The organism is Roseateles sp. P5_D6 (genome assembly GCF_054049415.1).
The window spans coordinates 54721-167228 of the sequence record NZ_JBFUMK010000007.1; the positions used below are offsets into that span (position 1 = coordinate 54721).

General features: G+C 68.9%; 102 protein-coding genes and 2 pseudogenes (2 of these 104 only partly in view). 50 read left to right on the forward strand and 54 right to left on the reverse strand.

Annotated elements, in window-relative coordinates:
* Positions 1 to 1529: the 3' portion of a sialate O-acetylesterase gene (locus ACXJKM_RS11305; RefSeq protein ID WP_457352388.1), read on the forward strand. 430 nt of this gene lie to the left of the window's left edge; the window shows 1529 of its 1959 coding nt (coding positions 431-1959); its start codon lies off the left edge, out of view; the stop codon is at positions 1527 to 1529.
* On the opposite strand, the gene ACXJKM_RS11310 is transcribed toward ACXJKM_RS11305, so the two are convergent.
* The 3 genes from ACXJKM_RS11310 to ACXJKM_RS11320 all read right to left on the reverse strand — a co-directional run bounded on the left by ACXJKM_RS11310 (position 1517) and on the right by ACXJKM_RS11320 (position 3846).
* Positions 1517 to 2332: a CPBP family intramembrane glutamic endopeptidase gene (locus ACXJKM_RS11310; RefSeq protein WP_457352389.1), complete on the reverse strand. Its 816-nt coding sequence runs from the start codon at positions 2330 to 2332 to the stop codon at positions 1517 to 1519. The genes ACXJKM_RS11305 and ACXJKM_RS11310 overlap by 13 nt on opposite strands.
* A gap of 75 nt (positions 2333 to 2407) precedes the next feature.
* A complete protein-coding gene (locus ACXJKM_RS11315; protein WP_457352391.1) occupies positions 2408 to 2725 on the reverse strand; it encodes a plasmid stabilization protein in 318 nt (105 codons plus the stop codon).
* Between the two features lie 104 nt (positions 2726 to 2829).
* Complete coding sequence (locus ACXJKM_RS11320; protein WP_457352393.1) at positions 2830 to 3846, reverse strand: LacI family DNA-binding transcriptional regulator; 1017 nt, start codon at positions 3844 to 3846, stop codon at positions 2830 to 2832.
* A 177-nt stretch (positions 3847 to 4023) separates the two neighbouring features.
* Here ACXJKM_RS11320 and ACXJKM_RS11325 point away from each other — a divergent pair, with 177 nt between their 5' ends.
* Together ACXJKM_RS11325 and ACXJKM_RS11330 are read left to right on the forward strand one after the other, a co-directional pair.
* On the forward strand, positions 4024 to 4401 hold the full coding sequence (locus tag ACXJKM_RS11325; protein WP_056204814.1) for a YciI family protein: 378 nt from the start codon (positions 4024 to 4026) through the stop codon (positions 4399 to 4401).
* 14 nt (positions 4402 to 4415) lie between these two features.
* On the forward strand, positions 4416 to 5642 hold the full coding sequence (locus ACXJKM_RS11330) for an MFS transporter (protein ID WP_457352395.1): 1227 nt from the start codon (positions 4416 to 4418) through the stop codon (positions 5640 to 5642).
* A 9-nt stretch (positions 5643 to 5651) separates the two neighbouring features.
* Here the strand turns inward: ACXJKM_RS11330 and ACXJKM_RS11335 are convergent, their stop codons facing one another.
* The 4 genes from ACXJKM_RS11335 to ACXJKM_RS11350 form a co-directional block, all read right to left on the reverse strand.
* Positions 5652 to 6695 (reverse strand): extracellular catalytic domain type 1 short-chain-length polyhydroxyalkanoate depolymerase, encoded by a 1044-nt coding sequence (locus tag ACXJKM_RS11335; RefSeq protein WP_056204819.1) that lies wholly within the window; start codon positions 6693 to 6695, stop codon positions 5652 to 5654.
* Between the two features lie 29 nt (positions 6696 to 6724).
* Complete coding sequence (locus tag ACXJKM_RS11340) at positions 6725 to 7147, reverse strand: CopG family transcriptional regulator (protein ID WP_457352397.1); 423 nt, start codon at positions 7145 to 7147, stop codon at positions 6725 to 6727.
* Positions 7148 to 7239: 92 nt separating this feature from the next.
* Positions 7240 to 9849, reverse strand: coding sequence for a zinc-dependent metalloprotease (locus tag ACXJKM_RS11345; RefSeq protein ID WP_457352399.1), 2610 nt, complete (start codon positions 9847 to 9849; stop codon positions 7240 to 7242).
* A gap of 66 nt (positions 9850 to 9915) precedes the next feature.
* Positions 9916 to 13656, reverse strand: coding sequence for a glycosyl hydrolase family 8 (locus tag ACXJKM_RS11350; protein ID WP_457352401.1), 3741 nt, complete (start codon positions 13654 to 13656; stop codon positions 9916 to 9918).
* Positions 13657 to 13899: 243 nt separating this feature from the next.
* On the opposite strand from ACXJKM_RS11350, the gene ACXJKM_RS11355 reads away from it, so the two are divergent.
* The 4 genes from ACXJKM_RS11355 to ACXJKM_RS11370 all read left to right on the forward strand — a co-directional run bounded on the left by ACXJKM_RS11355 (position 13900) and on the right by ACXJKM_RS11370 (position 19113).
* Positions 13900 to 15504 carry a glycoside hydrolase family 43 protein gene (locus ACXJKM_RS11355; protein WP_457352403.1) on the forward strand — a complete coding sequence of 535 codons (1605 nt, stop codon included), beginning with the start codon at positions 13900 to 13902 and terminating at the stop codon, positions 15502 to 15504.
* Positions 15501 to 16538 (forward strand): aldose epimerase family protein, encoded by a 1038-nt coding sequence (locus ACXJKM_RS11360; RefSeq protein ID WP_457352405.1) that lies wholly within the window; start codon positions 15501 to 15503, stop codon positions 16536 to 16538. The genes ACXJKM_RS11355 and ACXJKM_RS11360 overlap by 4 nt, the downstream gene beginning before the upstream one ends.
* Positions 16539 to 16549: 11 nt before the next feature.
* A complete protein-coding gene (gene araD / locus ACXJKM_RS11365) occupies positions 16550 to 18277 on the forward strand; it encodes an L-arabinonate dehydratase (RefSeq protein ID WP_457352406.1) in 1728 nt (575 codons plus the stop codon).
* 125 nt (positions 18278 to 18402) lie between these two features.
* Positions 18403 to 19113, forward strand: coding sequence for a ribonuclease activity regulator RraA (locus tag ACXJKM_RS11370; RefSeq protein WP_056204829.1), 711 nt, complete (start codon positions 18403 to 18405; stop codon positions 19111 to 19113).
* Here ACXJKM_RS11370 and ACXJKM_RS11375 read toward each other — a convergent pair.
* Positions 19100 to 20371 (reverse strand): GDSL-type esterase/lipase family protein, encoded by a 1272-nt coding sequence (locus ACXJKM_RS11375; RefSeq protein ID WP_457352408.1) that lies wholly within the window; start codon positions 20369 to 20371, stop codon positions 19100 to 19102. The genes ACXJKM_RS11370 and ACXJKM_RS11375 overlap by 14 nt on opposite strands.
* 134 nt (positions 20372 to 20505) lie before the next feature.
* Positions 20506 to 20712, reverse strand: coding sequence for a hypothetical protein (locus tag ACXJKM_RS11380; RefSeq protein ID WP_157282173.1), 207 nt, complete (start codon positions 20710 to 20712; stop codon positions 20506 to 20508).
* Between the two features lie 319 nt (positions 20713 to 21031).
* Between ACXJKM_RS11380 and ACXJKM_RS11385 the strand changes: the two genes are divergently transcribed.
* From ACXJKM_RS11385 to ACXJKM_RS11395, 3 genes are read left to right on the forward strand one after another with little or no spacing between them, the layout of a single operon-like run.
* Complete coding sequence (locus ACXJKM_RS11385) at positions 21032 to 21364, forward strand: hypothetical protein (protein WP_457322660.1); 333 nt, start codon at positions 21032 to 21034, stop codon at positions 21362 to 21364.
* Positions 21361 to 22380: a hypothetical protein gene (locus ACXJKM_RS11390; RefSeq protein WP_457352410.1), complete on the forward strand. Its 1020-nt coding sequence runs from the start codon at positions 21361 to 21363 to the stop codon at positions 22378 to 22380. Before ACXJKM_RS11385 ends, ACXJKM_RS11390 begins: the two co-directional genes overlap by 4 nt.
* Entirely contained in the window at positions 22377 to 22814 is a 438-nt protein-coding gene (locus tag ACXJKM_RS11395) for a carboxypeptidase-like regulatory domain-containing protein (protein ID WP_082533054.1), read from the forward strand. The genes ACXJKM_RS11390 and ACXJKM_RS11395 overlap by 4 nt, the downstream gene beginning before the upstream one ends.
* Before the next feature lie 51 nt (positions 22815 to 22865).
* On the opposite strand, the gene ACXJKM_RS11400 is transcribed toward ACXJKM_RS11395, so the two are convergent.
* On the reverse strand, positions 22866 to 23159 hold the full coding sequence (locus ACXJKM_RS11400; RefSeq protein ID WP_056204845.1) for a hypothetical protein: 294 nt from the start codon (positions 23157 to 23159) through the stop codon (positions 22866 to 22868).
* A gap of 181 nt (positions 23160 to 23340) precedes the next feature.
* Between ACXJKM_RS11400 and ACXJKM_RS11405 the strand changes: the two genes are divergently transcribed.
* A complete protein-coding gene (locus ACXJKM_RS11405) occupies positions 23341 to 25497 on the forward strand; it encodes an acyl-CoA dehydrogenase (RefSeq protein ID WP_457352413.1) in 2157 nt (718 codons plus the stop codon).
* Between the two features lie 49 nt (positions 25498 to 25546).
* Here ACXJKM_RS11405 and ACXJKM_RS11410 read toward each other — a convergent pair whose 3' ends face one another.
* Both ACXJKM_RS11410 and ACXJKM_RS11415 read right to left on the reverse strand, forming a co-directional pair.
* Positions 25547 to 26842 carry an ABC transporter permease gene (locus tag ACXJKM_RS11410; protein WP_457352415.1) on the reverse strand — a complete coding sequence of 432 codons (1296 nt, stop codon included), beginning with the start codon at positions 26840 to 26842 and terminating at the stop codon, positions 25547 to 25549.
* A gap of 3 nt (positions 26843 to 26845) precedes the next feature.
* Entirely contained in the window at positions 26846 to 27784 is a 939-nt protein-coding gene (locus ACXJKM_RS11415) for an ATP-binding cassette domain-containing protein (protein WP_457352417.1), read from the reverse strand.
* Between the two features lie 151 nt (positions 27785 to 27935).
* Between ACXJKM_RS11415 and ACXJKM_RS11420 the strand changes: the two genes are divergently transcribed.
* Complete coding sequence (locus tag ACXJKM_RS11420) at positions 27936 to 28859, forward strand: lactate/malate family dehydrogenase (protein ID WP_457322653.1); 924 nt, start codon at positions 27936 to 27938, stop codon at positions 28857 to 28859.
* Here ACXJKM_RS11420 and ACXJKM_RS11425 read toward each other — a convergent pair.
* The 4 genes and pseudogenes from ACXJKM_RS11425 to ACXJKM_RS11440 form a co-directional block, all read right to left on the reverse strand.
* Positions 28856 to 29656: pseudogene (locus ACXJKM_RS11425) on the reverse strand (methyl-accepting chemotaxis protein); the annotation flags it as partial. The gene ACXJKM_RS11420 and the pseudogene ACXJKM_RS11425 sit on opposite strands and share 4 nt — an antisense overlap.
* 114 nt (positions 29657 to 29770) lie before the next feature.
* Positions 29771 to 30370: a response regulator gene (locus ACXJKM_RS11430; protein ID WP_457352418.1), complete on the reverse strand. Its 600-nt coding sequence runs from the start codon at positions 30368 to 30370 to the stop codon at positions 29771 to 29773.
* A 360-nt stretch (positions 30371 to 30730) separates the two neighbouring features.
* On the reverse strand, positions 30731 to 31867 hold the full coding sequence (locus ACXJKM_RS11435; RefSeq protein ID WP_457352420.1) for an acyl-CoA dehydrogenase family protein: 1137 nt from the start codon (positions 31865 to 31867) through the stop codon (positions 30731 to 30733).
* A gap of 44 nt (positions 31868 to 31911) precedes the next feature.
* Positions 31912 to 33246 carry a hypothetical protein gene (locus ACXJKM_RS11440; protein ID WP_457352422.1) on the reverse strand — a complete coding sequence of 445 codons (1335 nt, stop codon included), beginning with the start codon at positions 33244 to 33246 and terminating at the stop codon, positions 31912 to 31914.
* Positions 33247 to 33502: 256 nt separating this feature from the next.
* Here ACXJKM_RS11440 and ACXJKM_RS11445 point away from each other — a divergent pair, with 256 nt between their 5' ends.
* From ACXJKM_RS11445 to ACXJKM_RS11455, 3 genes are all read left to right on the forward strand, one after another.
* Positions 33503 to 36529, forward strand: a complete 3027-nt coding sequence (locus ACXJKM_RS11445) for a VIT domain-containing protein (RefSeq protein WP_457352424.1) — start codon at positions 33503 to 33505, stop codon at positions 36527 to 36529.
* Between the two features lie 115 nt (positions 36530 to 36644).
* Positions 36645 to 38456: a PAS domain-containing sensor histidine kinase gene (locus ACXJKM_RS11450; protein ID WP_457352426.1), complete on the forward strand. Its 1812-nt coding sequence runs from the start codon at positions 36645 to 36647 to the stop codon at positions 38454 to 38456.
* Positions 38453 to 38821 (forward strand): response regulator, encoded by a 369-nt coding sequence (locus ACXJKM_RS11455; RefSeq protein ID WP_200955361.1) that lies wholly within the window; start codon positions 38453 to 38455, stop codon positions 38819 to 38821. The genes ACXJKM_RS11450 and ACXJKM_RS11455 overlap by 4 nt, the downstream gene beginning before the upstream one ends.
* Here the strand turns inward: ACXJKM_RS11455 and ACXJKM_RS11460 are convergent.
* The 6 genes from ACXJKM_RS11460 to ACXJKM_RS11485 form a co-directional block, all read right to left on the reverse strand.
* Positions 38802 to 39272: a MaoC family dehydratase gene (locus ACXJKM_RS11460; protein ID WP_056204884.1), complete on the reverse strand. Its 471-nt coding sequence runs from the start codon at positions 39270 to 39272 to the stop codon at positions 38802 to 38804. The two genes, ACXJKM_RS11455 and ACXJKM_RS11460, sit on opposite strands and share 20 nt — an antisense overlap.
* A gap of 54 nt (positions 39273 to 39326) precedes the next feature.
* Positions 39327 to 39992 (reverse strand): SDR family oxidoreductase, encoded by a 666-nt coding sequence (locus tag ACXJKM_RS11465; protein WP_457352429.1) that lies wholly within the window; start codon positions 39990 to 39992, stop codon positions 39327 to 39329.
* Positions 39989 to 40618 (reverse strand): LysE family translocator, encoded by a 630-nt coding sequence (locus ACXJKM_RS11470; protein WP_457352431.1) that lies wholly within the window; start codon positions 40616 to 40618, stop codon positions 39989 to 39991. Before ACXJKM_RS11470 ends, ACXJKM_RS11465 begins: the two co-directional genes overlap by 4 nt.
* Complete coding sequence (locus ACXJKM_RS11475) at positions 40618 to 41796, reverse strand: acetyl-CoA C-acyltransferase (RefSeq protein ID WP_457352433.1); 1179 nt, start codon at positions 41794 to 41796, stop codon at positions 40618 to 40620. The genes ACXJKM_RS11470 and ACXJKM_RS11475 overlap by 1 nt, the downstream gene beginning before the upstream one ends.
* An 82-nt stretch (positions 41797 to 41878) precedes the next feature.
* Positions 41879 to 42697 carry a hypothetical protein gene (locus ACXJKM_RS11480; protein WP_457352435.1) on the reverse strand — a complete coding sequence of 273 codons (819 nt, stop codon included), beginning with the start codon at positions 42695 to 42697 and terminating at the stop codon, positions 41879 to 41881.
* Between the two features lie 22 nt (positions 42698 to 42719).
* Complete coding sequence (locus ACXJKM_RS11485) at positions 42720 to 43565, reverse strand: helix-turn-helix domain-containing protein (protein WP_457352437.1); 846 nt, start codon at positions 43563 to 43565, stop codon at positions 42720 to 42722.
* Between the two features lie 60 nt (positions 43566 to 43625).
* On the opposite strand from ACXJKM_RS11485, the gene ACXJKM_RS11490 reads away from it, so the two are divergent.
* Together ACXJKM_RS11490 and ACXJKM_RS11495 are read left to right on the forward strand one after the other, a co-directional pair.
* Positions 43626 to 44984, forward strand: a complete 1359-nt coding sequence (locus ACXJKM_RS11490; protein WP_457352439.1) for a cytochrome P450 — start codon at positions 43626 to 43628, stop codon at positions 44982 to 44984.
* The gene (locus ACXJKM_RS11495; protein WP_457352441.1) at positions 44981 to 45367 is read left to right on the forward strand and encodes a hypothetical protein; all 387 of its coding nucleotides are present in this window, start codon (positions 44981 to 44983) and stop codon (positions 45365 to 45367) included. Before ACXJKM_RS11490 ends, ACXJKM_RS11495 begins: the two co-directional genes overlap by 4 nt.
* On the opposite strand, the gene ACXJKM_RS11500 is transcribed toward ACXJKM_RS11495, so the two are convergent.
* Positions 45358 to 45606 (reverse strand): DUF3297 family protein, encoded by a 249-nt coding sequence (locus tag ACXJKM_RS11500; RefSeq protein ID WP_056204906.1) that lies wholly within the window; start codon positions 45604 to 45606, stop codon positions 45358 to 45360. The genes ACXJKM_RS11495 and ACXJKM_RS11500 overlap by 10 nt on opposite strands.
* 88 nt (positions 45607 to 45694) lie before the next feature.
* Between ACXJKM_RS11500 and ACXJKM_RS11505 the strand changes: the two genes are divergently transcribed.
* The 3 genes from ACXJKM_RS11505 to ACXJKM_RS11515 all read left to right on the forward strand — a co-directional run bounded on the left by ACXJKM_RS11505 (position 45695) and on the right by ACXJKM_RS11515 (position 49252).
* The gene (locus tag ACXJKM_RS11505; protein ID WP_457352443.1) at positions 45695 to 46234 is read left to right on the forward strand and encodes an ECF-type sigma factor; all 540 of its coding nucleotides are present in this window, start codon (positions 45695 to 45697) and stop codon (positions 46232 to 46234) included.
* 165 nt (positions 46235 to 46399) lie between these two features.
* Entirely contained in the window at positions 46400 to 48943 is a 2544-nt protein-coding gene (locus tag ACXJKM_RS11510) for a protein kinase domain-containing protein (protein ID WP_457352445.1), read from the forward strand.
* Between the two features lie 12 nt (positions 48944 to 48955).
* Positions 48956 to 49252 (forward strand): hypothetical protein, encoded by a 297-nt coding sequence (locus ACXJKM_RS11515; protein ID WP_457352447.1) that lies wholly within the window; start codon positions 48956 to 48958, stop codon positions 49250 to 49252.
* Positions 49253 to 49343: 91 nt separating this feature from the next.
* Here the strand turns inward: ACXJKM_RS11515 and ACXJKM_RS11520 are convergent, their stop codons facing one another.
* Entirely contained in the window at positions 49344 to 49967 is a 624-nt protein-coding gene (locus tag ACXJKM_RS11520) for a hypothetical protein (protein WP_056204918.1), read from the reverse strand.
* Between the two features lie 188 nt (positions 49968 to 50155).
* Here ACXJKM_RS11520 and ACXJKM_RS11525 point away from each other — a divergent pair, with 188 nt between their 5' ends.
* A complete protein-coding gene (locus ACXJKM_RS11525; RefSeq protein ID WP_056205284.1) occupies positions 50156 to 50524 on the forward strand; it encodes a VOC family protein in 369 nt (122 codons plus the stop codon).
* 8 nt (positions 50525 to 50532) lie between these two features.
* On the opposite strand, the gene ACXJKM_RS11530 is transcribed toward ACXJKM_RS11525, so the two are convergent.
* The gene (locus ACXJKM_RS11530) at positions 50533 to 51276 is read right to left on the reverse strand and encodes a transporter substrate-binding domain-containing protein (RefSeq protein WP_457324567.1); all 744 of its coding nucleotides are present in this window, start codon (positions 51274 to 51276) and stop codon (positions 50533 to 50535) included.
* 174 nt (positions 51277 to 51450) lie between these two features.
* On the opposite strand from ACXJKM_RS11530, the gene ACXJKM_RS11535 reads away from it, so the two are divergent.
* Positions 51451 to 51651, forward strand: a complete 201-nt coding sequence (locus ACXJKM_RS11535) for a hypothetical protein (protein ID WP_457352449.1) — start codon at positions 51451 to 51453, stop codon at positions 51649 to 51651.
* On the opposite strand, the gene ACXJKM_RS11540 is transcribed toward ACXJKM_RS11535, so the two are convergent.
* Together ACXJKM_RS11540 and ACXJKM_RS11545 are read right to left on the reverse strand one after the other, a co-directional pair.
* Positions 51612 to 52235, reverse strand: a complete 624-nt coding sequence (locus ACXJKM_RS11540) for a hemerythrin domain-containing protein (RefSeq protein WP_457352640.1) — start codon at positions 52233 to 52235, stop codon at positions 51612 to 51614. The genes ACXJKM_RS11535 and ACXJKM_RS11540 overlap by 40 nt on opposite strands.
* 72 nt (positions 52236 to 52307) lie before the next feature.
* Positions 52308 to 52749, reverse strand: a pseudogene (locus ACXJKM_RS11545) (isocitrate dehydrogenase kinase/phosphatase-domain containing protein); the annotation flags it as partial.
* A 348-nt stretch (positions 52750 to 53097) separates the two neighbouring features.
* Between ACXJKM_RS11545 and ACXJKM_RS11550 the strand changes: the two are divergent.
* Together ACXJKM_RS11550 and ACXJKM_RS11555 are read left to right on the forward strand one after the other, a co-directional pair.
* Complete coding sequence (locus ACXJKM_RS11550; RefSeq protein ID WP_457352451.1) at positions 53098 to 53814, forward strand: hypothetical protein; 717 nt, start codon at positions 53098 to 53100, stop codon at positions 53812 to 53814.
* Between the two features lie 29 nt (positions 53815 to 53843).
* Positions 53844 to 54566, forward strand: a complete 723-nt coding sequence (locus ACXJKM_RS11555) for a hypothetical protein (protein ID WP_457352453.1) — start codon at positions 53844 to 53846, stop codon at positions 54564 to 54566.
* A gap of 135 nt (positions 54567 to 54701) precedes the next feature.
* On the opposite strand, the gene aceK is transcribed toward ACXJKM_RS11555, so the two are convergent.
* The 4 genes from aceK to ACXJKM_RS11575 form a co-directional block, all read right to left on the reverse strand.
* Positions 54702 to 56465, reverse strand: coding sequence for a bifunctional isocitrate dehydrogenase kinase/phosphatase (gene aceK, locus ACXJKM_RS11560; protein ID WP_457352455.1), 1764 nt, complete (start codon positions 56463 to 56465; stop codon positions 54702 to 54704).
* A 13-nt stretch (positions 56466 to 56478) separates the two neighbouring features.
* Positions 56479 to 57153: a carbonate dehydratase gene (gene can, locus ACXJKM_RS11565; protein ID WP_457352457.1), complete on the reverse strand. Its 675-nt coding sequence runs from the start codon at positions 57151 to 57153 to the stop codon at positions 56479 to 56481.
* A gap of 23 nt (positions 57154 to 57176) precedes the next feature.
* Positions 57177 to 58355: an isovaleryl-CoA dehydrogenase gene (locus tag ACXJKM_RS11570; protein ID WP_457352459.1), complete on the reverse strand. Its 1179-nt coding sequence runs from the start codon at positions 58353 to 58355 to the stop codon at positions 57177 to 57179.
* 96 nt (positions 58356 to 58451) lie between these two features.
* Complete coding sequence (locus tag ACXJKM_RS11575) at positions 58452 to 59348, reverse strand: LysR family transcriptional regulator (protein WP_457352461.1); 897 nt, start codon at positions 59346 to 59348, stop codon at positions 58452 to 58454.
* 105 nt (positions 59349 to 59453) lie between these two features.
* Between ACXJKM_RS11575 and ACXJKM_RS11580 the strand changes: the two genes are divergently transcribed.
* Positions 59454 to 60131, forward strand: coding sequence for a Bax inhibitor-1/YccA family protein (locus tag ACXJKM_RS11580; RefSeq protein ID WP_056204929.1), 678 nt, complete (start codon positions 59454 to 59456; stop codon positions 60129 to 60131).
* An 80-nt stretch (positions 60132 to 60211) separates the two neighbouring features.
* On the opposite strand, the gene ACXJKM_RS11585 is transcribed toward ACXJKM_RS11580, so the two are convergent.
* The 3 genes from ACXJKM_RS11585 to ACXJKM_RS11595 all read right to left on the reverse strand — a co-directional run bounded on the left by ACXJKM_RS11585 (position 60212) and on the right by ACXJKM_RS11595 (position 63769).
* A complete protein-coding gene (locus tag ACXJKM_RS11585) occupies positions 60212 to 62194 on the reverse strand; it encodes an OPT family oligopeptide transporter (protein WP_056204933.1) in 1983 nt (660 codons plus the stop codon).
* Between the two features lie 77 nt (positions 62195 to 62271).
* Positions 62272 to 63189, reverse strand: coding sequence for an SMP-30/gluconolactonase/LRE family protein (locus tag ACXJKM_RS11590; RefSeq protein WP_457352463.1), 918 nt, complete (start codon positions 63187 to 63189; stop codon positions 62272 to 62274).
* A gap of 97 nt (positions 63190 to 63286) precedes the next feature.
* Positions 63287 to 63769 carry an Lrp/AsnC family transcriptional regulator gene (locus tag ACXJKM_RS11595; protein ID WP_457352465.1) on the reverse strand — a complete coding sequence of 161 codons (483 nt, stop codon included), beginning with the start codon at positions 63767 to 63769 and terminating at the stop codon, positions 63287 to 63289.
* A gap of 81 nt (positions 63770 to 63850) precedes the next feature.
* Between ACXJKM_RS11595 and icmF the strand changes: the two genes are divergently transcribed.
* On the forward strand, positions 63851 to 67141 hold the full coding sequence (icmF, locus tag ACXJKM_RS11600; protein ID WP_457352467.1) for a fused isobutyryl-CoA mutase/GTPase IcmF: 3291 nt from the start codon (positions 63851 to 63853) through the stop codon (positions 67139 to 67141).
* Positions 67142 to 67144: 3 nt separating this feature from the next.
* Here the strand turns inward: icmF and ACXJKM_RS11605 are convergent, their stop codons facing one another.
* The 4 genes from ACXJKM_RS11605 to ACXJKM_RS11620 form a co-directional block, all read right to left on the reverse strand.
* The gene (locus ACXJKM_RS11605; protein WP_457352469.1) at positions 67145 to 67699 is read right to left on the reverse strand and encodes a DUF4124 domain-containing protein; all 555 of its coding nucleotides are present in this window, start codon (positions 67697 to 67699) and stop codon (positions 67145 to 67147) included.
* A complete protein-coding gene (locus ACXJKM_RS11610; protein ID WP_457352642.1) occupies positions 67696 to 68538 on the reverse strand; it encodes an ankyrin repeat domain-containing protein in 843 nt (280 codons plus the stop codon). The genes ACXJKM_RS11605 and ACXJKM_RS11610 overlap by 4 nt, the downstream gene beginning before the upstream one ends.
* Before the next feature lie 157 nt (positions 68539 to 68695).
* Positions 68696 to 69847, reverse strand: coding sequence for a diguanylate cyclase (locus ACXJKM_RS11615; RefSeq protein WP_457352471.1), 1152 nt, complete (start codon positions 69845 to 69847; stop codon positions 68696 to 68698).
* A gap of 95 nt (positions 69848 to 69942) precedes the next feature.
* Positions 69943 to 70932: a transglycosylase SLT domain-containing protein gene (locus ACXJKM_RS11620; protein ID WP_457322831.1), complete on the reverse strand. Its 990-nt coding sequence runs from the start codon at positions 70930 to 70932 to the stop codon at positions 69943 to 69945.
* Between the two features lie 326 nt (positions 70933 to 71258).
* Between ACXJKM_RS11620 and ACXJKM_RS11625 the strand changes: the two genes are divergently transcribed.
* The gene (locus ACXJKM_RS11625) at positions 71259 to 71840 is read left to right on the forward strand and encodes a TMEM175 family protein (protein ID WP_457352473.1); all 582 of its coding nucleotides are present in this window, start codon (positions 71259 to 71261) and stop codon (positions 71838 to 71840) included.
* Between the two features lies 1 nt (position 71841).
* A complete protein-coding gene (locus tag ACXJKM_RS11630; RefSeq protein WP_457352475.1) occupies positions 71842 to 72438 on the forward strand; it encodes a YdeI/OmpD-associated family protein in 597 nt (198 codons plus the stop codon).
* Positions 72439 to 72585: 147 nt separating this feature from the next.
* On the opposite strand, the gene ACXJKM_RS11635 is transcribed toward ACXJKM_RS11630, so the two are convergent.
* On the reverse strand, positions 72586 to 73776 hold the full coding sequence (locus ACXJKM_RS11635; protein ID WP_457352477.1) for a GGDEF domain-containing protein: 1191 nt from the start codon (positions 73774 to 73776) through the stop codon (positions 72586 to 72588).
* Positions 73777 to 73897: 121 nt separating this feature from the next.
* On the opposite strand from ACXJKM_RS11635, the gene ACXJKM_RS11640 reads away from it, so the two are divergent.
* From ACXJKM_RS11640 to ACXJKM_RS11665, 6 genes are all read left to right on the forward strand, one after another.
* A complete protein-coding gene (locus ACXJKM_RS11640; RefSeq protein WP_162247876.1) occupies positions 73898 to 74797 on the forward strand; it encodes a diacylglycerol/lipid kinase family protein in 900 nt (299 codons plus the stop codon).
* A gap of 7 nt (positions 74798 to 74804) precedes the next feature.
* Positions 74805 to 76088, forward strand: a complete 1284-nt coding sequence (locus ACXJKM_RS11645; RefSeq protein ID WP_457352479.1) for an alanine racemase — start codon at positions 74805 to 74807, stop codon at positions 76086 to 76088.
* Entirely contained in the window at positions 76085 to 77197 is a 1113-nt protein-coding gene (locus ACXJKM_RS11650; protein WP_457352481.1) for a lactonase family protein, read from the forward strand. The genes ACXJKM_RS11645 and ACXJKM_RS11650 overlap by 4 nt, the downstream gene beginning before the upstream one ends.
* A 9-nt stretch (positions 77198 to 77206) precedes the next feature.
* The gene (locus ACXJKM_RS11655) at positions 77207 to 77674 is read left to right on the forward strand and encodes a CreA family protein (RefSeq protein WP_457322824.1); all 468 of its coding nucleotides are present in this window, start codon (positions 77207 to 77209) and stop codon (positions 77672 to 77674) included.
* A complete protein-coding gene (locus tag ACXJKM_RS11660; RefSeq protein WP_457352483.1) occupies positions 77671 to 78825 on the forward strand; it encodes a GGDEF domain-containing protein in 1155 nt (384 codons plus the stop codon). Before ACXJKM_RS11655 ends, ACXJKM_RS11660 begins: the two co-directional genes overlap by 4 nt.
* 227 nt (positions 78826 to 79052) lie before the next feature.
* The gene (locus tag ACXJKM_RS11665) at positions 79053 to 80645 is read left to right on the forward strand and encodes an acyl-CoA dehydrogenase family protein (RefSeq protein WP_457352486.1); all 1593 of its coding nucleotides are present in this window, start codon (positions 79053 to 79055) and stop codon (positions 80643 to 80645) included.
* Here ACXJKM_RS11665 and ACXJKM_RS11670 read toward each other — a convergent pair.
* On the reverse strand, positions 80642 to 81442 hold the full coding sequence (locus ACXJKM_RS11670) for a substrate-binding periplasmic protein (protein WP_457352487.1): 801 nt from the start codon (positions 81440 to 81442) through the stop codon (positions 80642 to 80644). The two genes, ACXJKM_RS11665 and ACXJKM_RS11670, sit on opposite strands and share 4 nt — an antisense overlap.
* A 107-nt stretch (positions 81443 to 81549) precedes the next feature.
* On the opposite strand from ACXJKM_RS11670, the gene ACXJKM_RS11675 reads away from it, so the two are divergent.
* The gene (locus ACXJKM_RS11675) at positions 81550 to 81741 is read left to right on the forward strand and encodes a hypothetical protein (protein ID WP_056204975.1); all 192 of its coding nucleotides are present in this window, start codon (positions 81550 to 81552) and stop codon (positions 81739 to 81741) included.
* Here ACXJKM_RS11675 and ACXJKM_RS11680 read toward each other — a convergent pair.
* Complete coding sequence (locus ACXJKM_RS11680) at positions 81735 to 82385, reverse strand: response regulator (RefSeq protein WP_056204980.1); 651 nt, start codon at positions 82383 to 82385, stop codon at positions 81735 to 81737. The two genes, ACXJKM_RS11675 and ACXJKM_RS11680, sit on opposite strands and share 7 nt — an antisense overlap.
* A gap of 187 nt (positions 82386 to 82572) precedes the next feature.
* Here ACXJKM_RS11680 and ACXJKM_RS11685 point away from each other — a divergent pair, with 187 nt between their 5' ends.
* The 4 genes from ACXJKM_RS11685 (at position 82573) to ACXJKM_RS11700 (ending at position 85478) form a co-directional block, all read left to right on the forward strand.
* A complete protein-coding gene (locus ACXJKM_RS11685) occupies positions 82573 to 82902 on the forward strand; it encodes a BON domain-containing protein (protein ID WP_056204983.1) in 330 nt (109 codons plus the stop codon).
* 134 nt (positions 82903 to 83036) lie between these two features.
* On the forward strand, positions 83037 to 83450 hold the full coding sequence (locus ACXJKM_RS11690; protein ID WP_056204985.1) for a response regulator transcription factor: 414 nt from the start codon (positions 83037 to 83039) through the stop codon (positions 83448 to 83450).
* Positions 83413 to 84882, forward strand: a complete 1470-nt coding sequence (locus ACXJKM_RS11695) for a CHASE3 domain-containing protein (protein ID WP_457352488.1) — start codon at positions 83413 to 83415, stop codon at positions 84880 to 84882. Before ACXJKM_RS11690 ends, ACXJKM_RS11695 begins: the two co-directional genes overlap by 38 nt.
* 122 nt (positions 84883 to 85004) lie before the next feature.
* Entirely contained in the window at positions 85005 to 85478 is a 474-nt protein-coding gene (locus ACXJKM_RS11700; RefSeq protein ID WP_457352489.1) for a hypothetical protein, read from the forward strand.
* Between the two features lie 2 nt (positions 85479 to 85480).
* Here the strand turns inward: ACXJKM_RS11700 and ACXJKM_RS11705 are convergent, their stop codons facing one another.
* Positions 85481 to 88039 carry an EAL domain-containing protein gene (locus ACXJKM_RS11705; RefSeq protein WP_457352490.1) on the reverse strand — a complete coding sequence of 853 codons (2559 nt, stop codon included), beginning with the start codon at positions 88037 to 88039 and terminating at the stop codon, positions 85481 to 85483.
* Between the two features lie 212 nt (positions 88040 to 88251).
* Between ACXJKM_RS11705 and ACXJKM_RS11710 the strand changes: the two genes are divergently transcribed.
* Both ACXJKM_RS11710 and ACXJKM_RS11715 read left to right on the forward strand, forming a co-directional pair.
* The gene (locus ACXJKM_RS11710; RefSeq protein ID WP_457352491.1) at positions 88252 to 88689 is read left to right on the forward strand and encodes a hypothetical protein; all 438 of its coding nucleotides are present in this window, start codon (positions 88252 to 88254) and stop codon (positions 88687 to 88689) included.
* Between the two features lie 491 nt (positions 88690 to 89180).
* Positions 89181 to 91010, forward strand: coding sequence for a hypothetical protein (locus ACXJKM_RS11715; RefSeq protein ID WP_457352492.1), 1830 nt, complete (start codon positions 89181 to 89183; stop codon positions 91008 to 91010).
* A 494-nt stretch (positions 91011 to 91504) separates the two neighbouring features.
* Here ACXJKM_RS11715 and ACXJKM_RS11720 read toward each other — a convergent pair whose 3' ends face one another.
* The gene (locus ACXJKM_RS11720; RefSeq protein ID WP_457352494.1) at positions 91505 to 92914 is read right to left on the reverse strand and encodes a M28 family metallopeptidase; all 1410 of its coding nucleotides are present in this window, start codon (positions 92912 to 92914) and stop codon (positions 91505 to 91507) included.
* A 63-nt stretch (positions 92915 to 92977) separates the two neighbouring features.
* On the opposite strand from ACXJKM_RS11720, the gene fusA reads away from it, so the two are divergent.
* Positions 92978 to 95041: an elongation factor G gene (fusA, locus tag ACXJKM_RS11725; RefSeq protein ID WP_457352644.1), complete on the forward strand. Its 2064-nt coding sequence runs from the start codon at positions 92978 to 92980 to the stop codon at positions 95039 to 95041.
* A gap of 3 nt (positions 95042 to 95044) precedes the next feature.
* On the opposite strand, the gene ACXJKM_RS11730 is transcribed toward fusA, so the two are convergent.
* Complete coding sequence (locus ACXJKM_RS11730) at positions 95045 to 95473, reverse strand: nuclear transport factor 2 family protein (RefSeq protein WP_457352496.1); 429 nt, start codon at positions 95471 to 95473, stop codon at positions 95045 to 95047.
* 148 nt (positions 95474 to 95621) lie between these two features.
* Here ACXJKM_RS11730 and ACXJKM_RS11735 point away from each other — a divergent pair, with 148 nt between their 5' ends.
* From ACXJKM_RS11735 to ACXJKM_RS11750, 4 genes are all read left to right on the forward strand, one after another.
* Positions 95622 to 96188, forward strand: a complete 567-nt coding sequence (locus tag ACXJKM_RS11735; RefSeq protein ID WP_457321659.1) for a hypothetical protein — start codon at positions 95622 to 95624, stop codon at positions 96186 to 96188.
* Between the two features lie 285 nt (positions 96189 to 96473).
* The gene (locus tag ACXJKM_RS11740; protein ID WP_157256283.1) at positions 96474 to 96665 is read left to right on the forward strand and encodes a hypothetical protein; all 192 of its coding nucleotides are present in this window, start codon (positions 96474 to 96476) and stop codon (positions 96663 to 96665) included.
* Between the two features lie 75 nt (positions 96666 to 96740).
* A complete protein-coding gene (locus ACXJKM_RS11745) occupies positions 96741 to 96977 on the forward strand; it encodes a hypothetical protein (protein WP_157282183.1) in 237 nt (78 codons plus the stop codon).
* Positions 96978 to 97282: 305 nt separating this feature from the next.
* Positions 97283 to 98125 carry an HDOD domain-containing protein gene (locus ACXJKM_RS11750; RefSeq protein WP_457352498.1) on the forward strand — a complete coding sequence of 281 codons (843 nt, stop codon included), beginning with the start codon at positions 97283 to 97285 and terminating at the stop codon, positions 98123 to 98125.
* A 13-nt stretch (positions 98126 to 98138) separates the two neighbouring features.
* On the opposite strand, the gene ACXJKM_RS11755 is transcribed toward ACXJKM_RS11750, so the two are convergent.
* Both ACXJKM_RS11755 and ACXJKM_RS11760 read right to left on the reverse strand, forming a co-directional pair.
* A complete protein-coding gene (locus ACXJKM_RS11755; RefSeq protein ID WP_457321655.1) occupies positions 98139 to 98687 on the reverse strand; it encodes an RNA polymerase sigma factor in 549 nt (182 codons plus the stop codon).
* A 32-nt stretch (positions 98688 to 98719) separates the two neighbouring features.
* Positions 98720 to 99202 carry an Lrp/AsnC family transcriptional regulator gene (locus tag ACXJKM_RS11760; RefSeq protein ID WP_056205021.1) on the reverse strand — a complete coding sequence of 161 codons (483 nt, stop codon included), beginning with the start codon at positions 99200 to 99202 and terminating at the stop codon, positions 98720 to 98722.
* Positions 99203 to 99322: 120 nt separating this feature from the next.
* Between ACXJKM_RS11760 and hppD the strand changes: the two genes are divergently transcribed.
* Positions 99323 to 100462: a 4-hydroxyphenylpyruvate dioxygenase gene (gene hppD / locus ACXJKM_RS11765; protein WP_457352500.1), complete on the forward strand. Its 1140-nt coding sequence runs from the start codon at positions 99323 to 99325 to the stop codon at positions 100460 to 100462.
* Here the strand turns inward: hppD and ACXJKM_RS11770 are convergent.
* Positions 100414 to 101277, reverse strand: coding sequence for an esterase/lipase family protein (locus ACXJKM_RS11770; RefSeq protein ID WP_457352502.1), 864 nt, complete (start codon positions 101275 to 101277; stop codon positions 100414 to 100416). The two genes, hppD and ACXJKM_RS11770, sit on opposite strands and share 49 nt — an antisense overlap.
* A gap of 35 nt (positions 101278 to 101312) precedes the next feature.
* Here ACXJKM_RS11770 and ACXJKM_RS11775 point away from each other — a divergent pair, with 35 nt between their 5' ends.
* Together ACXJKM_RS11775 and ACXJKM_RS11780 are read left to right on the forward strand one after the other, a co-directional pair.
* On the forward strand, positions 101313 to 102014 hold the full coding sequence (locus tag ACXJKM_RS11775) for an FFLEELY motif protein (RefSeq protein WP_457352504.1): 702 nt from the start codon (positions 101313 to 101315) through the stop codon (positions 102012 to 102014).
* A 62-nt stretch (positions 102015 to 102076) separates the two neighbouring features.
* A complete protein-coding gene (locus ACXJKM_RS11780) occupies positions 102077 to 103822 on the forward strand; it encodes a long-chain-fatty-acid--CoA ligase (protein ID WP_457352506.1) in 1746 nt (581 codons plus the stop codon).
* A gap of 104 nt (positions 103823 to 103926) precedes the next feature.
* On the opposite strand, the gene ACXJKM_RS11785 is transcribed toward ACXJKM_RS11780, so the two are convergent.
* The 4 genes from ACXJKM_RS11785 to purE are packed head-to-tail and all read right to left on the reverse strand — an operon-like array spanning position 103927 to position 107545.
* Entirely contained in the window at positions 103927 to 104886 is a 960-nt protein-coding gene (locus ACXJKM_RS11785; RefSeq protein WP_157282187.1) for an SGNH/GDSL hydrolase family protein, read from the reverse strand.
* A gap of 24 nt (positions 104887 to 104910) precedes the next feature.
* Entirely contained in the window at positions 104911 to 105897 is a 987-nt protein-coding gene (locus ACXJKM_RS11790) for an L-threonylcarbamoyladenylate synthase (protein WP_457352508.1), read from the reverse strand.
* Entirely contained in the window at positions 105897 to 107084 is a 1188-nt protein-coding gene (locus ACXJKM_RS11795) for a 5-(carboxyamino)imidazole ribonucleotide synthase (RefSeq protein ID WP_457352510.1), read from the reverse strand. Before ACXJKM_RS11795 ends, ACXJKM_RS11790 begins: the two co-directional genes overlap by 1 nt.
* Positions 107081 to 107545, reverse strand: a complete 465-nt coding sequence (purE, locus tag ACXJKM_RS11800) for a 5-(carboxyamino)imidazole ribonucleotide mutase (RefSeq protein ID WP_056205300.1) — start codon at positions 107543 to 107545, stop codon at positions 107081 to 107083. Before purE ends, ACXJKM_RS11795 begins: the two co-directional genes overlap by 4 nt.
* 115 nt (positions 107546 to 107660) lie before the next feature.
* Between purE and ACXJKM_RS11805 the strand changes: the two genes are divergently transcribed.
* Positions 107661 to 108611 carry a tetratricopeptide repeat protein gene (locus ACXJKM_RS11805; RefSeq protein ID WP_457322917.1) on the forward strand — a complete coding sequence of 317 codons (951 nt, stop codon included), beginning with the start codon at positions 107661 to 107663 and terminating at the stop codon, positions 108609 to 108611.
* Between the two features lie 35 nt (positions 108612 to 108646).
* On the opposite strand, the gene ACXJKM_RS11810 is transcribed toward ACXJKM_RS11805, so the two are convergent.
* From ACXJKM_RS11810 to ACXJKM_RS11820, 3 genes are all read right to left on the reverse strand, one after another.
* Positions 108647 to 110422, reverse strand: a complete 1776-nt coding sequence (locus ACXJKM_RS11810; RefSeq protein ID WP_457352512.1) for a serine/threonine protein kinase — start codon at positions 110420 to 110422, stop codon at positions 108647 to 108649.
* A 127-nt stretch (positions 110423 to 110549) separates the two neighbouring features.
* Positions 110550 to 111692, reverse strand: a complete 1143-nt coding sequence (locus tag ACXJKM_RS11815) for a hypothetical protein (RefSeq protein ID WP_457352514.1) — start codon at positions 111690 to 111692, stop codon at positions 110550 to 110552.
* Between the two features lie 97 nt (positions 111693 to 111789).
* On the reverse strand, positions 111790 to 112508 hold the 3' portion of the coding sequence (locus ACXJKM_RS11820; protein ID WP_457352516.1) for a phosphoribosylaminoimidazolesuccinocarboxamide synthase. Its footprint extends 178 nt past the window's final position; the window shows 719 of its 897 coding nt (coding positions 179-897); the start codon falls outside the window, past its right edge — the gene reads right to left on this strand; its stop codon occupies positions 111790 to 111792.

The window sequence follows — 112508 nt, forward strand, 5'->3', positions numbered from 1 at the left end:
CCAGCCTGCAGCCGCAAGCCGACATCGCGCCCGCCGCCTGGCAGGTGGCCCAGCCCGGCGCCGTGGGCGAGTTCAGCGCCGTCGGCTACCACTTTGCGCGCCAGATGCAGGCCGTGCAGGGCGTGCCCATCGGCCTCATCAACACCGCCTGGGGCGGCTCCCATCTCGAGACCTGGGTGCGCCGCGAAGCGGCCCTGCGCGACCCGGACCTGGCGCCGGCAGTCAAGGCCCTGCCGGCCGACGAGAAAGCCTTCGCCCGCGCGCGCCGTGAGCGCATCGAGGCCGCGGTCGCGGCCTGGCAGCCGGGCCTGCCCTGGCAGGGCGTGGATGCCAGCGGATGGTCGGCCGCCGCCGACATCGACACCGCCTGGCCGACGCTGCAGGCGCCGCAGGTCTGGGAATCGCAAGGCCTGCCCGACCTGGACGGCATCGTCTGGATGCGCCGGCGCATCGAGCTCAGCGCCACGCAGGCGGCCGGCGCCGCGCAGCTGCACCTCGCCAAGGTCGACGACTGCGACGAGGTCTGGGTCAACGGCCAGCGCGTTGGCGGCCAGTGCGGCTACGACCAGCCGCGCCGCTACGAGCTGGCGCCGGGCCTGTTGCGGGCCGGCGCCAACTGGATCGCCGTGCGCATCACCGACACCGGCGGCGGCGGAGGCTTCCACGGCGACGCGGCGGCCTTGCGGCTGGACACGGCGGCCGGCAGCCTGCCGCTGGCCGGCGCCTGGCGGGCGCGTGTCGAGCAGGCCAGCGCCAACACCGGGCCCACGGCCAACGACGCACCCACGCTGGCCCACAACGGCCTGATCGCACCGCTGCAGGGCCTGAGCGTGCGCGGCGTGCTCTGGTACCAGGGCGAGAGCAACACCGGCCGCGCAGCCGCCTACGCCGACGGCTTCAAGCGGTTGATCCAGGACTGGCGCGCCCAGTTCCAGGCCCCCGAGCTGCCCTTCCTCTACGTGCAGCTGGCCGCCTTCCTGCCGCTGGCAGACAACCGGCCCGGCCATGGCGGCTGGGCGGAACTGCGCGAGGCCCAGGCCGCCGCTTTGGCCCTGCCGCACACCGGCATGGCGGTCGCCATCGACATCGGCGACGCGGCCGACATCCATCCCCGCAACAAGCGCAGCGTCGGCCAACGCCTGGCCGCCCTGGCCATGCATGAGCTGGGCTTGCGCCAGTCACCCGCCACGGGGCCACGCCTGGCCGGCACCGAGGTGCACGGCAACGAGCTGCGGCTGCGTTTTGCGCAGACCGCCGGCGGCCTGCGCACGGCCCGGGCCGGCGAAGCCTTGCGCGGCTTCCTGCTGGCGGGCGCCGACCAGCGCTGGCAACCGGCCCAGGCGCGGCTGGAGGGCGCCGACGTCATCGTGTTGAGCAGCCCGGCCGTGGCCGCACCGGTGGCGGCGCGCTACGCCTGGGTCGACAACCCCAGCGAGGCCAATCTGATCGGCGGCGACGGGCTGCCGATGGCGCCTTGGCGCAGCGACAGCTGGGCGCTGGAGACGCAAGGCCGGCGCTACCCCGACTGAGCAGCGGAGAGCCGTCGGCGCCTGATCGAGATCGCAAGCGCGATGCACACGAGCAGGAAGGCACCGTCCATCAGCAGCATCGTGCTCAGCTGCTCGCCCGCCGTCCATGGCCGTGGCGAGAGCGGTGCCAGCAGCGTCTTCACGGTCGGCGGATCAGTCAGCAGCAGGTCCCGCGTCCAGTTCACCGCGGCGTGCACGCCCGCCGCCGCGGGAACGCTGCGCCAGCGCACGAACACCAGCCCGAACAACAGCGAGCCCACCGTGGTGCCCAGCAGCGCCACCTGCCAGGGCCAGCCGTTGACGACGTGGAACACCGCGAACAGCAGCGCGGTGAAGAGCTGCGCCTGCCAGTGGCCCCATCCGGCGATGAGCCGCTCGAAGCTGTAGCCGCGGAACACGAGCTCCTCGACGGCGTTGCCGCACAGCAGCCAGAGCAGCGACCACGCCGCCATGCCCGCGCTGAAGTGCGGGTTCCATGCCCAGGGGATGGGCAGCACGAGCCGCGTCACGAGCGCGATCATCACGATGAGCAGCGCCCCGGCCACGAACCCGGCGACGAGCTGCCCCAGCCGGCGCCATGACGCATCGAGGCCGAGCACCGCAAGGGAGCGCCCCTCGTACCGCAGGAAAAGATGGCTCAGCGCGACGACGGCCGCGACCAGCACGATCGGATGCCCGACACCGAGGAGATTCGGCACCGCCCAGATCGGCGCACAGATCAACAGGAACAGCAGCGCCCGACGAATCGACGTTGAACGCGCCATCGGCGCGGGACTTCCGGTCGGGAATGGGAGGGTGGTCATTGAAGCCTGTCGAGGAGCGCGCGGTACCCAGCGGTCCATTTGACCGCCTGCTCGGCACCGCCGTCGATGACGGCCTCAATGATGCGTGCGTGCCGCGGCGTTGCGCTTGCGGGTTTCGGCGCCCTTCTTGGCCGACGCCGAGCGCTCAGCCGCCGTGCGGCTGGCCGCGGCCTTGCCACCCAGGCGGCCACCCTTGCGCGAGGGCTCGTGGTTCTCGGGCTGGCCGCGGCCGGAGCCCGACTTCCTGCCGCCGCCGGTCTCCTTGTTCACCGTCGCCCAGGCGCGGGCCTCGGCTTCTTCCTTGGGCACGCCGCGGTGTTCATAGCCGCTTTCGATGTGCTCGGCCTGGCGTTTCTGCTTGTCGGTGTACGACGATTTGTCACCTCGGGGCATGGCGGTCTCCGGGAGTGGAAAGCTCCCACCATGCGACGCTGAGGTTCGCAGTGTTGTAGGACGCTGTGCCAATTACATCCGCTGGCCATGCAGGCGTCATGGCTTCAGACAAAGCGCGTTGACAACCTCACCACCAACTCGGGTTCGGGCGCGACGGCCCTGGGCCGGCGATGCGCCAGCAGGTCCAGCATGGCCGCGACCGCGCGGCGGCCCAGCTCGGCCGGCGACAGGTTGACTGTCGTGCGCGGCGGGCAGGCGTGGGCCGCGGCCAGCACATCATCGAAGCCGACGACGGACACGTCCTCGGGAATGCGCAGGCCGTGCCGGTACAGCGCCTGGGCGGCGCCGGTGGCCATCTGGTCGTTGGCGGCGAAGAGGGCCGAGAACTCGATGCCGCGGCGCAGCAGGTCTTCCGCGGCGCGCTCGCCGCTGGCTTCCTGGTAGTTGCCCCGCTGCACCAGCGCCCGGTCCAGCGCAATGCCGGCCTCCTCCAGCGCCGCCCGGTAGCCCTGCTCGCGCTCCAGCGCGTCCGGGTGGGTCGGGTCGCCGGTGATGTGGGCGATGCGCCGGTGGCCGCGCTGCAGCAGATGCCGCGTGGCCGCCCGGGCGCCCTCGAAGTCGTTGGAGTGCAGGCTGTGCAGGCCCGGTGCCCGCAGTTCCCGGCCCGTGGCCACGACCGGCAGCTCTTGGGCCAGCTCGGTCAGGAAGCGGTCGTCCAGCGTGCCGGTCAGCACGATGATGCCGTCCACGCGGCGCGCCTTCAGCGACTGCACGCAGCGCTCCTCCTCGCGCCGGTCCCAATGCCCGCTGGCGACGACGAGGCCATAGCCGGCCTTGGACAACGCCTCCTCGACGCCGCGCAGCGTCCAGGCATAGCAGGGGCTCTCGAAGTGCTGCACGACGATGCCGATGGTGCGGGAGCGCCCATCGGCCAGCGCCCGCGCGATCGTGTTGGGCACGAAGCCCAGCCGCGCGATGGCCGCGAGCACGGCGTCGCGCTTTTCGGGGCGCACATGCGGCGCGTTGTTGATCACGCGCGAGGCCGTCGTCGTCGACACGCCGGAGGCGTCGGCCACCATGCGCAGGGTGGCGGCATGGGAAGAGGGAGAGTGACTTTTCATCGAACCATCAGACAGAAATGACAGCGTTGTCAACTGGTGTGCAATCGTGCATCAACATCTGCAATTGAGCAAGCGCAGAGGTCGGGCCAGATCGCTTGTCGATTTCACGGGTCGTCGTTCGTCGTGGGGTGAGACGGCGGAATTCTTCTGCCGCACCCTGCCTCTGGAGACCCGACCATGCGATTCCTTTCGATGATCCGCGCCGACGAAACTACCGGCCAAGGCCCCACCGAGCAGTTGATGGCCGACATGGGCCAGCTGATCGACGAGCTGACCCGCTCGGGGCAGCTGGTCAGCACCGCCGGGCTGCGGCCCTCCTCGGAAGGCGTGCGCGTGCGCCTGCACCGCGACGGCCAGCTCTCGGTGGTGGACGGCCCCTTCACCGAGACCAAGGAGGTCATCGCCGGCTACGCCATCTTCGAGGCGCCCTCCCGTGCCGAGGCATTCGAGCTGACCCAGCGCTTCCTGCGTCTGCATGGCACCGGCTGGGACCTCGCGTGCGAACTGCGCCAGATCGACGGCCCCGGAGAGGGCTGCACCCATTCAATTTCCTGAAGAAAGGACCGGCCATGCCCTCCTGGTCAACGTCCCTGCGCGAGCACTACCGCTGGATCGTCGTCGCCGCGGGCGGCCTGCTCGGCTGCGTGGCGATCGGCGCGCTGTTTTCCCTGCCGGTGCTGCTGCGGCCCATCGCCCTGGACACGGGCTGGTCCACCACGGGCATCTCCACCGCCATGACGGTCGCCTTCGTGGCGCTGGCCGTCGGCAGCATGTTCTGGGGTGCCCTGTCCGATCGCGTCGGCCCGCGCCTCGTGGTGGTGACGGGTGCCCTGCTCCTCACCGCGGGCCTCGTGCTGGCCAGCCTCGCCACCTCGCTCGTGGCTTTCCAGCTCTGCTTCGGTGCCATCGTCGGCGTCAGCGCGGCGGCGATCTTTGCGCCGCTGATGGCCTGCGTCACCGGCTGGTTCGATACGCGGCGCAGCCTGGCCGTGTCCCTGGTCTCGGCAGGCATGGGCATGGCACCGCTGACCATGTCGCCGCTGGTGGCCTGGCTGGTGCAGGGCCACGACTGGCGCAGCACGCTGCAGATCGTCGCGGCGCTGGTGGCCGTCATCATGCTGCCGGCAGCGATGCTCGTGCGCCGGCCACCGGCGCTGACGGCGGCCGCCACTACACCGGGCCAGGCGCAGGAACCCGGCATGTCGGTCGGCCAAGCGGTGCGCTCGGCACCCTTCCTGATCCTGGTGCTCACCAGCTTCCTGACTTGCGCCACGCACTCGGGCCCGATCTTCCACACGGTGAGCTATGCGGTGACCTGCGGCATCCCGCTGATGGCCGCGGTGTCGATCTACAGCCTGGAGGGGCTGGCGGGCATGGGCGGCCGTCTCGTGTTCGGGCTGCTCGGCGACCGCTTCGGCGCCGCGCGCACGCTGGTGCTGGCCCTGCTGGCTCAGGCGGTGGTCGTGCTGGGCTATCTGTATGCGCGCGAGCTGAAGAGCTTCTACACGGTAGCCGCCCTGTTCGGCTTCACCTACGCCGGCGTGATGCCGCTGTTCGCCGTCATCGCACGCGAGAACTTCCCGCTGCGCATGATGGGCACGGTGATCGGCGGCACCACCATGGCCAGCAGCATCGGCATGGCGCTGGGGCCGGTGCTGGGCGGGCTGATCTACGACTCGTTCTCGAGCTACGCCTGGCTCTTCATCGGCGCATTCGCACTGGGCATGGGCGCCTTCCTGTCGGCGCTGATGTTCATGCGCCTGCCACGGCGGCCGATGGCTGCTGCGGCGGCCTGAGCGCTGCGTTCAGCGCTCGAAGAAGAAACGCATCATTTCCGCGCTGGCATCGGGCCCGCGAGCGTCCGCGTAGGAGCCCGACGGATCGCCGCCCGACCAGGCGTGGCCGGCACCCCGCACCAGCCATTGCTCGGTCACGACCTGGCCTTGCGCGTCCTTGTGCAGCCGCCGCCTGCAAAAACGCCCGCCGCGCTGGAGACCTTGCTGTTCATCCACGCTGACGGCGGTGCAGCCGTGGGTGGCCGCCACCTGGTCGGCATTGCTCGGATGGACCGTGGCATCGGCATCGCCGTGGAAGACGATCATGCGCACGCCGGATTTGGCCTTGCCCGACGGCGTGGGGCTGCTCCGGCCCTGCATCGCGGCCAGTGCGCCCGGCAGGTCGCGCGCCGCACCGGCAGCGAGCCCGGAGTGCACGCCTGCCGCGGCGAAGACGTCTGGGTGCGTGTCGGCCAGGATCGCCGCCATCGCGCCGCCGGCGGACAGGCCGGCCACAAAGATGTGTTTGGCGTCGACGCCATGGCTGGCAGCGATGTGCTGAACCATCGCGGTCAACAAGGCGGGTTCGCCGCGGTTGCGGCCCTGGTGGTTGTGCTTGAACCAGTTCCAGCAGCCCTGCGCATTGGCCTGGCGCGCCTGTGCCGGGTAAAGCACCAGCGCGTTGTATTCGGCACCGAGCGCGTTCATGCGCGTGCCCTTGGCGAAGTCGTCGGGATTCTGCGTACAGCCATGCAGCATGAGGACCAGCGCGCGCGGCTTGTCAGCCTGGGCCGGCGGGATGAACAGGCGGTAGTCGCGTACACCAGCGCGATGGGTGTAGTGGCCGCTGACGAACTGCGAGTTCGCGCTGACTTCAGGAGCGGCCGCCGGCATCCCTTCTTCAATGACACGCGCTTCGACGTCAATGACGGCGTCATCCAACGGTGGGGAGGGGCGAACCGGCGCTGCGCTGCGTTCCAGCGCCTCGGTGATGGCCGCCATCGCGGCCTGCAGGTCGCCGGCACGCGTGAGCGCGGTGGCGTTCTTCATCAATTGACCGAATTGCGGATGCATGGGGACTTTCAAGAGTCGAGCGGCCCGGCTCAAAGCAGCCGCCCGACCAGGGCCGTTTTGACGGCGGGACTGGCGTGGAGGGCGCCAAGCACGGTCAGCGACTCGATGGTGGCGAGCGCCAGTTCCGGCGTGACATCGGGCGCGATGACGGCGAGGCCCAGCACGCGGATCTGCAGCTTCTGCCCCGCCGCCTGGACCTCCGCCAGGTCTGCGGCACTGAACTGCTGGATGCCCAGCACGATGCTCTTGCGCGAGACCACCTGGCGCACCACATCTGCGTGCGTCGCGATCTGGTTGCGAATGGCCGTGCGGATCAGGTCGCTGCGGTTGGCATAGAAACCCTCCTGCACCAGCAGGTCGATCTGGCCCAGGTCGACGCAGCCGATGTTGAGGGTGAGCTTTTCGTCGACAGGCTTGGCCGCCTTGGGCGAGAGCAAAGGTGTGGCAGGCATGGCGCCATCATGCAACCATCCACTTGGATTCCACTAGCCTTATTTTGTAAGCGTTTCAAAGCGCCCGGCCGAGCCAAGGGCGGCAGGCCGCATCAGTCGCTGTCCTGCCCGGGCAGCAGCGCAGGCCAGGGCCAGCACTGCGATTGATCCGCGGGCTCCCAGGCATCCGCGGCCTGGTAGCCGATGACGCGCAGCAGCGAAGCCAGCGGGTTGGCGGCAGGGGCGAACCTGGGGTCCAGGGCCTTGTCGATGGTGTCCACCAGGCCTTGCAGATGGGCACGCTGGATGCGGTCCCCGCTGGTGGCCTTGGCACTGATCACACCCTTGAGATCGCGCAGCTCGGCCCTCACCACGGCTTGGCCGTCGTCCAGGCCCATCAGGCCGGCAATGCTGAGGCCGGTGAAATTGAGGCGCGCAGCGAGGGTGTCGACATAGTGGCGCTGCAGGCCGCGGCGCGGCGCGGCGATGGCAGCGCCGCTGGCGAGTTCGGTGAACACGCCGCGGCGCAGCTCGGACAACAGCTCGTCCAGGCGGTAGGCCTGGGCGCCGAACTGCGCCTCCTGGGCTGCCAGGCGCTGTGTGCGGGCAGGGTCCAGCATCATGCGCAGCAGGCTGCGCTGGGAGGTGCTGACCATGCCGGGTGGCTCGGACGCGCGCAGGCGCTGGGTCACGGCCGGGTCCAGCAGCCATGGCGGGGTGGCCAGCAGTTGGCCGGTCAGGAACTTCACCGCGCGAACCTGCTGGGCGCGAGGCACGGGCGTGGCAATGGCGCCGGGCTGGTCGTTGTGCTTGTTCTGCACGCCGTAGCCGCCCACGATGGCCGCCACGTGGCTGAGTTCGCGCAGCCACTGCGTCCAGGTGGCGCGGTAGAGATCCTCCAGGGTCTTGTCGTCCTTGCCGTCCTGCGGCACGAGGCCCGGCAGCATCTTGACCACGCGCTCCAGGTTGCGCATGCCCAGCGTGGTGGCGGCCACGGCGTCCGCATCGCCGACGGCCTCGGCGTTCTCGCCGAAGTCGCCGCCCTCGGCCTTGGGCGCGCTGAAGCGCAGCCAGGGCTTGCCGTCCTGCTCGCGCGCCCACAGGTTGAGCTGCTGGCGCTCCTCTTCGGGCGTCTTGGCGCTGGGGATGGGGGTGTAGCCCCAGCGGGTGGCGAACACGTCGTAGGGGCCGATCTTGGGAATCAGCAGCGCGGGATCGACGTTGTCCTCCGGCTGGACGAGGTAGTTGAAGCGGCTGTAATCCATCAGCGTGGGCACATGGCCCATGGTCTTGAGCCACTGGGGGTCGCGCAGCTTGTCCACCGGGTACAGGGAGCTGGCCTTCATGTTGTGCGGGAAGCCCAGCGAATGCCCCACCTCGTGCGTGACGACGAAAGCCACCAGGTCGCCCATGAGGTCATCCGGCAGCGGCAGCTTGCGGGCGCGCGGGTCCAGCGGGCCCACCTGCGTGACGTACCAGTCGCGCTGCAGCTGGACGATGTTGTGGAACATCACGATGTTGGCGTTCAGGATCTCGCCGCTGCGCGGGTCTGCCAGGTGCGGGCCGTAGGCATTGGCGGTGGGCGACGGCACCCAGCGGATGACGCTGTAGCGCACGTCCTCGGGGTCGAACTCCGGGTCTTCCTCGGGCGTGGGGAATGGCCGCGCCTGCACGGCGTTCTTGAAGCCCGCGGCCTCGAAGGCCTCGTTCCAGGCCTCGACGCCCTTCTTCACATAGGGCACCAGCGAGGTGGGCGTGGCCCTGTCGATGTACCAGACGATGGGCTTGACCGGCTCGCTCACCGCGGCGCCGGGGTCCTTCTTCTCCAGCCTCCAACGGGTGATCAGGCGCTCGCGCCGGACCTCGTGCGCGCCGGCGCCGAAGTCGGTGCGGCTGACGCTGAAGAAGCCCACGCGGTCATCCAGCAGGCGCGGCATCATGGGCTGCTGGGGCAGTTGCACGATGCTGTAGGCCAGGTTGAGCGACACGCTGCGCGCCGCCTGCATCTGCGGCAGCACGGGCAGGCCCGGTATCGTGGGCATGGGCGTCGGCATGACGGTGTAGGTATGCACCGCGTCCACCCGCACGCTGCCGGGGAAGGCCTTGGTCTGCTCCACGTAGCTGCGGCTGCTGTCCACGCCGCCGCGCACCATGGCACGGGCGCTGAAATCGCCCACTTCGGAGTTGAACAGCCGCGTGACCTCAATCACCGGCGCGCCGTCCTTGCCGAAAGCCTCCACCGGAAACACCGCCAGGATGGCATCCCGCTGGGACAGGCGCACGGCGTCCGCGATCGGGCTGCCCGGCGCGCTCACCGCATCGTGCGACACGAGCTGCAGCATCACGCGGTTTTGCTTGAGCACGAAGCGCAGCACGTCCTGGTTGAGTGTGCGCCCCACATGATCCTGGCCCGCGGGCACGGCGGTGGCGTTGGCCACCATCAGCAGCGGCTGCTCCAGCAAGGCCTTGGGGATCTCGAAATAGAGCTTGTTCTTGAGGTTGTGGACGCGGAACAGGCCCTCCTGCGTCTTGGCCTCGGCCGTGATGACCTTGTCGAAGGGCTTGGGCTCGGTCACGTCGGGCGCCGCCGGGCGCGTTGCGCCAGCGGGCGCCGAGGCGCCGGAGGCCGGCGGAGCGGGGGGCGTTTGGGCGAAAGCCTGGCTAACGGCCAGAGCCAGCAGCAGGGCGGCTGACAGCGCCCGGCTTTGCGTCTTGTTTTTCATGGCATCCCTTGGGTCCGGCGCACCACAGCGCGCACGGTGGGCATCATAGGCAAGGGGCCGACGCGCTCACCAAGCCTTGAAGCGCCCCGTGACATGCAGCAGCGCCATGAACTGCAGCAGGCCGTCGTAGTAACGCCATTGGCCGGCGGGCGGCTCCAGCGCCCAGAGATCGTTGACGAAGCGCGCACCCAGCGGCTTGTCGACGAGTAAGGCCGCGACGGCATTGCTGGCCATCAGGCCCCTGGAGGGTTCGTCGTTCAAGGGCTTGCCGTCCAGCGCGTAGAGATGGGGATAGGGCTTGCCGCCATTGCCTTGCGAAGCGAAGAAGCCCAGCAGCTTGCGGCTCAAGCCCGCGGCGTCCGGGTTCTTGTCCCACCAGGCCTGGTCGACACTCCAGTTCACCGCCGTGCGGAAGGCGTCGTAGCGGAAGTCCTCATGGCCTTCATGCACGCGCGGGCGGCCGTCGAATTCGGCGTAGTCGGGCGTCAGGCCGGTCTTCGGATGGGCCGCCACGGAGAAGTAGGCGCGGCTGATCCCGGCGATCTCGGCCCAGCGCTCGCGGTCCTCGGGTTTGGCGGCGCGGCGGGCCCAGATCTCGTAGAAGGCGGGCAGGTGGTAGGACGGGTCGCTGAAGTCGGCCGCCTTGCCGATAGGCACGAAGACGACCTGGCCGCGCTCGGGCGAGAACATCGAGCGCACGCCGTCGACGATGCCGCCGTTCATCTGCTCCTTGTGCAGCATGGTGCTGAGCAAGGCCTGGGCCTGGGCGTTGTAGTCGTACAGGCCCTGGCCATTGCCCCAGCGGGCGGCCGCCATCAGCAGCGCCGTGGCGAAGTACTCCTCGCCGTCGGACGCGGGCACGGTGTCCTTGTCGCAGCCCTTGGGCTGGCATTGCCAGCGAAAGTAGCCGGCGCGCGGGCCCGTGCGGTAGCGCATATGCGTGGCGGCCCAGTTCCACAGCGCGTCGAACTCCGCCTTGCGGCCCATCTGCACGGCAATCATCATCCCGTAGGACATGCCCTCGCTGCGCACATCGGCGTTGTTGACGTCCAGCACATAGGCGGCCGGGCCGTCAGGTGTGGCGGGCGCGGGGTAGACGACACGGTGCTCGGCGTCGCCCTCGAACAGCGACTGCCAGTAGCCGGCCAGCCTGGCGTCGATGTCGGCCTCGGTCACGCTGGGGCGGATCTCGCGCAGCAGGTTGCGGTAGTTGCCGGTATGTGCCGCGCCACGCGGCGGGAGGGTGACCGAGGCCAGCGGTGCCAGCACCAGCTTTTGCAGCACCGCGTTGTCATCGAGGCGCCAGACCTTGATGACATGACGGCCGGGCTGCAGGCTGGCAAAGCGTGCGCTGAGCACAAAGCCGTTGTCCTTGACGGCCTGCGCCCAGTCCTTCTCGCCGCGGCTCAGCTCGGGGCCTGCAGTCGGCACCAGGTTCAGCTTGAGCTCCTGCGCCGGCAACTCGTCGACGGCCACGGCCAGGCGGATGCCGCCCGCATTGCGCGTGTCCAGCGTCGGCACCATGTGCAGGCTGAGCAGCGTGTCGCCGGCGTGCGACGTGTCGACGTCGTACTCCAGCCGCACGCCATCGGCCAGCGTTGTCGGCGCGTGGCCTTGCGGCAAGGCCGTCACAGCGCCCTGGCCGTGGCCGAGGTTGGGGATGACCGTCCAGGTCAGGCCCTGGCCGTTGATGGCGCGGCTGAACCGAATCGCCTCCAGCGTGATCGCGTTCGACGGTTCTGCCGTGGCGCGCTCCAGCTGGCGTTGAACTTCGGCCGGATCGGCGCTGCCCGCCACGCGCTTCACCGCCGGCATGATGTTCTTGTCCGGCTGCTGCCAGCTCGTGTAGCCGATATGGGTCTGCAGCATCATGCCGGCCCATTTGCCGTTCGCGAGGGCGTGGTACTGGTCGGCGATGGCCTGGTCGCGCTGGAAAGCAGCCTCGGCGCGGTCGGCAAAGACATCGGCGCGTGCGTCACCCGCCGCAGCCAGCTTGCGGTTCCATGCCGCCGCGTAGTGCAGCCGGTAGAGGTTGGCCATCGCCAGCACGGGGTGCTCGACCAACTGGAAGTAGGCGTCGAGCTGGTCGGCCTTCAGCCCCGCCTTGACCTTCGCCACGCGCGCTTCCAGCACCTCCCATTCGGCGACGCGGCGGCCGAAGTCGCCGCCATCCAGCGCATCGGGCGAGGCGTTGCCGAGACGGAAGCTGCCCGCGTCGACGAGCTCAGGCTTGCGCCGTGCCGCATACTGGCTGTAGCGAGTGACCAGCTCACCGATCTCCGCGGCTTGAGCGCCGCCGAAGGTCCGCGCCGCCCAGTCGCGCGGGTAGGCCGCCAACGCCGCCGGCGTCATGCGCGTGGGCGACCAGGCCATGTCGAGGAAGAAGCTGATCGGGAACTCCATCGGCTTGATGTCGCCGACGTTGACGATCCACAGCGCGTCCGCTCCGCGCTCGTGGGCCAGGTTCATCTGCTGCCAGGTCTTCTCGATCTGGTTGGTGTTGAGCCACTTGTAGTTGCGCGGCCCGCCCACGTAGTCGAAGTGGTAGTACACGCCGTAGCCGCCCTTGCGGTCGAGGTCTTTCACCGGCAGGCGGCGGATCTGGCCCCAGTTGTCGTCGGCAAACAGCAGCAGCACGTCGTCGGGCACCTGCATACCCTTGTCGTAGTAGTCCTGCACCTCCTTGTAGAGGGCCCACATCTGCGGCGTCTTCTCGGCCGGCTGGCTGGTCACGTCGGCAATGATCTTGCGCTGGTCGCGCACGACGCTTTCGAGCAGTGCGGTGGCCGTGCCCTCGCTCATCGGCTCGTCGCCGTCGCCGCGCATGCCCACGGTGACGAGGGTGTCGAAGGCCTTGCCGCCGGGCCGGCCCATCGTGCGCTGGATGCCGCCGCGCCAGAACTCGCGCAGCTGCTCGGGGTTCTTCGCGTAGTCCCAGGCGCCGCCCTTGGAGCGCGCCCATTCGTCATGAGCCCGCGACATCGGCTCGTGGTGGGAGGTACCCATGACGACGCCCATCTCGTCGGCCAGCACCATGTTCCTCGGGTCGTCGGCATTGAAGGCGCGCGGCGCCCACATGGCCGGCCACAGGTAGTTGCCGCGCAGGCGCAGGATCAGCTCGAAGACATGGGCATAGAAGGCCGAGTTGGCGCCGCCGAACCTGGCCTGCGCCCAGGTGCTCAGCGCCGGCGCCTCGTCGTTGATGAAGATGCCGCGGTACTTGACCTGGGGCTGGTCGTCACGGGCGCCCGCGGTGACGAAGACATCGGTCTTCTTTTCCACCGGCACGTCCGCCCACCAGGCCCAGGGACTGACGCCCATGCGGGCCGACAGGTCGTAAGTGCCGAAGACCGCGCCGCGGCGGTCCGAACCGACGATGACGAGGGCACGGGCGATGCCCGGCCAGGGCTGCTCGACGACCACCTGGCGGTAGGCCTCCCAGCGGCCCTTGAGCCCGTCGAGCTTGAGCTTGCGGCGGGCGACGAGATCGTCCAGCATGGGGCTGCGCCCCAGCTCGCCGATGACCACGATTTCGCCGCGCGCGTCGGCGATACGGTTCAGCAGCGCTGCCGGCTTGCCCGACACGCGCTCCAGGTCCGCCGCGAAGTTGCGGCTCGCATGCTGGAGCGCCGGATCGGCCGCAGCATCGACAACAACGCCAGCCGCCTGGCCCGCCTTCACCAGTGCCAGCGCGCGGCCGGGGTCATGCGCGCAGACCGACACGGGTGCGTCGCAAGCCAGGGCGGGCACGCAAACACCAGCCGCGACCAGCAGCCCCGCGAGGATTTTCAAAACACGACGAATCACCGCTAGTCTCCACGCCCGGCGTCCTGGCACGGGACGCTCTTTGGCCATTGATGTTTACGCAATCAGTTTTAAAGCACAAAGATGATCGCGGGGGCTGATCGGGATTTTCCCTGGTATCTCAGCCCACTTCTGCCTGATGCACGCCGCCATGATGAATTCCATAAAGGCGCGCTTCAGCCTATTTATGGTAGCGTAACCTTTTCGAAGCCGCCCGCACTGCCCACGTCCAGCAGGCCACGATTCATGATCCACAACCCCGTGCTGCCCGGCTTCAATCCGGACCCCTCCTTCTGCCGCGTCGGCGATGACTTCTACATCGCAACCTCCACCTTCGAGTGGTACCCCGGCGTGCAGATTCACCACTCGCGCGACCTCGTCAACTGGACGCTGGTGACGCGCCCGCTGAGCCGCAAGAGCCAGCTCGACTTGCGCGGCAACCCGGACTCCTGCGGCATCTGGGCGCCCTGCCTGTCCTACGCGGACGGCCTGTTCTGGCTGGTCTACACCGACGTGAAGCGCTTCGAGGGTAACTTCAAGGATGCGCACAACTACATCGTCACGGCGCCCAGCATCGAGGGCCCCTGGAGCGACCCGGTCTATGTGAACTCGTCGGGCTTCGATCCCTCCCTCTTCCACGATGACGATGGCCGCAAGTGGTTCCTGAACATGCTTTGGGACCACCGCACCGGCTCCATCGGCGGCCAGCCCAAGGCCTCCGCATTCGCCGGCATCCTGCTGCAGGAATGGGACGCCGAACGCCGCCAGCTCGTCGGGCCGGTCACCAACATCTACCGCGGCACGCCGCTGGGCCTGGTCGAAGGGCCGCACCTCTTCAAGCGCCAGGGCTGGTACTACCTGATGACGGCCGAGGGCGGCACCGGCTACGGCCACGCGGTGACGCTGGCGCGTTCGCGCGCGCTGCATGGCCCCTACGAGACCCACCCCCAGCGGCACGTCGTCAGCAGCAAGGACGCACCCGACGCGCCGCTGCAGCGCGCCGGCCACGGCCAGGTCGTGCAGTTGGCCGACGGCAGCGTCTACCTCGCCCACCTCTGCGGCCGGCCGCTGCCGGGCACGCGGCGCTCGCCGCGCGGCCGCGAGACGGCCATCCAACGTTGTGTCTGGGGTGAGGACGACTGGCTCTACCTCGCCGACGGCGGCATGGTGCCGGCCGTCGAGGTGGCTGCGCCCACTGATGCGCAGCCGCTGCCGCGCGAAGCCGTGCGGCGCAGCTTCGTCAACTGCCCGCGCCTGCCGCAGGAATTCCAGTGGCTGCGCACGCCCGAGCCTGACCGGCTGTTCACGCTCACCGGCGGCGCACTGCGGCTGACCGGGCGCGAGTCGGTGGGCAGCTGGTTTGAGCAAAGCCTGGTGGCGCGGCGCCAGGAGGATGCCGGCTTGCGCGCCGAGACGACGGTGGCGGCTTTTTCTCCCGACACCTACCAACAGGCCGCGGGCCTAACCCATTACTACAACCGCCACAAGTTCCACGCCCTCCTCATCACCTGGGCGGACGGGCTGGGCCGCGTGCTGAGCATCCTGTCCTGCCCCGGCGATTGGCCGGACAACCGGTTGCAGTTCCCCCTCGGCGAACCCGTGCCTTTGCCCGCCGAGGGCCCGGTGCAACTCGCTGCCGACATCGACGGCCCGCATCTGCAGTTCCTCGCCGACTGGGGCCAGGGCTGGCAGCCCGTGGGGCCGGTGCTGGACGCCAGCGTCATCTCCGACGAAGGCGGCCGCGCCGAGCATGCCTCCTTCACCGGCGCCTTCATCGGCATGCTGGCCTTCGACACCAGCGGCCGCGCCCGAACGGCTGACTTCACCCGCTTCGACTACTTGCCTCGATGAGCACCAAGGGTTCAGCAGCCGATCCCGCGGTCTTCACGCTCGGCACGGCTGGCGGCCTGCAGATCCAGGTCAGCGATTTCGGTGCGCGCTGGCTGTCCTGCCTCGTGCCCATGCCAGATGGCAGCCGGCGTGAGGTCGTGCTCGGGCACGCGACGCCGGCCGCTCATCTGCGCGAGCCCGGCTTCTTCGGCGCCATCGTCGGCCGCTATGCCAACCGCATCGGCGGCGCCGCCTTCACGCTGGACGGGCGCGCGCATCGGCTCGTCGCCAACGAGGGCGAGAACCAGCTGCACGGCGGTCCGGATGGCTTCGACCGCCGCAGCTGGACGGTCGTCGACCACGGTACGCACCACCTGCGCCTGGCCCTGCATTCGCCCGATAGCGACCAGGGCTACCCCGGTGCACTGAGCGCCGAAGTCGAGTACCGCCTGGACCCGCAGCGCCCAGTCCTCACGCTGCACTTCGGCGCCCGCGTGAGCGCGCCCTGCCCGGTCAACCTGACCAGCCATCCCTACTTCAATCTCGACGGCTCGGCAGCGCCCGTGCTCGGCCATCGGCTGCAGGTGGCCGCGAGCGCGATGCTGCCGGTGCGGCCCGACATGGTCCCGACCGGCGAAGTCGCCCCGGTCAACGGCACGCCCTTCGATTTGCGTCAGCCACGCCTCATCGGCGATGGCCTGGGCCAGGGCGAGCAGCAGGCGCGCGGCAGCGGCTACGACCACTGCTTCGTGCTGGACGAGAACGCCGCACGCGGCGAGGCGCCCGCCGCCGCGCTGGTCTCGGCCGACGGACGCCTGGCCATGCGACTCTTCACCAACTACCCTGGCCTGCAGGTCTGCAGCGGCAATTTCGTGCACCATGCCAAGGGCCGCGACGGCCTGCCCTTTTCACGCCATGCCGGCATCGCGCTGGAGCCGCAGTTCTTCCCGGACGCGCCCAACCACCCGGCCTGGCGCGAGCAGGGCTGCATCCTGCGCCCCGGCCAGACGCTGGCGCGCTGGATGCGCCTGGAGTTCGACGCCCTCGCCCGATGAAGCCGCTGCCCATGACCAAGACACCCGAAGAGCTGCGCAGTGCGCGCTGGTTCGCCAAGGACGATTTCCGCAGCTTCGGCCACCGCAGCCGTGTGCTGCAGATGGGCTACGCCGCCGAGGATTTCATCGGCAAACCCGTCATCGCCATCGTCAACACCTGGAGCGATGCCAACCAGTGCCACAGCCACTTCAAGCAGCGAGTGGAGGACGTCAAGCGCGGCGTGCTGCAAGCGGGCGGCTGGCCGCTGGAACTTCCGGCCATTTCGCTCAGCGAAAGCATGGTCAAGCCGACGTCCATGCTCTATCGCAACTTCCTCGCGATGGAGACCGAGGAGCTGCTGCGCAGCCACCCGGTGGACGGCGCCGTGCTGATGGGCGGCTGCGACAAGACCACGCCCGGCCTCTTGATGGGCGCGCTGAGCATGGGCCTGCCCTGCATCTACCTGCCGGCCGGCCCGATGCTGCGCGGCAACTGGCGCGGCCAGGTGCTGGGCTCGGGGTCGGACGCCTTCAAGTACTGGGACGAACGCCGCGCCGGCCGCCTGAGTGACCAGGCCTGGGCCGAGATGGAGGCCGGCATCGCGCGCAGCCACGGCACCTGCATGACGATGGGCACGGCGGCCACGATGATGGGCATTGCCGAGGCGTTGGGTTTCACGCTGCCGGGCGCCAGCAGCATCCCCGCGCCAGACGCCAACCACATCCGCATGTCGGCGGAATGCGGCCGGCGTATCGTGCAGATGGTGTGGGGCGACCTGACGCCAGCGAAGTTGCTCAGCAAGGGCAGCTTCGCCAATGCGATTGCAGTGGCCATGGCCATGGGCTGCAGCACCAACGCCATCATTCATCTGGTCGCCATCAGCCGCCGCGCCGGGCTGCCGGTCACGCTGGACGACTTCGACGTGGCCAGCCGCCATGTCGGCGTCATCGCCAACATCCGGCCCAGCGGGGATGCCTACCTGATGGAGGACTTCTTTTACGCCGGCGGGCTGTCCGCGCTGATGAACGTCATGCTGGACAAGCTCGACCTCGGCGCGCTGACCGTCAACGGCCGCACGGTGGGCGAGAACGTCGCCGGCGCCGAGGTGTTCAATGCGGACGTGATCCGCGCGCTGGACAACCCCATCTACGCCGAAGGCGCGCTGGCCGTGCTGCGCGGCAACCTCGCGCCGGACGGCGTCGTCATCAAGCCCAGCGCCGTGGCCAAGCACCTGCTGCAGCACACCGGTCGGGCACTGGTGTTCGACGACTACCCCAGCCTCAAAGCCGCCGTCGACGACCCGGATCTGGACGTGACCGGCGACGACATCCTCGTGCTGCGCAACGCCGGCCCGAAGGGTGCCGGCATGCCGGAGTGGGGCATGCTGCCTATCCCGACCAAGCTGCTGAAAGCCGGCGTGACGGACATGCTGCGCCTGTCCGACGCACGCATGAGCGGCACCAGCTACGGCGGCTGCCTGCTGCATTGCAGCCCCGAGGCCTTCATCGGCGGCCCGCTGGCGCTGGTGAAGACGGGCGACCGCATCACCGTCGACGTGCCGGCCCGCCGCATCCACCTCGAAGTCAGCGACGAGGAACTTGCCGCGCGCCGCGCCGCCTGGACGCCGCCGCCCGCGCGCTACGAGCGCGGCTACGGCTGGATGTTCGCCCGCCACATCCTGCAGGCCCATGAGGGCTGCGACTTCGACTTCCTTGAAACCCAGTTCGGCGCGCCGGTGCCCGAGCCGGTGATCTACTAAGAACTGCTTGCCCCACATGCTGAAGAACACAGCCACAGAGACACGGAGGCACAGAGAGAGCCGGATGCCTCTGTGTCTCTGTGCCTCTGTGGCTGTGTTCCTTGGCCCTTCCAATTGAGACCCACATGAACCCCGACACCCGCAAGAAGCTGATGGGCGTCAGCACCGCCACGCTCTGCACGGCCCTGTTCAAGCGCGGCCTGCGCGGTCAGTTCATCCAGGACGTGCGCCCGCTGAACCCCGGCCTGCCGAACATGGTCGGCCCGGCTTACACGCTGCGCTACATGCCGGCGCGCGAGGACCTGAACGACATCAGCGTGTTCAAGGACCGCAGCCATCCGCAGCGCAAGGCCGTCGAGGAATGCCCGGAAGGTGCGGTGCTGGTCATCGACAGCCGCAAGGATGCGCGTGCCGCTTCGGCGGGCGGCATCCTGGTGGCCCGGCTGATGGTGCGCGGCGTGGCCGGCGTCGTCACCGATGGCGGCTTCCGCGACAGCCCGGATATTGCCCGCTACAGCATGCCGGCCTATCACTCGCGCCCGAGCGCACCGACCAACCTGACCCTGCACCAGGCCATTGCCATCAACGAGCCGATCGGCTGCGGCGATGCGCCGGTGTTCCCGGGCGATGTGATCGTCGGCGATGCCGAGGGCGTCATCGTCATCCCGGCCCACCTGGCCGACGAGATCGCGAACGAATCCGTCGAGATGACCGTCTTCGAGGACTACGTGCAGGACAAGGTGATGGGCGGCCGCAGCGTGCTGGGCCTGTACCCGCCGACCGACGCCGACGTGGCCGCGGACTTCGCGGCCTGGCGCCAGCTCAAGGGGCGCTGACCTTCGGGCATCGCCTGTCGAGCACTTCGACAGGAAAGGCTTCGGCCATCACGCGATAGCCGGCCAGCGACGGATGCAGGCCGTCGTTGTCGACCTCGGCACGCAGGAATGCCGGACGCGCGGGGTCGCGCATCAACGCATCGAAGTCCACCAGTGCATCGAAGCGTCCCGGCTCACGCAGCCAGGCGTTCAGCGCCTGGYGATCGGCCTCGTTCTCGGCTTGCGGTGAGTAATAGCCACTGCCCGAATAGGGCATGACGGTCGAGGCGATCAAGCAGACGCCCCGTGAGCGGGCACGCTGGGCGAGGTCAGTGAAACCCGCCTTCATCTCGGCCAGCAGCGTGGCGCGAGACTCGGGCGTCGTCGGCCGGCCGCGATGGCTGACGCCGAGATCGTTGACGCCGATCAGCACGACGGCGTGCGTGGTGCCGGTTCTTTCCAGCACGTCGCGGTCAAAACGCGACACGAGGTTGGGACCGAGCCCGTCGCGCAGCAGGCGCCCACCGCCGATCCCCGTGTTGATGACCGAGACCTCCCGCTTCTCCGCCATCAGGCGACGCGACAGCGCATCGGTCCAGCGTTGGTAGCTGCCCGAGGGCACGCCATAGCCGTCGGTGATGGAGTCACCCGTCGCGACGAGGACGGGCAGCACCCTGGCAGCCCGCACGTCCAAGGCTGCCAGATGTCTCCAGCCTTCCTGGGCCACGGCCTCGGGCCAGTCCGCCGTGCCGACGCGATCGCCTGGCACCGCCCAACTGCGGATGCGCGAACCTGGATGCATGCTGGCCTGCGCCGGCCCGGCCTGCACATGCATCTGCACGGCGACATCGGCCTGGCGTGGGACGGCGAATTCGATCACGTCGCTCCAGATCTCGGCATGCGCCGGCACGACGACTTCACGCCGACCCCAAAAGCTCAGCGAACGCAGGCTGGCCGCGTTGACCACCACGCCGTCCACCAAGGCCACGCTGGCCGCGCCCAGGGTCAGCGGCTCGGCGCCGAAGAGGTTGCTGATGCGCACCCGCAGGGCCCGCCCTGCGGCGTCCACGCGCACGATCTGGCGCAAGCTGACGTCGCGCAGGGGCTGGCGCCACGCGAGCGGGGCGTCAGCTGGCGGTGCCTGCTCCAGCTGCGCGCTGGCCCAGGCCGCCAGCCAGGTGCCGCCGGCATCGTCTCGCGGCGCGCCGGCGCACCCGGTCAGCAGCAGGATGGCAGTCAGCAGGCCGAATCGGAGGCGCGCTCTTGGAGATGGGCTCATGCCAAAATGATAGCGCAACCATTTGCTCGTCATCCAGGCGGCCCGGGGAGCGTGGTTGTTGCACCTGCAGGCCCTGTCCAGAACTCCCGGCTTGCCTTTTCAGCCGCGATCTGCGCCCGAGTCCTGCGCGCTTTTCATCCGCGTACCGGCGCCTGGGCCAACTGGGCCGACCACAGCGGTTGCGTCGCGAGTTCCGCCGCGGTGACGTCGTCTGCCGTCACCGCATATTCATTGCTGCTGCGCTCAACAAAATAGGCAGAGCGGTAGCGCTGCAGCAGTCCCCCGAGTGCCCTGCGGGCCTGATTCGAAGGGCCATTGAAGACGAGGGTCAGCGTGGTCATGGTCGGTGCTTTCATCAAGGGCCGAGGTCATCCCATCGGCCCTCCTTGAACGCCAGGCAACCCGTGCGGTTGACGTTCAAGGTTGATACAGCTTGTGAGCGCACGCCCAAGTCAAGCGATACGGCCTACAGGCGGCCCATCAGCAGCAGCACCAACACGATCAGAAGAACCGTGAGCCAACGCCGCCTCGGGACGAAGCGCAGGCCCTGCCAGGACCCGCAGACATCCTCACATCCTCAAAACAGTTGACATGCCGTTCCCGCAGGCTTGATGGGCCTGCCGTGAAGGCGCACAGTGCCAGCCTCGCCAGGAGATCACGATGCGATTCAGCCGCCTCGCCGCACTGTCCCTGGCCATGCTGCCGCTCGGCGCCATGGCAGGGGCGCTGTACGGCACCGTCCGCTCGGACCATGGGCCGCTGGGCGCCGTACAGGTTCAGCTGGCCTGCCCCCGCTTCGGGCAGGGCGCACGCACCACGGAGGCGACGAGCGATGCCAACGGCAGCTTCGCGCTGCGCCTGCCCGTGAATGGCAAGTGCGAGATGCGCGTGCAGCGCGGCACCAGCATCGGCCCGCCGTTCGAGGTCTATCTGTTCGAGAACCCCGTGCGCTTTGATTTCGTCGTCGGGCAGCGGCTGGAGAAGCTGCGGTGACGGTCAAGGAGGCGGACAAGGTCAACAACAAGGCGCAAGACAAGGGCAAGCCCGGCGAGAAGGACACCGGCGCCACTCGCCTGGAGTGGATCAAGGCGATCGGCATGCCGGCAGTGACGCTGATCGTGACGGTGGTGGGCGGCTACTACCTGACCGGGCTGCAGAAGGAACGCGAGACGCGCGAGGGCAACGAGAAGCTGTACGCGCAGTTGCTGACGCAGCGCGAGCAGTCTGACGCGCAGATCCGCAAGGACATGTTCAACGTCGTCATCAGCAACTTTCTGAAGGAACCCAAGAAGGGCGACCTCGAAACGCAGGTGCTGCAACTCGAACTGCTCGCGAGCAACTTCAACCAGTCGCTGGACCTGGCGCCTCTGTTCAAGGACGTGGCTCGCAAGCTGACAGGCAAGGACGCCTCGTCCACGCCGCGCAATGCCGAGTTCAAGAAGCGACTGGACCTCAGCGCGGCCAACCTGATCTCCAAGCAGGTCGACAGCCTGTCGCACCGGGGCTTCGCCAAGGGCTATCCGCAGCCGCTGGGCGGTTGGGCAGAAAACTTTGGCAAGCCCTTCATCGACGAGAAGATCACGCTGCAGCGCCTCATGCCGCGATCACGAGCGGCACCGGGCGGCAAAGGCGAATCCATTCACTTCCAGGTCGAGATCGTGGATGTGAACCTGGAGCGCCGCGAGGTGGAGGTCAGGCTGCGCGTCGACTTCCCGGGGGACTCGGAACAAGACGTGGACCGGCATTTCTGGGTCAGCCAATACGACTTCCCCATGCTGGACAACACGCAGTTGCCGCAGGGGCTTCGCTGCTCCATCGTCATCACCGAATTCCTGGTGCCCGACGGCCCTGCGGACAGCCGCGAAGCCAACAGCGCCGTCAAGTTCCACCTGGTCGTCTTTCCTGCTGCGAGCGCCAGCTTCAAGGAACGCCAGGACTATGACGACGTGCTGACCGACATGTTGAGGTTCAGCGCCAACCGAGGCGAGAAGGAGGCAGCACGCCCATGAACACAATTCCACTGCCCTGCCGCCGCTCCTTGCTTTGCGGCGTCGTCCTGGTCCTGGCCGCGGCGCTGCGTCCGCAGCACGCCCTGGCATACGCCGCAGCATCGGCGCCCACCGGCAATGACGACGAGGCCCCAAAAGGCAAACCGCCAAAAGACAAGGATCGAGATCGGGACAAATCGACCACCCGGCTGGTCGTCAAGGTCAGTGGCAACGGCAAGCCCGTCAGCCACGCCGACGTGAAGGTCAAGGTCGGCGGCGGCGACGGCATCTCCCTCGTGACCAATGACCGCGGCGAAGCCTCGCTGACTCTCAACGCCCCGGGCGCGGCCGAAGTCCACGTGATTGCGCTGGGCTGGGCGTCCGGTCGCGGCGTCGTGGAACTCAAGGCCGGCGAGCCGACCTCGCTGCAGATCGAACTCAAGAAGTCGCAGTGAAGGCGGCTGCGGATAGCGCCCGGTGAGAAGGGCCCGCCGCGAAGCTCGGGCTCAGGGCGCGGCGATGCCGTCGATGCGGTCCAGGCGCACGATCATGCGGCCAAACTGCTGATTGCGCAGTTCAACCCACAGCCCCGGTTCGATGCGCGTCACCGCGCCCGAGATCGTCTGCCCGGCCACGTAGAGCGTGATGCCGCGCTTGTCCTGCAGCGCCGTGGTGAGCGCCTGCTCGATGCCTCGCGTGGCATCGGTTGCATGAGCAACGCCCGACACGAAGGCGCAGGCGACGACGAGCGCGGCCAGCGCACGGCGTGAGGAAAAGGGGCGGGACGGTTGCACAGACATGGCAGGGCTCCTGAATGCTGGTTGGACGGGCCTTGACTGTGCTCGACGCGGGTCACCAGGAGACGTCAGGCGAGGCAGGGGTTTGTTTCGTTTGTTGTTCGTACCGATCTTGAGAATCAGACACGGCTGACGCTGCGCCACCCTCGCCTGGCGCAGCATGGGCCCCAAGGAGACCACAGCCGTGATCGCAAGCTTGCTCGGCCCGTTGCTGGGTCGCTGGGCGTTTGAACCGTTCGCCAAGGCCTTGCCCCAGATGGGCGACACCGAGCGCGCGGCGCTGGAGGCCGGCACGGTGGGTTTCGAAGGCGCATTGTTCGCCGGCGCGCCGGACTTCGACCGCCTGCTCGCCATGGCGCCCAACCGCCTGACGGCCGACGAGCAGGCCTTCCTGGACGGCGACGTGCGCGAGCTGATCGCGATGCTCGACGACTTTGCGATCGACGAGGCGCACGACCTGCCGCCCGAGGTGTGGCGCTTTCTGCGCGAGCGGCGCTTCTTCGGCATGATCATCCCGCGCGAGCAGGGTGGCCTGGGCTTCGGCCATTTCGCCCACGCCGCCGTGGTGACCCGTATCGCCACCGTCAACGTGGCCACCGCCGTGACGGTCATGGTGCCCAACTCGCTGGGCCCGGCCGAACTGCTGCTGCGCTACGGCACGGACGCGCAGGAGGCCCACTACCTGCCCCGCCTGGCGGACGGCCGCGACCTGCCCTGCTTCGGCCTCACCTCGCCGTACGCCGGTTCCGACGCTGCGGCCATCCCCGACACCGGCATGCTGACCGAGCGCGAGATCGACGGCCACACCGTGCGCGGCTTCAGCGTGCGCTTTGACAAGCGCTACATCACGCTCGCACCGGTGGCCTCCGTGGTGGGCCTGGCCTTCCAGGCCGTTGACCCGTCGCGCCCGCCGGCGGAGCAGCATCTCGGCATCACCTGCGCACTGATCCCCGTGCCCACGCCGGGGCTGGAGATCGGGCGCCGCCACCGGCCGATGAACTCCGCCTTCATGAACGGGCCCATCCACGGCGACGATGTGTTCGTGCCCATGGACTGGGTCATCGGCGGCGAGGCTCAGGTGGGCCAGGGCTGGCGCATGCTGATGGAATGCCTCGCTGCGGGGCGCGCCATCTCGTTGCCGGCGTTGGGCGCGGCCATGCAGCAGACAGCGCTCTACGTGATGACGGGCTATGGCCGCATCCGCGAGCAGTTCGGCCTGCCCATCGCGCGCTTCGAGGCCATTGCGGGTCTCATAGCCCGCACGGCGGCGGATCTGTACGCGTCCGACGCCGCGCGCCGCTACACGGCAGCGGCACTCGACGCCGGCGAGCGGCCCAGCGTGGCCAGCGCCATCCTCAAGGTGCAGCTCACCGAGGCCGGCCGCCGCGCCGTCAGCACGGGCATGGACGTGCTGGGCGGCAAGGGCATCATCAGCGGCCCGAGCAACCTGCTGGGCGTGGCCTATCGGCATGCGCCCATCGCCATCACGGTGGAAGGCGCCAACCTGCTGTCGCGGGCCCTCATCATCTTCGGCCAGGGCGCCGTGCGCTGCCACCCACACGTGATGGCCGAAATGGCTGCCGTGCAGGCCAAGGACGAAGCCGCGCTGGGCCGAGCCCTGCTGGGCCACGCAGGCCACGTCGCGCGCAACCTCGGCGCCAGCCTCTTCGGCGCCGGCCTGAAGGGCCGTGTGCCGCCAGGGCTTGAAAAGGAAGCCCGGCTCATCGCCCGCTTGTCGGCCAAGTACGCGCTGACGGCCGACCTCGCGATGGGGCTGCTCGGCGGGCGGCTCAAGCGCATGGAGCTGCTGTCCGCGCGGCTGGGCGATGTGCTCTCCCACCTCTACCTGGCGGCGGCCAGCGTGTGGCGCTTCAAGGTGGAGGAGCAGGGCGAGGGCGACCCGAAGATGCTGCCATTCGCCCGGGCCGCCATCCGCTTCCAGCTCGAAGCCGCCGCGGCCACGCTGCGAGATCTGCACGCCAACATGCCTTCGGGCGCGTTGAAGGCGCTGTCGCCGCTGCTGCTGCACGGCACCCGCCACCTGGCACCGCTGCGCGATCGCGATCTCGTTGCGCTGGCCGAATCACTGCGCACCGATCCCTCGCTCGTGGCCCGCCTGTGCCCCGACTTCACCCCGCCGGCCACCGGCGGGCTGCGCGACCTGGCCGACGCGCTGCGCCTGGCCGATGCACTGGGCGGCGCCCCGGCCGAGGAGGTCACCGAGCTGAACCGCGCACTGCGCCGCACACACTCACTGGAAGCCGCCGCCGCCAGCTCGCGCGACCCCGAGGCCGCGCTGGCCTATCTGCGCGCGGCGGACAAGGTCATTCAGGTGGACTGACGCGACGAAGCAAGGTCTTCCTGTGGGCAGCGTCATTGGGCCTGAAAAATCACTCCTCCCAGCGAAACCGCCAGATCGCCAGCAGCCCGAAGGCTGCGCTGAAGCCCAGCATCACCGCGCTGGGCAGCAGCGCAGCGGCGAAGGGCTGACCGCGCCACGTCATCGCATCCAGCGCATCCACGGCCCAACGCGTCGGCACCGCCAGCGAAGCCGTCTGCAACCACTCCGGGAAGATGAAGGCCGGTACCCAGGCGCCGCCCAGCATGACCATCAGCAGCGTGGCCAGGATGGCCAGGCCGCGTGTGGCCTCGGGCGTGCGGCCCAGTGCCGCGATGAGCAGGCCGAAGCTGGCCGTCAGCAGCGCAAAGCAGGCCAGCACCAGCACGAAGCCGGCCGGGCTGCCGAGCACGCGCACGCCGAAGGCGGCGATGGCCACGACGTAGATGATGGTGAAGACGATCAGCGAGATCAGCGCGCTGGCGGCGATGCGACTGCCCAGCAGCTGGGCGCGCGACAGCGGTGCCGCGCGCAGCCGCTTCCACAGGCCCAGACGGCGCATCAGCAGCAGGCCCATGCCCATCTCTACGCCGCTCATCAGGATGAACTGCACGCCCATGCCGGCGAAGGAGTGGGCATAGCTGTTGTAGGCCACGGGGGCGGCATTGGCGCCGGATTGCAGGGCCTCGACCTCGCGCGTCGTGTAGGGCATGGACAGGCCGCCCGCCGCCGCCGCGGAAGCACCGCCCGGAGGCTGAGCGGTCTCGCGCTTTTGCACGGCGCCGATGCTGTCGAACATGCGCACGAGCTCGGCCCGGCGTTCGGTGTCCAGGCCTTGCGAGGTCTCGACCTGTTGCTTCATGTCCGCCAGCACGGGGCTACCGGCACTGAAGGTGCTGCGGCTGACCTCCTGCATCAGCGTCTGCGCCAGCAGCCCGCGCACGACGGCCAGGGCGCTGGCCTGCGAGGGGTCGTAGTGCAGCACGATCACGGGCTTCGGGCTGGTGCCGAACATGGCCCCCGCCGCTTGCTGGCCCAGGCCCTGCGGCAGGATGGCCGCGGCGCGCAGCTTGCCGGCGCGCACCTGCGCCACGACGTCGGCCTCATCGGTGACCGTGGTCTTCAACGCGGACTCGGCCTGCAGTGCTGCGACGACGCGCTGCGACAGCGGGCTGCGGTCCAGGTCGACGACACCGACGGCGATGCCGGCCATCTTGCTGCTGGAGCCGAACAGGCTGCCGAAGAAGGCGGCGATGAGGATGGGCGCGACGATGCTCATGAGCAGCGCGCGGCGGTTGGAGAAGTGCAGCTTCAGTTCTGCACGGACGAGCGCGAGGATGGCTTGCATGGTTCAGTCCCGCAGTTGACGACCGGTGAGCGACAGGAAGACGTCTTCGAGCGTCGCGCGGGCCGAGGCGAGACCGCGCACCCTGACACCGCGCTGCGCCAGCGCGGCCAGTACGGCGCCGGCGTCGCGGCCGATGTCGGCGACGCTGACGTCCAGCCGCTGGCCCACCCGCCTGACATCGGGAAAGCCGGCCAGGCCTTGCAGCGCCGCATCGTTGGGCTCGCCGTCGATCTCGACGTGCAGCGTCTGCGCGGCCGGCAGCAACGCGAAAAGCTGGGCCTGGGTGCCGCTGGCGACGACGCGGCCATGGTCGATGATGACGAGCCGGTCTGCCAGGCGCTCGGCCTCCTCCATGTAGTGGGTCGTGTAGATCAAGGCCTTGCCGGCGCGCTTGAGCATCTCCAGGTTGTCGAAGATGGCGTTGCGGCTTTGTGGGTCGACGCCGGCCGTGGGCTCGTCGAGCAGGATGATCTCGGGGTCGTGGATCAGCGCGCAGGCGATGTTGAGCCGCCGCTTCATGCCGCCGGAGAAGGTCGAGGGCTTGTCCTTGGCGCGGTCCGACAGGCCCACCATGGCCAGCACCTCGTCGGCGCGGCGCTTCAGCAGTTCAGGCGCCATGCCATAGAGGTTGCCGAAGAGCTCCACGTTCATGCGCGCCGGCAGTTCCTCGTACAGCGCGATGTCCTGGGGCACCAGGCCGATGCGGCGCTTGTAGCCGGCCTCGTCGCTGGCGAGACTGACGCCGCCGGACAGCGTCACCATGCCGGCACCGGGCACCGTCAGGCCGCAGATCATGCCGACCGTCGTCGACTTGCCAGCGCCGTTAGGGCCGAGCAGGCCCAGCACCTCACCAGCCCGCAGCTCGAGGCCCACCTCATGCACGGCCACGCGGTCGCCATAGGCCTTGCGCAGGCCGCGGGCCACCAGCACGTCTTCCTTCATTGCCGCCTCCTTGGGTTTCGAATGGGCGCGATGCTAGACAGGGGCCGGGCGGCGCGTGCCTGCCACGCGACGAACGGCAAGCATCGGGCGCGGATGAACGGCACGGCGCGCCAACTGTGAAACCCGGGTCGGGCGGTCGATACTGCCTGGCATGAAGGCACGCATCGGCATCATCGGCACGGGCTGGGTCGGCACCAGCGTCGCGTTTTCAACGCTGCTCGCCGGGCATGCGCGCGAACTGTGGCTGTGCGACCAGCGCGCCGCCGTGGCCGAGGGCGAGGCCATGGACCTGGCCGACGGTGCGGCCTTCTACCCGCGCTGCGCCGTGAGTGCCGTGCCCCTGGCGCAGATGCGCGAGGCCGACATCGTCGTGCTGGCCGCCGGGCGCAACGGCCGGCCGGACGAGAGCCGTCTGGACCTGCTGCGCGACAACGCCCGCATCGCCGCCGGCATGGGCCGGGCGCTGGCCGGCTTCGGCGGCATCGTCATCGTCGTGACCAACCCGGTCGACGTGCTGACCCGCGTGGTCGCCGCGGCCGCCGGCCTGCCACCGGAGCGTGTCATCGGCACCGGCACGCTGCTGGACACGGCGCGGCTGCGCGAGCGGCTCGCCATGCACCTGAAGGTGTCGCCGACGTCGGTGCATGCGCAGGTCGTGGGCGAGCATGGCGACTCGTCGGTCGTGCTGTGGTCCGGCGCGCGCGTCGGTGGCGTGGCGCTGCGCGACTGGGCCGGCTGGCCGGCGGACGAGGAAGCCACGCTGGCGGGCCACGTGCGCCGCGCGGCCTACGACGTCATCCAGCGCAAGGGCGCCACCAACCACGCCATCGGGCTCGTCACGAGCGAGCTCATCGGCGCCCTCGTCAACGATGAGCGCCGGCTTCTGCCCGTCAGCCGCGTGCAGGAGGGCGCCTGTGGCATCCGCGGCGTGGCGTTGTCCCTGCCGGCGCTGGTGGGCGCGGGCGGCGCGGTGCAGGTGGTGGAGCCAGCGATGGATGCGGCCGAGCGGGCGGCGTTGGCGGCGTCGAGCGCGGTGCTGGCGCGAGCGTTCGCGTCACTCGCCGCCGGCGCCTAGGCCAGCTTGGCGGGCCCCCATGCGGGCCGGCTCGCAGCCTTTGCGCGCTGCGGGCTGCGGCGCTTGACACCGCTGCCGACGCGCGCCGCGGCGGCGCGTGGTGCCAAAGGCGCCGCGGGCTCGTGCGCCGGGCTGCTCTGAGCCAGCTTGAACACTTCGACCGTCTGCACCAGCCGCAGTGCCTGCACCCGCAGGCTCTCCGCCGCCGCCGCGCTTTCCTCCACCAGCGCGGCGTTCTGCTGCGTGACCTGGTCCATCTGACCGACGGCTTCACCCACATGGCACACGCCGGCACTTTGCTCCGTGCTGGCCGCGCTGATCTCGACCATGATGTCGGTCACACGCTTGATCGAGTTGACCACTTCCGTCATCGTGGCACCGGCCTGATCGACCAGCGCCGTGCCCTGCTCGACACGCTGCACGCTCGATCCGATCAGGCTCTTGATCTCCTTGGCGGCGTTCGCCGATCGACCGGCCAGGCTGCGCACCTCGCTGGCGACGACCGCGAAGCCGCGGCCCTGCTCACCGGCGCGCGCCGCTTCCACCGCCGCGTTCAAGGCGAGGATGTTGGTCTGAAAAGCGATGCCGTCGATGACGCCGATGATGTCGGCAATCTTCTTCGAGCCGGCGTTGATCTCCTTCATCGTGTCGACGACCTGGCCGACCACTTCGCCGCCCTTGATGGCGATGACGCTGGCGCCCTGCGCGAGTGCGTTGGCCTCGCTGGCGTTGTCGGCGTTCTGCTTGACGGTGGCGCTGAGCTGCTCCATCGAAGCTGCGGTCTCCTCGAGCGCCGCCGGCCACCACGCGGGACAGGCTCTCCTGCATCTCCCGCAGCTGCGCCAGCAGGCTGGTCGTGTCGCCTGGCCTGTGGTTGTTCATGGCTGCGCCCCACTCGAGCGAAGGTCTCCTCAGGGCGCCTTGTCATCACCGGTGCGCGCGCCCCGGGGCGCTTCGCCCAGGATCCGCCCGACGGCCTGCCGCAGTTCCTCGTTCTCGAAGGGTTTGGCCAGCGCGCCATGCGCGCCCAGCTCGAGCGCCTGCTGCAGACGTTGCTCGCTCTCGCCGGAAACGACGAGCACCTTCAGCGGAAACGGCGGCGGTTGCTCGCGCAGGAAGCGCAGGACGCCGAAGCCGTCGATGCCGGGCATCTGGAGGTCCAGGGTCATCAGGTGCGGCTTGAAGACGTGCAGCATCGACCCCGCCAGGAAGCCGTCGCTCGCGGTGGCCACCTCGAAGCCTTCGCGCTTGAGCGCCCGCTTGATCGCGCTGGCCATCGCGGCTTCGTCGTCGACCACCAGGATGCGTTTGGGTTGCCCGGGCATGTCATCGGGATCAGGAATGCCATGCACGCTCATGAACCGGCGCAGTTCGGTCGCGAGGACGCGATAGTCGCCACGGCCAGGCAACCGATAGGCCTGCAGCTCGTTGCGCTCGATCCATCGGATCACCGTCCGAAAGCTCACGCCGCATATCCGCGCAGCTTCACTACTCGTCAAAGTCTCATTCACGGCGGCTGCTCCTGATTTGCTGCTGTCAGGTTAGAGCTGCGTGTCACGTTAGTCAAGAACGTGGCATGCGCCTGATTTCACGAAAGAGCTGGCAGTAACGGGGTGGCGGCTGGCCGTGCGGCTTGTCGCTGCGCGCCGCTTGGCGTTGATCGGCGGCCGGCGGTGTTCACGAGTTCGAGCCAGCCAACCGCATCCCCCATACGGTTGGCCCTCGCCGAGCACCGCGGCAAGCGTGAAGGAACGGGCGGGTCGAACGAGCAGCAGCCGCTCTGACGGCGTGATGAGCGCCGCTCAGAACGGTGAGCGGGAATCCGGCATGCCCGAGAGGGCGTTCCGCGCGTTGGCTTGCCTCTCGCCCTCTCAGCCCGCCGCCAGCGCCCGCCCGATCAGGATCTTCTGCACCTCGCTCGTGCCCTCGTAGATCTGCGTCACCCGCACGTCGCGGTAGATGCGCTCGACGGGGAAGTCGCTGAGGTAGCCATAGCCGCCGTGGATCTGGATGGCCTCGGAGCAGACCTTCTCGGCCATCTCGCTGGCGAACAGCTTGGCCATGGCCGCCTCCTTCAGGCAGGGTCGGCCGGCATCCTTCAGGCTGGCGGCATGCCAGATCAACTGGCGGGCCGCCTCGATCTGCGTGGCCATGTCGGCCAGCTTGAACTGCACCGCCTGATGGTTGAAGATGGGCTGGCCAAAGGTGACCCGGTCCTTGCTGTAGCGCAGTGCCGCCTCGAAGGCCGCGCGCGCCATGCCGACCGATTGCGAGGCGATGCCGATGCGCCCGCCCTCCAGGCCCGACAGGGCGATCTTCAGGCCCTGGCCTTCATCGCCCAGGCGGTTGGCAGCCGGCACGCGGCAGTTCTCGAACAGGATCTGGGCCGTGTCGCTGCTGTGCTGGCCCATCTTCTCCTCGATGCGCGCGACCTGGTAGCCGGGTGTATTGGTCGGGACGACGAAAGCGCTGATGCCCTTCTTGCCAGCGGCCTTGTCGGTCACCGCCATGACGATGGCGACATCGCCGTGCTTGCCGCTGGTGATGAACTGCTTGACGCCGTTGAGCACATAGTCATCGCCATCGCGGACGGCCGTCGTGCGCAGGCCGCCAGCTTCCGAGCCGACATGAGGCTCGGTCAGGCAGAAGGCGCCCAGCATGTCGCCGCGCGCCAGGGGTTTGAGGAAGCGCTCCTTCTGCTCGTCGTTGGCAAAGCCCATCAGGATGGAGCAGACCGGGCAGTTGTTGACGCTGACCACGGTACTTGTGCCGCCGTCACCCGCGCCGATCTCTTCGAGGATGACTGCCAGCGCCAGATAGTCCAGGCCCGCGCCGTCCCATTCGGTCGGCACGGCAACGCCATAGCAGCCCAGGGCCGCCAGACCCTTCAGCTGCTCGGCCGGAAAGTGGTGGTTCTTGTCCCAGGCCGCGGCATGGGGGGCGATCTCGGCCTGCACGAAGGCGCGGATGGCGTCTTGCACGGCGAGGTGGTCTTCGGTAAGAAGCATGGTGCTCAACCTGTTGGATTGGATGAGCCATTGTCGAGGCTGCGTCAGCCGGGGCGCAGCGGGAAGCGCAAGGGCGCCGCATGCGCCGCCTCGACTTCGCCGCGCCAGGTGCGGACCGTCAGCGCGTCGCCTTCAAGGCTCAGGCGCTCGCGAACGCCGGTGTCCAGCGTCTGGCGCTGCCACCAGCCCGGGCGCTCCGCGACGGGCAGCGCGTTCAGCTGCTGGCTGAGGTCGAGCGCAGCCTGCGAGAGCACCAGGTCGGCCTGGCGCAAGGCATAGCTTTCGAAGGCAGGTCGGCCGACCTCCACCAACACGTGGCCGACCGTGTTGCGCCAGCGCAGGAAGCGCCACCAGGAGGCGTCGGGCTCCGGCTTGCCGCGCACCTGCCGCGCCAGCGCCGGGCCCTGCAGATGGCCGAAGGACCGCATGTCGGCCAACCAGTAGGCGCTCATGGCCTGTATCGTCAGCTGCGGCAGATAGCCCAGGCTGTGCCGGCTGGCCCAGGCCTGCGGCGGATTGGGTTCCATGTCGAACATCTGGTCGCCATGCGCGCTCAGGTCGGCAACCGTCTCACGCTGGAAATGCGACTCCGCTGCCATCCACAGGCGCGGCTGCAGCAGGCGTGCCGGCAGCGGGGCTCGCCAAGCAGCCGGCAGCACCGCGCCTGCCGGCTGGCGCGCCGCCCACTGCACCAACAACTGCTGGTGCCGCATGGCCGTGACCCAACCGACAGCTTGGCCGAGCAAGGTCTGGGAGCCGGAGACGAAGAGGCGCAGCAGCGCATCCGCCCTTGCCCAGGACAGCTCCGCGCGCTGTGCATCCGGCGCGAGCACGGCTTCGATCTGCAACCAGCGCATGCAATGGGTCACGCCTCCGAACTGCGGCTGCGCCAGGGCTTCGAAGGACGAGCTGCCGGGTGGGCGGGGCCGACGCACCGGTGCCGGCTCCTGGAAGCCGGGCCTGGCTGCCAGCGCCTTGCAACGTTCGCCGAACAGGGTGGCATTGGCCATCTGCGCCTTCAGCCCCGCCGCGGCGGTACGCCAGCGGGCCACGCAATCCTCCTTGGCGGCGTTGCAGTTCCAGTCCTCTCCCGATGGCAGCGCCAGCAGCCCGGCTTCGCCGCTGACCTCACCGCGCCAGCTGCGCTGCCCCCAGGCATTCGGCGCCTCACCCTGCGGCGCGCGCAGCCCCTGGGCGTCGAAGAAGGCGTTGTCCTGCGGCGCCAGCGTCACCGCCTGCGGCTGCAGCTCCGGGGGTACCGGCTGAGAGGCGGCATCCGCCCAGCGACCATTGCAGGCCAGCCAGGCAATGCCCAGCAGCAGCAGCAACGCCATCGGACCGAGCACGATCCACAGCAACACCTTGAACCCACGGCGCATCGACAAGCTCCCATGAAGACGGCGCAGCTTAGGCAGCAGCGGTCGCGGTAGCAGTAAAGGACCGAAGGGAATATTCCCTCGGTCGCCCTCCGGCGGTTTTCGGGGCGGCGTTCACCCTGTTTGCCCGCTGCCGCCGTAGAAGCAGAGGCCCTGTGTTCGCCAGCTTCACGCTGACGAACACGGTGCACTCGCCGACGATGCCGGTTTGGGCAAGGTGTTGTCGGTGCCGCCTGGCTTGCCCGTCCCGGACACCTTTATGCCTTCCGCCACGACGCTTCGCTCGCTGTTCGCCCTGCTGACCCTGGTGGCCTCGGCCGCTTTCGCGCTCAGCCCTCCGCCACCGCCGCCCAAGCCCCTGCCCCCGGTAGCGCCGCCCATGCCGCGCTTCATCGTGCCCGACGCCAGCCAGCCGCTGACGCTGCAGCGCGTGCAGGTGCATGCCACGCTGGCCGGCGCCCAGGCGCAGACGCGCATCGAGCTCGTCGTGCACAACCCCAACCCGCGCCAGCTGGAAGCCACGCTGGAATTCCCGCTCGATGCCGGCCAGAGCGTCGTCGGCTTTGCGCTGGACATCCGCGGCGAGATGGTCAGCGCCGTGCCCGTGCCCAAGGACAAGGGCCGCCAGGTGTTCGACGACATCTCGCGCCGTCGCGTCGACCCGGCCCTGCTCGAGCGCACCGCCGGCAACAACTTCAAGCTGCGCATCTATCCGGTGCCACCCAACGGCGAGCGGCGCGTCATGCTGCAACTGGCCGAGACGCTGCAGCCCGACCCGCAGGGGCGCATGCAGTACCGCCTGCCCTTGAACTTCGGCCAGCCGATGGGCCAGTTCGAGGGTCGCTTCGACCTGCGTGGCGGCAAGCCGCAGGTGAGCGGCGCATTGGCCGGCGTCGAGACTTTCTCCCGTGGCGACGAGACGTCGCTGCGGCTGCAGCGACGCAACTGGCAGCCGCGCGAGGCGCTGGCTCTGAGCTGGGCCGCCAGCGGCGGCGACAGCGTCATCGTGCAGGAGCATCTCGGCCAGGTCTACGCCTATGCCGAGCTCGCCGCCGTCGAGGGCGCGCGTGGCGCCACCCGCCTGCCTCGCGAACTCAACCTCGTCTGGGATGCCTCCGGCTCCGGCGCCGAGCGCGACCATGCGCGCGAGTTCGCCCTGCTCGATGCCCTCTTGTCCGCCGCCCGCGACGTGCGCGTGCAGCTGACCGTGGCACGCGATGCCGCCGAGCCGGTGCGTGTTTTCGACGTGCGCGGTGGCGACTGGCAGCCCCTGCGCCGCACCCTGCAGCAGTTGCCGTACGACGGCGCCAGCAGCCCGGCCGCCTGGTATGCCGGCCTGGCCGCCGCGCCCCCCGGCAGCGGCACGATGAGCCTGCTGTTCAGCGACGGCCTGGCCACCTGGCCCGACCTCGGCGGCCTGCCACCCGCCGGCCCCGTGTTCACGGTGAATGCCGCCAGCCGGGCCGACCTGCCACGACTGCGCCGCCTCGCCGAGGCCGGCGGTGCACGCCTGCTGGACCTGACCCGGATGGGCACCGCGTCCGCCTTCACCGCGCTGACAAGGCCCGGCCTGCAGGTACTGGACGTAAAAGGCGACGGCGTCGAGGGCATCGAGGACGTCGTCATCGAATCCCTGCACCCCGAGAACGGCCGCCTCGCCATCGCAACTCGCCTGACAGTGGTCACCGGCCGCCTCCTCGTCACCCTCATCGATGGCCAGGGGCGGCGCAGCCAGCGCCGCATCGAGCTGAAGGCGCCGACCGAGAGCCCTCCGTCCGACGAGGCCACGCTGCCGCTGGCGGCGCGGCGCTGGGCCGAGCTGCGCATCGCCGAGCTGTCGGCCGAGCAGCAACGCAACCGCGCCCAGATCCGGCGTCTGGGCGAGCAGTTCCGCCTGCTCAGCGCCGAGACCTCGCTGATCGTGCTCGACGAGCTGGCCGACTATGTGCGCTACGAGATCGCGCCCCCCACGGCCACCCTGCGCGCGGCCTACCGGCAGAGCCTGGCCCAGCGCGGCGCCACGCGCCAGGCCGACCGCGAAAGGCATATCGACAGCCTCGTGCAGCGCTTCAAGCAGCGCCAGGCCTGGTGGGCCCAGGAGTTCCCGCGGGGGCCCGTCGAGACGCCGCCCATCGCCGTGGCCGAGACCCGGCCGGCAGCGCCTGCGCCGGTCCGCCCATCGATCGCGCAGCCAGCGGCCCCCATCGCCCTGCGAGAGCCGCCGCCAGCACCCGCCGCAGCGCCGGCACCGCCGCCTCTCGCGCAGATGTTGGCTCCCTCAGCTGCGCCCGCGCTCGAATCCGTGTCCGTGACGGGATTGCGCCGCGCCCGCGAAGAGGACGCCGGCACCACGGCCGCCCCGGCCAGCATCGCGCTGAGAGCCTGGGAGCCCAATGCCGCCTACGCACGCCGCCTGCGCGAGGCCAGCGACGCCGAGCGCTATGCCATCTACCTCGACGAGCGGCCCGGCTATCTGTCCAGCACCGCCTTCTTCATCGACGCGGCCGAGATCTTCTTCGCCAAGGGTCAGCAGGCACTGGCCGTGCGCGTGCTGTCCAACCTCGCCGAGATGGAGCTGGAGAACCGCCACATCCTGCGCATCCTGGCCTACCGGCTGCAGCAGGCCGGCCAGACCCCCCTGGCCGTGCCGCTGCTGGAGCGCGTGCGCGAACTGGCACCGGACGAGCCGCAGTCCTCGCGCGACCTCGCCCTGGCCCTCGCCGCCACCCAGCCCCAGCGCGCGCTGGACCTGTTGTGGGACGTGGCCAGCCGGCCCTGGGACGGGCGCTTTGCCGACATCGACCTGATTGCGCTGACCGAGCTCAATGCCCTGGCCGCCCGGACGCCCAAGCTGGACCTGTCGCGTGTCGACGCGCGGCTGCGCCAAAACCTGCCGCTGGACCTGCGCGCGGTGCTGACCTGGGACGCCGACAACACCGACATCGACCTCTGGGTGACCGACCCCGACGGCGAGAAGGCCTACTACGCCCACCGCCTGACCCGCCAGGGCGGCGCGATGTCGCGTGACTTCACGGGCGGCTACGGCCCCGAGGAGTTCTCGCTGCGCCGCGCCAAGCCGGGCCGCTACGAGGTGCGCGTCCAGTTCTATGGCCACAGCCAGCAGCTGGTGTCGCCCTACACGACGCTGATGCTGTGGCTGGCCACCGGCTTCGGCACCGGCGCGCAGAAGGACGAACGCGTCGTGCTTCGCCTGTCGGGCCGGGGTGACCAGGTGCTGGTGGGCAGCTTCGAGGTGGAGGGGCGGGCGGGTGGCGCAGCGAAGTAACGACCGGTTTGCTCTGACCACTCGGCGCATGACACCCCTGCCGAGGCAGAACAGAAGGCAACGTCCTACGTCCTGAGGTTCCCGCGCCGGCAGCGTCTGGGCATACTCGGACACGGTGAGTCACGCTTCCGCCTCCACCCCAGCCGCCGTGCTGCCGCACGGTGCGCGCCGCGTGGCCTGGCTGCTGATCGGCATGGCGGCGTTGCTGGCGGTGCTGGGGCTGTATGCCATCACGGCGCTGTCGGCCGCACGGGCCTACGTCGCTGGCGAAAGCCAATGGTCACGTGCGCAGAAGAGCGCGACGCTGGCCCTGGTGCTCTATCTGCAATCCGGCGACGAGGCGCAGTACCAGGCGTTCGAGCGCGAGATCGCCGTGCCCCTGAACGCCAGGCGTGCACGCGAGGCCATGGACGGAGGTGGCGCCCATGACGACGAGGCCCGCCAGGGCTTCATCGAATCGCGCAACCATGCCGACGACACGTCCGGCCTGATCCGGCTCTACCGCTGCTGCCGCGGCCTGCCCTATATGGCCGAGTCGGTCGCCATCTGGCGCGAGGCCGACGAGCTGATCACCGAGATGACCGCGCTGGCCCACCAGGCCCGCGAACTGCCTCCCGAGGCCCGTGCCGCGCTGCAGCCCCGCGTGCTGGCGCTGGATGCGCGGCTGACGCCGATGGAGCATCGCTTCTCGGCCAGTCTCGGGCTGGCGTCGCGCATCACGGCGACGGCACTGATCGGCATGCTGATGGTCTGCGCCCTGCTGTTCGGCCTGACCGCCGCTGGCCTCGTGATGCGGCGCGCCCGCGAGGACCAGGGCACCCACCAGGCCGTGCAGCGCAGCGAGGCGCTGTTCCGCTCGCTGTGGGAGACCAGCATCGACGGCGCCGTCATCATCGATGCCGGCAGTAGCATCCGTTTCGCCAATCCCGCCATCCACGCGCTGCTCGGCCATGAACCGGGCAGCCTCAACGGCCAGCCGCTGGCGACCTTGCAGCCCGAGGCCCTGCGGGCGCAGCACGTCGCTGGCCTGGCCCGCCACATGGCGACCGGAGAAAAACGCCTGGACTGGCGCGGCGTCGAGACCCTGGCCCGACATGCCGATGGCCGGGATCTGCCGGTGGAGATCCGTTTCGCGCGCTTCGAGCTCGACGGCGAGACGCTGTTCGTCGGCTTCGTGCACGACATCTCGGAACGCAAGGCCGCCGAGCGCGTGGCCGCCGAGCACCTGAGGCTGCAGGAGGCTGACCGGCTCAAGTCCGAGTTCCTGGCGCGCATGAGTCATGAGCTGCGCACGCCGCTGAATGCCATCCTCGGCTTCACCGACCTGATCCACGGTGGCCGCAGCGGCCCGGTCAACGCCGAGCAGAAACGCCAGCTCGGTTTCGTCGCCAGCTCCGGCCGCCACCTGCTGGCCCTCATCAACGACCTGCTGGAGTTGTCGCGCATCGAGGCCGGTCGCATGGACCTCCACGTCGAGCCGATCGACATCGCCGAGATCGCTGCCGACGTGGCGGGCCAGTTGCGCCCGCTGGCCGAACCCCGGGGCCTGGTGTTGAAGCTGGCCATGGCCCCGTCGCTGCCCTGGCGTGGGGACCGCCGCAAGCTGACCCAGGTGCTGATCAACCTGGTGGGCAATGCCATCAAGTTCTCCGAGCAAGGTGACATCGAGATCCAGGCCTGGCAAGACGGCGAGCGCCTGGTCCTGAGCGTCAGGGATCACGGCCCCGGCATCCCCGAGGCGCATCGAGCCCTGCTCTTCCAGCCCTTCCGCCAGCTCGAAGGCGGCGTCGCCCATGCCCAGGAGGGCACGGGGCTGGGCCTCTATCTGAGCGCCCAGCTGCTGGCCGGCATGCAGGGTCGCATCCGCCACGAGCCTGTCGAAGGTGGGGGCTCGCGCTTCATCATCGAGATGGACGCGCTGCCATGACGCTGCCGCGGGTGCTGCTGGTCGAGGACAACGCGGCCAACGCCTATCTCGCGCGCTACGTGCTGGAGGCCGCCGGCTTCGAGGTCGACTGGGCGGCCAATGGTCAACTTGGCCTGGAAGCTGCCGCCGCGCGCCGGCCCGACATCATCCTGATGGACCTGCGCATGCCGGTTCTCGACGGCTACGAGGCCACACGCCGACTGAAGGCCGATCCGTCGCTGCGCGACGTGCCTGTGCTGGCGATGAGCGCCCAGGCCATGCCCGAGGAACGCGCCCGAGCGCTGGCGGCCGGCTGTGCCGCCCATATCGGCAAACCCATCGATGTGACCACGCTCGCGGACGAAATCAGGCCCTGGCTGCCTTGACGAGCAGCGTGCCACGCCCGACTACGCAAGGGTGGGCGTTGCGCACGGTCGCCCGCCCATCGACGAGGGCCAGCCAGCCACCGAGCGTCGCATTCCATTCCACGCTGGCCACGCGCCAGTGCAGCAGCAGCTCTTGCTCGGCGAACACCGGCGCCTTGAAGGCGAAATTGAAGTTCAGGCACAACAGCTCGCGATCCGCGCCGTCATCGCCGCGCGAGAAGTGGCTGGCGACGAGGCCGATCATCTGCGCCGTCGTCTGCTGGCCGCTGGCGATGATCTCGCCGTGCCGTGCCCGCTGGGCCGCCTGCACATCGTGGTGCAGGGGGTTGGAGTCGCCGGTCAGGCGGGCAAAAGCGGCGATGTCCTCACGCGTGAAGCGGATGTGACGTTCGCAGGTTTCCCCGGCACGGATCAGGCTGGTCGTTTCGGCTTCTGCGAGGGTTGTGTCCATGGGTCGAGACCTTAGCGCAATCCGCCGGGCCGCCGCGCCGCCAATAAAGGGGACTCACCAGTCCAATCGTTGCCCGTCGTAATTGAAGAAACTGCCCGTATCCGCCGGTTTCACGCTGGCCAGCACGGTGCGCATGCCGGCGATGCTGGTCGACGCGTCGATGTCGGCGCCCGAGCCGCCCATGTCGGTGCGCACCCAGCCGGGGTGGAAGCTGATGACGGTGGCCTTGCCTGCCAGGGTCAGCGCGGCATCTTTCATGACGGAGTTCACCGCCGCCTTGGAAGCCCGGTAGAGCCAGCCGCTGGTGCTGGCGCGCGAGCCGATGGAGCCCATCTTGGAGGAGAGGATGGCCACGCGGGCACCCGGCGCCAGCGCCTCGGCAATCTGCGGCAGCAGGCGCATCGGGCCGAGCACATTGGTGTGCATGACGGCGTCGAAGTCCTCCACCGTCGGCGTCTCCAGGCCCGAAGTGCTGGGGCCGTAGACGCCGGCGTTGATGACGACGACGTCGAAGGCCTCGCCGTCGATCAGCCAGGCCAGGCCGGACACGCTGGCCGTGTCGGCCACGTCCAGCTTCAAGGCGCGGGCGCCGTGGGCGTGCAGCCGGTCCAGCGCCGCCTCGTCGCGGGCCGTGGCCGTGATGCGCGCGCCGGCCGCACGGTACTGGCGGACGAATTCCAGGCCCAAGCCTCGAGATGCACCGACGATGAGAACATTCATGGTTTGGTCAACGCAAGCTTGGCCGCGAGCAAGGTGAAAAGACCGGCGCCACCGAGGTTGAGGCTGCGCCCCACCCAAGGCCGCGGTTTGGAACGGCGCAACGGTGCTATCAGCACGATGAGGGCGAGCAGGAAGAGCAGGCCCTGCACGATGAACCAGCCACCCAGGAACAGGAAAGAAAGCGTCTTGCTCGGTGCGTCGGCCGCGATGAACTGCGGCAGCAGCGCAAGGAAGAACAGCGCGACCTTGGGATTCAGCGCATTCGTAAAGAAGCCCTGCCGCGCGGTGCGCCACAGCGACTGCGGCGCGCTCACTTCGGCCGCGGCCGACGCCGGACGCAGCCCGGCCCGGGCCATGCCCCATGCCACATAGAGCAGATACGCCGCACCCACGAGCTTGACGACCGTGAAGGCCTCGGCCGACGTGGCCAACAGCGCCGCCAGGCCAAAGGCCGCGGCCAGCGAATGCAGCACGCAGCCCGCCATGATGCCGACCGCCGCCGCCACGCCCTGGCGCCAGCCGCCACGCAGCGTGCTGGCGACCGTGTAGGCCATGTCGACGCCGGGCGTCGCATTCAGCACGAAGACGGTGGCGGCAAACAGCGCCAGATCGTGGGTACCCAGCATCAGAGCATCTCCACCGCCAGCGCCGTCGCTTCACCGCCACCAATGCACAACGCCGCCATGCCCTTCTTGAGCCCACGGGCCTTCAGCGCGCCCAGCAGTGTGACGACGATGCGCGCACCGCTGGCGCCGATGGGGTGGCCCAGTGCCACGGCACCGCCGTTGACGTTGACGATGTCGTGGGGCAGCTTGAAGTCGGCCATCGCGGCCATGGTGACGGCGGCGAAGGCTTCATTGACTTCCCACAGATCCACCTGGCCCGCCTGCCAGCCGGCCTTGGCCAGCGCCTTCTGGATGGCGCCGGCCGGCGCAGTGCTGAACCATTCCGGCGCCTGGGCGTGCACGGCATGGCTGACGATGCGGGCGATCGGTGCCAGGCCGCGGGCCTTGGCCGTGCTCTCGCGCATCAGTACCAGGGCGGCGGCGCCGTCGGAGATGCTGGACGAGGTGGCGGCGGTGATGGCGCCGTCCTTCTTGAAAGCGGGCTTGAGCGACGGGATCTTGTCGAGCTTGGCCTTGAAGGGCTGCTCGTCGAACTTGATGACGGTGTCGCCCTTAGGCGAGCTGATCGTCACCGGCGCCATTTCCCAATCGAAGGCGCCGCTCTCGTTGGCGGCCTTGGCGCGCTGCGTGGAGGTGATGGCGTACTGGTCCATGGCCTCGCGGCTGAAGCTGTATTTGCTCACGCACTGTTCGGCGAACACGCCCATGGCCTTGCCGCGCTCATAGGCGTCTTCCAGGCCGTCCAGGGCCATGTGGTCGTACATCTGGGCCACGCCGTACTTGACGCCCTTGCGCGCGAACATCAGGTGCGGCGCATTGGTCATGCTTTCCATGCCGCCGGCCACCATGACCTCGGCCGAGCCGGCTGCCAACATGTCGTGAGCAAACATCATGGTGCGCATGCCGGAGCCGCACATCTTGCTCAGCGTGACGGCGCCGGCCGAATCCGGCAGGCCGGCCTTGCGCACGGCCTGGCGGGCGGGCGCCTGACCCTGGCCGGCCATCAGGCAGTTGCCCATCAGCACTTCATCGACCGAGTCGCCCGGCACGCCGGCGCGCTCGACGGCCGCCTTGATGGCAATGGCGCCCAGCTCCCAGCCGGCCAGGCCGGCGAAATCACCCAGCAGGCCGCCGATGGGGGTGCGGGCGGCGGAAACAATGACGATCGGGTCGGACATGGCTGTACTCCGTTGGTAACTCAGATGCGCCATTCTGACGCGATCAATTGACGTGCGCGTCAATTGCCGCGCAATGCCAGGGTCAATCGGTTGGGCTTGGGGCCTGGCGCCAGGCCGTGGCCGGCGCGCTGCCGCATTCAACCGGGCGGATGTCGGGTTCCAGCCGCCGCACGGCCTGGCACAGCTGGCGCCAGAAGGCGCGCGTCCAGTCCGGGTGGCGCTGGGCGAACTGCGGCGAGGCTGGCGCGAAATAGGGCAGCTTGGCCACGCCGGGCGCCCATTCGACGACCTCGGCGCGCTGCTCGGGTGTGAGCACCTCGCGGGTGCTCAGCAGCAGGTCGAAGCGGCGCGCCTGCAGCATGGTCGGCCCCGCGTCGAGTGCGCTGATGGGCTCGACCGCCCAGCCGTGACCGCGCGCGATGGCGTCCTGCACCGAGCCGGCCAGCACGCCCACGCGCAGGCCCTTGGGCAGAAGCTTGCCGTCCCAGGCGGGATCGGGAGCCTCGCCACCGCGACCAAACAGCGCCAGGTGGCCGAATACGGGAGCCCAGGCCACGTCGGGCCGGCCGTGAGCGTCGAGCGGGAAGCGCAAGCTGCGCAGACGCTCGGGCGTGGTGCCGAACAGCAGCGCGATGTCGACGCCGCCCTGGGCCAATGAGGCCGACAGGCGGCGGTTGGGCAGGCGCAGCAGTTCGCCCTGGCAGCCCAGGCGTTTGAGCGCCTCGCGCACGGCGACGACCTCCCAACCTGGCGGCTCGGGAAAGTCGGGGCCCTGACCCAGCAGGCCCGGCGGTGAGGCAGCATCGCTGAAGCCGATGCGCAGCGGCTGCGGGCAAGGTGCCGCGCGGGTCGATGTAGCCACCCAGCACAGCAACRGGGCCAGGAGCAGCAGGCGGGTCATCGCGCAAGTTTAGGCCTCGGGTTCAGCGCCATAACCGGTAAGCCCAGAAGGCTTCCTCCGCCTGGATGCGGCGGCGCAGGTCCTCGGGGCTGAAGCCGGTCAGGCGGCGCGTCTCGCGGCAGAGATGGCTCTGGTCGGCGTAGTCGTTGTCGGCGGCGATGTCGGCCCAGTTCACACCGGCGCCGGCCTCGGCGGCAGCCACCGCGTGGAAGGCGTTCTCGGCGCGCGACACGGCGCGCAGCTCGCGCATCGGCAAGCCGGCCCAGGCCTTGATGCGGCGCTCGAGCTGGCGCAGGCTGCGGCCGGCCGCGCTGGTGGCGGCGCGCACCGCCAAGGCCTGGGTCCAGTCGGCATAGCGGTGGCCGGGGCGCTGCGTGCCCAGGGCCTGCCAGCGGGGCAGCAGGAAGTCTTCGAGCAATTGCAAGCGCGTGGCGTCATCGGGCGCGGCGGACATCTGCTCGGCCCAGGCCAGCCAGTCCGCGGGCAGCATCTCGCGCGCATCGACGACCCGGTTGACGTGGCGGTCCAGCGCGACACCAGTCAGCGCGATGAAGGCGTCGGGCAACAGCAGCAGCTTGAAGGCCCACACCTCGCCGAGGTTGCGCGTGTGCGTGGGCAGCGTGAACGGCCCGCCGAACAGCACGGGCGCGTGGCGGCGCTCCGGCGGCGGTGTTGAGAAACCCGGTGTTGCCAGCCATTCGCTGCTGCCCTCGGCCCACCAGAACAGCTGGACCAGCGGTGTTGCGGGAAAGTAGTTCTCGCGCTGCACGGCATCGAGGTTTCGGCCGCGCGTGTCGCGCAGCATCACGCCACGCACGCAGCCGGCGAGGGCCAGCGGCGGCAGCCAGAGGCGTGTGTGGGCTTGCATCGCGATCAGTGTCGCATTCGTTCAAGACCCGTCCGCCCCAGGAGCGCAGCATCACGGTCCATGACGACGCTGACCTGGAACGACCTCCCTTCGCACCCCACCCGCTGGTGGGGCTTCCCCGTGCTGATGGCCATGCGGCGCGACTATCTCGCGGTGATCTCCGCGCAGCGATCGCTGGGCGATCTGCCGCGCCAGACCATCCTCGGCGAACGAGGCGTCGATGTCTTCGACCCGGAACTGGTGCGCGAGGTCATGGTGGACCATGCCGACGCGCTGATCCGCTGGGCGCGCGGGCCCGAGGTGTTTTCCCAGCTGATGGGCCAGTCCGTGCTCGTCACCGAAGGCGCCACGTGGCAGCGCCAGCGCCGCATGCTGATGCAGGCCTTCACCCCCAAGCGCGTGGCCGGCTATGCGGCGCTGATGACCGATGCGGCCGTCGCCGGGCTGGCCGGCGTACAGGACGGCGAGGTGGCGATGGACACGCTGTTCAGCCACCTGACGATGGACGTCATCTCGCGCACGCTGTTCAGCACGCCGATCGGCGCCGACACCGCGGCCGCTGCGCACGCCGTGCAGGTGCTCAGCGAGACGGCGCTGGCCGAGATGTTCTGGCCATTCACGCTGCCCGACTGGCTGCCGCTGCCGGGCAAGGCCGCCAAGCGGCGCGCACACAAGCTGATGCACGGACTGCTGGGCGGCCATGTCAACGCCCGGCGCGCGTCCGGCGACGGCAAGCCCGACCTGCTCGGCATGCTGATGGCATTGCGCGACGAGGCGACCGGCGAGGCGCTGTCGCCACAGGAGGTCTACGACCAGTGCATGGTCAGCTTCCAGGCCGGCCATGAGACGAGCGCGACGGCCCTGCTGTGGTGGAGCTGGCTGCTGGCGGCACACCCTGAAGCCCAGGCGCGCGCCCGGGCCGAAGTTGATGCCGTGCTGGCCGGCAGCGTGCCAACGGCCGATGACGCGGGCGCCCTGCCTTTTCTGTCCGCCACGCTGAAGGAGGCGATGCGCCTGTACCCGCCGGTGGCGGCCGTCATGACGCGCCGCCTGACGCGTGAGATTACGCTGGGCGGCGTGCGCCTGCCGGCCCGCACGCTGGTGCGCGTGACGCCCTGGCTGCTGCACCGCGACCCGCGCTGGTGGCCGGATGCGCCGCTGGCCTTCAAGCCCGAGCGCTTCATGCCAGGGGCTGCACACGAAATCCCGCGCGGCGCCTACATCCCCTTCGGCCTGGGCCCGCGCGTCTGCCTGGGCCAGCATTTCGCGGTGCTGGAGATGACGCTGATCGCCGCGCTTCTGCTGCAGCGCTTCGAGCTGAGCCCGGCCGGCAACGAGGCGCCCAAACCGCGCATGGCCGTCACGCTGCGGCCCGAGTCCGGCCTCACACTGAGGCTCACTTCACGGAGGGCGGCATGAACCCCTGGCTCGTTGGCGCGGCGGCGCTGGTCTTCGTCATCGGCCTGGCGCACTCATGGCTGGGCGAGCGCATGCTGTTCCGCCATCTGCGCGCTGGCGGCCTGGTGCCCGTCGGCGGCCAGCCGGCACTGCGCGAATTCCAGACCCGCATCCTGTGGGCAAGCTGGCATGTCGTCACGGCCCTGGCCTGGGCACTGGCGGTGGTGCTGGCGTGGCTGGCCCAACCGGCGGTGCAGGCGATGTCCGGCGGCATCATCGAAGCGGCCGCCGCCACGGCGTTGGCGGTCAGCGGCGGCCTGGTGCTGCTCAGCAACCGCGGCCGTCACCCGGCCTGGATCGCGCTGCTCGCGGCGGCCGCATTGGTGCTGATGTCTCAGCGGTAGAAAGCCTCGACAGCACCCTTGAGCTTGATGCACAGCGGCCGGCCCTTGCGGTCCAGCGTCTTGCCGGCGGGCACCTTGATCCAGCCCTCGCTGATGCAGTACTCCTCGACGTCCTGGCGCTCCTTGCCGTTGAAGCGGATGCCGATGTCGTGCTCGAAGACGGCGGCGACGTGGTGAGGGCTGCGCGGGTCGACGCTGAGATGGTCGGGCAGTTCGGGGCGGCTGGGGGTGTCAGGCATGGAATAGGGCGGGCGGAGAAGCAAACCGGCATTCTCGCGCGCAAGGTGGGGGTTCCGCACGGGCGCACTTGGCGCCAGCATCGCGCCCATGACAGAGATCACCCAGCTGCTGACGGCCCTGGCGTCCGGCGAGACCGAGGCGCGAGACCGCCTCTACACCCTGCTCTACCCCGAGCTCAAGCGCCTGGCAAGAAGTCATCTCGCCGGCCACGCACCGATGACGCTGGAGCCGGCGGCACTGATCCATGAGGTCTGGCTGAAGAGTGCGGGCCGCGAAGCCGCGCAGCACCGCGCGCAGTTCTTCGCCCACGCCAGCAAGGTCATGCGCAGCGTCATCATCGACCACGTTCGCGAGCGCCACGCCGACAAGCGCGGCGGCGGGCTGGCCGAGGTGACGCTGTCGACAGCAGCGCTGGAGCAGATCGTACCGCCCGATGTGCTCAAGCTCGACGACGTGCTGCAGATGCTGGAGCGCGCCGACGGCCGCGCCCACCAGGTCGTCGAGATGCGCTTCTTCGGCGGCCTGGAGCTGGAGGAGATCGCTGAGTTGCTGGGCGTTTCGGTGCCGACGATCAAGCGCGACTGGCGTAAAGCGCGGGCTTTCTTGTTCGACGCGTTGCAGGCGTGAAATGAAACCCCTCGTCCGGTCGCGCCTCGCTGAACGCGGGCCATCCCAGCCGGTCCCCCGCGGGGACGGCGATGCTCGCGGCATCAAGCCGCGAGCACATCGCCTGACGGGCCGGCTTGGGAGCGGCCCGGCGCTCGGCCCGATTTGCCGCCGCGGCCAGTTGACGTGAACACCACTGACCGGGCCGGCGCGCTCGCCGCCTTCGATGAATGGCAGGACGCGACGCCGGCCGAACGTGAAGCCCTGCTGGCCGAGTTGCCGCCGGCGCAACGGGAGCGGCTGGAGGCCCTCATCAACGCTGACCGCGTGGCCGAAGAGCGCGGCTTTCTGGCCAAACCGGCGCAAGTACCGGGCGCTCCCGAACTGGCCGGCCAGGTGCTGGGCGCGTGGACCCTCGTCGCGCCGCTGGGCAGCGGCGGCATGGGCGAAGTCTGGCGCGCTCGGCGCAGCGACGGTGCCCACCAGGGCGAGGCGGCGATCAAGCTGCTGCACAGCCCGTGGCGCGGCGAAGGCAGCCAGGCGCGCTTTCGCCGTGAGGGCGAGCTGCTGGCGCGGCTGACCCATCCGCACATCGCCCGGCTGCTGGACATCGGCGAGGCGCTGCTTGGTGCTTCGCGCACGCGCTATCTGGTGCTGGAGCTGGTGGAGGGCGAGCGCATCGACCGCTGGTGCGAGCTGCAGAACCTCCATGTCGATGCGCGGCTGCAGCTCTTCCTGCAGGTCTGCGACGCGGTGGCTCATGCGCACGCGCGCCTGGTCGTGCACCGCGATCTCAAGCCGGGCAACATCCTTGTCACTGCGGACGGCGACGTGAAGCTGCTGGATTTCGGTGTCGCCAAGCTGCTTGTTGATGACACCGGCGCGGAGCTGACTGCGCAACTGCCTGCGGGCCTGACGCCCGAGTACGCCGCGCCCGAGCAACTGCGCGGCGAGCCGGTCAGCACCGCCACCGATGTGTTTGCGCTGGGCCGCCTGCTGTGCCTGCTGCTGACCGGCCAGCGTGAGCCTGGGGGCACGCTGCGCGGCGACCTCGCCCTGATCGTCGGCCGCGCGCTGAAGGAGCGCCCCGACGAGCGCTATGCCGGCGCCAGCGCACTGGCCGACGACGTGCGCCGCCATCTCGAGCACCGCCCCATCCTCGCGCGGCCCGACTCGCTGGCCTACAGAAGCGCCAAGTTCGCGCGCCGCTACCGGCTGCAGTTGGTCGCGCTGAGCCTGGTGCTGGCCAGCCTGCTGGCCGGCATGGCCACCACCGCCTGGCAATGGCGCGAGGCCGCGCGAGAAGCCGAACGCACGCGGCGCGTGCAAAGCGTGCTGACCGAGCTGCTCGCCGGCCTCAGCCCCGACGCCTCCGGCAGCGCGACGGTGCCGATGATCGAGCTGCTCAGGCGCAGCTGGGCCGAAGCCAAGCGACGGCTGGGCGATGACCCGGCCATGCTGGCCGAAGTGGCCCGGCCACTGGGGCTGCTGCTGAACCAATCCGGCGACATGCCCCTGGCGGCCGAAGCGCTGTCGCTCGCACACGCCCAGCTGCAGGGCCGCGGCGAGACGGGCCGCGATGTCGCCTTCGAGCTGGCCAATGCCCGCAGCCGCCTGGGGCAGATCGACGATGCGCGCGCGCTGCTGATGGGGTTGGTGCCTGCGGCGCCGGCGCAGGACGACGCGGTGGCCTTGTCCGCCCTCGCCCATCTCGGCGAGATGTCCATGGAGGCCGGCCGCCTCGACGAGGCGCAGTCGCTGCTGACGCGGGCCGAGCAAGGGGTTCGCGAGCGTTTCGGCACGCACCACGAGCGCTATCGGCGCGTGGCCGATGCGATGTCCAGCCTCGCCCGGGCCCAGGGGCGCTGGGACGATGCGCGGCGCTGGCTGCAAGCCCTCGTCGATGCCAGCGAAGGCGCGGGGCGGCTGATCGCCGCCCAGGCCCGGATGGCCGTCGCGACGATGGAGGTCGAACTGGGCCACCACGTCGCCGCCCTGCCCCTGCTGCGCGCCAGCGTGCAGGAACTGCAGGAAGTGCTGGGACCGGCCGACCTCAACACCGTCTCGACGCGCACCTGGCTGTCCACCGCGCTGTTCCACGCCGGCCGGCCCGACGAGGCGGCGCGCGAAGCGGAGCTGGCGGTGGCGCAGGCCCGCCGCGGCGGCGAAGCCCAGGCGACCGCCGTCGTGGGGCTGGTGGCAGCACGCCAGCAAATGCGCCGTGGCGAGCCGGCCGTGGCCGAGGCGCGGATGCGCCCGCTGCTGTCCACGCTGGAAGAGGCAGGACACCCGGCGGCGGAGCGCGCACGCGCGCTGCTCGGCGAGGCGGCGCTGCGCCAGGGGCGCACGGCCGAGGCCGTCGCGATGCTGACGCAGGCCGAGGCCGCCCAGCGCACGCGGCTGGGGTTGCAGGACACCGATCGCTGGCCGACGCTGGCGCTGCTGGGGCTGGCCCATGAAAGCGCCGGCCGCATCGAGCCGGCTCGCGCCGCCTATCACGAGGCCCTGGCGCTTGCCGAGGCCGGCCTGCCGCCGGGCCATCCGGACCGCCTGCGGCTGAGGGCGCTCGTCGCGCTCGGAGACGGCCGCGACGCGCGCGACGCGCTGGATGCCTACGCTGGTGCGCTGGCCGACCGTGTTGACGCCGCGGTCATGCGCACCCGGCTGTCGCAATTGCTATCGTCCACATCCCACCCGGCGCCGCCGGGCCTGGCCCTGCTGGACTTCTGACGGAGGACTGCAATGAAGCTTCTCAAATCGATGTTGGCAACGGCATGCCTGGGCGCCGCGCTCGCGGCGCACGCTGCTGATGTGGCACCAGCCACGGGCACTCCGGCGGCCAAGGCCGCCAGCTCACCGGCGGTGAAGGCTGCCACCCCGCCCGGCGGCGCTGCGCCCGTCGCCGGTGGCAGCGGCGGTGGCGCCGCGACCGATGGCAGCAATACCGGCACCCAGGTCAAACCCAAGCTGCCCAAGTGCCCCGACCCGGCCAACACCGCCTGCCCGGCGGTGAAGGTGCCAGTCAAGACGGGCGGTTAGCAAGCAGTGGACCGTTATGCCTGCCGCCTTGTACGGCAGCGGTCCTTCGGCCCGCGTCGCACAGGGCGCAGGCCCTGTGCTCGGTCGGGTCTCAGCCCTTCGTCACCACCAGGGTGACCTCGTACTTGCCGCCATCTCCCACGATGGTCAGCGTCTTGCTCTTGGGGCCGGCGGCCACGTCTAGCAGGTTGGTGCTGAGCACGAACTCCTGGGTCGTGCCGACACGGTCGTCGAAGTTGGGGAAGCCGGTGGGAATGCCGAGCGCGCCGTGGATATCGGCTTTCAGCTTGCTCACGCGCTGAGCCCGCGTCATGCCGGCAGAGGCCGCCAGCGAGCTGACGACGGCGCCCTTGGTCAGTTCGCGCGCCGTGCCAGGCTTGCCATCGTCGTGCTCCATCATCGACACGAGGATGACGGCATTGGCCGGGTTGGCGATGGCCTTGGCCTGGCCCGACGGGCCCCAGGCGTTGCGGCGCCAGATGATGAAGGGCATGTCGCTCGGGTTGATGCCCGGCTGCAGCGGCTGGGTGCTGCGGGATTCGCCCTCGTCGACGTCGCCCCACGGGCCGTAGAGCGTGACTTCGGCGTTGGGCAGGATCGGGTTGGTCAGGTCGACGGCGGTGACGAGCACATAGGGCTCGTCCGAGCCGACCTCGTCGGTCTCGATCTTGCACTTGATGCTCTTCAGGGCGATGGTGACGGGCAATGCGGCCATGATGGTTCTCCGATAGAGGTGGGGCCCGGCAACACGCCGGGCCTGTCATCAAGGACGCAAGTGCGGCCCGCCAGGGATCACACGCGCGATGTGAAAACTACCGCCGGGATAGCCCCCAGGGCCTGCTGACAGCCGGTGACATAACCGGCGCCGACGATGGCTTCATTCATCACCCAACGGAGACCACCATGCAACCCGACTGCCTCATCCTCTACGTGCACAGCCCTGCCGAGAGCGTGCTCTTCTATCGCTCGCTGCTGGGCCGCGAACCCGTCGAGCAGAGCCCGAACTTCGCGATGTTCATGCTCAATGACAAGACCATGCTCGGCCTCTGGGCCGCGCATGACGTGCAACCGGGCAGCGGCCAGCGCGGCGGCGGCGCCGAGATCGGCATCACGGTCGGCACGGACAACGAAGTCAATGCCGCCGTCGCCGCCTGGAAGGCCTCGGGCTGGCCGGTGCTGCAGGTGCCGACGGCGATGGACTTCGGCTTCACGGCAGTCACCGCGGACCCGGACGGCCACCGGGTGCGGGTGTTCAGGCCGACGCAGGGTTGAGCAGCCCCTCAGTCGCGCGCCGCAGACGGCGCGACGGCGGCGCCCTCGATGCGGTGGCGTTCCAACGACCTCGCGACGAAGCCTGAGGCCTTGGCCTGTTCCACGAAGGCGGCGAGAAAATGCGCACCGACCGCCTTGCCCCTGGCCATGCCCATGGCCTGGTTGATGACCATGAAGCGCCCGGGCAAGAGCCTCAGGCCCGGCAAGCGCTTGGCGTCGGCTTCCAACTGCTGCTTCACACCGGCGGCCACGTCGAGCTGGTGCGCCAGGAAAAAGCTGACCACCTCGGGTGAGGTCGGTGCGCGCTCGATCGTCGCCGCCTTGAGTTCGCGTGTCAGGTAGAGGTCGTAGGCGCTGCGTGCGCCGACGGCGACACGCGTGCCTGCGCGATCCACGTCCTCGTTGGCCTGCAGCGGCGAATCGTTGCGCACGAGGTAGGCGCCCTCGATCTGCACGTAAGCAGCCGAATAGGCGGTGGACGCGGCCCGCGCGGGATCGATGGCGAAGAAGCCCACGTCCACGCGGCCGGTGGCGAGAGCATCCACCGCTTCGCCCGCGGACTTCACCACCATCAACTCAGCCTGGACGCCCAGCTGCCGTGCCAGCTCACGCGCCAGGTCGACCGACACACCCGAGGCTTCGCCGGTGCTGGGGTCGCGGTTCGCCAGGATGGGATTGCCCAGATTGATGACGGCGCGCAGCCGGCTGGTGGGTGCCAGTTGGGCGATTGCTTCGGGAGCGGGTGTTGGCATGGCGGCGCACGCGGCAAGAATGGGCAGGAGCAGGATGCACAACGCATTCAGCGCGCGACGGTCCACAGCAGTTGAGGTGTTGATGCCTGCGCTCATGGCTGGCTAGCCTACACGTCAGCGACGCTGGGGTTTGTTCTATCTGGCACCCTCGCCTGGCGCCCCCAATTCCGCTCCATGTTCTTCTTCATGCACCCCAGGCCCGTCGCGGACCGTCGGCCCGTGGCGGAGCAATCCGTCCAGGTGAAGGCGCCGACGCTGCCGGCGTTGACCGCGCTGGCCAAAGCACCGTGGGGCGAAGCGCCGCGCCAGGTCAGTGCTGACGAGCCCGCCTCGCTTCAGCGCGTGCGCCGCGGCTTGCTCTTGCCGCGCAGCTGAGCGCCGGCGCTGGCGTTGCCGCGCGTCGCCGGCTTGTCGGCGGCTGGCTTGGCGGGTTTGACCAGGCCGGTCGCCGCAGACACGGCCACGGTCTGGTACTCGGCGGCGTATTGCTTGCGCATGCGCACCATCTCGCGCTGGTACTTGCCGGCGAGCTGCTGCTTCTTCGTGTCTGACAGCAGGCGGCCGGCGACGTGGAAGAACTTGGACTCCTCTTCTTTCAGGTGGTGGCGCACCTTGAAGCTGAGTTCCTTGGCGGTCGCAATCCAGCCATCCTGCTGCTTGTTGCGCACCGACAGGTCTTCGAGCAGCTCGTCCACCTGGTGGTGCTCATGCAGCGCATGCCGCGAGGCATCAAGGCCTCCGTCCTCCATCAGCAGCGGCACGTAGAGGAAGCGCTCTTCGGCCGCCGCGTGTGCCATCAGCTCGACCTTCAACTGCAGGAACAGCAACTGGCGCGCGGCCATGTCGCCGCGTGACGCGGTGAGCTTGCGGCACAGATCGCGTTGCAAGTCGTGGCTTTCGCGGATGGCGTCGAAGATCATGCGGTTGTCCCCAGAGGCCACGGGTTGCGGCGGCGCCATTGTTGATGGGCGGCGGGGCGGCGCCTGTCGGACGGAGCCGCTTCGGCTCAGGCCGCTGCGAAGCGCCGTGCCGCGCCGCGCCGCGCCGTACGGAAACACATCATGCACCTGCCCCGCCAGGATGCGCTCCTTACGGCCTTGCCAGAAGCTCGCACCCAGCAGGTCCGCGTGATGGCGCATGAAGCACTCGCGCACCTGCGGGTTGCCGAGAAAAACGTCGCGCGGCGCGGGGCTGTACCAGACCTCGCCTGACATCTCTTCCTCCTCGTTGCGCGGCGCGGGCACGCGGCGGAAGTTGCAGTCGGTCAGGCACTCGATCTCGTCGTAGTCGTAGAACACGACCTTGCCGTGGCGGCGGTCCTCCCGAGTGATGCCGAAGTTCCACAGCATGTCGCCGGGAAAGATGTTGGCAGCCACCAGGTCCGTGATCGCGTTGCCGTACTCGACGACGACGCGCCCCAACTGCTCGGGCGTCGCGTCCGATGTTGAGCGGCACCATGCGGCGCTCGATGTAATTTGACTCGCTCCCGTTTAGTTTGGTATGACTGGCGGGGGAGCAGGTCAATTGATGCTGAAAAAGAAATCTCAAGGCGCCTACGCATGTTGATGCGCCATACGCCGGACGCATGACTGTCTATGACCCGTGCACTCCTGGTGATCCCACCCGAGGAGGGGTGCAAATGGCAGATCAACGGGGCCAAGTGGTTCTGTAAGATTGCCGAAGAAATACCAGAACCAGAGCTTGATACTGCCCTCGAACAGGCGGTAGGGGCTTAAGTCTCTGTGACCCGCTAAACATTTATCACCTGGTCGACCGTGCCCCTGTTCAGCTGAAGGCGCTGCAGTCGACATCATCACCAAGATGATGGATTTAACTATGTTCCAAAGAAGATCGTTAATCGCCGCGCTGTTGATGATGGCAGCCGCCTCAGTGATAGCAGCCGATGAGAACTTAATCGTTGATTACAAGGATCAAGACATAGCAGGATCGTTGCTCCCCAGATCCAAAAGAATGAGGACGAATCTAACATTAGATGGCCTGCGAAACTACAAGCATCCCGACGGCGTTTTTGGAACTACATATTTTCCAGGCACTGAGGCGCCTCCGGTCTCAGGGGCAATGGATCTCACCCAGGAAGTGTTGCGGCTCTTTGCTTGCCGCTATGCCGTATTTGGCGTAGCTGAGCTTCAAAATTCCAGATCTTTCATCGAAAAAGACGAGATTGGTATTTTTACTAAGCTGCGTTTCAAGCTCATTGAGAGCTGGAGCGAGCAGCCCGCGTTGAAGGCGCAATCCTTCGACCTGCTGGTTGAAGGCGGGACAGTCGAAGACAAGGGGGAAACCATTCGTCTAGACAATCCGCAGGCAGCCTATGTTAAGGGTCGCCATTATCTGATGATAACAGGGTCCGCTAAAGACAAGAACAAGAGGATCTTTGCCGGCACTCCGTATTTTCTCGAGATTTCAAATGGGACCATCTATTCCGCGCCTGGTTGGTCGCCGTTTGAACCCGGCACGACTCTGACTCGCGCAAAGGCCATGGTCCAGGAATCCCTGGAACAGAAAGGGTGCGAATGAAGAGAGCGACTATTTGCTCAGAGGTTTCCATGAAAAAGAATTTGATTGCAACACTGGTTCTTGCCGCGAGTTGCGGAATCGCGGCTGCGGATGCCGCCTGGGACGCAAGCGAGTTGGCCTGGGCCTCCAACTACTTCGGCATTCGCGTCTTCAAGAGGCAGAACCTTCACGAAGCCGACAAGTTTCCGGATGGAGCGCGCGGGCGCTCGATGGCCCTGGTGGCGCACCCGATCAGGTCCAGCGAAAAGCGCAATTCGTTCAAAAATCTGGATGAGCAATATCTGCACGATGACGTCTGCGGTGTCGACGGAGTTGTCGTTGCGAAAGCGGGAATCCCTGTTTCCGCCCTGACGGCGGACAAGGCCGACATCATTACCAAAACCCCGTTCACCATCACTAGAAAACTGAAAGGGAATGCGTCGTTCGACCCGGGAAAAACCGTCAACGTCCTGCGCCAGGGAGGCGAAGTTTCTGATCAGGGAGAACCGCTCCGGGTCCTGAATACCTACGGCACCCACTTCAACGACGGCAGCACTTATCTACTCCTGCTCCGGCGCGTTGCCATCAGCGATCGCTTCGCGGACTACGTCAGCCAGGGAGAAAGCCTGGAGGTAGACGGCGGAAGACTCCATGCAGCCAAGGGCAAGTGGTATCACATCAACCACGGCGATGATTCCCAAGCCGGGCTCGATAGTATCGAGCGAATCCTGTCCGCGGAGGCCTGCCCCAATGGGGACGGAGCAGCCAAATGACAGGGCTGTCCTACAAAGGAAGGACTCTCCTGGCGGCGGCGTAGTATTTTGGCGCGGTGTTGGCAAGCCCTGCGCTCATGAGCGTTCGCACGGCCTCGTGCGAGCCGCGCCAATTGGTCTCGGCGGGTGTGCCGGTCACGAAACAGATTTGTGCCGCTTGAACTGTCGCGCTTGGTCATAGGGAAACACGTCATGCACGTGCCCCGCCAGGATGCGGGCCTTGTGGCTCTGCCAAAACTCCGCCTCCAGCAGGTCGGCGTGATGGCGCATGAAGGCCTCGCGCACCTGTGGGTTGCCGAGCAGGAAGGGCGCAAAGGTCTCGGGGAAGACGTCGCGCGGCGCGACGGCGTACCAGACCTCGCCTGACATTTCCTCCTCCTCGTTGCGCGGCTCGGGCACGCGGCGGAAGTTGCAGTCGGTCAGGTATTCGATCTCGTCGTAGTCGTAGAACACGACCTTGCCGTGGCGGGTCACACCGAAGTTCTTCCACAGCATGTCGCCGGGGAAGATGTTGGCGGCCACCAGGTCCTTGATGGCGTTGCCGTACTCGATGACGACGCGCTCCACCTGCTCGGGCGTAGCGTCCTGCAGGTAAATGTTGAGCGGCACCATGCGGCGCTCGATGTAGGCGTGGCGGATGACGAGGTCGTCGCCATTCTCTTCAATGAGGCTCCCGCAGAAGTGCTTCAACTCATCGAGGAGCTCTTCCTCGAAGCGATGCCGCGGGAAGGCCACTCGCGTGTACTCCAGCGTGTCGGCCATGCGGCCGACCCGGTCGTGGCTTTTCACGAGCAGGTATTTGCTCTGGATCAGCTCGCGCGTGGTGTCTTTCTGCGGTGGGTAGAAGTCCTTGATGACCTTGAAGACGAAGGGCCAGCTCGGCAGGTCGAACACCAGCATGACCATGCCCTTGATGCCAGGCGCGATGCGGAACTTGTCCGAGGAATGGCGCAGGTGGTACAGGAAGTCGCGGTAGAAAAGGTTCTTGCCCTGCTTCTGCAGGCCCAGCGCCGAATAGATCTCGGAGCGAGGCTTCCTGGGCATCATGGAGCGCAGGAATTGCACATACGCACTCGGCACCTCCATGTCGACGAGGAAGTAAGCGCGGGCGAAGCTGAACAGGATCAGCAGATCGTCTTCGCCGAACAGCGCCGCGTCGATGAAGAAGCGCCCGCCGTCGTCGTCACGCAGGATGGGCAGGGCGAACGGCGTCTCTGTAAAGCCGTTGATGATCTTGCCAACGACATAGGCGCCCTTGTTCCGGTAGAACAGGCTGGACAGCACCTGCAGCTGGAAGTTGGCGCGCCGGCGGAACTCGCCGAGGCGCCGCGCGACGGCGGCCAGCACCTGGTCGACGTCGGCGTCGAGGTGGGCGAACTCGCCGTTCAACTGGAAGTTGGTGATGACGCGCTGGAGGGTCTCGCGCAGCTTGTCTGGAGCCGGGTAATAGGCGCGGTAGGTCGGGGTCGCTCCGGGCTCGTCGTTCTCGATGTACTCGGTCGAGATGGCCGGGCGCACGAAGATGAAGTCGTTGTGGAAATAGGCGTGGTGCAGGATGCGCGTGCACACCGAGTTGAAGAAAGTCTCGGCGAGTTCGGGCTGGCGGTGGTTGGTCAGCAGGCCGATGTAGTGCAGCTTGACCTGCTGCCAGACTTCCATGGCCAGCGTCGACGCCGAAAAGCGCGCCTCCAGCAGCTCGCTGGCCTCGGCAACGCGGGCGTCGTAGAACTCGATGCGCAGGGCCTGGGCACGCTGCTGGCCCTGCCAGTCGCCATGCTCGAAGCGCGCCTTGGCCTCGGCCGAGGTGGCGCGGAAGAGCTTGTAGTGGCGATCGAAACCGCCCAGCAGGGCCTGGGCGATGTCGAAGGCGCGCGAGTCCGTGAGCTGGGTCGGGAACATGCCCCGACTCTATTCAGGCCACTGTGGCGTAGCGCGCCTTGACGCGCTCCAACGCACGGCGGTAGGACGGCTCCACGTCCTCGGCCTTGGTGGCCGTGAGCTGCAGATCCTCCAGCAGGCCGTTGTGCAGGCCATAGACCCAGCCATGCACGACGATCTCCTGGCCGCGCTGCCAGGCGTCCTGCACCACCGTCGTCTGGCAGGCATTGCGCGCCTGCTCCAGCACGTTCAGCTCGCACAGCGCATCCACACGCCGGGCTTGCGGCAGGCCTTCCAGCCAGCTCAGGTGGTCGTTGCGCACATCCTGCACGTGGCGGATCCAGTTGTCGGCCAGACCGGTGCGGATGTCGTAGAGCGCCGCGCGCACGCCGCCGCAATTGCTGTGGCCGACGACGATGATGTGGCGCACCTTGAGTTGGTCCACCGCGAACTGCATGACGGACAGGCAGTTCAGGTCCGAATGCACGACGACGTTGGCAACGTTGCGATGCACGAACAGCTCGCCCGGCAGCAGGTCCACCAGCTCATTGGCCGGCACGCGGCTGTCGGCGCAGCCTATCCAAAGATATTGCGGCGTCTGCTGCTTGAGCAGGCTGGAGAAGAAGCCCGGCTCGCGGGCCTCGGTGTCAGCGGCCCAGCGTTTGTTGTTGTCGAGCAGATCCTGCAGTTCGTGGTTGGTCGTCGTCATGCTGGCATTGTCGCAATGGCGAGTTACATCGTCTCCGCAAACAGCTCGCGGCCAATCAGCATGCGGCGGATTTCACTGGTGCCGGCGCCGATTTCGTAGAGCTTCGCGTCACGCCAGAGCCGGCCCAGCGGGTATTCGTTGATGTAGCCGTTGCCACCAAAGATCTGCACGCCTTCGCCGGCCATCCAGGTCGCCTTCTCGGCCGTCCACAGAATGACGGAGGCGCAGTCCTTGCGCACCTGGCGCACATGCTCGGCGCCCAGCATGTCGAGGTTCTTGGCCACCGTGTACGCGAAGCTGCGTGCGGCCTGCAGCACGGTGTACATGTCGGCCACCTTGCCCTGGATGAGCTGGAACTCGCCGATGCTCTGGCCGAACTGCTTGCGGTCGTGGATGTAGGGCACGACGTTGTCCATGACGCTTTGCATGATGCCCAGCGGCCCGCCGGTCAACACCGCGCGTTCGTAGTCCAGGCCCGACATCAGGACCTTGGCGCCACCGTTGACCGCGCCCAGCACGTTCTCGGCCGGCACTTCGACGTCCTGGAACACCAACTCGCCGGTGTGCGAGCCGCGCATGCCCAGCTTGTCGAGCTTCTGCGCAATGGAGAAGCCCTTCATGTCCTTCTCGATGAGGAAGGCCGTCACGCCGCGTGCGCCCAGCTCCGGCTCGGTCTTGGCGTAGACCACCAGCGTGTCGGCGTCGGGGCCGTTGGTGATCCACATCTTGTTGCCGTTGAGCAGGTAGATGCCGCCTTTGTCCTCGGCCTTGAGCTTCATGCTCAGCACGTCAGATCCCGCGCCCGGTTCGCTCATCGCCAGCGCACCGACATGCTCGCCGCTGATCAGCTTGGGCAGGTATTTGGCGCGCTGCGCGTCGTTGCCGTTGCGCTTGATCTGGTTCACGCACAGGTTGCTGTGCGCGCCGTAGGAGAGGCCCACCGAAGCACTCGCGCGGCTGATCTCTTCCATCGCCACCATGTGGGCCAGATAGCCCATGTTGGCGCCGCCGTATTCCTCGGGCACGGTGATGCCCAGCACGCCCAGGTCGCCCATCTTGCGCCACAGGTCCATCGGGAACTGGTCGCTCTTGTCGATCTCGGCCGCGCGGGGCGCGATCTCTTCGTCGGCGAAGGCGCGCACCGCGTCGCGCAGCGCATCGATGTCTTCGCCGAGCTGGAAATTGAGGCCGGGCAGGTTCATTCGGGTCTCCTGGTCCGCCCTGTCAGTGCCCGCTCGTGCCGGGCCTGCAGGGCAGGTTAATTGACGTAAACGTCAACTGTAGCAAGCGCGTCCGGATCAACCCGCTGCGTCGGCAGGCTGCGGCAGCAGCCGGCGCACCAGCGGGTGGCTGATCTTCTTGTCCGTGCCCACCGCGTAGAACTGCTCGACGACGCCCTCGGCAGCGCCGACGTTCACCAACCCATAGCGGCCCGTCAGTGCGTCGTCCACCGCGGTGGCGGCTGGGAACACGCCCAGGCCCTCGCTGCCGAAGGTGGCCAGCAGCGCGCTGTCCTCGAACTCGCCAGTGATCCGCGGGCGCAGGCCGAGGTCGGTCAGCCAGTGGTCCAGCCGCGGGCGCAAGGCCGCGTGCGAGGTGGGCAGCAGCAGCGGCACGTCGGCCAGCGAGGCGGGGAAGTCGCGCGCCGCCGCGGCCGCCCAGCGCGGGTGGGCATACCAGGCCACCGGCGAGCTGCCGAGTGAATGGCTGTAAACGCGCAGATTCGGGTTGGCCGGCGCCGGCCGGTCGGCCAGCACCACGTCGAGCCGGTGCAGGGCGAGGTCGCCCAGCAGGTCGTCGAACTCGTCCTCGTGGCAAAGCAGGCGCAGTTGCGGCGTATCGAGGATGGGCGCGAGCAGGCGCTGCGCGACGAGCTTGGGCAAGCCGTCGGAGATGCCCACGGCCAGGCGCACCGTCAGCGCGGTGGCGGCATCCCGCACCCGCTCGGGCAGGGTCTCGCCGATCTGGAAGATCTGCTCGGCCTGCTCCAGCGCCGCGATGCCGGCTTCGGTCAGCGTCAGGCCGCGGCCGGCCGGCTTGAGCAGGGCCGCACCGAGGGCCTGCTCAAGCTCACGCACCTGGGTCGAGACGGTCTGCACCGACAGCCCCAGCTTCTCCGCGGCCCGCGTCAATCCGCCCTCCTTGGCAACGGCCCAGAAGTAGTAGAGGTGGCGGTAACTGAAGCTCAGGCTCATGGCGATTCAGCAAGTAATCACGAAGAAACGTTTCGCGATTCTCTGCTTTTATTTGGTGTCTTGCCTACGTACCCTGCCCGTGTTCTTTCAAACCGGAGGTCTGCCATGCAAACCCGCCCCATCGCCATTGCCATGCCCCACGGCGGCGCCCTCGACCGCGGCACCGCCCATCGGGTGCTGCGCAACACCTATGCCCTGCTGTCGATGACGCTGCTGTTCAGCGCCGCCGTCGCTGCTGCGGCCGTCGCCTTCAACCTGCCGGCACCCGGCATCATCCTGACGCTGGTGGCCTATTTCGGCCTGCTGTTCGGCATCCACAAGCTGAAGAACCGCGGCGCCGCCGTCGGCCTCGTCTTCGCGCTCACCGGTTTCATGGGTTGGACGCTCGGCCCGCTGCTGACGCGCACGCTGTCTCTGCCCGGCGGCGCCCAGACCATCATGTTGGCCCTCGGCGCGACGGGCGCCGTCTTCCTGGCGTTGTCGGCCTATGCGACGACAACCAAGCGTGACCTGTCGTGGATGGGCGGCTTTCTGTTCGCCGGCATGGTCGTCGCCGTGCTTGCAGGCCTGGCAGCGATCTTCTTCCAGATCCCCGCATTGGCACTGACGGTCTCGGCCGTCGTGGCCCTGCTGTCGGCTGGCCTGATCCTGTTCGAGACCCAGCAGATCGTGAACGGCGGCGAGACCAACTACGTGCTCGCCACCGTCAGCCTGTTCGTGTCCATCTTCAATCTGTTCACGAGCCTGCTGCACCTGTTCGGCTTCGCAGGTTCGGATGACTGAGGCCGGACCGAGGACAGCGCCTGCGCGCTGTCCGACGCTTGCCGAAGGCCAGGCGCCATGCTGGGCGACTGGCATGACGATCAGGGCTGCTTGCTGAGCAGCCAGCGGTACAGGCCCACGCCGATGCCGGCAAAGGCCAGCAAGCCCAGCACCTGGCCTGCGGTCGCGAAGCTGTCGCCCACCAAGGCCAGCGGCGCGCCGTTGCCGGAGAACACGACGACGGCCGCGAGGATGACGCCGAGCAGGCTCTCGCCGACGATGAGGCCGGAGGCCAGCAGCACGCCGAGCTGCTTGGTGGCCTCGGGGTCACGCTTGTGCGAAGCACGGCGGTCGAACCACCAGCCGGCCACGGCGCCGACGACGATCATCAGCGTGCTGTTCATCGGCAGATAGATGCCCAGGCCGACGGCCAGCGGCGCGCAATGCGCCTTGCCGCCGGTCGCACGCTTCAATACCTCGTCCACGGCAATGGTGGCGACGCCGATCAGCACGCCAATGCCGATAAGGTTCCAGTTCAGGTCGCCTTGGATGACTCCCTTGGCCAGCGCCGAGATCAGGGCAGCCTGGGGCGCAGCGAGGGCCTTCTTGGGGTCGACACCCGGCGCGCCAGCGAAGCCATAAGCCTGGTTCAGCAGGTCCAGCACCGGCGGGATGACGATGGCGCCGGCCACGACACCGATGATCAACGCCACCTGCTGGCGCCAGGGCGTGGCGTCAACGAGCTGGCCGGTCTTCAGGTCCTGCAGGTTGTCGTTGGAGATGGTTGCGACCGCGAACACGACGGCCGTGACGAACAGCGCAAAGGCGACCAGCGCCTGGCCGGTGGACGCCGGCAGCATGGGCTTGACGACCAGGGCCAGCAGCAGCGACACGCCGATGACGACGAGGATGCCGACGCCCGACAGCGGGCTGTTGGACGAGCCGATCAGGCCGGCCATGTAGCCGCAGACCGCGGCCACGAAGAAGCTCATCAACACGACATAGACGACACCGCCGACCACGAGCAGGCCAAGCTGGTCGCCCAGGCCGGCGCTTGTGGCGAAGCTGGACAGCATGAAGCCGATCGGCAGCATGCAGGCCAGCGTGATGAGGCCGACGGTGCCGATGGGGATGTCCTGCTCGTTGCGCGGCAGCGTGTCGGCCTTGCCGGCCTTGCGCACGCGAGCCGACATGGCGGCCGAGTGCAGGCCGGCAACGACCGGCTTGGCCAGCTTGACCAGCGTCCAGATCGCCGCGACGGCGATGCAGCCGGCGCCGATGAAGCGCACCTTCTTGCTCCAGGCAAACAGTGCGACCGCTTCTGCGGCGCCGTCGACACCGGACGTCAGGATGGGCACGCCACCCAGCCAGGCGATGCAGGCGCCGACAAGGATGGCCACACCCACCCACAGGCCGACGAGGTGACCCACGGCCAGCAGCGCGAAGCTGAAGTTCAGGTCATAGCCTGTTGTGGGCCCACTGCCGCTCTTCTCGCCGCCGGGCAGCCGGAAGTACTGCGCCAGATTGGCCGCGAAGAGCTGGGTGGCAACGACGATGCTGAAGCCGGCCGACACGACGGTGCCGGCCACGATGGCGGCCAGGCCCTGGCGGTTGGCTTCGCCACTGTCGGCGGCATGGCCGACCTTGAGCACCTCGGCGCAGGCCACGCCTTCCGGATAGGGCAGCGGCGAGTTGGTGACCAGCGCCCGGCGCAGTGGGATGGAATACATGACACCCAGCACGCCGCCCAGGGCGCACAGCGTCATCGACATCCAGTACGGGAAGCCCGTCCACCAGCCGATCATGACCAGGCCGGGCAGCACGAAGATGATGGAGGACAGCGTGCCGGCCGACGAGGCAATCGTCTGCACGATATTGGTCTCGCCGATGGAGTTGCCCGCCGCGCGGCGCAGCAGGGCCATGGAGATGACGGCGGCCGGGATGGAGGTCGCAAACGTCAGGCCGGCCTTGAGGCCGAAATAGACGTTGGCGGCCGTGAAGACCAGGGTGATGAGGATGCCCAGGACGATGCCGCGGGCGGTCAGTTCGGTCCCGAGCGGCGCGGGTGAGGCGTTGGTGGTCACGGGCTGGAGGCGGGAGTTTGAGATGGGGGCGGATCATGCCCCCATTCGCCGGCCGGCCGGACCGGGTTCCCCCGCGTTCAGCAGGGCTTGACGCCGTTGACCGCCAGCAGCACCGAGTAGACCGAGCTCGTCGCACAGATGAAGAGGCGGTTGCCCTTGGGGCCGCCGAAGACGAGGTTGGACACCCGCTCGGGCATGCGGATGCGACCGATCAGCGTGCCGTCCGCCTCGTGGCAGTGGATGGCGCGCCCGGCACTGGTCCAGATGCGGCCGGCGGTGTCGCAGCGAAAGCCGTCGTAGAAGCCGGTGTCGCAGCTGATGAAGACCTCGCCGCCGGTCAGCGTGCCGTCGGCGTCCACGGAGAAGCGGCGCATCGTGCCGACGTCCAGGCCGGTGTCGGCGACGTAGAGCCAGCGCTCGTCGGGCGAGAACGCCAGGCCGTTGGGGTGGGTCATCGTGTCGACCACCACGCGCAGCTCGCCGGTGTCCGGTTGAAGCCGGTAGACATAGCAGCCCGGCTGCTCTTGCGGCGAGCGGATGCCTTCATAGTCGTCCACGATGCCATAGGGTGGGTCGGTGAACCAGATGCTGCCGTCGGACTTCACGACCACGTCATTGGGGCTGTTGAGCCGTTTGCCTTCATGGTGCGAGGTCAGCACGGTTAGCGAGCCGTCGTGCTCGGTGCGCATGACGCGTCGGCCGCCCTGCTCACAGCTGACGAGGCGCCCTTGCCGGTCCAGCGTGTGGCCGTTGGTATAGCCCGAGGGCTTGCGGAACTCGGCGACGTGGCCGGTCACCTCGCACCAGCTCAGCATGCGCTCGTTGGGGATGTCGCTCCACAGCAGCCGGCGCTGGGTGGGGAGGTAGACCGGCCCCTCGGTCCAGCGGCAGCCGCTGGCCAGGCGCTCCAGCCGCGCGCTCTTGCGAAAGCAGTCCTCGAAGCGCGCGTCCAGCACTTCGAACTCGGTCGGCTCGCTGGCAATCTCGAAACTCATCTCGTGTCGTCCTTTCGTTGGAAAGTCGACATCGTCTGGCGAGGGGCCTGCCGCCCGGCGGCGTTGCGGGGCGGGCGAACGCCGCTGCGCGGCGAATTCAGTCCGTCAATGGAAGCCCGGCGTCGGCCTTGCACTCGTCCAGCACAAAGACAGAGCGGAATTTGCGGATGTTGGCGTCGTCGAAGAACAGCTCGCGCGTGAGTGCCTCGAACTCGGCCACGTCGCGGCAGCGGATGAGCAGCAGGAAATCGCTGTCGCCCGCCACATAGAAGCATTGCTGCACGCGCGGCGCGGCGGCCATGCGGCGCTTGAAGCCGTCGATGACGGCCTTGCGGCTGGCCTCGCGCAGTTCCACCTCCACCCACACCGCCAGGCCGTAACCCAGCGCCGCCGCATCCAGCACCAGGCGCTCGCCGCGGATGACGCCGGCCTCGCGCAGCCGGCGGATGCGCCGCTGCACGGCCGTGACCGACAGGCCGATGGCGGTGGCGATGCGCTCGGCCGGCTGACGGGGGTCGTCCTGCAGGCGGGCGAGGATCTGGCGGTCGAATTTGTCCAGGTCGGTTGAGGAGTCCGTCATGGCCGAGCACCATACCCGGACGCTCAATTGACGTTAACGTCAATTGGCGACCTAGAATCCGGCCCGAGCAAGGAGACAGCCATGACCGACCTCGCCGCTGACTACAAAGCATTGGCCGAGTACCGCCCGACCCACAAGGTCCGTTTCGTCACCGCCGCCAGCCTGTTTGACGGGCACGACGCCGCCATCAACATCATGCGGCGCATCCTGCAGGGCATGGGCACTGAGGTCATCCACCTCGGGCACAACCGCTCGGTGGACGAAGTGGTCACCGCGGCGCTGCAGGAAGATGCCCAGGGCATCGCCATCAGCTCCTACCAGGGCGGCCACGTCGAGTACTTCAAGTACATGGTGCAACTGCTGAAGGAACGCGGCGGCGAGCACATCCAGGTGTTCGGCGGSGGCGGCGGCGTCATCGTGCCGSCCGARATCCGCGAGCTGGCCGAGCACGGCGTGCGCATCTTCAGCCCCGAGGACGGCCAGCGCATGGGCCTGCAAGGGATGATCGGCGAGATGGTCATGAAGGCCGACCAGGACTTCAGCGTCTATGCGCCGCAGAACCTGTCGGCCATCACCGGCCACTCGGAAGCCGCCTGGCGGTCGCTGGCCCAGCTGCTGACCGCGCTGGAGAATGGCAAGGCCGACGCCGGCATCGTGGACGCGCTGCGCAACCAGGCGAAGACAATCAAGACGCCGGTCCTCGGCATCACCGGCACCGGCGGTGCCGGCAAGTCCAGCCTGACCGACGAGCTGATCCGCCGCCTGCGCCTGGACCAGGGCGACGCATTGCGCGTGGCACTGATCTCCATCGACCCGTCGCGCCGCAAGAGCGGTGGCGCGCTGCTGGGCGACCGCATCCGCATGAACGCGATCTCGCCCTGGGGCCAGGGCCCGCGCGTCTTCATGCGCTCGCTGGCCACGCGTGACTTCGGCTCCGAGATCTCGCCCGCCCTGCCGGACGTCATCGCCGCCGCCAAGGTCGCAGGCTTCGACCTCGTCATCGTCGAGACCTCCGGCATCGGCCAGGGCGACGCGGCTATCGTGCCGCTCGTGAACGTGCCCATGTACGTCATGACGCCCGAGTTCGGCGCCGCCAGCCAGCTCGAGAAGATCGACATGCTGGACTTCGCCGAGTTCGTCGCCATCAACAAGTTCGACCGCAAGGGCTCGCTGGACGCGCTGCGTGATGTGAGCAAGCAGGTGCAGCGCAACCGCGAAGCCTTCACGGTCATGCCGGACACGATGCCGGTGTTCGGCACCATGGCCAGCCGCTTCAACGACGACGGCGTGACCGCGCTCTACCAGGCGCTCAAGGTGCGACTGGCCGACCTGGGCATCCCCTTCAGCGAAGGCCGCCTGCCGCGCGTCGACACCCGCCACAGCACCCACCAGACCCCCATCGTGCCGGCTGCCCGCGTGCGCTACCTGGCCGACATCAGCGACACCGTGCGCGCCTACAAGGGCCGCGCGCGCAAGCAGGCCGCGCTGGCCCGCGAGATCCAGCAACTGGAGGCCAGCCGCGCCATGCTGGAGGCCGCCAACCCCGACAAGAATGGCGCCCGCACCGCTTTAGGCGACCTCGCCGAGCAGCGCAAGGCCAAGCTCGACGGCGACGCCCGCCAGTTGCTGCAGCAATGGCCCGACATGGTCAAGGCCTATGCCGGCGACGAGTACGTCGTGAAGATCCGCGACAAGGAAATCCGCACCGCCCTGGTCACGCAGAGCCTGTCCGGCACCAAGATCCGCAAGGTCGTGCTGCCGGGCTACGAATGCCATGGCGAGCTGCTGAAGTGGCTGATGCTGGAGAACGTGCCCGGCAGCTTCCCCTACGCGGCCGGCGTGTTCGCCTTCAAGCGCGAGGGCGAGGACCCCACGCGGATGTTCGCGGGCGAAGGCGATGCCTTCCGCACCAACCGGCGCTTCAAGCTGGTGTCTGAGGGCATGCCCGCCAAGCGACTGTCCACGGCCTTCGACTCCGTGACGCTGTACGGCGCCGACCCCGCACCGCGGCCCGATATCTACGGCAAGGTCGGCAACTCCGGCGTGAGCATCGCGACGCTGGACGACATGAAGGTGCTGTACGACGGCTTCGACCTGTGCAGCCCGACCACCAGCGTGTCGATGACCATCAACGGCCCCGCGCCGTCGATCCTGGCCATGTTCATGAACACGGCCATCGACCAGAACCTGGCCAAGTTCAAGGCCGACAACGGCCGCGAGCCCACGGCCGACGAAGCCGCCAAGATCAAGGACTGGGTGCTGGCCAATGTGCGCGGCACCGTGCAGGCCGACATCCTGAAGGAAGACCAGGGCCAGAACACCTGCATCTTCTCGACCGAGTTTTCGCTCAAGGTCATGGGCGACATCGCCGAGTACTTCGTGCACCACAACGTGCGCAACTTCTACTCGGTGTCGATCTCGGGCTATCACATCGCCGAGGCCGGCGCGAACCCGATCAGCCAGCTGGCGCTGACGCTGTCCAACGGCTTCACCTTCGTGGAGGCCTATCTGGCGCGCGGCATGCACATCGACGACTTCGCGCCCAACCTGAGCTTCTTCTTCAGCAACGGCATGGATCCCGAGTACACGGTGCTCGGCCGCGTCGCGCGCCGCATCTGGGCCATCTCGATGCGCGACCGCTACGGCGCCAACGAACGCTCACAGAAGCTGAAGTACCACGTGCAGACCTCGGGGCGCAGCCTGCATGCGCAGGAGATCGCCTTCAACGACATCCGCACCACGCTGCAGGCGCTGATCGCCGTCTACGACAACTGCAATTCGCTGCACACCAACGCCTACGACGAGGCGATCACGACGCCCACGGACGAGAGCGTGCGCCGCGCCATGGCCATCCAGCTCGTCATCAACCGCGAGTGGGGCCTGGCCAAGAACGAGAACCCGTCGCAGGGCGCCTTCATCATCGACGAGCTGACCGAGCTGGTCGAAGAGGCGGTGCTGCGCGAGTTCGAGCGCATCAGCGAACGCGGCGGCGTGCTCGGCGCCATGGAGACCGGCTACCAGCGTGGCCGCATCCAGGAGGAGTCGATGCACTACGAGATGCTCAAGCACACCGGCGAGTACCCCATCATCGGCGTCAACACCTTCCGCAACCCGAACGGCGAGACGGTGCCGGAGCACATCGAGCTGGCACGCTCGACGGACGAAGAGAAGCAGTCGCAGCTGACGCGCCTGGCCGAATTTCAGGACCGCCACGCGGCGGAGTCGCCCGCCATGCTGGCTCGCCTTCAGCAGGCCGTCATCGAGAACCGGAATGTGTTCGACGTGCTGATGGAGGCCGTGCGGGTGTGCTCGCTGGGCCAGATCACCGGCGCCTTGTTCGAGGTCGGTGGCCAGTACCGCCGCAGCATGTAGGACTTACAGCCCGCGGCAGCGTTGCTCGAAGGCAGCTGCCAGGCGCTCAAGATCCCCGCGCTCACCTGCCGTCATCTCGGCCTCACGGGCGCGCCGGGCGCGCAGGCTGTTGCGCAGTTCGACGCATTGCGCGAACTCGCGCTCCTGCCGCGCCTTGGCCTGAGCCAGCGCACGGCGCTCCTGCAACGAGCGGTTGCGCACGTCCTCCATCAATTGGTTGACCTTCTCATTGGCGTCCTGCTCTTCGGCATAGCAGTCGCGCTGGTAGCGGTAGTCCAGTTGCTGGCGCGTGCTCTCGTCCATCTCACTGTCGCCTCCGGCCTGGCGCACCTGCTCACGCAGGCGCAGGCAGCGTGGGCTCATGAACTGGCTGGCATCAGGCGCCTTGGGGCCGTTGCGGGCGATCTGCGTGGACTCGGCCTCTGGGCAGGGCCGGTCGCTGAAGGCGACAGTGCCATCGGGCTTGCGGCATTTGTAGACACCACCGCCGTCGGCCCAGGCCGGACCCAGCAGCGACAACAAGGCCCATGCAGTCCAGCCCGTGCGCACAAGGGTCACAGCTTCTGCTCCCGATCACCGCCGTTGCTGTAGCGACGCTTGTAGCGAGACTTCTCGAGATACTCGCGCGCCGTCAGCCCGTCCGCGTTGCGTGCGGCCTTGGGTGCGCCCGCGGCGAGCAGGGTATCGACGATGGCGTCGGAATTGCCCACCGCGGCCAGGTGCAGGGGCGTGTTGCCCTGGCGGTCCTGCGTGAAGACCGAGGCCTGCAGGCGAATCAGTTCGGCCACCGCGTCATGCCGCCCTTCCTCGACGGCCCAGTGCAGGGCCGTGCGCCCCTGGCCGTCCAGCGCGTTGATGTCAGCGCCAGCTGACACCAGCGGGCCGATGGATTTGAGCGCCGCGTAATGGATGGGCAGGCGACCACCGATGTCGGGCGAGTTGATGTTCAGCCCCCGGCTGGTCAGGAACACCATCGCCTGGGCATCAGCGCCGTTGCGCGCCGCCAGGTGCATGACGCCGACATGATCGGGCGTCTCCTGCCTGGGGTCGAGCTTGAGCTCTTCGATGAAGAATTTCAGCCGGTCCAGCGTCGGCTTGGCGGCGGCCTGCTGCAGCAGCGTGCCCTTGTCCAGCGCGCCGACGTTGCGAGGCTCGGCCCCATGGTTGGCGATCCAGCGCAGCGCCGGCAGGCTGCCCGTGCCCGCGTTGTCGTAGAGCAGACGGTTCAGCCCGACGGCGCCCACGCGTTTGGCCGTCTTGTCGATGTCGATCATGCCGCTGGCGTCGGCCATGCCGTTCATCAGCATCATCTCGCGCAGTTCGGGCCCGAGGCCGGCGACGTCCTGGGTGCTGCGCCGCGCCATGCTGCACCAGGTCAGCAGCGAAATGATGACCACCAAGGCCGCTGCTCGCAGACCGATCCCCAGCCAATTGATGCCATCCCGCTCCACTGCTTCCCCCTGCTTTTCTAGGCGGGGCGGATTGTGCAGCAGCACTTTTTCAAACCAGGGCGCCAGACTCGATGCCGCCCCCTAGACTCCCCCGAAAGCGGGGTCAGCGCGCCAGCACCACCCGGTCCCGCCCCGCGCGCTTGGCCTCGTACAGGGCCGCGTCCGCACGGCTGAACAAGGCCTCGGGGGCCTCATCGGGCGCGAGGGCCTGGGCCACGCCGACGCTGACCGTCACGGTCAGCGGGCCGGCCGCTGTCTCGAAGGGCTGGCCGCCGATGGCCTCGCGCAGCCGCTCACCCAGGCGCAGCTCGCCGCCGGCCTCAGGCTTGAGCCAGATGACGGCGAATTCCTCGCCGCCCAGGCGCACCGCCAGATCCAATGGCCGCAAGGTGTCGTGCAGGCGGGCGCCAATGCCACTGAGCACGGCGTCGCCCACCGCGTGGCCGTGCGTGTCGTTGATGCGCTTGAAGTGATCCACGTCCAGCAGGGCCAGCACCGGCGGATGCTCGACGCCGCGCTGCAGCAGCCGGCGCAGGCGCTCGTCAAAGCCACGCCGGTTCAGCAGGCCGGTCAGCACGTCGATCTCGATGAGGCGCTCGATCTGGCGCAGCRCACGGTCCTGCAGCAGCAGCAACATGGCCAGGGCCTGGCCGATGAGCAGGGCGATGACGGCGAACAGGCCCATCGAGTTGTATTGCACCAGTTCGGCCCGCGTTTGGGCGATCAGGGGCGACACGGCCAGGCCGCGCGCCACCTCGATGATGGCGCTGATGATCAGGTCGGCCGCCAGCAGGCCCAGCGGAAAGCCGCGCTGCGCGCGCCAGGCCTGCAGGGCGGCATGGGCGGCAGGCATGGTCAGCACGGCCGAGGCCAGCATCGTCAACGTGATCGAGGGCCAGAACTGCCCCGTCCAGGCCGTCAGCGCGAAGGAGCCGATGCAGGCCAGTCCCGTGAACAACAGCGGCCAGCGGTAGTGCAGCGTCAGGCCAAGGTAGACACGCAGGCCGAGCAGCACCATCAGTGCGGACAGCAGGCTACCGAGATGGCCCACCGCCCAGAAGGTGCGCGGTGCGCCCATGGCGATGAGGGCCACGCGCGCCGCCTGGGTCAGCGCCGCGGCAGCAAAGGCACCGGCCCAGAACCACAGCGCACGCTCGCCCTTCAGATGCCAGGCGCCGCCAAGCGTGGCCAGGGCCAGCATCGTCGTGACGAGCTGGAAGACGCGCAGCAACGTGTCAGCGTGCAGGGGTTCCATCGTGAGATTGGTTCAGCCTCGACGAGGCACGATGCCTGCATCGCGTGTCCGCCGTGATGCGTGCCACGAGCGCGCCGTGATTGATCTCACGGAAGTCAGCGCGCCTGCAGGCTCTGCATGGCGGCCTTGACGCGCAGCAGCATGGGCGAGGCGCCGGTCACCTTGGCATCGAAAGGGTGCAGGCGCTGGCCGCCGGTGGCCGCCATGATCTTGCGCACGTACAGCCGCGTCTCGGCATAGGGCGGCACGCCGAGGTAGCGGTCCACGGCCCTCTCGCCGGCGTTGTAGGCCGCCACGGCCAGCATCACGTCGCCCTCGAAATAGGCCAGCAGCCAGCGCAGATAGGCCATGCCGCCGCGGATGTTCTGGGACGGGTCGCGCAGCCGGATGACATTGAAACGCGTCGCCGTCTCGGGCAGCAGCTGCATCAGGCCCTGAGCCCGCTTGGGCGACTCGGCCAGCGGGTCGAAGTTGGACTCGGTGGCCATGACCGCCAGCACCAGCGCCGGCGCGAGCTGGTATTCGGGCGCCAGCAGCTTCACGTAGTTGACGATGGCCGGCGGAGCGTTCTGGGGCAGCGGCAGCGTCGCCCACAGCGACAGCGGCTTGGCATTGCGCGCAGCGGGTGGCAGGGCAGCGACAGCCACCGGCAGGTCGGTCTCGGGCGGGCGCAGGCAGGGCGGCGGGTCGCCCAGGGGTGTGCCGCCCATGCGCTCGAGCATGTTCTGCGCCTGCTCCATGCCTTGCTCGGCCGCGGCGGCGAACAAGTGGGCGGCTTCGGCATCGTTGCGCTGGATGCCGCGCGCATTCGTCAGCATCCAGCCCAGGCTGAACTGAGCCTCGGCATCGCCATAGCGGGCGGCGCGGCAGTAGAGCTTGGCTGCGGCCACCTCGTCGCGCCTGACGCCGTCGCCGTACTCCAGCGCCTTGGCCTCCTGGCGCCAGCGTTCGACCTGGGCCGGCACCACCGGACCGCGTTCGCCCGGTGGCATCGTCGGGCGCGGCAGTTGCTCCAGCGTCAGCGACGGCAGCTGGGCCCAGCTCGACGAAGCGGCGAACAACAGGGGCAGCAGCAGGCGTCGCAAGGGTCAGTCCGGAGGGGAGGTGCGGGGGCCGGAAGTCTAGACTGGAAGAATGTGTCAGCCCCTCGCCCAGTCCTGCTCCGGCTGAACGCCGGCAGGCCTGGTCGGTCTTGCAGACCGCGCAGCCGGCGGAGCGGCTGCTCTTCGGCAGGCACGCCAAGTCCACAGGACTTGCCGTGTCCGGCCTCAGCCCCCGAGGGGGCGGCGATGCTTGCGGCGTCAAGCCGCAAGCACATCGCCAGACGGGCCGGCTCGGGAGCGGCCCAGCGCTCGGCCCGGAATACCCGAATCATTTGGCGAGAACCGCGAATGCTGAACGGAAAACTGCCATGAACAAGACTCGCCTCGAAGCCTTCAGCGATGGCGTCATCGCCATCATCATCACCATCATGGTGCTGGAGCTGAAGGTGCCTCACGGTACCGACTGGGAGGCCCTCAAGCCGCTGTGGCCGGTCTTCCTGTCCTATGTGCTGAGCTTCGTCTACGTCGGCATCTACTGGAACAACCACCACCATCTGCTGCATGCGGTGCACAAGATCAGCGGCGGGGTGCTCTGGCCCAATCTGCACCTGCTGTTCTGGCTCTCGCTGCTGCCCTTTGCCACCGGCTGGATGGGCGAGAACCATTTTGCGCCGCTGCCAGTGGCTGTCTATGGCGGCGTGCTCGTCATGGCCGCCTTGGCCTACATACTGCTGCAACGGGCCCTGATCTGCATCCCCGGCAACAACACCGTGCTGGCCCAGGCGCTGGGCAAGGACTGGAAGGGCAAGATCTCGGCAGTCATCTACCTGGTGTCCATCGCGCTGGCCTTCGTGCACGTCGGCCTGTCACTGGCGGGCTACGCCATCGCCGCGGCGCTGTGGCTGATCCCGGACCGGCGCATCGAGCACCACTTGAACAGGAGTGAGTGAAATGCCCACCCTCGATCCGCGCATCGACACCTACCTGGCAAGCGTGCCCGAGTTCGCCCGGCCCATCCTGGCGCGGCTGCGCGAGGACGTGCACGCAGCCTGCCCCGATGTCGTCGAGACCATCAAGTGGAGCCGGCCGCACTTCACGCTGGATGACAAGCTGCTGTGCGGCATGTCGGCCTTCAAGGCGCATTGCACCTTCGGCTTCTGGGAACGCGAGGGCGCGACACCCGGACAGCCCGGTGCCATGGGCGACCTCGGCCGCATCACGACCCTGGCCGACCTACCCAGCCGCACCGATTTGCGCAAGCAGATCAAGGCCGCTGCCGCATTGCTGCGGGCCGGCGCGCCGCGCGCTGCCAAACCCAACCGCGAGCCGCGGCCCCAGCTCGAGATCCCCGACGACTTCGCCGCGGCGCTGAGCAAGGTCAAGGCGGCCAAGCAGCACTACGACGCCTTTGCGCCCAGCAAGCAGCGCGACTACCTGGAGTGGGTGCTGGAGGCCAAGCGCGAGGACACCCGCGCCAAGCGCATCGCCCAGGCGGTGGAGTGGCTGGCGGAGGGCAAGTCGCGCAACTGGAAATACGAGAGTTGTTGATTGCCCCTCGTCCAGCTTTGCAGCGCTGAACGCGCGCAAATCTAGCCGGTCCCCCCGTGGGGACGGCGATGCTTGGCGGCATTGAGCCGCAAGCACATCGCCATGGCGGGCCGGCTTGGGAGCGGCCCGGCGCTCGGCCCGGGGAACTCAACCCACGACGCTTTGCAGCGTCGAATTACGCATCCAGTCATCCGCCACGACGACGCGGTTGCGGCCTTTCTGCTTGGCCTGGTAGAGGGCCTTGTCGGCCAGGTGCATCAGCGTTTCGGGCGTGTCGCTCTTGGCCGCTTCGGCAACGCCCGCCGACAGCGTCACGCGCAGTGGCATGCCGCCGTCGCCCTGCAGTTCCAGCGCCTCCACGGCCAGGCGCACCTGCTCGGCCAGATGTTTGGCGCCGGCGGCACCGGTGGCAGGCAGCACGAGGCCGAACTCCTCGCCGCCCAGGCGCCCGAGCACGTCGGAGCCGCGCAACCGCGAGCGCGTGCAGGCCGCGACGGCCTTCAGCACCTGGTCGCCCACGGCATGGCCATGCCGGTCGTTGACGCGCTTGAAGTGGTCCAGGTCCAGCATGACGAAGCCGACCGGCTGGCCCTCACGGCGGCCACGCTCCATCGCATGCGCCAGCAGCGACACCGTCGTGTTGTGGTTCACGGCACCGGTCAGCCCGTCGACGCTGGCGAGCTTGCGCATCTGGCTGGCCATGCGCTCGAAATTCGCCAGCACGAAGCCGAAGCCCGCCGCCAGCATCGCCATGAAGGCCAGCATGAAGATGGCGCCGCTCCAGGCCTGCCAGGGCTCGGCGTCAGCCGGCGCGGCACGCAGCCACCAGGCGGCAAAGCCCACGCGCAGCCACAGCGCCAGGCTGGCCAGCAGCAACATCAGTGAGACGGCGCGAAAACTCGTCTCGCCGCGCCAGCCCAGCCGCAGCGACGCGAGGGTGGCCGGCAGCAGCAGCGCGCCCATGGCCGCCGACATCGCGCCAGCGCGCACCGGCTGCGACACGTCCAGCACCGCCGGCACGGTCAGGGCCGCAAGCAGCAGCAACCCGTGGTGCCAAACCGGCAGGCCGCGGTTCAGCAGATGCCGCGATACCGCTGCCGCGAAACCAGCGAGGCCCGCCATCAGCAGCCAGTTGCCGCCCAGCAGTACAGCCCAGCCAGGCAGCCAGGGCTGCAGCGCAAAGAAGCCAAAGCCGATGCTGAAGGCCAGCCCCGCCCAGCCCAGGCGCTTGAGCTCGCCGCGGCTGAGTGCCCCGCGCCCAGCCATCCACAGCTGCAGCGTCAGCAGCCCGTATCCGAGCACGAGCATCAGCACCAGGGTGGGGATGTGCAGCGACATGCGCGAGCAGCGCCTCGTTGGTTGTGTTGAGTTGTAACACCAGTGTAGACAGAGCCGGCACACTGCGCCGCAGGGTCTGCGCCGATGGCGTGAGGGCGCGCCGCAGAATCCAATGCCCGGCGTGATCGCCTCTGCCCTGACCCCGGCGCTGTGCCTGCTGAACCCGCATGCCGCCAACGGCCGCTGCGCCGCCCTCGCCGCCCCGCTGCGCGAGGCGCTGCCCGGGGTACCGCTGGTGCTGCCCGAGAACGTCGCCGCCGCACGCCAGCGCCTGCTGGCCCTGCCCGAAGGCAGCCGCGTCATCGTCGCCGGCGGCGACGGCACCGTGCACCAGCTGCTGCCGGCCCTGGTCGCACGCCGGCTGCAGCTGGCCATCCTGCCCGGCGGCACCGGCAACGACCTGGCCCGCGCACTCGGCCTGGCACGCATGGGTTGGCGCGAGGCCTTGGCCCACGCACAGCGCGCGCCGGCCGCAGCGATGGACCTGGGCGAGATCACGACGGCCGAAGGCGGCGCCCAGCTCTTCATGTCCAGCCTGACCGCCGGCTTCGACGCGGCCATCGCCATCCGCGCCCAGGCCGCACCCCACTGGCTGCGCGGCCAGCCACGCTATCTGTGGGCCACGCTCAACGAGATTGGCCGGCTGCGCGTCTACCCGATGCGCGTCGAGGCCGATGGCCAGCTGCTGAGCGACGGGCCGATGCTGTTCGCCTCCAGCCTGAACACGCCGAGCTATGGCAGCGGCATGCCGGCTGCACCCGGCGCGCGCGTGGACGACGGCGAGCTGCAGCTGCTGCGCGTTGCCGCCTTCGGGCGGCTGGGTGCGTTGGCCATGATGCCGCTGCTGCTGACCGGGCTGCACCTGCGTCATGCCAAGGTGAGCTTGAGCCGCTTCAAGGCCTTGCACCTGACCAGCCCCGCGTCCGTGCCGCTGGCCGTGGACGGCGAGCCCCTGCCGTCCGCCACCGACATCGCAGTGCGCGTGCTGCCGCAGGCCCTCAGCGTCGTCCGCGCGCGATGATGGCGCCATGGATCATGACGACACCCCGCGCGCCGGCTGGCTCGGTCCCTGGCTGAAAGGCTTTCCGGCACTGCAGCCGCCCCTGCCACTGGCCGACCTGGCCCAGCGCGGCTGGACGCTGCACGAGCTGCCGACACCCCTGGCCGTCGTGCGCCAGCAGGCCCTGGCCCACAACATCGCCTGGATGCAGAACTTTGCGGCCCAGCGCGGCGTGCAGCTGGCGCCGCATGGCAAGACGACGATGAGCCCGCAGCTGTTCCGCCGCCAGCTCGACGCCGGCGCCTGGGGCCTGACGTTCGCCAACGTGCACCAGTTGCGCCTGGGCCTGGCCGCTGGCGCGCGGCGGGCGCTGATCGCCAACCAGCTCATCGGCGCGACCGAGCTGGCCGAATTGCTGGACCTGCGGCGCCGCCACCCTGGCCTGGAGCTGGCCTTCTTTGTCGACTCGCAGGCACAGCTGGATCTGCTGGCGGCGCACTGGGCGGATCTGGGCCAGGGCGAGGCTCGGATCGATGTGCTGATCGAACTCGGCACTTCGCGCTGCGGCGTGCGCGAGCATGGCCCGGCGCTGGCCTTGGCGCGTGCACTCAAAACCCACCCGGCACTGCGGCTGCGCGGCATCGGCTTCTACGAGGGCCTGCAGGTCCGAGGCGAGAGCGAACCCGACCGCGCGCTGATGCAGCAATGGCAGACGCGCATCGAGGCACTGCTGAGCGACATCGAAGCGGAGGGCCTGATCGACGCCGATGCGCAGCCGCTGTGGCTCAGCGGCGGCGGCTCGGCCCTCTTCGATCTCGTCGCCCCCGTGCTGGCCGGCAAGCCTGGTCGCCTGGGCCTGCTGCGCTCGGGCTGCTATGTCTGCCATGACCACGAGCACTACGGCCGCTACATGCGCAGCATGGACGAGCGCATGGGCACGTCGCTGTCGGCGCCCAGCCTGCAGCCGGCGCTGGAAGTCTGGACCCAGGTGCTGTCCTGCCCGGAGCCCGGCCTGGCCTTGCTCAACGCCGGCCGGCGTGATGTGTCCTTCGATGCCGGCTGGCCGCTGCCGGTCTGGCATCTGCGCGGCGCCGAGCGAGCCAAGGCCCCCGCGGGTTGGCGCGTCACCGGGCTGAACGACCAGCATGCCTATCTGCGCTGGGACCCGAGCGCCGGCGACGGCCCGGCCGTCGGTGAGCGTGTCGCGCTGGGGCCTTCGCACCCATGCACGACCTTCGACAAATGGGCCTGGATGGCCGTCGTCGACGAGGACGACCGCGTTGTCGATGCCATCACGACGCAGTTCGCATGAAACGCCGTCATTTGCTGAGCCTCTCCGCCGCAGCCCTGATGCCCGCCACCGCCGCCACGCCACCGCCGCGCTTCCTGCACGTCGGCACCTATGCCCCGCTGGGCCAGGGCCTCTACAGCTTTGCCATCGCCGCCGACGGCGGCCTGAAACCCCTGGGTCTGACGGCCAACGCCCACAGCCCGAGCTGGCTGGCGGCCCAGGGCCACCACGTCTATGCCGCAGAGGAAGGCGCAGACCATGTCGCTGTCTATATCCAGGACGCGCATGGTCGGCTCGAACTTGTGCAGCGCCAGCCCAGCGGCGGCCGCGGACCGGTGCAACTGTCGCTGAGCGACGGCCACGTCTGGGTGGCCCACTACGGCGACGCTCGCTTCGCCGCGCTGCCACTGCAAGCCGATGGCCGCCTCGGCGAGGTCGAGATCTGGCCCAGTTGCGCCGGTTCAGACTGCCGGCAGGGCCCGCAACAGGCGGCCAAGGCTCCGCCCGGCAGCCAGGCCAGCAGCGGTCACGAAGCGCCGCACGCCCACATGATCCAGGCCAGCCCCGACGGCCGCTGGCTGCTCGGCACCGACCTGGGCCGCGACCGGTTGCTCGTCTGGCCGCTCAAGCCGGGTGCGCCGAAGGCCGCCGCTTTCGAACTCGCGCTCAGCCCGGGCTCGGGTCCGCGCCACTTCGCCTTCCATCCCACGGACGCCCGCTGGGTCTACGTGCTGCAGGAGGAGTCGTCCACGCTGTCAACGGTGGAGCTGACATCCGACGGCCCACGCCTGCTGGACGAGGTCTCGGTGCTGCCCGGTGGCTTTGCCGGCACCAGCTACGCCTCCGACCTGCTGATCGCACCCGGTGGCCGCCACCTCTACGCATTGAACCGCCTGCACGACAGCCTGGCCGTCATCGCCCTGGCCCAGCCGCGCCGCCCGCGCCTGCTGGACCATCACTGGGTGCATGGCAGCTACCCGCGCAGCGCCTGCCGCGCCGGCCGCCACCTGTTCGTGTGCAACCAGCGCAGCGACCAGCTCAGCCATTTCGACCTCGGCCGCCCCGAGCAACCGCGCTTCACGGGGCGCCAGACGGCGGTGCCCAGCCCCGCCGGGGCCTGTTCGCTCTAGACTGAGCCGATGAAGCAAGCCGCCCTCGTTCTCCTGCTCACCGCAACGGCGCTGGCCGGGGCCGAACCCATCGGCTCGGTCGACACCGCCTTCAAGCTGATCGGCCCCGACCACAAGGTGGTCGTGGATGCCCATGACGATCCCAAGGTGCAGGGCGTGACCTGCTATGTGTCGCGCGCCAAGACGGGCGGCATCAAGGGCGCCATCGGCCTGGCCGAGGACAAGGCCGAGGCCTCCATCGCCTGCCGCCAGGTCGGACCGATCACCATCAGCCAGGCACTGCCGCGCCAGGAAGAGGTCTTCAACGAGCGCATATCCCTGGTCTTCAAGCGGCTGCGCATCGTTCGCATGGTGGACGCGTCGCGCAATACCCTGGTCTACCTGACCTACTCCGACCGCCTCATCGACGGTTCGCCGCAGAACAGCGTGACCGCCGTACCGGTCGCCCGCGAAACCCCCATCCCCATCAAGAAATGACATTCACTGCCGCCCTGTTCGCGCTGATGCCCATGCAGGCGCTGGCCGCGGCGCTGGTGCTGATCACGCTGATTGGCTGGCACGGCGCGAATGCCGGCGGCCGCTGGGCCCAGGTGGGCATGGCAGCCCTGGCCCTGGGCCTGGCCATGGCGAGCCCGACCCACGGCGATCGAATGGCTGTGCCGACCCTGCACAGCGTCGGCCTGGCCGTCATCAGCCTCGGCCTGTCCGCGCTTTGGTGGGCCTTGGGCTTGTGGCTGACGCCGCGGCCGGGGCGCTGGGTCATGGCGGCTGCACCGTTGGTGCTGGGCATTGGCCACGCCCTGTTGGCGGACGAGCATGCCGTCGGCCAAACCCTGGCTGACGCGGTGCTCGGCGCCCAACTCGCCTGGCTGGGCGTGGCGCTGATGCTGCCGGGCCGCAGCACGGTGCTGCAGGGCCTGAACAGCCGGCGCTGGCGCCTGCTGGGGCTGGCCGCCGTGCTGCCGCTGCTGGCAGCCATGCTGGGCCGCGCCGCCACCACCCTGCTCGGCGACACCGCGCCGTGGCCCGACCTGCTGCTGGCGCTGGCCGGCCAGCTCGCCCTGCTGCTGGCCCTGCCGATGCTGCTGCTGGCCTGGCGGGGCCAGACCGAGGCCGAGCTGGCGCGCCTGGCCCAGACCGACGGCCTGACCGGCCTGGCGGACTGCAACGCCTTCACCCAGCGCTCGGTCGACCTGATCTCCATGGCGCGCCGCTACGACGAGCCCCTGGCCCTGGTGGTGCTGGACCTGGACGACTTCGCGACCCTGCAGGCAGAGCGCGACATGGATTTTTCCGATCGCGCCCTGGCCCTGTTTGCCAGCTGCATTCAGGCCCAGATGCGCCTGGGCGACCTCGCCGGCCGCCTGAGCGGCGAGCAGTTCGGTGTGCTGATGGCGCGCTGCCTGCCCGAGGGCCCGCAGGCCCTGGACCAGCGCCTGCGCAAGGCGCTGGCCGAACGCGCACCGGCCGAGCTGGGCATGGCGCTGTCCTTCAGCGCCGGCTGGGCCAAGCTGCGCCCCGGTGACCGCGGCCTGGCCGACCTGCAACGCCGCGCCGAGACGGCCCTTTACGAAGCCCGGCGCGCCGGCAAGGGTCAGTTGATGGCCGAGCCGGGGGTCCAGGACTGACATGAAGCCTCTCGTCCAACGGGTACGTTGGCCGGGACCGCTCTGCGGCCCTTGGCCGCAGAGCTTCGGCAGGCACAGGCCGTCCACAGGACGCCCTATGTCCGGCCTCAGCCCCCGCGGGGACGGCGATGCTTGCCGGCGCGACCGGCAAGCACATCGCCAGCGCGGGCCGGCTAGGGAGCGGCCCGTCGCTCGTCCCGCAAGTCTTCTGGGATGGAGTCACCGAGATGTCCACCTCTGACAACCTAGTCGATGAATGGGTCGGCCACAACCTGCTGGCCACCGACCCGGCCTTGCTGGCCGCGCTGCGCGAGGCCGCGCCGCAGGCGGTTGAGCCGCTGACGCGCTATGGCGCTGAGCTCGGCAGTGCCGAAACCGCCCAGCTGGCCCGCGACGCCAACCGCAATGGCCCGCAGCTGCGCCAGCTCGATGCGCGCGGCCGCCGCGTCGACCTGGTCGACTTCCACCCCAGCTGGCATGCACTGCTGGCGATGTACCGCCGCCAGGGCCTGGTCGCCGACGTCTTCGCCACCGACACGCCCGGCCGCTGGGCCCAGTTCGCGGCCGGCTGCTATCTGCATGGCCAGGTCGAGGCCGGCTCGCTGTGCCCGGCGACCATGACCCAGGCCGCCATTCCCGTGCTGGCCAAACAGCCCGAGTTGTTCGCGCCGCTGCGCGACAGGTTCTTCAGCCGTGAGCACGACCCGCTGGACCGGTCGCTGACGGAGAAACCGTCGATCTGGGTCGGCATGGGCATGACCGAGAAACAGGGTGGTTCCGACCTGCGCCGCGTGATAACGCAAGCCGTCGAGCAGACGGACGGCAGCTACGCCATCACCGGCCATAAATGGTTTTTCTCGGCGCCCAGCAGCGACGCCCACCTCGTGCTCGCCCGCACCGAGGCTGGCCCGACCTGCTTCTGGCTGCCGCGCTACACGCCCGACGGCAGCCGCAACGCCATCCAGGTGATGCGCCTGAAGGACAAGCTCGGCAACCGCAGCAACGCCAGCAGCGAGGTCGAGTTCCACGGCGCCTGGGCGCGGCGTCTCGGTGAAGAAGGCCGCGGCATCCCGACGCTGATCGAGATGGCCGGCTACACGCGCCTGAACTGCGTCATCGGCAGCGCAGCGCTCTTACGCGCCGGCCTCGTGCAGGCGCTGCACAACGCCCGCGAGCGCTCGGCCTTTGGCCGGCACTTGGCCGAGCAGCCGCTGATGCAGACCGTGCTGGCCGACCTGGCGCTGGAGAGCGAGGCCGCGATGCGGCTGATGCTGCGCCTGGCTCGGGGCTTCGAGAGCAACGAGCCCGGCTGGCAACGGCTGATGACGCCGGCCGCCAAGCTCTGGGTCTGCAAGCGCGCCATCGAGTGCACCGGCGAGGCCATGGAGTTGCTCGGCGGCAATGGCTACGTGGAGGACGGTGTGCTGGCGCGCCTGTACCGCGAAGCACCGGTCAACTCGATCTGGGAGGGCTCGGGCAATGTGATGGCCCTGGATGTGCTGCGTGCCGTCGCCCGTGAGCCCGACGTGGCCTTCGCACTGCTCGATGCGTTTGACGAGAGCACGGACGCCCCGGTGCGCGCCGAAGCCCAAAGCCTGCGGCGCCTGCTGACCGGCGACCCGACTGCGCTTGAATCCCAGGCCCGCCGCGTTGCGCAAGGCCTGGTGTTGTGCGCCCAAGGCCTGCTGATGCGTGAGCAATCGTCCACCATTGCCGCGGACGCTTTCATCGCGACCCGCTTCGGCGGCGATGGCCGCCTTGTTGGCACGCTGGCCGTGCCGCAGGCGGCGCGGATCCTCGACGCGGCGCTGGTTGGCTAATCGCCGAGGTAGCGGCGCACGATGCGCGCCTGGGTGCCGTCGCGCTCCAGCGCCTCGCTGGCTTCACGGTAGCGCTGCACCAGGGCCGCGTCGACCGAACGCCTGCTGAACATCAGCTGCGCGGGCTCATGCGGCACCACCACGGACGTGGGCACGATGCGGCCGGCCAGGCCCAGCTCGCCCAGCTCCCAGCGCGCCGTCGCCTCGCTGGCCAGCACGCCATCGACGCGGCCGATCTCCAGCATCTGCCACAGGCTGCGGCGCGCCGAGGCCTGGGTCAGCGTGGCGCGAAAGGCCGGGTCAGCGAGCAACTCGGCGTAGTCGGGGCCGTAGACCACCCCGATCTGCACGCCCAGCTTCAGGCCCTGCCGCCAAGCCTCTTTCAGCCGCGTCGCGCTGGCGAAGTCGGCCTCGCGACCGGCACGCACGAAGAGGCGGTTGGCCACGGCAATGTGCTGTTCGACCCAATGCGCATAGGCCTCGCGTTCGGGGCGGTGCAGCGCGCCGGGCAGCAGGTCCAGGCGGCCGGCCTGCAACTCGACCAGGGCGCGTGCCCAGGGTAGCTCGACCCAGACCGCCCGGCATTGCATGCGCTCCAGCGTGCGCTCGACCAGTTCGGTCTGCATGCCGATGAGGTGGCCCTGCCCGTCACGCATGCTGTAGGGCGGGTCGGGGTTCCAGCGCACGCGCAGCTCGCAGGCCGACGCCGGCAGGAAGGCAAGCGCAAGGCAGGTCAGGCTCAGGCGCAGCAGGGACAGAGGCGACAGCACGCCCGCATTCTGATCGAGACGGCGCAAGGCCCGTGCTTGTCAGCCAGCTCCGACAGGCCGCCGCGACACCGGCCGATACACGCCGCCCCCGCCCCTGGCGATGCTGGGCGCGCCAACTTCAGCCGGAACCTCCCATGACCATCGAAGCCTCGCTGCAGCACAACTCCCTGGCCGAATCCAGTCCGCACCGCCCCTTCTGGTCAGCGCTGACGCGCCTGTGGTCGCCGGCCGCCACGTCGAGCGAGGCCGAGCTGGGTTATGAATGCGCGCTGCCCTGGACCCTCGGCGAGGACGCGCCCAGGGACAGCGGCGAACCCCGCTACTGAATCAACCCGTTCTTCAGCGCGTAGTAGGTCAGATCGCTGTTGGTCGCCAGCTTGAGCTTCTCGAGCACGCGCGTGCGGTAGGTGCTGACGGTCTTGACGCTGAGGAACAGCGCCTCGGCGATATGGCCCACGGTCTCGCCCTGGGCCAGGCGCAGGAAGACCTGGAACTCGCGCTCCGACAGCGCCTCGTGCAAGGGCTTGTCGGGCGCATTGCCGGCGCTGCCGCCACCGACCACGCTGTCCGCCAGTTGCTCCGCCACCGCCGGGCTGATGTAGCGCCGGCCACGCGCCACCAGGCGGATGGCATTGGCGATTTCGTCGGGATCGCATTCCTTGTTGAGGTAGCCGCTGGCGCCCTGGCGCAGCAGCGTCGTCGCGTAATGCGCCTCAGGAAAGCCGCTGAGGATCAACACCGGCAGTTCGGGGAATCGCGCCTTGATGGCGGCCAACGCGTCCACGCCGCTCTGGTCGGGCATGGAGATGTCCAGCAGCAGCACGTCGACCTCGCCGCCACGCGCCATCTCTAGGGCGTCGTGGCCACTGGCGCCTTCGCCCGTGACGCGCAGGTCGACGTGGTCGGACAGGAACTGGCGCAAGCCGGTGCGCACGATGGCGTGGTCGTCGACGATGCCGATACGGATCATGATGAACGCGGTGTTGAGGGATGGCCCAGCGTAGCAGTCCGCAAGGCGCGCCGCGATACCTTCAGTCCTACATCGACGCCGGCCGAGTCCGACAGGGGGCCGCGCTTCGGGACTATGCCGCCCGTGGTGGCGTGCCGCGATAGTGGCTCCAGCGGCTCCGTGAAGCCGCCATCCAAGGAGAACTGCAATGCTGAACAAGTCCATCCTCACTCTGGCCGTCGCCACCGCTCTCACGGCCACCCTGGCCGGCACCAGCGGCTGCGCCGTCACCCGCAACCAGGAAACCGTGGGCGCCTATGTTGATGACGCCGCGTTGACCACCCGCGTCAAGGGCAAGTTCGCCGCCGACCCGACCGTCAGCGCGATGGCCATCAGTGTCGAGACGCTGAAGGGCACGGTGCAACTGTCCGGCTTCGCCAAGTCGTACGAGGAAAAGGCCATGGCTGAGAAGCTGGCCCGCGAGACCTCCGGTGTCGTCGCCGTGCGCAATGACATCGCCGTGCGACACCCCAACTGAAGACCGCCGCTGAAGGACTTCCAAGGGAGTTTCCCTAGGAGAAGTCCTACAGCGCGATGCGCTGCCGGCACTGCCGGCCCGACGCGGAAGCGGTCCATACTTCAACCTCATCATCCTCGCGCCGCCGTCGGGCCATGCCAGCACTCAAAGCCTTCATCGTCGAAGACAGTCCGGTGATCCTTGAGAACCTGATTGCGACGCTTGAGGAACTGGCTCAGGTCGAAGTGGTGGGCTCGGTGGCCGATGAAGCCAGCGCGGTGCGCTGGATGAGCCGCGATCCCGACGGCAATGCCGATCTCTTCATCGTCGACGTCTTCCTGCGTTCCGGCACCGGTCTGGGCGTGCTGCAGGCCGCCCAGCAGCTGGGCATCCGAGCGCGGCGCGTCGTGCTGACCAATTACGCCACCGAGGAAATGCGCCGGCGCTGCGCCAGCCTGGGCGCGGAACGGGTGTTTGACAAGAGCCGCGAGCTCGACGACCTCATCAGCTACTGCGCCGAACTGGCCGAACATGCCTCATCAGCGCGCCCTGCAGCCGCGGCCAGTTGAACGGCTGCCCGTGCTGCGTCATCTCGATCCCTGGCTGGAAGGCGCCAGCCGCAATCGCGGTCTGGCCGTCGGTTTCGCGGCACTGGCAGCAGCCGCCGTCATGGGCGTCAGCGAGGCCGCCTTCTGGGGTGCTGACGAGGCGCTGAACCAATCCCAGGCCCGCCACCAGGCGCGCAACGACGGCCTGCGCCTGCGCGAGTTGCTGACCGATGCCGAGACGGCGCAGCGCGGCTATCTGCTGACCGGGCGCGACGATTACCTCGCGCCAATCAAGCTGGCCGAGCAGGAGCTGCCCAATGTGTTGTCACGGCTGCGCGGCCAGTACGCCAGCTCCGAATGGGAGGCCCTGGTGGCCGACGCGAGTCGGCGTGCCAGCGAAAAACTCTCCGAACTGCAGCTGGTCGTCAAGCTTTACCGCGACGGGCAGGACACGGCCTGGCACGGGCTGGTCGAGTCCGACATCGGCCGCGAGAAGATGCAGGCGGTGCGCGACGCCGTCGGCCAGCTCGATCAGCACGAACTGACGCAGATTGCCACCGAGCGCGACGCCGTCGTGCGCTCGCTGAACTACGGCCGCATCGGCGTGCACGGGCTGACGCTGCTCAGCCTGTTCGGCCTGGCCATCTTCCTGCGCCGCAACGAGGCCCTGCACGCGGCCCGCCGTGAGCACGCCCAGGAGCTGGCGCTGGAACGCGACCGGCTGGACCGCGAGGTGGCCCGCCGCACCGCCGAGCTGACCGAGCTGGCCCACCACCTGCAGACGGTGCGCGAGGACGAGCGCGCCCATCTGGCCCGCGAGCTGCACGACGAGCTCGGTGCGCTGCTGACGGCCGCCAAGCTCGACGTCGCGCGCATCCGCCGCATGACGCGCACCGCGGCGCCCGAGATCGACGAGCGCCTCAAGCACATGAGCGAGCTGCTCGACCAGGGCATTGCGCTGAAGCGCCGCATCATCGAGGACCTGCGCCCATCGGCCCTGTCCAACCTCGGCCTCATCCCGGCGCTGGAGATCCTGACCCAGGAGTTCGCGCAGCGCTCCGGCCTGCAGCTCAGCCTGGAGCTGATGGAGGCCCCCAGTGACGAGGCCAGCCGGCTGGCGATGTACCGCCTCGTGCAGGAGGCGCTGACCAATGTGCTGCGCCACGCCAAGGCCAAGCACGTGCGCGTCTCGCTGGCCGAATCGGATGGCTGGCTGCAGTTGCACATCCGCGACGATGGCCAGGGTTTCAACCCCGAAGCGGTGGGGGCCGGCCACCATGGCCTGCTGGGCATGCGCTACCGCATCGAAAGCCTGGGCGGCACGCTGCAGCTGCTGTCCGCGCCCGGCCGCGGCACGCTGGTGCTGGCGCGCCTGCCGATGCGCGAAGATCCAGAACCCGAGCCAGCCCCCGTGACCGCGCCCGGCGAACTGGGCAGCCCCAGCCCTTCCTGAAGTCCTACAGGCCAAGCCTGCCCGAGCCGACATGGCGCCGCATCGGGCGCACCCAAACTGCTCCCGGGCGCCGCACCGACAGAGCGCGCGGTAACCGTCTCAGACGCAGCCAGGAGGGCACCATGCAATTCCCGCGATCACCGCATGCCGAGGGCTGGCACACGCAGATGCCGGCACCGCCGGTACCCGACATGTCCATCATGTCGCGGGACGCCGACGCGCTGTCACCGCCATTGCACAGCCGCCGCTTCCACGCAGCCGCCATGCTCGTCGCCATCGCGGCCCTCGGGGCCAGCGCCGGCGTGGACATGGTCGACGACCCGCGCCCGCTGGACGTGCAGCTGAGTGCCGTCATGCACAAGGCGGCGGACACCCTGCACGGCTGGCAGCAGCAGCTGTCGCGCGGCCTGCAGGTGTCGCTGCGCGCGGTCGCGGACGGGCGCGACAACAGTGCGCCGCCGGCCTCGACACCCGATGACGCCACCATCGTCGCCAAGGCCGAAGCGCCGGCCGTTGATGCCGACGACCGTGACCAGCCAGTGCGCGCCGACGTGGCGCCGCAGCCGCCCCGCGAGCCGCAAGCACCCGCCCGCTGAGTTCAGGCGGGCATCGTCTCTTCGGCCGCAACCAGCAGCTCAGCCAGTGGCTGGGGCCGGTGGAGCAGGAAACCCTGCACCTCGCCGACGCCCAGGCGCACCAACTCCAGCAGCACCTCGGGTGTCTCCACGCATTCCGCCACCGTCGTCAGGCCAAGCGTCCTGGCAACGTCGACAAAGCTGCGCACGGCCACCTGATCGAGCGGGTCGGTCATCAACGCGCGCACGAACTGGCCGTCGATCTTCAGCAGATCCACTGGCAGCGCCTTCAGATAGCTGTATGAGGAGGCGCCGGCGCCGAAATCGTCCAGCGCGATGCGCACACCCAGGGCCCGCATCTGCTGGATGAAGCTCGCCGCCTCGCCGAGCTGGGTGATGACGGCCGTCTCGGTGATTTCCAGGCACAAGGTCGCGGCACGCGTGGGGCCTAGCGCCGTCAGCAGGGCTCGGGCTTCCTGGTGGTAGGCCGCATCCTGCAGCGTCAGGGCCGACACATTGATGGACAGCGACGCGACCTCCGGGGGGCCGCCGCGCTGCAGCAAGTCAACCGCCTGCCTCAAGACCCAGCGGTCCAGTCGCGGCGCGAGATGGAAGCGCTCGGCCGCCGGCATGAAGGCGCCGGGCAACACACGGCTGCCGTCGCGCTCGCGCAGGCGCAACAGCAGCTCGCCGCGCAGCCGGCCATCGTCCTCACCCTGGGCCGGCAGCACACGCTGCAGGTCGAGCTCGAAGCGGTCCTCGTCCAGGGCCTGTTGCAGCCGCGTCGCCCAGCGGTGCTCGCTCTGGTGGGCGCGCAGCGTGGCGTCATCGGGCGCCCACAGCTGCACGCGGTTGCGGCCCTGCTCCTTGGCGATCATGCAGCAGGCATCGGCCTCGCGCATGGCGGCATCGGCATCGGGCCAGCGCCCATCCAGCGGGGCCACGCCGATGCTGGTACCGATGCGAAACCGTTGCTCGCCGTGCACATAGCGGTACTGGTCCATCGCGTCGCACAGCTTCTGCGCCACGTGCAGGGCCTCGTCGAGCGAGCAGTTTTCCAGGATGGCCGCGAACTCGTCGCCACCCAGCCGGGCCACCGTGTCGCGGCCGCGAACGCCGGCCTCCAGGCGGCGGGCAACCTCGCGCAGCACCTCGTCGCCGGCGGCATGGCCACAGTGGTCGTTGACGAGCTTGAAGCGATCAAGGTCGAAAGCCAGCAGCGCATGGTGGCTGCCATCGCGCTTGGCTCGCTCGAGCGTGCGCGCCAGGCGCTGACCGAACTCGACGCGGTTGACAAGGCCGGTCAGGCCGTCATGGCTGGCACGCCAGCGGATCTCGTCGAACTGGCGGCGCTGCTGGGTCACGTCGCGAAAGACCAGCACGGCACCGAGTACGCGGCCGTCGGCATCACGGATGGGCGCGACCGAGTCGTCCACGGCGCGCAGTTCGCCATCGCGGCTCAGCAACATGGCACCGGCAGACAGGCGCGTCGGCCGGCCGGTGGCCAGGCAGCGCTGCACCGGGTCGGCCAAGGGCTCGCCGTTTTCCTCGCGCTGGGCCAGGAAGACATGGCTGGCCGGCTGACCGCGCGCCTCGGCGGCAGCCCAGCCCGTCAGCCGCTGGGCGACGGGGTTGAGCCAGGTCACGCGACCGAGGGCATCGGTGGTCAGCACCGCATCGGCGATGGATTGCAGCGTGACCTCCAGCAGCTCATGCTGCTCCTGCAATTGCTGTTGCAACCGGCGAGACTCGCTGACGTCCCAACAGACGCCCGACAAGCGCAGCGGCCGGCCGCCGGCATCGCGCAGCACCCGACCGGCGCTGCGCAACACATGGACGCTGCCATCGGGCCAGCTGACCCGCCATTCGCCGTCCAGCTGGGGCCCGTCGCGCAGGGCCGCCCGCACGGCCATGACGGCGGCGCGGCGGTCCTCGGGATGCAGGCGCTTGCGCCAGTTCGCGAGGCTGGTGCGCTGGCCACGCGGCGGCTCGCCGTGCAAACGCCACATGGCGTCGTCCCAGGTGAGTTCGCCATGGCGAGAGTCCCGCAGGTCCAGATTCCAGACGCCAATGCCGCCGCTGTGGGTGGCCAGGGCCAGGCGCTCCAGCGTGCGCTCCAGCTCGGCACGCACCTTGGCGGGTTCACTGACGTCCTGCATGACGACACCGACACGCCGGCCGGTTTCGTCTTCGTCATGGCGACCAACCACGCGCAGCACGCGGTGCCCGTTCGGGCCGGTCTCGCACGGCAACTCGACATCCCAGCCCTCGCCGTCTGCCGCAGCGCGCTGCAGGGCCGCGTCCAACATGGCAGCACCATCGGGGCCGAAACGCTGCAACAGGGCTGCCAGCGTCGGCACCTGGCCAATGGGCAGGCCAAGCAACTCGCAGGCCGAGTCGGACACCGTCAGCTTCTCGGTGCCGGCCTGCCATTCCCAGGCGCCGACGCCAGCCAGGCGGCTGCAGCGCTCCAGGAAGCGCGCGTTCTGCGCCAGCGCGAGCTGCGCGGCTGACACCGAAGCGGCGAGCACATCCCGCGGTGCCTCGTCTGCGGGCACACCCGTCTGCTGGGGTTCGCTCATCGATGCTGCTCCGACGCAAAGACGGGCAAGCATCAAGCCCACAAGAGCGGGGCCGCGTCGGCAGGACGGGCAAGGACTTGTAGGACAGGGCCGCATCCACGCGGGCCTACCGCTTGTCCTACAAGCACCGCGGCGGCGCACTGACAACCACCTGCCCCGGCGGGGCGTTCACTGGGTGCAGCGGCACCGCCGCATTCCTCAGGAGAAATCCCATGACCACCCGTCGCAACCCCTTCGCACACTGGATCGCCCCGGCTCTGCTGGGCGTGGCTGCCATGACTGCCCTGCCTGCCGCCCGGGCCGCGGACGTCGGCGTCTCCATCGGCTTCAGCCAACCGGGCGTGTACGGGCGCGTCGACATCGGCCGTTATCCGCAACCGGTGCTGCTGGCGCCCCAGCCGGTCATCATCGGCCGCCCGGCCTACCGCGCCCAGCCGGTCTATCTGTGGGTGCCGCCCGAGCACCGCCACAACTGGCGCCGCCACTGCGGCTATTACGGCGCCTGCGGCGCACCGGTCTATTTCGTCGAGGACGGCTGGTACCGCCAGAACGTCGTCGTCTACCGTGACCGCGACGGGCGCCGTGACGACTGGCATGACCGCGGCCGTCACGACCGCGGCCACGGACACGGGCACGGCCACCGCGACTGATAGCTCGCAAAAGGCCACGCCGGACCTGCAGTTCCGGCCATCGCCAGCGGGCTCGGCGGCCTAAAGTCGGGTCAACCCTGACCGTTGTGCCGCCTGTGCGGCTGGCCCGGATGCCCGACTCTGCTGACCTTTCCTTCCCAATCCCGCTGACCCCGCCGCCGGCCCCGCGCCGGATTTCGGCCTATGCGTGGCCCATGGCCCTGGCTCTCGCTGCCTGCGGCGGGGGCGGCGGCTCCGCGCCCAGCGAAGCGCCCGGCCCGCCGCCGCCAGCGGCCACGCCCAGCCCGCTGCCCATGCCGGTCCCGGTGCCAACGCCCAGCCCCTCGCCTTCGCCCAGCCCGTCGCCAAGTCCTGCACCGGCGCCCAGCCCCGCGCCCAGCCCGAGCCCGAGCCCGAGCCCGAGCCCGAGCCCGAGCCCGTCGCCCGCTCCTTCGCCGACGCCGACGCCGACACCGCCGCCCCCCCCGCCGCCTCCTCCGCCACCACCACCGGTGTCCGGCATCGTCGCGGCGGGGCTGGCGCTGAACAGCGCCACGGTGCGCGTGCTGGACGCGACCGGCAAGGCCATCGCCACCGGCAAACCCGTCACCGCCGCGACCGGTGCCTACGGCCCGATTGCACTGAGTGGCGACGGCCCCTTCCGCGTCGAGGCCTGTGGCAGCGTCGCCGACAAGCCAATCTGCCTTTGGGGTGCCACCAGCAGTGGCGGCACGCTGCATCTGACGCCACTGACCAGTGCCATCACCGTGCTGGCCAGTGACCAGGCTCCCGAGACGCTGATGACCGGCGCCGTGCAGGGCCTGGGCGACACCGCCCTGGCCGGCGCCCAGACCCGCCTGCGCGCAGCGCTCGCGCCAGCCCTGGCCGACGCAGGCCTGGCAAGCGACTTCGACCTGCTGGCTGGCGCGCTGACGGCCGGTTCGCACACCGGCTACGACCGCATGCTGGACACCGTCGCCGTCGGCCTGGGCGCCGACAGCAAGGCCTTCGTGACGCTGACGTCCCGCCTTGGGGCAGGCACCGCCTATCTGGAGACCAACACGACCCAGGGCAGCCTGGGCTTCGACGCCGCGGCGGCGGGGGTGGACCTGACCGGCCTGGATGCGCTGTTCACCAAGCTGATCACGGCCACGGCCAACATCAACAACTGCCAGAGCAAGTTGATCGGCCTGGAGTCCATCTTCGACGCGAATGCGCGTGCCAGCGTCGATGCGATCTCGGCGCCCTTCATCGGGGCCAAGGACGCGGCGCAGCTGGTCTGCCTGCGCATGAACGGCATCCTGGGCGAGGGCGAGGTCATGTTCGGCGGGAAGCTGCTGCGCTCCATGCTCGGCCGCTGCGACTTCGGTGTCGGCGACCCGCTGTGCCGCGTCGGCTTCGTCTATCAGAACGCCGCGGGCTTCCAGCGGCGCTTGGGGCTGGAGCAGGCTGCCGTGAAGCGCCCCTCCGGCTGGACCTTCCTTGGCAACCGCCTGGAGGTGCAGGCCACGGCCGCCGCCCGCCTGGTGCTGACGCGCCGCGTCGACAGCGCGGCACCGGACAGCTATGCGCGCTATCTGGATATCAGCATTCCCGCTATCAGCGCCAGCGGCGGGGGTGTGCTGCAGTGCGCCCGGGTCAGCCAGAAGGACGCGAGCGGTGCCGATGTGCCGCTGGCGCTGTTCAAGAAGGCCGGCGCTGGCGGCTATCTGAGCCTGTGGAGCGTCAGCAGCAGCGACGGCACACCCAGCCTCGATCCGCTCAGCGGTGCCACGCGCGGCAACAACATCGTCAGCCTGCCGGTGCCTGCGGGCGCTGCCGGCGACGCCGTGGCGCGCAATTTCGTACGCGCGGGCCGCAACCTGAAGATCGAGCTGTTCCAGGACGGCGCCTGCGGCACGCCGCTCGGCGGCCTGGATGGCGACAGCCTTGGCATTGAACTCGCCGGCCAGTTGCCCATCGCTGCCGCCACCCAGAGCGGCCTGCCCTGGCCGGCGCTGGTGGCCAAGGCGATCACCGACCTGACCGGGATGAAGGGCGCCGTCAACGCCAAGATCAGCTACGGCCCGACGTGGACCTTGCCGCGCGGCGACCTGATGCCAGACCGCGCCCTGCTCTGCACCGACACGGCTTGCAACAGCAAACTGGCCGACCTGGAACTTGGCGTCACAGCCAAGGGCGCCTTCGCCACCGGCGCCTCGCTAAGCGCAACCGTGGGCAACACGGCCCTCAATGTCAACAGCTACAAGCTGCTGCGCATCATCGGCCGCATGCCTGATGGCCTGGTATTGCAGTTGGACAGCCAGTCCTGCTCGGCGCAGACCTCCGGCCTGCCCTGCTGAGCCAGGGCCTGTTAACACTACGGCAACGGGTCGCGTTGTGGCCAGAAAGGGCGCGAGCAAGGCGCAAAGCGGAGTCGGGTTGGACACCCGGCGAGCATTTGCAACGCCGCGCGCGGCATTTCTGGCCACAACCCGAAGGGAAGGCCCGCCGCCAGGGGCCACTCGGCGTTGCGCCACWGGCCCGCACATGAGTGCGGGCGGCGTGCCGCGCCTTGATTGGCCCTGGCGGCGGGCCTTCGCGACCCATTGCCGTAGTGTTAACAGGCCCTAAAAGAACGGGCGCGGCAGCCGGTGGACCGGCTGTCGCGCCCGAGCCATCACCGCCTCATCGCCGCGGCTCGACAGTGGACGGCCAGGGGCGACACGGGCAAGGCGGTCGTGCTCAATGCATAAGCCCTCGCGGTGGTGGCGGCTGAATATTCGTCCATCGCCACGCCCGCCGCGGTAAGCAAGGGTTGCCTTTGGCGACCGGGCGTCAGCGTTCTTAGCGCTGGTCAGCGCCGCGGTAGCGGGTAGCTCGCCAGGCTGGCATAACCTTTCTTCGAGACTGACTGCACGCCGAAGACGACGTTGTCCTTGGACACCGGCAGCGTCGAGCGCGTGGCCCGGCCCACGTCCTTGAACTGCTGCCAGGCGGCCGAGTCGGTGTCGCGCCAGACGATGCGGTAGCCGGCCACCTCGGGGTCGTCGCTGGCCTGCCACTCCAGCGTCGAGTCGTTGGTCAGCTCGCGCGCATCCAGCTTCACGCCCTTGGGCGGCGCCGGCGCCCAGGCCAGCGTGGCCAGGCCGGCGAGGTTGGCGCGCGCCACATCGGCCACGTAGGCGAAGTCAACGAACTCGGGCAGGTCACCGAACACGACACCGTTTTCGGTCCTGGGGTTCTGGTGCTGGTGGGCGAAGTTCTCAAAGGGTTCGGAGAAGCGCACCGCCGCATAGCCACGCTCCAGGAAGGGGATGTGGTCACCGCCGCGCAGATAGCGGTCGCGGCGTTGGATGAGCTGGACCGTGAAGCCAGGCATGGCAGCCTCGGCGGCCGCCTTGAGGTGGCGGCCGAGCTGGTGGGTCGGCAGGTCCTCGTTGCCACCGGCCTGCAGCAACGGCAGCAGCTCGGCCTGCATGGCAGCGACGGACCTGACGTCGGCGTCGCTGGCGGGGCGGTTGGCGTTGGCGGCGGTCAGCAGGCGCACCAGCGGGTCGAGGCCGTCGGCAAACAGGCGCAGGCGTTTGGGGTCGGCCTGGCCCGCGTCGCCGCGCGAGCTGCCGACGATGTCGTTGGTGATCATGGCCTCGACATTGGTGCCCGCAGCACGTGCCTCGCGTGCCCATTGCGCGGCGCCCAGCAGCCCCTGCTCCTCACCCGGCACTGCCATGAAGACGAGGGTCGCGTCGAACTGGCGCCCAGCCATCACGCAGGCGAGCTCCATGACCGCAGCCGTGCCGGAGGCGTCGTCGTTGGCGCCGGGCGCCTCGCCCAGGGAATCCATGACGTCGCTGTTGCGCGAGTCGTAGTGGCCGCTGACGACGAGGACGCGGCTCTTGGATGCACCGCGGCCCGGCAGCGTGGCGACGACATTCACCAGCTCGGTCGCCTGCGGCACGCGGTTGCCGGCCGGTTCGATGAAGCTCTGCTCCTCCACCTGCAGCCGCCCGCCGGCGAGCCTGGAGCAGTTGGATAGCTCCGCCGTGATCCAGCGGCGCGCGGCACCGATGCCGCGGGTGTCGGAGGCGATGTCGGACAGCGTATGGCGCGTGCCAAAGGCCACCAGCCGGCGGATACGCGACTCGATGCGGGCCGGGCTGACTTCGGCCAGCATGGCCTTCAGCTCGTCGGCCGGCGCAGACTGGGCCTGGGCCGTGGCGGCGAGCAGGGGGAAGAGTATGAGGGCGGTCAATCGGGCTTGCATGCAAACGATTCTGCCCTTGCCGGGTTGGCCGCGTTCTTCTACTCTGCCAACGCCACTGAGGAGATTCCGATGAGCGAGACGAGCCTGGATTCGCGAGTGAGCACCATCCGAACGGTCGCGCTGGTGGGGCCGGCGGCGGCCGGCAAGACGCTGTTGCTGGACGCATTGCTGGCCCATGCCGGCGCCATCCCGCAGGCCGGCAGCATCGAGCGCGGCAGCACGGTGAGCGACCATGACCCGTTGGAGCGGCGCCTGGGCCATTCGCTGCAATCCAGCCTCGCCCACTTCACCCATGGCGGCATCCGCGTGCACGCCATCGACACGCCTGGTGCGCCGGACTTCGTCGGCCAGGCCCTGCCGGCGCTGGAGGCGGCGGACACCGCCATCGTCGTCATCAACGCCCAGAACGGCATCGAGCTGATGGCCCAGCGCTTGCTGGCTGCCGCCGCTGAGCGCGGGCTGACACGCCTCATCGTCGTCAACAAGATCGACTGTCCCGACACCGACCTGCCCGGGCTGCTCGCCCAGATCCGCGAGGTGTTTGGCAAGGAGTGCCTGCCACTGAACTTGCCGGCCAGCGGCGCCAAGCGCGTCGCCGACTGTTTCTTCGCGGCGTCCGGGGACGCCGATTTTTCGTCCGTGGCCGAAGCGCACCGGGCCCTGGTCGAGCAGGTCGTCGAGGTCGATGCGGCATTCGTGGACCGCTACCTGACCGACGGCGACGTCGACCCGCGCGAGCTGCATGCGCCGCTGGAGCAGGCGTTGCGCGAAGGGCATCTGATCCCGGTCTGCTTCTGCTCAGCCAAGACCGGCGCCGGCATTGGCGAACTGCTGTCGGCGATCGAAGCCTTGATGCCGAACCCGGCCGAGGGCAACCCGCCCCCTTTTCTGGAAGGCAAGGGCACGGAGCCCACGCCCTACCCCGCCCGGCCCGACCCAGCCGGCCATGTGCTGGCCCATATCTTCAAGATCGTCGCCGACCCCTACCTCGGCAAGATGGGCGTCATGCGCGTGCATCAGGGCCGCGTCGCCAAGGGCGGCCTGCTCTTCGTCGGCCATGCGCGCAAGCCCATCCGCGTCGCACACCTCTTCATGTTGCAGGGCGCCAAGCATGTCGACATTGACGAGGCTTTGCCGGGTGACCTCTGCGCCATTGCCAAGGTGGACGACCTGACGTTTGACGCCGTGCTGCATGACGCGCAAGAGGACGAGCACATCTACCTGAAGCCGCTGGACTTCCCCACCCCGGTGCACGGCCTGGCCATCAGCCCCGCGCGCCGCGGCGATGAGCAGAAGCTCTGGGAGGTGCTGGCCCGGCTGGTGGAGGAAGACCCCTGCCTGCGCATCGAACAGGCCGGTGAAACGCACCAGACGCTGGTCTACGGCCTGGGTGAACTGCATCTGCGCCTTCTGCTGGAGCGACTGCGCGAGCTCTACAAGAGCGAAGTCCTCACCGAGCCGCCGCGCATCGCCTACCGCGAGACGATCTCGGCGCCGGCCGAAGGCCACTACCGCCACAAGAAGCAGAGCGGCGGCGCGGGCCAGTTCGGCGAGGTCTATCTGCGCGTCGAGCCGCTGGAGCGCGGCGCCGGCTTCGAGTTCGTCGACGCGGTGAAGGGTGGCACCATTCCGGGCCAGTTCATGCCGGCCGTCGAGAAAGGCGTGCGCTCGGCGTTGGCCAGCGGCGTCATTGCCGGCTATCCGCTGGTGGACCTGCGCGTGGTCGTCTATGACGGCAAGCACCATTCGGTGGACAGCAAGGAAATCGCCTTCGTCACCGCCGGCCGCCGCGCGCTGATCGAGGCCGTGCGCGAGGCCCGGCCGCTGATCCTGGAGCCGATCGTGCAGGTCGAGATCACCGCGCCCGAGCACGGTATCGGCGACATCACCGGCGACCTCGCCTCACGCCGCGGCCAGGTCAATGGCACGCGTGCGGCGGTGCCGGGCAGCCTCATCGTGCAGGGCCTGGCGCCGCTGGCCGAACTGGCCAGCTACCAGACGCGGCTGAACGCCATCACCGCGGGCGAAGGGCGCTACACGCTGCTGCTGTCGCACTACGAGGCCGTGCCGCCGAACACGCAGGCCGCCCTCGTCGGCGCCTACAAGACGCACGACGAAGGGGACTGAGCTTCAGTGCTTGGCCTTGGCGGTGGTCTTCCTGGCCGGCTTGGCCTTGGCGTCCACCTCGGTCTCCGTGTGCATGACGCACAGCCATTCGCCGTCCTTGCGCAGCCAGACGGACGAGTCGGCCATCTCCTGCTCCTTCTCCTCCGACTTGCCGCGAGGCGCGATGGCCTGCTTGACTCGATAGGTCAGCACGGCGGTGTCGTCGTTCGGGTGCATGACCTGCATGTCGCTGAACTCGAACGACCTGATGACCATCGGGCCTTCTTCCGCCATGTGCCTGTACTGCTTGCGATCGAACTGCATGGCGCCGTGTGAACTCACCATCAGCGCCGGCTCGTCCAGCAGCGCCACTGCGGTGTCGGTGTCTTCGTCCACCATCGACTGCCAGAACTTCTTCTCCAGCGCGATGAGAGTGCTGTCTGCGGTGTGCATGCCAATCTCCTTTGACGGCCTAAAACCTCAATATGGGTGCAGCCTGGCGGGCCTTCAGTAGGAGTTGCCGGCTCAGCTGGGTCGGAACCGTCCTACGGCCCGGGGTGGCGCAGAAGTGAAGGTGAAGATCCATTTATCATTGCGGCCCATGCCCAGCGCCCCCCGCGACGTCGCGCAGATCCGATTGGACAACGCGATGCGGCTGTTCGAAGAGTTCGTCAGCGCCACCGTCAAGAATGCCGATGCCGCCACCCTGCGTGGCCTGGAAAGGCGTTTCGCCGAGAGGCTGCAGATCCAGCCCAGCTACTGGAGCCAGATCAAGGGCCGCTCGCGCCAGATCGGCGAGCGCCTGGCGCGGCAGTTCGAGCAGCTCTGTCACAAGGCGCCGGGTTGGATGGACATCGAGCACGGTGCAATGGCCACTGCCGAGGCACCGGCCATGCCCGCTGTAGCAGCGCCTGCGGCAAGCGACTCGCCCAGCATGCCCCGAGACGACGACGAGCGCTTCATCATCGGGCTGGTGCTGACCTACTACCGCCGCCACCCACAGCGTGCCCGCACGCGGCTGCTGGATCTGCTCGGCGAGGTGCTGACGCCCTCGACCACACCGGCACCCGTGCCGGTGAAGGCGGCCGCGCCCAGTCCGCAGGCCGAGCTCGACGAGTGGCGCAAGCTGCAGGCGCGCGTCGCGCCGCTGAAGGCCAAGAAGCGCTGATCCTTCCGCGCATCCATCACTGGACGGCCGGTACTACTCACGTTAGGGGTGTTGGATAAAAACCGCTTGCGCAAGAGCAACGTTTGTTTATCATTTGCGCAAGTTGTGGCGTGTTGCAGTTCTCCCGTCACAGCGAGGTCGCACACCCAAGCCCTCTGACCGCCCGGCCCGCTTGCCTCGAGCGCAAGCCCCGGGCCCCAACTCATCCATGCAAACGCAGGCGCCACCCCGGGCCGAGCCGCCGCATTGCCCGCCGCCCACGTGCGGCCCCAACCGGAGCACGCCATGCCCCAATTCACCTCCCCGCGTCCCCTGCAGATCAAAGCGCTCAAACCGCGCAATCCGCTGGTGGCACCGGCCATGCAACGCCAGGCCGGCGCCCACCGAAGCGCGCACGACGCCCATGCCCAGCGCCAGCAAGCCCGCCTCGAATTGCGACGCCTGCTGCGCGACCGCTTCCCCGACGACAGCCCCTGACCACAGCGCGCCGCCTGCCCCTCAGCCATGACCGATCCATGTCATGAGGGCCGGCCCGGCGCCAAGGAGACCCTCATGAGATTGATCGAGTTGAGCGGCCCCGATGCCGCCGAAACCCACGCCGCCTGGGCCCGCCGCTGGACCCGCGTCAAGCGCGCGGCCCGCGCCATCCGGTTGGTGTTCTCGCCGGCCTACCGCCGGCGCCGTGCCCGCAACCATCTGGAGTTCTACGCCGAAGCCGGCGCGCCTGAAGGCGCGCTCTACGTCGATGGCCAGCTGACCGCCCGGCTGGAAGGCGTGCGCAGGCTGTAGGAAAGTCGCCCCTCGTTTGCTCTTGCTCCGGCTGAACGCCGGCAAGTGCGAACGGTCCCCCGAGGGGACGGCGATGCTTGCCGTCTTGACCGGCAAGCACATCGCCAGCCGGGCCGGCTTGGGAACTGGAGTCGGACACAAGCAGTCCCTGCGGACTGCTTGTGCCTACGACAGGCCATGGGCCTCTGGCCCATGGCAGCCCGGCGCTCGCCCCGAGATAGGGGTGCCGTCAAAGCTGAAATGGTTGGCAAAACGGGGCCGCCTCCGACGAGCAGGCGGCCCCGCCCAGGCCTAGCATCGGCCCCATGTCCGACCGCCTCTGCCTGACCGCGCCACTCCACAGCCTGGAGTCCTGGGTGGACGCCTTTGCGCGGGCCGAGATCCCCGTACTGGCCGAGACGGCCGAGTCGCTTGAGCACATGCGCGCGACCGAGGACGACGTCGACGCCCACGGCCTGGGAGAAATGATCGCCACCGACCCGCTGATGACGCTGAAGGTGCTGGCCCATGCCAGTGAGCGGCGGCGCGGCAGCACTTCCGGGCTCAGGGCCGACGCCGAAACAGTGACCGCTGCCATCGTGCTGATGGGCATCACCCCCTTTTTCCGCGACTTCGGTCCGCAGCCGACGCTCGAACTGGTGCTGGCTGACAACGACGAGGCCCTGCTCGGGCTGTCACGTGTCATGCAGCGCGCCGAACGTGCCTCGCGCTTCGCGCTGGGCTTTGCGGCCCATCGGGCCGACCCCGATGCCGCCGTCATCCACAGCGCCGCCTTGCTGCACGACTTCGCCGAGATGCTGCTGTGGGTACATGCGCCCGTGCTGGCGCTGAAGATCGCCGCCTTGCAGGACGCCGACCGGCATCTGCGCAGCACGGCTGCCCAGCGCCAGGTGCTGGGTATTGAACTGGCCGAACTGGAGCAGGCCCTGATGCGACGCTGGCATCTGCCGGACTTGCTCGCGCGCATCACCAGCGAGAAAGACGGCCGCAACCCGCAGGTGCGCTGCGTGCACCTGGCTGTGCGGCTGGCGCGGCACACGGCGCGGGGCTGGGATGACGCGGGCGTGCCGGACGATCTGCACGACATCGCCGAACTGCTCAACCTCAGCGAAGCGCACGCCCTCAAGCTGCTTCACGAATTCGACTGACGCCAACGCCGGGCTATTCCCTTCTCCCCTGGAAGTTCGGCCGCCGCACATTCCCGGCCATCAGGCCGCGCAGCCTCGTGCGACCGCGCGACAGCCGCGACATCACGGTGCCAACGGGAATGCCGAGGGCCGCGGCGATCTCGGCATAGGCCATGCCGTTGACGGCCAGCAGCAGCAGCACCTCGCGCTGCTCCACCGGCAAGGTCGCCAGGGCCTTGTGCAGGTCGCGCAGAGCCAGGCGTTCGGACTGCGCAGCAGCGACGGGGATGTCCAGCACCTGCCTGTCGAGGTCCACCACATCCAGCCGGCCACGGCGCAAAGCGTCGACGTGCAGGTTGTGCATGATGCTGAACAGCCAGCCGCGCATGTCGCCCACGCCCTGCCAGAGCCCGGCGCGCGACCAGGCGCGCTCCAGCGTGTCCTGCACGAGATCATCAGCGTCCTCGCGGTTGCGCCGCAGCGACCGCGCATAGCGGTGCAGCCGGGGCAGCCAGCCCAGCACCAGGCCGACGTCGGGCAGCGACGCGCCAGGGCGGGAACGGTACCGGTCGACCGTGGTCATGGCCGGTGAATGCCACCGGCCGGCGCACAGGTTCAAACCGGTACAGCGGTCGTGTTCTTCAGCCGTTCCAGCACGAAGCTGGTCTTGCAGTCCTGCACGCTGGGGTGCATCAGCAGCGTGTCGCTGATGAAGCGGGCGTAGTGCTGCATGTCCTGCACCAGCACGCGCAGCAGATAGTCCATTTCGCCCGTCAGCGCCGCGCACTCGACCACCTCGGGCCAGGTCTGCACCGCAGCGCGGAAGAGGTCGCGCGGATTGCGCAGCGGGTTGTCGGTCTGCTTCTCCAGCCTGACATTGATATAGGCCGTCAGGCCCAGGCCGATGCGCGCCGGCGCCACCAGCGCGACATAGCCGGCGATCACACCGGCCTCCTCCAGGCGACGCACGCGGCGCAGCACGGCGGAAGACGACAGCCCAGCCTCGCCGGCCAGCGTGTCATAGGTGAGGCGGCCATCCTGCTGCAGCGCCCGCAGGATGCGGCGGTCAATGGCGTCGAGCTCGATGGCGGCTTCCATGGCCGTGATTTTGCAGGTTTCCTGCGCCGATGGCCGAGTCCGCGCCGAAGAATGCATGAAACCTGCGCGAACCGCGCCGCAGAATTTTCGTTTTCAAGCATCACGCCGCTGGAGACTTTCATGGCCAAGTTCACCCCCTGGGACAACCCGATGGGCACCGATGGTTTCGAGTTCATCGAGTTCGCCGCGCCCGATCCGGCGGGCCTGGGCAAGCTGTTCGAGACCATGGGTTTCAAGGCCGTCGCCAAGCACCGCCACAAGAGCGTGACGCTGTACCGCCAGGGTGGCGTCAACTTCATCATCAACGCCGAGAGCGATTCCTTCGCGCAGCGCTTCGCGCGCCTGCATGGCCCATCCATCTGCGCCATCGCCTTGCGCGTGCAGGACGCCGGCCATGCCTACAAACGCGCGCTGGAGCTGGGCGCCTGGGGCTTCGACAACAAGGCCGGCCCGATGGAGCTGAACATCCCCGCCATCAAGGGCATCGGCGACTCGCTGATCTATTTCGTCGACCGCTGGCAAGGCAAGGGCGGTGCGGGCGCCGGTGCCATCGGCAATATCTCGATCTATGACGTGGACTTCGTGCCGCTGCTGGACGCCAACGACCAGCCGGTCGACCCCAACCCGGTGGGCCACGGCCTGACAGAGATCGACCACCTGACGCACAACGTCTTCCGCGGCCGCATGAAGGAATGGTCGGAGTTCTACGAGCGCTTCTTCAACTTCCGCGAGGTGCGCTACTTCGACATCGAGGGCAAGCTGACCGGCCTGAAGAGCAAGGCCATGACCAGCCCCTGCGGCAAGATCCGCATCCCGATCAATGAAAGCTCGGACGACAAGAGCCAGATCGCCGAGTACCTGGACCTGTACCACGGCGAGGGCATCCAGCACGTGGCGCTGGGCACGACCGACATCTACGGCACGGTCGAGGGCATGAAGAGCACCGGCGTGCAGTTCCAGGACACCATCGAGACCTATTTCGACCTCATCGACAAGCGCCTGCCGGGCCACGGCGAGAACGTGGACGAACTGCGCCGCCTGCGCATCCTCATCGACGGCGCCACCCACCTGGGCGTGGACAACGAGCTGTTGCTGCAGATCTTCACCAAGGAAGTCATCGGTCCGATCTTCTTCGAGCTGATCCAGCGCAAGGGCAACGAGGGTTTCGGCGAAGGCAACTTCAAGGCCTTGTTCGAGAGCATCGAACTGGATCAGATCCGCCGCGGTGTGCTGAAGGACGAGCCCGCCAAGGCCGTCTGAAGACACTGCCAGGCCTCCTCCGAATGGACGAGGCCCATGTGGCCGACACCATCGAGCCGGTGCGCCCGCGCGCCGGCCAGGATCGCCCGCTCCGCCGGATTGACGATCTGGTCACAGGGCGTCCAGAAGCAGTCAACGTCAGGCAGACCCGGCAGCGCCGCCAGCCAGGCATTGCCCAGGCGCATCTGCTGCGTGTTGACGCCCAGACCGAGCGCCGCCATGCGCGTGCCCTGGTGGGGTGAACCCAGCGTGATGACGTGCGGCGCCTCATGCCCCGCGCCGAAGCGGCGCCACCAGGCCCGCAGCGCCAGGCCGCCCATGCTGTGGGCGCAAAGAATGGGCATACGGCCAGTCAGTGCCTTCAACCGCTGCACGCCGGCTTCGATCTCCTCCGCATAGACATCGATGCTGCCGAAAGCCGGCTCCAGCGAAGGCGCGACGAAAGCGACTCCTTGCTCGCGCAGGCGCTCCATCCAGCCGTTCCAGCGACCACGATTGCAGGAAAAACCGTGCACCAGCAACACGCTCTGCCCGGCGCCCGCCGGCAGATGATCCGCTTCGGCCCATTCGCGCCAGGGCTGGCGCCATGAGAAGGCCAACTCGCTGGCGACGACCTCCTGGGCCCAGGCGCGAAGCAGTTGCCCCCAGGCCGGTGYGGGCCGGTTCACCCAGCGCAATTGCAGGAAGCCCCCCGCCAGAATGAGCGCATGCAGGCCCAGCGTCAGCAGCCCCCAGCCCCAGCCGAAGCGCCAGCCCACGGCCAGCGCCAGGGCCAGCCGCAGCAACACCCAGATCCTTTGCAGTCGTCCGTTCATCGCCCGAGTGTAGGAAGGCAGAATTCCGCCGACCCATGGATGAACTGAGTGCCGAATCCCTGCTGAAGGAACTGCGCGCCGTCGACGCGGAACGCGCCCGCCGTGCTGCCGACCCCGAGCTCGAGGCCCGCGTCCAGAGCGTGAAGGCCTTCCAGCAGCGCCGATTTGCGGCCACCTATGCCGATCTGCTCGCCAACCCACGCTATGAGGCGGCCACGCGCTTCTTCCTGCACGAGCTTTACGGTCCCGACGATTACCGCCAGCGTGATGCGCAGTTCGCCCGCGTCATCCCGACGCTGACCCGCCTCTTTCCCGCCGAGGTCGTCGACACGGTCGCCAAGCTCGCGCAGCTGCACGCCCTGTCCGAACGCCTGGATACGCGCATGGCCGAGCACCTGCTGTCAGCCGATATCAAGCCCGACGAATACGCCATTGCCTGGCGCGCCTGCGGCGACCCGGTATCGCGGCAGCGGCAGATCGAGCTGACGATGGCGGTGGGCGAGTCGCTGGACAAGCTGACCCGCAAGCCGCTGCTGCGCCAGACGCTGCGGCTGATGCGCGGCCCCGCGCAGATGGCGGGCCTGGGCGCGCTGCAGAGCTTTCTCGAAAGCGGCTTTGACACTTTCCGCGCGATGCGGGGCGCGGGCGAGTTCCTGTCCACTGTGCGACACCGTGAGGACACACTCGCACGCGCATTGTTTCGCGGTGACGCGTCCGCGTTAGGGCAACTCCCCTAGCTTGATGTAACACGGCGTCCCAACATCGAAGGCTTCACGCCAAGCACGTCAGAAGGCCCTCGATGACCGCCGTCCTTGCCGAAGTCACCGAAGTGACATCCCGCGCCAAGCCCTGGCTGGCCAGCTACCCAGCCGGCGTGCCGGCGCAGATCGACACCCGCATCTACGGCTCGCTGGTCGACCTGCTCAACGAGGCCTTCCGCAAGCACGCCTCGCGCGACGCTGCGATCTGCATGGGCCAGCGCATGCGCTTCTCGGAGATCGACCAGCTCTCCATGCAGCTCGGCGCCTGGCTGCAGGCCCAGGGGCTCAAGCAGGGCGACCGCGTCGCGATCATGATGCCCAACCTGCTGCAGTACGGCGTGGCCATCGCGGCCATCCTGCGCGCGGGCTTCGTCGTCGTGAACGTGAACCCGCTGTACACGCCGCGCGAGCTGGAGCATCAGCTCAAGGACTCGGGCGCGCGCGCCATCGTCGTGCTGGAGAACTTCGCGCACACGCTGTCCGAGGTCATCGACGCGACCGACGTGAAGCATGTCGTGCTGGCGTCCATGGGGGACCTGCTGAACTGGTGGAAGGGCCCGCTGATCAACTTTGCCGTGCGCCACCTGAAGAAGATGGTGCCGGAGTTCCGCCTGCAGCTCATGTCAAAAGAGGGCGACGGCCGCACCGTCGTGCGCTTCAACGAGGCGCTGGCCCATGGCGAGCGCCTGCACCTGAAGAAGCCTGAACTTGGCCCCGACGACGTCGCCTTCCTGCAGTACACCGGTGGCACGACCGGCGTGTCCAAGGGCGCGACGCTGCTGCATCGCAACATCGTCGCCAACATCCTGCAGGTCGAGGCCTGGTTCCAGCCCATGCTGGCCCGGCTGCCCGACCAGAACATGCAGTTCACCAACGTCTGTGCGCTGCCGCTTTATCACATCTTCGCGCTGACGGCCTGCTTCATGCTCGGTGCGCGCATGGGCCACCTCAACATCCTGGTGCCCAATCCGCGCGACATCCCCGGCTTCATCGAGACGCTGCGGGGCCACAAGATCCACATCTTCCCGGCCGTCAACACGCTGTTCAACGCGCTGGCTGCCGAGCCGGGCTTCTCGCGGCTGGACTTCTCCGAGCTCGTCATCTCCAACGGCGGCGGCATGGCCGTGCAGCAGGCCACGGCCGAGAAATGGCTCAAGGTCACCGGCTGCCCGGTCGTCGAGGGCTACGGCCTGTCCGAGACATCCCCCGCCGCGACCATCAATCCGCTGGACCAGCGCGCCTTCAACGGCAGCATCGGCCTGCCTATCTCGTCCACCGAGATCGCCATCCGCGACGACGACGGCCGCGACCTTCCGATCGGCGAACGCGGCGAGATCTGCATCCGCGGTCCGCAGGTCATGGCCGGCTACTGGAAGCGCCCGGACGAGACCGCCAACGTCATGTGCGTTGACGGCTACTTCAAGACGGGCGACATCGGCATCATGGACGAGCGCGGCTATGTGCGCATCGTCGACCGCAAGAAGGACATGATCCTGGTCAGCGGCTTCAACGTCTACCCGACCGAGATCGAGCAGGTCGTCAACATGCACCCGGGCGTGCTGGAGTGCGCCGCGGTGGGCGTGCCGGACGCCAAGTCGGGCGAGGCGGTCAAGCTCTTCGTCGTCAAGAGCGACCCGGCGCTGGCCGAGGAAGACCTGGTCAGCTACTGCACGGCACAGATGACGGCCTACAAGCGGCCCCGGTTCATCGAGTTCCGCGACGAACTGCCCAAGAGCAACGTCGGCAAGATCCTGCGCAGAGAACTCCGCACCAACACTGCCTAAGTCTTATTAGGCCGCGCTCGCTGCCAAGGCCAGAGGCCTTGTCCTTCGCCAGGCACAAACAGTCCTCAGGACTGTTTGTGTCCGGGCTCAGCCTCGGGGGTGGGCTAGAACGGGTTGTTCTTGGCGCGCGTGAGCGCCAAAGTGCCGATGCGCTGCTGCGCGCTCGGGCCGAGCAGGGTGTCGCCGGCCCACAGCCATTGCGTGGGGTTGGCGTCGGTCACCAGCGTGTCCGTCGTGCAGTCCTGAGGCGCGACCTCGGTGCGGCAGGCCGCGTTCGTCACATCGGCGTAGCCGAAGGCGGCCGGGAAGCGCGCGATCTGCTGGATCGTCTCGTCAACGAGCACGAGGCCGACCAGGCGGCCGTCGTTGAGCAGGTTCAGACGCATGGTCGTATTGAAGGCCGAGCTCAGGTCGTTCAGGAAGATGGCGCGGTCGATGTCGGTCTGCTGCTGTCTTTCCTTTTGACCGTAGGGCGTCAGGCCGACGTCGAAGATGGTGGCCACCAGCACACGGCCGTTGGCATTGGCGATGCGGTTGACCTGGTCGGCCAGCAGCTTGCCGCGCGCCTTGGCCTCGTTGATCAACGAGTCACGGCTCTGGGCCGGGAACTGGCGATACAGCTCGAGGATGTCGTTGACGCCGACCATGATGGACACGATGTCCTTGGGGCCGAAGCGGTCGTTGGACAGATGCAGGTCGATCTTGTCGCGCACATCGGCAACCTTGTTGCCCAGTGCCGCGTACATGATGCCCTGGGGCAGCGCGACGAAGTCGGTGTTGCACTGCGGGTAGACGAAGCCAAAGCCGCCGGCCAGGATCTGGCTCCAGACCGGGCTGAGCTTGCAGTCCACCTGCTTGGTGTCGGGATTCAGGCCGTTGATCGTGTACTTCTTGCCGCTTTGCAGAATGGTGCCCATCTCGTCGCCGAAGGCGATGACGCGGGTCGGCGCAAACGGGTCGATCTGCTGGGAGCTGCCACCGCCGCAGCCGGCGATCAGCGCGGCCGCTGCCACCATGGCCAAAGCCAGGCCGCGCTTCAATTTCTGGGAGACAACACGTTGCATGACGATCAACTCAGGAACAAGAACTCAATCGGAAAAGGCGGCCGCGGCCCGGCTGAGCCGGTCGCGCACGCCATCCCAGGCAGGGTCGTGGGGCGGTGCCTCGACCCAGATTTCGCGCGCGCCGGCCGCGTCCAGAAGGCGCAGCACCGCGAACAATTCGTGGGCCGCTGCCGCCGGGTCGGCCGGCATGGCCTGCCAGCGCCAAGCCGGCAGCTGGGCGCGTGAATATACCGCCACCCCCTCCAAGCCCCCGCTGGCGGCCGTTGTGGCCAAACGTAAAGCCAGCGCCTGGGCATCCAGCAGGCGCACGCGGGCGCTCGGCGCGTAGTGCGCAGCCAAGGTGCCCGAGGCCTTGGGCGCCGTGGCATCCGGCTCCACGAGCGGCTGGCCCAGGGCGGCCTCGATGCGGCCACGGCTGATCAGCCCCGGGCGCAGCAGGGCCGGATGCTCGCGGCTGCAGTCGACGATGCTGGACTCGATGCCCACCTCGCAGGCACCGCCGTCCAGCACCATCAGCTCGGGGCCGAATTCCTCGACGACATGGCGAGCCAGCGTCGGGCTGACGCGACCAAACCGGTTGGCGCTCGGCGCGGCCAAGCCCTCGACGCCCAGCGCGCGCGCTGCGGCCAGCACGGCGCGGGCGACCGGGTGGGCGGGTGAGCGCAGCGCCACGGTGGCGTGGCCACCGGCCGCAGCCTCGGCCATGCCGGCCTTGCGCGGCACGATGACGGTCAGCGGGCCGGGCCAGAAGGCATCCATCAGCCGGCGTGCGGCGACGGGCAGATGGTCGGCAAAGGGTTCGGCGCCGGCGGCGTCCAGCACATGGACGATCAGCGGGTGGTCGCTGGGCCGGCCCTTGGCGGCAAAGATCCTGGCAACGGCCTCGTCCTGGTCGGCGCGCGCGGCCAGGCCATAGACGGTCTCGGTCGGCAGGCCGAGCAATTCGCCGTCGGCCAGGCGGCGCGCGGCGGCCTGGACGGCTTCGGGATCGTTGCCGGGCAGAAGCAACATCAGAAGTCGGTGGGCAGGCCCAGGATGGCGGCAGCCTCCACGGCGACCGCATGAGCCGCCACAGGCGTGTCAGCCGTGATGTTCAGATGGCCCATCTTGCGGCCATGGCGGGCGTCGGCCTTGCCGTAGAGGTGCAAATGCGTGCCCGGCAGGGCCAGCACGCGGTCCCAGGCCGGGGGCGTGGGGCCGCCGTCGTCGTTGAACCAGAGGTCGCCGAGCAGGTTCAGCATGACGCTGGCCGAATGCTGGCGCGGCGCCGGCAATGGCAGGCCGGCCAGCGCCCTCACCTGCAGCTCGAACTGCGACACATCGGCGCCGTTCATCGTCCAGTGGCCGGAGTTGTGCGGCCGCGGCGCCATCTCATTGACGACCAGGCGGCCATCTTGCAACCAGAAGAACTCGATGCACAGCACGCCGACATAGTTCAGCGCGTCCGCGACCTGGCGGGCGGCGGCTACTGCCAGCCTGTCGACCTCGACCGGCACATCCGGCGCCGGCACCTCGGTGACGGCCAGGATGCCGCCGCGGTGCAGGTTCTGCTGCACCGGGAAGTTGACGATCTGCCCGTCCGCGCCGCGCGCCACCAGCACGCTCAGCTCGGCCTTCAACGGCAGCAACTGTTCAAGCACGCAAGGGACGCGCTTGAGCCCTTCCCAGGCCTGGGCCAGCTCGGCGGTGGTGGCCACGCGAACCTGACCCTTGCCGTCATAGCCCATACGGCTGGTCTTCAGGATGCCTGGCAGCAGGGCCGGGTCGACGGCCGCGAGTTCGATCTCATTGGTGATGACGGCATGCGGCGCGCAGGGCACGCCGGCCGCTTCGAAATGCGCCTTCTCGATGGCGCGGTCCTGGCAGACGGCGACCGACGCCGCGGCGGGCGCCACGACACGCATGCCGGCGAGCGTCTCCAGCGCAAGGGCCGGCACGTTCTCGAACTCGGTCGTGATCGCGTCGCAGTCGCGCGCCAGCTGGGCCAGGCCGAAGGAATCCAGGTAGTCGGCCTTGATGTGCTTCTCGGCCACGGCGCCCGCCGGGCTGACGGCATCAGGGTCGAGCACGATGCAACGGTAGCCCAGGGCCTGGGCGGCATGCACGAACATGCGACCGAGCTGGCCGCCGCCCAAGACGCCCAGCGTCGCTTGCCGCGACTCGCCAAGCGTCGCCGCACCAGGGAGAAGGGCTGTCAACGCAGTTCCTCGCTCATCGCGCGGGCGATTTCGGTCTGTTTCGTGCGGAAGTCATTCAGCTTGTCCAGCAGGGCCGCATCACGCGTCGCCAGCATCGCCACCGCAAACAGCGCCGCATTGGCCGCGCCGGCATTGCCGATGGCAAAGGTCGCAACCGGGATGCCCTTGGGCATCTGCACGATGGAATGCAGGGAGTCAACGCCCTGCAGGTGCCGGCTGGCGACAGGCACGCCCAGCACCGGCACCGTCGTCTTGGCGGCCAGCATGCCCGGCAGATGAGCCGCACCGCCAGCACCGGCGATGATCGCCTTGAGCCCGCGGCCTGCCGCCGCTTCGGCATAGGCAAACATCTCATCGGGCATGCGATGGGCCGACACGACCCTCGCCTCGAAGCCGACACCGAACTCGGTCAGAATCTCGGCCGCTTGCTTCATCGTCTCCCAGTCGCTGCTGGAGCCCATGACGATGCCGATGACGGCATCCGGGTTCTGGGGGGCTGGGGTGGACAAGGTCGCGCTCCGGAAGGCTCAGAAAAGCCTTGAATTGTAGGTGGCGCGTCCGCAACTACCCTCAGCCATGATCGACATCAACCTCCAGAACTTCGAAGCCGAACTCATCGTCGCGTCCCAGAACCAGCCCGTGCTGCTGGACATCTGGGCGCCCTGGTGCGGCCCCTGCAAGACCCTGGGTCCCGTCCTGGAGAAGCTGGAAACCGCCTACGCTGGCCGTTTCACGCTGGCCAAGCTGAACAGCGACGAGGTGCCCGAGATCGCCACCCAGCTCAGCCAGATGTTCGGCGTGCGCTCCATCCCCTTCTGCGTGATGTTCTCTGGCGGCCAGCCGGTGGACGGCTTTGTCGGCGCCCTGCCCGAGGCGCAGATCCGCGAGTTCCTGGACAAGCACGTGCCGGCCGGCGAGGAACTCGAAGCCGAGGCCGACCTGGCCGATGCCCAGGATCTGATGGCCGACGGCGACCTGGAAGCCGCGCTGACCAAGCTGGCCCATGCCGTGCAGACCGACCCGGCCAATGACGCTGCCCGCTTCGATTACGTGAAGGCGCTGCTGGAACTCGGCCTGCTCAACGACGCGCGCGCTGCCTTCGCCCCGGTGGCGGCCAAGGCCGCCGACACCCTGGTGCCCTCGCCGCGCCTGGCGGCACTGGCCACCTGGCTCAGCGCCTTCGAAGCCGCCACGGGCGCCGACCCGGCGGCGCTGCAGGGATCAATCGCCGCCAACAAGCGCGATTTCGACGCCCGCTTCACGCTGGCCCAGTTGCACCTGGCCAACCAGCGCTTCACCGAGGCCATGGACGAGCTGCTGGAAATCATCATGCGCGACAAGGCCTGGAACGGCGAGGCCGCGCGCAAAACCTACGTGGCCATCCTCGAGCTGCTGACCAAGCCGGCTCCCAAGCACGCCGCCGAGGCCAAAAGTGGCACGCTGGAACTCTCCGGCAAGGCCGCCGTCGTGCCCAGCGACCCGCTCATCGACAGCTATCGGCGCAAGCTGTCGATGGCGCTGTTCTGATCAGGCCCGCCTGACAGCCGCACGGCCCGGAATACTCAGGGCACGCCGCTGTTGCCGCGATTGCTGCGGATGTCGCGCAGCCTCACGCATTCCGGGTCGTTGTGATAGATCGGCTTTTCGCACTGCCGGTCGATGCACCAGGCGCGCGCGAACAGCACCCGGCCGCCGCAGGCCTCGTTGGCGGTGCGCGGCTCGGTGGACGGCGCAGGGGCCGCCGATGCCGGGGCCGCCTTGCTCGACGGGGCGGCCGGGCTGGAGGCCGCCGGCTCGGGCGCCGCGAAGACGGGGCTGCGCGGCACCGGGCGGAAGTCGCCGGCCTTCTCGGTCACGATGGGCTTGGGCGCCGTGTCGCGACGCGAAGGCGCCGAGGCGGGCAGTGCCACCGGGCGGGTGTTCACGCCAGTCGCAGCCGACGCGGGCGCAGGCTTGACGGGCACAGGCACCGGCGTGAGCGCGGGTGCAGGCTGTGAAGCTGGCGCGCTGGCCACCGGAGCCTGGGGTTCGGGTTGGGCCTGTTGCACGGGCGCCGGAGCCGGTGCGGCCACGGATGCGGCGGGTTCGGCCAGTGTCACCTCGGGCTTGGCCTGGTTGCCGCGCAACTGCATGACAAAAAGGCCAAGCAGCAGCAAGGCGCCCACGCCGCCGCCGATCATGGCTGGCATCTGCCAGGAGGGCGGCTTCGCGGCCGCGGCCTGCTGCGATGGTTTCGCGGCACGCGGCGGCGGCGCGGGTGGGGACGGAGGAGGAGGAGGCAGCGGCGCAGACTTGCGCAGCGGCACGACAACGGTCTGCCCGTCGTCCTCGTCCAGCGGCGGGCCTTGCACCGTGTCGGCGAATTCGAGATCCAGCGGCTCCGAGGGTGCCGGCGGTGGCGGTGCAGTCGGCACCCGGGGCTGAGCGAGCTGGGGACGCGGCACGGCCGAACGGCCGTCCAGCACCTCGCGCCAGGCGGCGACCGTCTGGGGGCGCTGATGGGGGGCGACACGCAGCGCCCAGTCCATGCCGGCGAGGAAGGCCGGTGAATAGCCGGGCACCTCCAGCGGCAGGAGTTCGTCGCCCATCGCGCGGGCCGTCGCCGGCGGCGGTGGCCGGCCGGTCAGCAGCTCATGCATGGCGGCGGCCAGTGCATAGAAGTCGGTCCAGGCCCCCTGACGCAGTGTCGTCGCCTCGGCGTACTGCTCGATGGGCGCGAAGCTGGGCTTGAGGATGGCGGTGAAGACCTGCGTGCGGTCGCTGATCGCCTGGCGGGCGGCGCCGAAGTCCAGCAGGATGGGCGGGCTGCCGTCGGAGGGCAGGAAGATGTTGTCGGGCGCGACGTCACGGTGCCAGACGTTCTGGGCGTGCAGGGTTTCCAGCCCACCCAGCACGGCGTCGAAGATGCGCTTGACCCAGGCCTCGGGTGGCGGCGTCGGTCGGGCCTTGCGCGCCTCGCGAAGGTTCTGGCCGACCAGGCGCGGCATGGCCATGTAGGCGGTGCCGTTGGCCTCCCAGAAACGGTAGACCTTGAGCAGGGAGGGGTGGTCGAAGCGCGCCAGCAGCTTGGCCTCGTTGACGAAGCTGCGTCGACCGAGCTCGAAGGTCTCCTTCATGGAGACCGAACGCACCGACACCTGGGACTGCCCGTCGCGCAGTGCGAACTGGCTGGGCATGTACTCCTTGATCGCGATCTCGCGCTCGAGCGAGTGGTCGCGTGCGAGGTAGACGATGCCGAAGCCGCCCACGCCCAGGGTACCGATGATCTCCAGCTCACCAAAGCGGGTGCCAACGGGCAGGGCGTTGATGGCGTCGTCGTCGCGGGAGTCGGCGGTCACTGATGCACCCTTCGCGCTGCGCGCTGTCCCGCCGAGCGGGAATGAGCCCCTTCGGGCGGCCGTGCGTTGCTCATAGGCCGGCGAGGGTAACGCAGCCAGGCCGTGCCGACTCTCCGGAAAAAGCCGGTCAGCGTGGCGGAGTGCCCAGCCCGGCGCTACTCAAGCGCTCGGCCCAGAGGCGGCGCTGGGCGGCGTCCTGGCCCCAGGCGGCCTGGGCGGCGTCGCCGTGGCGGGCTGCCAGCCCATCCTCATGCAAGCGGGCGTAGACCTGGGCCAGGCGGGCGTGCAGGGCCGCGCATTCGTCGAGGTCGCAATGGGCCGCATCCTCGGCCAGCACCTCGACGGCAGCTTGATCGGCCAGGGCCCTGGCGCGTTGGACCTCGCCGTTGTTGGCCCAGCACCAGGCCAGGTCGGCCAGCAGGCTGCCGCCGGTACGGGCCAGGCCAGCCGCCACCGCCTCGGGCAGGTTGGCCTCCAGCAAGGCAGCGGCAGTGGCGTAGTCACCCTGCACGGTCAGCAGTTGGGCGCGCAGCAGCGGGGTCAGGTTGGCGCGGGCCGAACCGCCCACGGCATCGTCGAAATGGCCGATGGAGTCCACCCCCAGCAGCACGGCCGGCGCCTCGCCAGGCTCGCCGGCCAGGGCAGCGTGGCGGATGCGCAGGGCGCGCATCTGCATCTGGTTGTAGAGCAAGGCAGCCAGGCCGGCGTCGTCACCGTCGGCGCTGGCGGCGCGGCGGCCCCAGGCATACCAGGACGACGCGGCGGCTTCGTCCCGAGCCCCCATCGCGAGGTCCCAGGCCATGCCCAGCGCAGAAGCGACGCGACAGGCTGCGGGGTTGTCCGCGGGGGCGGCCAGCACGGCGGCGGCATGGGCGACGAGACGGTCGATATCGCGGTCGACAAAGGCCATTTGCGCCAGCCAGGCGTCGCACAGGGTCTGCAGCGCCGCCAGGTTGGCCGCCTTGGCCATGACGTGGGCGCGCCGCACGCGTTCACGGGCGCCACCGCCGAAGGCGCTGAAATAAGCCGTCAGCCCTTCGGCCAGATGCAGCCAGGCGGCCAGCTCGATGCGCGGATGCACGAGGGCGCGCGCCTGCAGGCGGTTCAGCTCCTCGCGGGCCTCGACCTCGCGGCCATGGCGCAGCCACAGGATGGCACGCTGGACCTGCAGCACGGCGGCACGCGCCGGCATGGAGGCGACGGCGGCAATCTCGCCGTCAAGCCGCTGTGCCAGCCGGCTGCGAAGCTTGACCGGGCCGGCTGCACTCATTGGTGCACCCTTCGGCCTGCGGCCTTGCCTGTCCGGCAGCGCGGCCAGGCGTTCGCCAGGCGGGAGCGAGCTTGCTTGGGACGGCCCGGCGCGGCGCTCATGCCGTCAGCCGCTGCAGCGCTTCTTCGTACTTCTGCACCGTCTTGGCGATCACCTCGGCCGGCAGGGCCGGCGCGGGAGCCTTCTTGCCCCAGGGCTGGCCGTCGATGCGCACGGCCTCCAGCCAGTCGCGCACGAACTGCTTGTCGTAGCTGGGCGGGTTGCTGCCCGGCGCATAGCTCTCGACCGGCCAGTAGCGTGAGGAGTCGGGCGTCAGCACCTCGTCCATCAGCGTCAGCGTGCCCTCGGCATCCAGGCCGAACTCGAACTTGGTGTCGGCAATGATGATGCCCTTGGTCAGCGCGAAATCGGCGGCGCGCTGGTAGAGCTGGATGGAGATGTCGCGCACGCGGGCGGCGAGGTCGGCGCCGATGATTTCAGCCGCCTGCTCGAACGAGATGTTCTCGTCGTGATCGCCCATCTCGGCCTTGGTGGCCGGCGTGAAGATGGGGGCGGGCAGCTTGTCGGCATTGCGCAGGCCCGCCGGCAGCTTGACGCCGCAGACGCTGCCGCTGGCCTGGTACTCGGCCCAGCCGCTGCCGGCCAGGTAGCCGCGCACGACGGCTTCGATGGGCAGGGGCTTGAGCCGCTTGACCAGCATGGTGCGGTCCTTGAGCTGCTCGCGCTCCTCGGCCGACACCACGGACAGCGGGTCTTGGCCGGTCAGATGGTTGGGAACGATGCCCTGCAGCTTGTCGAACCAGAACAGCGCCATGC

Coding starts and splice junctions, on each gene's coding strand:
- ACXJKM_RS11815 (WP_457352514.1), bottom strand. CDS start 111,692: ATGAGTGCAGCCGGCCCGGTCAAGCTTCGCAGCCGGCTGGCACAGCGG.
- ACXJKM_RS11475 (WP_457352433.1), bottom strand. CDS start 41,796: ATGTCCGACCCGATCGTCATTGTTTCCGCCGCCCGCACCCCCATCGGC.
- ACXJKM_RS11540 (WP_457352640.1), bottom strand. CDS start 52,235: ATGGCGCCGCCGCAACCCGTGGCCTCTGGGGACAACCGCATGATCTTC.
- ACXJKM_RS11340 (WP_457352397.1), bottom strand. CDS start 7,147: ATGCCTGCCACACCTTTGCTCTCGCCCAAGGCGGCCAAGCCTGTCGAC.
- ACXJKM_RS11590 (WP_457352463.1), bottom strand. CDS start 63,189: ATGAGTTTCGAGATTGCCAGCGAGCCGACCGAGTTCGAAGTGCTGGAC.
- ACXJKM_RS11445 (WP_457352424.1), top strand. CDS start 33,503: ATGCCTTCCGCCACGACGCTTCGCTCGCTGTTCGCCCTGCTGACCCTG.
- ACXJKM_RS11460 (WP_056204884.1), bottom strand. CDS start 39,272: ATGGACACAACCCTCGCAGAAGCCGAAACGACCAGCCTGATCCGTGCC.
- ACXJKM_RS11775 (WP_457352504.1), top strand. CDS start 101,313: ATGGATGAACTGAGTGCCGAATCCCTGCTGAAGGAACTGCGCGCCGTC.
- ACXJKM_RS11730 (WP_457352496.1), bottom strand. CDS start 95,473: ATGCACACCGCAGACAGCACTCTCATCGCGCTGGAGAAGAAGTTCTGG.
- ACXJKM_RS11735 (WP_457321659.1), top strand. CDS start 95,622: ATGCCCAGCGCCCCCCGCGACGTCGCGCAGATCCGATTGGACAACGCG.
- araD (WP_457352406.1), top strand. CDS start 16,550: ATGACCAAGACACCCGAAGAGCTGCGCAGTGCGCGCTGGTTCGCCAAG.
- ACXJKM_RS11645 (WP_457352479.1), top strand. CDS start 74,805: ATGGATCATGACGACACCCCGCGCGCCGGCTGGCTCGGTCCCTGGCTG.
- ACXJKM_RS11625 (WP_457352473.1), top strand. CDS start 71,259: ATGAACAAGACTCGCCTCGAAGCCTTCAGCGATGGCGTCATCGCCATC.
- ACXJKM_RS11315 (WP_457352391.1), bottom strand. CDS start 2,725: ATGCCCCGAGGTGACAAATCGTCGTACACCGACAAGCAGAAACGCCAG.
- ACXJKM_RS11695 (WP_457352488.1), top strand. CDS start 83,413: ATGCCTCATCAGCGCGCCCTGCAGCCGCGGCCAGTTGAACGGCTGCCC.
- ACXJKM_RS11790 (WP_457352508.1), bottom strand. CDS start 105,897: ATGTTGCTTCTGCCCGGCAACGATCCCGAAGCCGTCCAGGCCGCCGCG.
- ACXJKM_RS11385 (WP_457322660.1), top strand. CDS start 21,032: ATGCGATTCAGCCGCCTCGCCGCACTGTCCCTGGCCATGCTGCCGCTC.
- ACXJKM_RS11805 (WP_457322917.1), top strand. CDS start 107,661: ATGATCGACATCAACCTCCAGAACTTCGAAGCCGAACTCATCGTCGCG.
- ACXJKM_RS11505 (WP_457352443.1), top strand. CDS start 45,695: ATGACAGAGATCACCCAGCTGCTGACGGCCCTGGCGTCCGGCGAGACC.
- ACXJKM_RS11555 (WP_457352453.1), top strand. CDS start 53,844: ATGAAAAAGAATTTGATTGCAACACTGGTTCTTGCCGCGAGTTGCGGA.
- ACXJKM_RS11530 (WP_457324567.1), bottom strand. CDS start 51,276: ATGCCAACACCCGCTCCCGAAGCAATCGCCCAACTGGCACCCACCAGC.
- ACXJKM_RS11320 (WP_457352393.1), bottom strand. CDS start 3,846: ATGAAAAGTCACTCTCCCTCTTCCCATGCCGCCACCCTGCGCATGGTG.
- ACXJKM_RS11490 (WP_457352439.1), top strand. CDS start 43,626: ATGACGACGCTGACCTGGAACGACCTCCCTTCGCACCCCACCCGCTGG.
- ACXJKM_RS11470 (WP_457352431.1), bottom strand. CDS start 40,618: ATGCTGGGTACCCACGATCTGGCGCTGTTTGCCGCCACCGTCTTCGTG.
- ACXJKM_RS11745 (WP_157282183.1), top strand. CDS start 96,741: ATGAGATTGATCGAGTTGAGCGGCCCCGATGCCGCCGAAACCCACGCC.
- ACXJKM_RS11310 (WP_457352389.1), bottom strand. CDS start 2,332: ATGACCACCCTCCCATTCCCGACCGGAAGTCCCGCGCCGATGGCGCGT.
- ACXJKM_RS11635 (WP_457352477.1), bottom strand. CDS start 73,776: ATGTCGCTGCACATCCCCACCCTGGTGCTGATGCTCGTGCTCGGATAC.
- ACXJKM_RS11650 (WP_457352481.1), top strand. CDS start 76,085: ATGAAACGCCGTCATTTGCTGAGCCTCTCCGCCGCAGCCCTGATGCCC.
- ACXJKM_RS11785 (WP_157282187.1), bottom strand. CDS start 104,886: ATGCAACGTGTTGTCTCCCAGAAATTGAAGCGCGGCCTGGCTTTGGCC.
- ACXJKM_RS11400 (WP_056204845.1), bottom strand. CDS start 23,159: ATGTCTGTGCAACCGTCCCGCCCCTTTTCCTCACGCCGTGCGCTGGCC.
- purE (WP_056205300.1), bottom strand. CDS start 107,545: ATGGGCTCCAGCAGCGACTGGGAGACGATGAAGCAAGCGGCCGAGATT.
- ACXJKM_RS11380 (WP_157282173.1), bottom strand. CDS start 20,712: ATGACCACGCTGACCCTCGTCTTCAATGGCCCTTCGAATCAGGCCCGC.
- ACXJKM_RS11690 (WP_056204985.1), top strand. CDS start 83,037: ATGCCAGCACTCAAAGCCTTCATCGTCGAAGACAGTCCGGTGATCCTT.
- ACXJKM_RS11700 (WP_457352489.1), top strand. CDS start 85,005: ATGCAATTCCCGCGATCACCGCATGCCGAGGGCTGGCACACGCAGATG.
- ACXJKM_RS11740 (WP_157256283.1), top strand. CDS start 96,474: ATGCCCCAATTCACCTCCCCGCGTCCCCTGCAGATCAAAGCGCTCAAA.
- ACXJKM_RS11780 (WP_457352506.1), top strand. CDS start 102,077: ATGACCGCCGTCCTTGCCGAAGTCACCGAAGTGACATCCCGCGCCAAG.
- ACXJKM_RS11500 (WP_056204906.1), bottom strand. CDS start 45,606: ATGCCTGACACCCCCAGCCGCCCCGAACTGCCCGACCATCTCAGCGTC.
- ACXJKM_RS11755 (WP_457321655.1), bottom strand. CDS start 98,687: ATGACCACGGTCGACCGGTACCGTTCCCGCCCTGGCGCGTCGCTGCCC.
- ACXJKM_RS11525 (WP_056205284.1), top strand. CDS start 50,156: ATGCAACCCGACTGCCTCATCCTCTACGTGCACAGCCCTGCCGAGAGC.
- ACXJKM_RS11355 (WP_457352403.1), top strand. CDS start 13,900: ATGATCCACAACCCCGTGCTGCCCGGCTTCAATCCGGACCCCTCCTTC.
- ACXJKM_RS11370 (WP_056204829.1), top strand. CDS start 18,403: ATGAACCCCGACACCCGCAAGAAGCTGATGGGCGTCAGCACCGCCACG.
- ACXJKM_RS11395 (WP_082533054.1), top strand. CDS start 22,377: ATGAACACAATTCCACTGCCCTGCCGCCGCTCCTTGCTTTGCGGCGTC.
- ACXJKM_RS11345 (WP_457352399.1), bottom strand. CDS start 9,849: ATGAAAAACAAGACGCAAAGCCGGGCGCTGTCAGCCGCCCTGCTGCTG.
- ACXJKM_RS11680 (WP_056204980.1), bottom strand. CDS start 82,385: ATGATCCGTATCGGCATCGTCGACGACCACGCCATCGTGCGCACCGGC.
- ACXJKM_RS11550 (WP_457352451.1), top strand. CDS start 53,098: ATGATGGATTTAACTATGTTCCAAAGAAGATCGTTAATCGCCGCGCTG.
- ACXJKM_RS11455 (WP_200955361.1), top strand. CDS start 38,453: ATGACGCTGCCGCGGGTGCTGCTGGTCGAGGACAACGCGGCCAACGCC.
- ACXJKM_RS11570 (WP_457352459.1), bottom strand. CDS start 58,355: ATGAACCTGCCCGGCCTCAATTTCCAGCTCGGCGAAGACATCGATGCG.
- ACXJKM_RS11655 (WP_457322824.1), top strand. CDS start 77,207: ATGAAGCAAGCCGCCCTCGTTCTCCTGCTCACCGCAACGGCGCTGGCC.
- ACXJKM_RS11495 (WP_457352441.1), top strand. CDS start 44,981: ATGAACCCCTGGCTCGTTGGCGCGGCGGCGCTGGTCTTCGTCATCGGC.
- ACXJKM_RS11665 (WP_457352486.1), top strand. CDS start 79,053: ATGTCCACCTCTGACAACCTAGTCGATGAATGGGTCGGCCACAACCTG.
- ACXJKM_RS11575 (WP_457352461.1), bottom strand. CDS start 59,348: ATGAGCCTGAGCTTCAGTTACCGCCACCTCTACTACTTCTGGGCCGTT.
- ACXJKM_RS11630 (WP_457352475.1), top strand. CDS start 71,842: ATGCCCACCCTCGATCCGCGCATCGACACCTACCTGGCAAGCGTGCCC.
- ACXJKM_RS11415 (WP_457352417.1), bottom strand. CDS start 27,784: ATGAAGGAAGACGTGCTGGTGGCCCGCGGCCTGCGCAAGGCCTATGGC.
- ACXJKM_RS11485 (WP_457352437.1), bottom strand. CDS start 43,565: ATGCAAGCCCACACACGCCTCTGGCTGCCGCCGCTGGCCCTCGCCGGC.
- ACXJKM_RS11705 (WP_457352490.1), bottom strand. CDS start 88,039: ATGAGCGAACCCCAGCAGACGGGTGTGCCCGCAGACGAGGCACCGCGG.
- can (WP_457352457.1), bottom strand. CDS start 57,153: ATGACGACGACCAACCACGAACTGCAGGATCTGCTCGACAACAACAAA.
- ACXJKM_RS11595 (WP_457352465.1), bottom strand. CDS start 63,769: ATGACGGACTCCTCAACCGACCTGGACAAATTCGACCGCCAGATCCTC.
- ACXJKM_RS11535 (WP_457352449.1), top strand. CDS start 51,451: ATGTTCTTCTTCATGCACCCCAGGCCCGTCGCGGACCGTCGGCCCGTG.
- ACXJKM_RS11580 (WP_056204929.1), top strand. CDS start 59,454: ATGCAAACCCGCCCCATCGCCATTGCCATGCCCCACGGCGGCGCCCTC.
- ACXJKM_RS11675 (WP_056204975.1), top strand. CDS start 81,550: ATGACCATCGAAGCCTCGCTGCAGCACAACTCCCTGGCCGAATCCAGT.
- ACXJKM_RS11760 (WP_056205021.1), bottom strand. CDS start 99,202: ATGGAAGCCGCCATCGAGCTCGACGCCATTGACCGCCGCATCCTGCGG.
- ACXJKM_RS11750 (WP_457352498.1), top strand. CDS start 97,283: ATGTCCGACCGCCTCTGCCTGACCGCGCCACTCCACAGCCTGGAGTCC.
- hppD (WP_457352500.1), top strand. CDS start 99,323: ATGGCCAAGTTCACCCCCTGGGACAACCCGATGGGCACCGATGGTTTC.
- ACXJKM_RS11515 (WP_457352447.1), top strand. CDS start 48,956: ATGAAGCTTCTCAAATCGATGTTGGCAACGGCATGCCTGGGCGCCGCG.
- ACXJKM_RS11410 (WP_457352415.1), bottom strand. CDS start 26,842: ATGCAAGCCATCCTCGCGCTCGTCCGTGCAGAACTGAAGCTGCACTTC.
- ACXJKM_RS11520 (WP_056204918.1), bottom strand. CDS start 49,967: ATGGCCGCATTGCCCGTCACCATCGCCCTGAAGAGCATCAAGTGCAAG.
- ACXJKM_RS11435 (WP_457352420.1), bottom strand. CDS start 31,867: ATGCTTCTTACCGAAGACCACCTCGCCGTGCAAGACGCCATCCGCGCC.
- ACXJKM_RS11710 (WP_457352491.1), top strand. CDS start 88,252: ATGACCACCCGTCGCAACCCCTTCGCACACTGGATCGCCCCGGCTCTG.
- ACXJKM_RS11440 (WP_457352422.1), bottom strand. CDS start 33,246: ATGCGCCGTGGGTTCAAGGTGTTGCTGTGGATCGTGCTCGGTCCGATG.
- ACXJKM_RS11360 (WP_457352405.1), top strand. CDS start 15,501: ATGAGCACCAAGGGTTCAGCAGCCGATCCCGCGGTCTTCACGCTCGGC.
- ACXJKM_RS11685 (WP_056204983.1), top strand. CDS start 82,573: ATGCTGAACAAGTCCATCCTCACTCTGGCCGTCGCCACCGCTCTCACG.
- ACXJKM_RS11660 (WP_457352483.1), top strand. CDS start 77,671: ATGACATTCACTGCCGCCCTGTTCGCGCTGATGCCCATGCAGGCGCTG.
- ACXJKM_RS11420 (WP_457322653.1), top strand. CDS start 27,936: ATGAAGGCACGCATCGGCATCATCGGCACGGGCTGGGTCGGCACCAGC.
- ACXJKM_RS11720 (WP_457352494.1), bottom strand. CDS start 92,914: ATGCAAGCCCGATTGACCGCCCTCATACTCTTCCCCCTGCTCGCCGCC.
- aceK (WP_457352455.1), bottom strand. CDS start 56,465: ATGTTCCCGACCCAGCTCACGGACTCGCGCGCCTTCGACATCGCCCAG.
- ACXJKM_RS11465 (WP_457352429.1), bottom strand. CDS start 39,992: ATGAATGTTCTCATCGTCGGTGCATCTCGAGGCTTGGGCCTGGAATTC.
- ACXJKM_RS11325 (WP_056204814.1), top strand. CDS start 4,024: ATGCGATTCCTTTCGATGATCCGCGCCGACGAAACTACCGGCCAAGGC.
- ACXJKM_RS11335 (WP_056204819.1), bottom strand. CDS start 6,695: ATGCATCCGCAATTCGGTCAATTGATGAAGAACGCCACCGCGCTCACG.
- ACXJKM_RS11330 (WP_457352395.1), top strand. CDS start 4,416: ATGCCCTCCTGGTCAACGTCCCTGCGCGAGCACTACCGCTGGATCGTC.